The following is a 115,343-nucleotide window of genomic DNA, read 5'->3' on the forward strand; positions in this document are numbered from 1 at the left end:
TGGGGATTACATTTGAGGTCGGTCGAACCGGCAAACCAAAGGTGCTGCGAGATGCAGTGAAAGAAAAGCTCGGCGGATCTAGCTTCCGCAAACGCAAAGAGCCAGCAGTAAACGTTGCCGCACTGAGCGGCATGTAAGGAGGTCACGATGGGAAGACGGCGGAAATCGGACAATCATTTACCTCCAAAGGTGTATCAGCGCTCAGGTAGTTATTACTTCGTTGATAAAGATGGTAAGTGGATTAAGTTGGCCTCCAGCTACCCCGAGGCAATGGTTAAGTATGCAGAAATTGTTGGCGATGTTGGAAATCTGGTTACCGTTAGTGATCTGCTGGATCGCTACCTGCGGGAAGTGGCTCCGCTGAAGGCCGAGGCTAGCTACAAAAGTAATCTGGCGCAGTCAAAATTTTTGCGAGCAGGTCTGGGAGATATTCGGGTGGATGAGCTGACGCCACGGCACATCTACCAATATATGGATGTGCGAGGAAAAAAGGGGAAAACACAGACAAATCGTGAGATTGCAATGTTGTCCCACATGCTCAAATATGCCATTCGCTGGGGATTGATCGATCACAATCCCTGTCGCAGTGTTATGCGCTTTAAAGAGACACCCAGAGATCGCTATATTGAGGATAAAGAATATAAAGCATTCAGAGATTTTGCAGGCCCCCTAATTGCCGCGTATATGGATTTTAAGCTTCTAACGGGGCTCAGAAAGTCGGACATTTTGAAGTTAAGGCGAGATGCACTGAAAGAGGACGGGATTCATGTTTTGATCAACAAGACGAAGCGGAAAATCATTATCTCTTGGTCAGATCACCTTCGGGCCGCAGTGCAGGCGATTAAAGATTTGCCTCGCCCGATTAACAGTATTTATTTGTTTTCAACGCGAAAGGGCCAGCCTTACACGACTGATGGGTTTTCATCCATCTGGCAGCGAAAGATGGTCAAAGCGATGGAAAAAGGTATATTAACGGAACGGTTCACCGATCACGATGTGAGAGCTAAGACAGGAAGCGATGCGGAGTTAGAGCATGCTACCAGGTTGCTGGCTCATCTCGATGCGAAGGTGACCCAGAAACACTACAGAAGAAAGACAGCAGTAGTGCGTCCTTTGATGTAGTATTTTGGAAACGGCTGGTTTTTTTGGAAAGAGGTCTGAAAAAGCTGGCGTGATAGACCCTCAGATTGAGGCGTCTGGATTCAGTTAGGATGGGGTGTTTTGAGCACCCTCAAGGTTAAAGCCAAAAACCTTCTAACTGATTGATTTGAAAGGAAAAATGGTGGGCCCAGCAGGACTTGAACCTGCGACCGATCGATTATGAGTCGAGCGCTCTAACCAACTGAGCTATAGGCCCATTTAAACTTTCCTTTCTCCCCAGGCCAACTGATTATGAGTCGTGTGCTCTAACCAACTGAGCTAAGGGGCCGACTTAAGATAGTCGTCACTATCGAAAGCGCAAAGAAGTATACGAGGTTTAAAAGCGCTTGTCACCACCGATCTGGCAAGAATTCTGAACTTTGAATTCAACTGCTTATCTGTTGTTCAATCGGATTATAAGCAGGGGCATAAAATAAAAAAGCCAGCACTGTGGCTGGCTTTTCTGCTCTGTTTTAGACGCTGCTAGCGAGTCTATTCATCCAGGAAGGATTTCAAGATCTCTGAGCGAGACGGGTGACGCAGCTTACGCAGTGCCTTGGCCTCGATCTGACGAATACGCTCACGGGTCACGTCAAACTGCTTGCCCACTTCTTCTAGGGTGTGGTCGGTGTTCATATCGATACCGAAACGCATGCGCAGAACCTTGGCTTCACGGGCGGTCAGGCCGGCGAGCACTTCGTGGGTGGCGTTCTTCAGGCTCTCACCGGTGGCGCTGTCCAGTGGCAACTCGAGGGTAGTATCCTCGATGAAATCACCTAAATGCGAATCTTCATCATCGCCGATAGGGGTTTCCATTGAGATAGGCTCTTTGGCGATCTTGAGTACCTTGCGGATCTTATCTTCCGGCATCAACATGCGCTCGGCCAGCTCTTCAGGTGACGGCTCGCGTCCCATCTCTTGTAGCATCTGACGGCTGATACGGTTGAGCTTGTTGATGGTCTCAATCATATGAACCGGGATACGAATGGTACGTGCCTGGTCGGCAATCGAACGCGTGATCGCCTGACGGATCCACCAGGTTGCATAGGTCGAGAACTTGTAACCACGACGGTATTCAAACTTGTCTACCGCCTTCATCAGGCCGATGTTACCTTCCTGGATCAGATCCAGGAACTGTAGGCCACGGTTGGTGTATTTCTTCGCGATAGAAATTACCAGACGCAGGTTAGCCTCAACCATTTCTTTCTTAGCGCGGCGAGCCTTGGCTTCACCGATAGACATGCGACGGTTGATATCCTTGATGGCGGCAATGGCCAGGCCGGTTTCATTCTCGATGGCATCGAGCTTGGCGCGGCAACGTTGAACGTCTTCGGCAACCATCTCCAGCCCTTCGGCATAGGGCTTCTTGGCGGCAATCTCTTCGTTGAACCATTCGATGCTGCTCTCGTTAGAGGTGTAGACCTTAACGAAGTTCTTCTTCGGCATCTTGGCCTGCTCGACACACAGCTTCATGATGAGGCGCTCTTGAATACGCACCTTGTCCATCATTTCGCGCATGTTCTTCACCAGGCGGTCGAACTGCTTAGGTACCAGACGGAACTCTTTGAAGATCTCGCCAATGTCGAACAGGGCGGCAGTCGCTTCTGGGTGTTCACGACCTTTAAGTTCAATCACTTTTAAGGCTTTTTCGTGTGCTTCACGCAGCTGGGTGAAACGCTCGCGCGCTTCTTCCGGATCCGGGCCTTTTGGCGAATCTTCTTCATCGCCGTCATCGTCCTCGTCATCGCCCTCGTCATCTTCGTCGTCGAGATCGTCGTCCGACAATTCTGAGCCGATATGGGTCGCCGTCGGCGCCATGTCTTCGGCATTAGGGTCAACAAATCCAGAGATAATGTCTGATAGTCTGACTTCTTCAGCTTCGTAGCGGTCGTACTGCTCAAGGATCATGGCGATCGCTTGAGGATATTCGGCTACAGACGCCTGAACCGTGTTGATACCTTCTTCGATACGCTTGGCGATTACGATTTCGCCTTCGCGGGTCAGAAGTTCTACCGTACCCATCTCGCGCATGTACATACGCACGGGATCTGTGGTACGACCCAGTTCAGCTTCAACCGTAGCCAGAGCCGCGGCAGCTTCTTCGGCAGCATCTTCATCGGTGCTGTCTTCAGACATCATGATCTCATCGGCATCCGGCGCCTGCTCATAGACGCGAATACCCATGTCATTAATCATCTGGATAATATCTTCGATCTGGTCTGAGTCGACCATATCTGCAGGCAAGTGATCGTTCACTTCTGCATAGGTTAAATAACCTTGCTCTTTACCTTTGGCAAGCAACAATTTAAGTTGCGACTGCGGAGTTTGCTCCATAGATATCATCCAAGTTGGGTAACTGTTACAACGACGGGCATTGTGTGCCGCGCAAATCGTCAATTATAGCCGTGTGCACTGTGCTGTGCTAGTCCAAGTGTTTACTTTGTGAGACAAATTTTGCTCTAAGCTTGCCCTTGGATTACTGCGATGAGCTTTTTAAGTTGCATCCGCTCTTCTTTAGTATGGTGCTGTTTTAAGCTCAATTCCTGATAACGTTGTTCAATATATTGATTGTTCAACCAAATCAGGGCTTTTTTGAACTCTTGCTGAAGGTTTTCATCCGCCACTTGATGCTCCCATTGGGCTAATTTCTTCAGGGTGTCTAGCTGATCGTCACCCCTGAACTGTTCAAGTAGTTGTGCGCTGTTGACCTTCTCGGCGCGAGTTCTGTCGAGTAAGAGGCTGAGCAAATCTATGCCAGCCATCTTGATATGTTTTAGCGCAGGCTGCACAGGCAGGTTATTGCCTAGGTGCGGATGCTGTACCAGCAGGGCGATGGCTAGTCGCAGTGGGGTACCGCGTCCCTTAAGCGCTTTGTTTTGCAGGGGCTTATTTGCATCAATGCGTTTAAAGCCGAGCTTACGCTGCAATTCTTCTGCACTGTTCATGCCGAGCTTATAGGCGAGATTCTCAAGCAAAAGGCTCTGCAGAACTGTGTCTTGTACTTTCTCTATCAGGCTCATGGCCTGTTTGGCCAGGGTGCCCTTGTCCGTGCCATAGCGGCTGGCTAAGGTATCGAACAGAAATTCCGGTAGTAACTTGGCCTCGGCAATCAGCTGCTCGAAGGCCGGTTTGCCTATCTGACGCACCAGCGAGTCGGGATCTTCCCCCTGGGGCAAGAACATAAATTTTACTTGGTCGCCGGGCTTGAGCAGCGGCAGGGCGGTTTCAAGTGCCCGCCAGGCCGCCTCGGTACCTGCCTTGTCGCCGTCGTAACAACAGATCACCTCTTTGGCGCTGCGCAGCAACAACTGAAATTGATCCGCCGTGGTCGAGGTGCCCAGAGAGGCAACCGCATAGTCGACGCCAAATTGTGTCAGGGCCACCACGTCCATATAGCCTTCGACAATCAGGATCTGACTGGGATCCCTGTGTCTCTGTTTGAGTTCATACAGGCCATAGAGTTCATAGCCCTTATGAAATATGGGCGTTTCCGGCGAATTCAAGTATTTCGGCGTGCCGTCACCTAAGACTCGGCCGCCAAAGCCAATTACTCGGCCGCGGCGATCGCGAATGGGGAACATGAGGCGGTCACGGAACCTGTCGTAACGCTTGCCGCTGTCGTTCTCAATCACCATACCTGCGGTGAGTAGCTTGTCCTGGGCATCCTGGTTTTGCCGGTAACGCCCTAAAAGGCCATCCCAACCATCGGGAGCGAAGCCGATGTTGAAGTGCTCGATCACCTCATCGGAGAGGCCTCGGTGGGCGAGGTAGTCGAGCACCTTCTGCTTGTCTGTGTGCTGTTTCAGTTGGCTTTGAAAGTAGCGGCTGGCCTCTTCCATCAGCTGGTAGAGGTCGCGGCTTAAGCCTTCGTCGCGGCGTTTGCCTGTACCTTGCTCTCTGGGGACTTCAAGGCCTAAACGGCCGGCGAGTTCCTCGATGGCATCGACAAAGTCGAGCCTGTCATATTCCATGACGAAATCGATGGCATTGCCATGGGCGCCACAGCCGAAGCAGTGATAAAACTGTTTGTCTCTGCTGACGGTAAAAGAGGGTGACTTTTCGCTATGGAAGGGGCAACAGGCAGAATGATTTTTGCCCGCCTTTTTCAGGGGGACCTTGGCGTCGATGAGATCGACTATATCGGTGCGAGCTACAAGCTCATTGATAAACTCACGAGGTATCGCCATTGCTGTATAAATGCCGCCTTTTCGCGAAATTAAACCGAAAGAGTAGAAACAAACAAGCCGTGCGTAGGCACGGCTCATTCATACATTGAACTTAAGATTACTTGAGTTTTGCCTTGATCAGAGCGCCAATTGACGCCATGTCGGCTCGCCCTTGTACCTTAGGTTTCAATGCTCCCATTACTTTGCCCATATCCGCCATGGATGATGCGCCTACCTCTTGGATAGTGGCATCGACTAGCTCGGCAACCTCTTCTTCAGAAAGAGGCTTAGGCAGGAAAGTCTCGAGGACTCGAATCTCTCCGGCTTCTGCTTGGGCTAGTTCGTCACGACCTGCCGCTTCATATTGAGCGATAGAGTCGCGACGTTGTTTAACCATTTTGGTTAAGACAGCTATGGCTTGATCATCATTCAGCGTCTCGCGGTTATCCACTTCGATCTGTTTGATGGCAGCCAGCGCCATACGAATCGTACCTAGACGCACCTTATCTTTGGCGCGCATGGCTTCTTTCATCTGGTCTTTTAGCTGATCAACTAGGCTCATAAGAGATTAGTATAAACGTACGCGACGCGCGTTTTCGCGAGAAAGCTTCTTAGCAAGACGCTTAACTGCAGCAGCTTTAGCGCGCTTACGTGCAGTAGTTGGCTTCTCGTAGAATTCACGAGCACGAACGTCGGCTAGGATACCAGCTTTTTCACAAGAGCGCTTGAAACGACGTAGAGCTACGTCAAATGGTTCATTCTCACGTACTTTAATAATTGGCATACGCCATCACCCCTTAGGTGTAGTTTGTATTGAGTTAATTTCTTAACCCAAGTTAATTTAAAAATGGTGCGGAATTCTATACCGACTGTCGACCTTTTGTAAACCCCCTTGTGGCGATCCTTTCGGGATCCTTTTTCGGGGCAACATCCTTAAGTTTAGCATTTCCTTGTGTCTATATCGTGGTAGACATCACGACAGACCAGTTGAGGACGCCTGGTGCATGCCCCATCAAGTCTGGGCTCGGCCGGGATCGTCGGGCGATACTTGGTGAGTGTGCAATCCATTGGTATTTCCGCGGGCAAGCAGGTAAAATTGGCCGCCACTTTATTTAGCGTGATGAGGAAAAATGCGAGTTTTAGGTATAGAGACATCTTGTGATGAGACAGGTATCGCCGTCTATGATGACGAAAAAGGCCTGTTATCTCATGCGCTTTACAGTCAAGTTAAACTACACGCCGATTACGGCGGGGTAGTGCCTGAGCTCGCATCGCGCGACCATGTGCGCAAGATCATCCCGCTGATAAGGCAAGCCCTGAAAGAGGCTAACTGCACTCAAGATGATATCGATGCCATCGCCTATACCAAGGGCCCAGGTCTGGTGGGCGCCCTGTTGGTGGGGGCCTGCGTCGGCCGCTCGCTGGCCTTTGCCTGGGGCAAGCCCGCGGTGGGCGTGCATCATATGGAAGGTCATCTGCTGGCGCCTATGCTCGAAGAGGATGTGCCGGAATTTCCATTTCTGGCGCTGCTGGTCTCAGGCGGTCACTCTATGATGGTGGCGGTCGAGGGTATAGGTCGCTATCAGGTGCTGGGTGAATCTGTGGATGACGCCGCCGGTGAAGCCTTCGATAAGACGGCTAAGCTGATGGGGCTGGATTATCCTGGTGGACCGAGACTCGCTAAGCTGGCCGCCCAGGGCGAGCCTAACTGCTACCGTTTTCCACGCCCGATGACAGACCGTCCCGGGCTGGACTTTAGCTTCTCTGGCCTTAAGACCTTTGCCGCCAATACCATCGCCGATGAGCCCGATGATGAGCAGACCCGCGCCAATATCGCTCGCGCCTTCGAAGAAGCCGTGGTCGACACCCTGGCCATCAAGTGTAAACGCGCCCTGAAACAGACTGGCTATAACCGTCTGGTGATCGCCGGTGGCGTGAGCGCTAACAGCCGTCTGCGCGAGAGCCTGGCGGAGATGATGCAGGGGCTCGGTGGTAGGGTCTACTACCCCAGAGGCGAATTTTGTACCGATAACGGCGCGATGATCGCCTATGCCGGCATGCAGCGACTCAAGGCCGACCAGCTAGAGCCGCTCGCGGTGAAGGGGATGCCCCGCTGGCCGCTGGACTCGCTACCACCGGTCTAATCAACTCGCTCCTTATCGTTGCGACAAAAGCCCTTCCTACGAAGGGCTTTTTTGTATTTGGTGAACGTATGATTTTGCTTAAACGACAGGCTGAGATAATTACTGAGCTATTGTATGGGGGAGCTAATATGCGGGTTAGCTGTGGGGGTTACTTGGGATAAGACTTAGTTGCCGTCGGTGCGCTTCTTGCGTGATACCTTTGACTCTTCGCCCTTGAGTAGGCGATGAATGTTTTCCTTGTGGCGTATGATGATCAGCAAGGAGAGCATGGCCACGGGCACGGTAAAGCGCTCGTCGAAATACCAGGTATAGGCGGGGGCCAGCAGGGCGGTGACTATGGCGGCCAGTGATGAGTAGCGGCAGATCAGTACCACTATGACCCAGGTGGCGATCAGTGCCAGAGACAGATCGGCACCTATGGGCGCCATGGCGCCGAAGGCGGTCGCAACGCCCTTGCCGCCCTTAAACTTAAAGAAGATGGGGAAGATATGCCCCAGACAGGCGGCGATGGCGATCACCCCGAGGGAGACGGCATCGACGCCGAGACGGAAAGCGACATAGGCGGGCACCGCGCCCTTGAGCATATCGAACAGCAACACCATGGCGGCGGCGCTGGCGCCACCGATACGCAGCACATTGGTTGCGCCTGGATTGCCTGAGCCTTGGCTACGAGGATCGGGTAACCCTCTGAGTCGACAAACTAGCACGGCACTGGATATCGAGCCTGCCAGGTAGGCGGTCAATATCATCGCTAGAGTCAGCAGCGTTAAGCTCAAATTGGTTTCCTTATCCTTCTTAAGGTATTATCCCGCCCTAGTTATTGAGGCGGCTGACTAAACCTTGTATTTTACGCACTGGTTGATTGGCCATGTAATGATAACGGGCGATTTTGGCATCCGTTTTCTTATCCCTGATTCGTTGTCATTACAGTCGCTTATCCTACTTGGGTTTTCGGCTGCACGAAAGGGGAAATCACAGATATCTGTGTGATCCGGGGCATTATAACCATATTGGTCCTTGTAGCTTATTAGACCTCTTCTATTACCTATTTTTTTGCCTATCGGGAGGCATCATGGACAAGGTACTTATTTCACAGCTTAAAGTCGAAACCGTGATCGGTATTTACGAGTGGGAAAAGCAGATCCATCAAAACCTGCTGATCGACCTCGAGATGGCCTGGGACAACAGTCTGGCGGCCGCCAACGACGACTATCAACATGCCCTGTGTTACGAGACCGTCTCAAATCGGCTCACGGCCCTGATCACCGAGAAGCCGATAGAACTAATCGAGACGGTAGCGCAGATCTGCGCCGACTGCGTCATGGATGAGTTTGACGTGCCTTGGGTGAAGGTGAGGGTGATGAAGCCCGGCGCCGTGCCCAGCGCGCAGGCCGTGGGTGTCGAGATAGAGCGAGGTCATCTGTAACCTTATGGCACGCATCTTCATCAGCATTGGCAGTAATATTCACCCTGAGGGCTACTTTAACGCCGCCCTCAAGGCCTTAAGCACTCACTTCGATAACCTATGCCTCTCCAGCGTCTTTGAGAGCGAGGCGGTCGGTTTCGATGGCAGCAATTTTCTCAACATGGTGGTCGCCGCCGATACCCAGCTTGGTATCGCCGAGGTGGTGGCGCTGTTTAAACAGATAGAGTCGGATAATGGCAGGCTGCCGGGGGCGAAGAAGTTTAGCCCTCGCACCCTAGATCTCGACCTGCTGCTCTATGACGACTTGGTGACCGAGACGCCCATAGTGCTGCCGCGCGCCGAGATCACCACCAACGCCTTCGTGCTCTGGCCGCTGGCGGAGATCGCCCCCGAGCGGGTCCATCCCGTGGCGCAGCTTTCTTATCAGACCCTATGGGACAATTATGATAAGTCGCAGCAGAAGCTGTGGCCTGTCGAATTTCAATGGTCTTATTAATTTCATTAGCCGACCCAAATCGTAAAGGATAATCATGGATATTTTTCAGGTAATAGTCTTGGCCCTTATCCAAGGCCTGACTGAGTTTTTACCTATTTCTAGCTCTGCCCACCTCATCTTACCCGCCCAGCTGCTTGGCTGGCAGGACCAGGGGCTGACCTTCGACGTGGCGGTGAATACCGGATCCTTATTGGCCGTGGTGATCTATTTTCGCCGTGAGCTCTTCTCCATGTTTACCGCTTGGACCAGCAGTCTGGTGACGCGTCAGCAGACTCAGGAGAGCAAGCTGGCCTGGTGGATCATTCTGGCAACCATTCCTGCGGTGATCTTTGGCTTTACCGCCAAAGACTTCATCTCGACTCATCTGAGAAACATCGAGGTGATCGCGACAACGACTATCGTCTTCGGCCTGCTGCTGTGGTGGGCGGATAAGTTAAACCGAGAAGGTTTTAGCGAGTTTCAGGTGGGCTGGAAGAAGGCGCTACTTATTGGCTTCGCTCAAGCGATGGCGCTTATCCCAGGTACCTCACGCTCAGGTGCAACCATTACCGCGGCCTTAGCTCTGGGCCTAAGCCGTGAGGCGGCGGCGCGCTTCTCGTTTCTCATGTCTGTGCCCGTCAGCCTGGGCGCGGCCATCTTGGTGGTGAAAGATCTGCTCTCCAGTCAGGAGGCGATCGATTATCAGGCGCTGGTCTTGGGTACGGCGCTGTCATTTGTGGCCGCCTATCTCTGCATCCACTACTTCCTGAAGATCATCAGCCGCATGGGGATGACGCCTTTCGTTATCTATCGTCTCGCCTTAGGGGCTATCCTGTGTGTAGTGATTTTTGCCTGATGGCCGCGAAGTTAAGTTATTAAGAGAGCCCTATGAATAGTCATTATTTGTGTCCCCTCTGCCAAGCGCCGCTGATGGTGCATCAAGGCAGCCAGGGGCTACACTGCGCCAACAAGCACCATTTCGACAAGGGGCCGCAGGGGTACTGGGTGTTCAGTCAGCCCAAGAAGCCCCATATCGATTCGCGGCAGTTGATGCGTGCCAAACACTTTCTGTTGGAATCGGGTATCTTCGCCCCCGTGGTCGAGGCCATTCAGCGTCAGCTAACTGAGCGATTGCCGAGTGATGCCACGTTGTCGCATCTGGATGTCGACAGCGGCGAGGGTTATTACCTGCGGGCGCTGGCTGGTGTGTTTAACGCGCTTGGCCAAGCCGTTGAACAGACAGGTGTCGCCGAGGCGGAGAACGCCCTGTTTGTGGCGGCAAAGGCGCAGCCTGAGGCCAATCTGGTTCAGAGCCAGCTCAAGGTGTTACCCTTCGCCGATGACAGCTTCGATCTGGTGAGCCTGTTCGATAAGCCGCTCAAAGGCAAGGAGCCGCTGCGGGTGCTTAAACCCGGCGGCACCTTTATCTGGTTATCGCCGGGCCCGCGTCACCTGTGGCAGATTAGAGAATTTATCTATCCTAACTTAACCGAGAAAGGCGGTGAGCCGCAGCAGCCTAAAGGTGTCACCCTGGTGGCGAGCGAGCACATTACTTATTCCCTGGCGCTCAGCGGCGAGCAGGCGCTGACGTTGCTGGAGATGACCCCCTTTGCCTGGCGGGCCAACGATAAGATAAAGCGGCAGATCACTCAGCAGGAGTTTGCGGCGCTGGAGATAGATCTCTATCTCACCCTGGCGACGAAAGATGCTTAGGTGAAAGTACATTTATTCACCACTAGAAAATCCCGGCGGCTCGGGTTACCCTTTGAGCCAAACCTTTAACTCGATTTTTGGAAAACCGTTTTGATGATGCGTAAATTGCTGTTGCTCATCTTGAGTCTCGCACCACTGCAGTTACTTGCTAATGTCTATTCCCTGCCGGCCAATGGCGGCCGCCTCATCGGTGAGCTGCAGACCCATGTGGTCGAGAAGGGCGACTACTTCAAAACCATCGCCGATAAATACAATATCGGTATCTTGGAGTTGATGGAAACCAATCCTGGGGTGGATCCTTTCCTGCCGACTCCGGGCACCCAGTTAGTGATCCCCACCCAGATGTTGCTGCCGGATGTGCCGCGCAAGGGCATAGTGATCAACCTGCCGGAGCTGCGTCTCTACTATTTCCCTAAGAATGGCCGCGAGGTGCATGTCTTCCCCGTGGGCATTGGCCGTATCGGCCGTGAAACCCCAGAGATGACCACCAAGATTAAGGCGCGTATCCCTAATCCGAGCTGGACACCGCCGGCGAGCCTGCGCGCCGAGCACCTGCGTGAGCGCGGCGAGGTGTTGCCGCCCGTGGTGCCTGCTGGCCCGGATAACCCACTGGGTAAATACGCCATGCAGCTCTCCTATGGCGATGGCAGCTACCTGATCCACGGCACCAACAAGGATTTCGGTATCGGCATGCGCGTCAGCGCCGGCTGTATCAGACTCAACCCAGATGATATAGAGTGGTTGTTCCATCAGGCCAAATATGGCGACAGCGTGCGGGTGATCAACCAAACGGTAAAGATTGCTACCGAGCCCGATGGCCGTCAGATCATCGAGGTGCATTCGCCCCTGTCAAAGACGGAAGATCAGCCCCGTGAGAAGGTGATCAGCCTGAGCAGCAAGGTGGTGAAATTTATCAGCCAGGAAAGCGTCGACAACACCAAGGCAAACGATGCCCTGCTGACCCAGAACGGCATCCCTATGGTGATCTCACATCCACCGCTAACGGCGGCTCAGGATTTAGAGATCACTCCCTAGATTTTATTAGGTTTGAGTGACTGGTGAGTATATCTAAGGCGTCCATTGGGCGCCTTTTTTGTGGGCGCTTTTTTAGCGGAGGTCTGGAGTGAGTGTCTTAAATAGCCGTGCGTGACTAGGCGCTACAGGCTAAAACGAAAACTTAGATACAGTCGGTGCAGAAAGCTTAGAGGATGAGCTGAGTCAGAGAAACTTGAGGTGAAGAGTGGGGGATGACGAGCTTAGGAGAGAATTGAAAGTTAACGCAGTGGGGGGAAAACATATCGGCAACACAGAAGTGTTGCCGATACAGACAAATTACTTCTTGTAAGAAGAAGCGATGTTGTCGATGCGGTCGTTAGCACGCTTAGCTTCAGCTTGTGCGTCCATCGCAGCAGCTTTTGCATCTTTAACGTCAGCAGCAAGAGCACCTTGCTCAGACTTCAGAGAGCTAACTTCAGCTGATAATTGATCAACTTTGTTGCCTAGGTTAGCAACGCTTTCTTCTAGAGCAGTAGTGTTTGCGCAACCACCAAGAAGGGCAGTCATTGCTACGCCAGCAATCATCAGTACTTTTTTGTTCATTGGGAAATCCCTTTAAATAAGTTGGATTGAGTTGGAGCAGCCGAAAAGTACAACTGCAACTGGTTAATTATGTCATAGCCATTTTATTTTGCTATGAATTTTCACCCTAAGGTCGTAATACAATATCTCATGATTGTGCAAAATCAAGCTTGTCGAGGGTTTTTGCTCAAATTTTGGCTAATGATCACTAAAACTTAACCTTAAATTAGCTATGGCTTTGCATTTACGGCGGTTTTTCGCTTGTACTGGTCGATGACCTCGACCCTTTGCTTGTGTAACTGTGCCTTGATCTCGGCGCCCTTAAATCCCGCCTCTATGATAGGCTTTATCGCCACGTTGCGCGCCAGCTCAAAACAGTGCTGCACATAGGCCCCTTGGGGATAGGGGCGCTCCTTCAAGCCTGTGCGTCCCTTGCAGTCGGCTTCGCAGGCCAGCAGGAGTTGCGGCAATCGCTCGGGCTTACGCCAGAGATCGGCCTTGTCGAACAGCTTGACCATGGTCTCGGCTCGCAGTTCGAAGGCATTGTGGATGTTCTGATGCTGGTCGCTCACCAAGAGAGCCAGATCCCGGTAGTCGTTGGGGACGCGAAAGCGCTCGCACAGGGCGCGAATGAGCGGCAGGCCTTTTTGGCCATGGCCGTGATGTTTCGGCAGATGTTCCTTAGGCGACAGCGCCTTGCCAAGGTCGTGTACCAGGGCGGCGAAGCGCACCTGCTTGTCTTGGCTGAGTCTGGCGGCTTGCTCTAGCACCATGAGGGTGTGTATGCCGGTATCTATCTCTGGGTGCCACTGCTCTGGCTGAGGGATACCAAACAGGGCTTCTATCTCGGGAAAGAGTATTGCCAGGCCGCCAGCTTCTCTGAGCACCTCGAAGAACACCTGGGGCGCCTCTGTGCTCAGCGCCTTATCCAGCTCCTGAAATACCCGCTCAGGCGTCAGCGCCTCGAGCTCACCGCTTGCGGCGATGCGTTGCATCAGTGCCATGGTCTCTGGGGCGACCTTAAAGCCCAGCGGCTGAAAACGGGCGGCGAAGCGGGCGACCCTGAGCACCCGTAGCGGATCTTCGACGAAGGCGTCCGACACATGCCTGAGCAGGCGCTGCTCGATATCGGCCTGACCGCCATAGGGGTCGAAGACTCGGCCGGTTTCATCCTGGGCGATGGCGTTGATGGTGAGATCCCGCCTCAGCAAGTCTTCCTCCAGGGTGACATCGGGCGCCGCGTAGACGCTAAAGCCGCCATAGCCGACGCCTGTCTTACGCTCGGTGCGCGCCAGGGCATACTCCTGCTGGGTCTTGGGGTGGAGAAATACGGGGAAGTCTTTACCCACCTGGCGATAGCCTTTGTCGAGCATCTCTTGCACTGTCGCGCCCACCACCATGTAGTCACGATCTTTAATGGGAATATTGAGTAACTGGTCGCGGACGGCGCCGCCAACTAAATAGATCTTCACGTCTCACCAAGAGAAATCTTTGTATTGGCCTAAGCTTATCATGGCAAGTTGTTAAACCGTATCCTTTCGCCACTTCGATAGCAGGCTCGAGGCGCTGCTTTAACGCAATTATTTGGGGGGAATTTTTGACAACGTCTCCCCTAGGGATTAATTTGAACCGTCATTACTATTTTGGGACTGAGACGGCATGTACAAGGCGTTTTACGGACTTAGCGATAACCCGTTTTCGATCGCACCCAACCCTCATTATCTGTTCCTGAGTGACAGGCATCGTGAGGCGTTGGCTCATTTAACCTATGGATTGGGTGAAACCGGTGGTTTTGTCTTGTTAACCGGCGAGGTGGGCACGGGAAAGACCACAGTGTCGCGCTGCCTGCTCAACCAACTGCCCGAAAATACCGATACCGCCTTTATCCTCAACCCCTCGCTGACCGAGCTTGAGCTGCTGGCCACCCTGTGTGACGAGCTGGGGGTGCATTATGGCGAGTCGCCCACCCTGAAGCAGCTCACCGATAAGCTGAGTCAGTTCCTGCTGGCCAACCATGAGAAGGGGCGCAATACCGTCCTGATCATCGACGAGGCGCAGCATCTACGGGCCGAGGTGCTGGAGCAGCTTAGGCTGCTGACCAACCTGGAAACAGATACCAAGAAGCTACTGCAGGTGATCCTTATCGGTCAGCCGGAGCTACAACAGCTGCTTAAGCGTCAGGAACTCAGACAGTTGGCTCAGCGCATCACCGCACGTTATCACCTGCTGCCATTGACTCAGCAGGAGATCGCCCTCTATGTGCAGCACAGGCTTCAGGTAGCTGGACGTCACGAGCCGCTGTTTCACCGCAGCGCCATCAAGACGCTCCACCAATACAGTGGCGGTATTCCCCGCCTGATTAATCTCTTGTGTGAACGTGCCCTAATGGCAGGTTATGCCCAGTCTAAGGTGCCTATCGACGCCAACATGGTGAGAACCGCCGCCAGCGAAGTCTTGGGCGAGGAGATCAAGCAGCGCAAACTGCTGTGGCCGGCGACGGCCGCGACCCTGATCCTGGCGACCTTTGCCGGCGCCTTCTACTTCTTTAATCTGCAGGGGCATGGCGGCATAGCTCAGGCAAACACAGATCAGGCAAACACAGCTCAGGCAAATATGGCCCAGACTGGCGCAGTGCAGGCCAATGAGCCGAGTGCCACCGGTGCGCAGCAGGCTAATCAGAACCATTCACAAGCCGTCCAGACACAAACGCAGCCACAAACTCAAACCAATCTGGCAAGCCGCCAAGTTGAAGAGAGCAATGCCAGCCTGAGCGCCGATCAGCGCATATTGCGTCAGGCAATCAATCAGAGTCGCAGCATAGACACCGCCTACGCCGCCATACTCGGCCTGTGGGATAAGGCACCTTATGTTGGCCTGACCGCCTGTCAGTCGGCCAAGCAGCAGGGGCTGGATTGCTTCCAGCAGCAAGGCAACTGGCATTCCTTGGTACGCCTCAACTATCCCGCCGTGGTCTATTTGCAGGATGAGCGCGGCGAGCCCTTCTACGGAACCGTCGTGTCCCGCCAGGGCGAGCAGCTGTTGCTGCAGCTGGCGGAGCAGCAGCTGTGGGTCGACAGAGACTGGTTTACCCGCCACTTTGCCGGTACCTTCGAGCTATTGTGGCAGGCACCAAGCTATCAGCCTAAGGAGATAGGCCGAGGCTCGGCGCCGGCGCAGATCCAGTGGCTGGAGAATGCCCTGGCGCAGATCCAGAACAAGCCCGCCCGTTTGGTCGACTATTTCGATGCCGAGCTGGAGCAATCTCTGATGGATTTCCAGCGTCAGCATGGCCTGCGCGCCGATGCCATCGCCGGTAGCCAGACCTTAGTGCAGCTCAATCTCTACCTCAGCGATAAGGGCCCGAGATTGCAGGAGCAGCAAGTAGGATTGCAGGGAAGAGTGCAAGGCGAGGGACGCTACTGATGTCTATCCTTCTCGATGCGGTGACCCGCGCGAAACAGCAAGATCAACAGCTAGACCCTGTGATCACCCCAAGGGCCCAGTATGAGGCGATGCAGCCCAAGTGGCCTCTGGTCGTCAAATTAGGCTTGTTAGGTACTGGCCTTGGCGGAGCCATCGCCCTTGCCTGGGTGCTCAGTGGGCAGGGAGAGCTAGGCGCGCAAAAGCAGGCCGCATCAGTATCTAACGTATCTAGCATATCTAGCCAACAAACCTCAGCGATGCAGACACAAGCCCTGCCCCAGCAACAGCCCCAGCAACAGCGAGTGGCTGAACAGCCGACTGCCCAGCCTTCTCTTGAGCAGAATCCTCTGACAGGCATCAAGCTTGCGGGGAAGGTTGCCCTGCCATTGCCGGTGGAGCGCCCCAGTGCTCAAGCCCGGACGAGTGAACCCATGATGGCATCTACCACTCAGCCAAGGCGTCAGCAGGCCGCGCAAAGCCGTGTAAACCAAAGCCGTGCAAATCAAAGCAGCGTAAACACCAGCGCCACAAGTAATCAGGGCTATGTAAACGACCTGGGCGCAGATGAGCCGATCATCTTAGGCGCCAACGCCAACGAGCGTGGGCGAGAGCTGCTCAGCTCTCTCAAGGCGCAGGTGGACGAGGCGGCGGCCGATGTCGGCCTGGACGCTGCTTACGTTGAGGAGCAGCGCGCAAATCAGGGATTGGAGCAGGCTTTCGACCAAGCAAGCGAGCAACAAGCAGAGCCAGTAGCTGAGCAGCGCCCGGTAGTTAAGGATACCAGCAAGCTGGTAGCAGCCTTCGAGGCGGCGCTCAAGGAGGTGGAGAAGGAGAACGCCGTCGCCACACCCGTGACTCAGCCTAAGCTTGATCCTATTCCGGCGGCCCAGCCCGACGAGCTGCCCAAGTATGGCCAGCTACCTGCTGGCATTCAGTTGCAGGTACCCGAGTTTAATATTCTGGCCCATGTCTATGCCAACGATCCAAAGAACCGCTGGCTGAATGTGGATGGCGCGGAGCTGCAACAGGGCGACATGATTGGTGGCAAGCTGAAGATTGTCGAGATACGCCCGAGGGATGTGGTGTTAGAGGTGGCCGGTACCGAGTTTAAGGTGCCCGCTATCTAGGCGCAATTTGGGTAGCTGCTTAGCCTAAGTCAAATAAGCAGATGCTAAATTAGTAAGAAAAAAGGCGATGAATCATTCATCGCCTTTTTCGTTTGAGTCTTGTTTGGTCTCAGTGCCTAAACAAAGAATGTCTAGCCAAAGAGTGCCTAGCCAAAGAACTCGTAGGCCAGTAGCAACGTCAGACCATAACCACAGGTGTAACACAGAGCCAGTGCAGGCACATACTTGAGGTAGGTGACGAAGGTGAGCTCTTTCACCTTACTCATGGCGATGATACCCGCCGCACTACCAATCACCAGCAGAGAGCCGCCCACGCCTACAGAGTAGGTGAGGCCCAGCCACTCAGGGGTGTTAAGCACAGGTTCGGCCTTCAATAGCGCCGCAGTGAGCGGTACGTTATCCAGAATCGCCGAGCCGATACCCGTCACGAAGTTAGAGATGTTCGGGTCAAACTTGGCATAGACCTCGGTCAGTAGATGCAGGGTGCCAATCTCTTTTAGCATGCCCACGAGCAGCAAGATCCCCAGGAAGAAGAGTAGGGTTTCGAACTCTACCTGACGGATATATTCGAGGATCTGTAGCTCTTCTTTGTTGCTGCGCTGCAACGTGCCCATCAGGAACATCACCGACAGACCCGACAGGAAGGTCAGCACAGGCGGAATACCGAAGAAGATGTTGAGCACCATGGTCATTATGATGGTGATCAGGAAGATGAGGGCGATAAACACATCCAGCTTGCTGTATTGGCGCTTGATGGGGGTGGTGCTCACATAGCCTTCCGCCTTCAGCGAGAACAGCACCGCCAGCAGCATCACACTGGCCGCCGCCGGGATAAATAGCATAAGCAGCTGCGAGATATGGACATGGCCGCCGAGGAAGATCATTAGGGTTGTCACGTCACCGGTGATCAGCGCCACACCGCCCGAGTTCACCGCGAAGATGATGAGTACCGACATGCGGCGCTTCATCTGGCTCTCGAGTTGAAAGGTGGTCAACAAGCCCAAGGAAACCAGGGTCGCGGTGACGTTATCACAGATGGCCGACAGCACTAGGGAGAAGAGTGCCACCTGTATCATCAGCATGCGCACAGAGACCTTCTGGGGGAACAGCTTCTGCACCAGGATCTGAATCATGCCCTTGGCGTTCAGATAGGCCACGAAGGTCATGGTGGACATCAGGAAGAGCCAGAGGGTGGCGATTTCCAACAGGTTGTGGTCCAGTTCCTCTGCCACTAGGTGCTGGTGGCTGGGATCTCGCGCCGCAACAAACAGGGTGATCCAGGCAACACAGCCGAAGAAGAGGGTGGTTTTAGCCTTATTAATGTGGGTAACTTCTTCAAAAATAATGCTTAATAGCGCTAGCACAGCAAGTGTGATCAGGAAAATGTTGAGCATACATTTGTTCCTACGGCTGATAGTAAATCCCGTCCGGCAGAGGTGAGACGGCATGATTTACATCAAGGTTTGGTTAAGGTTGTTGTGTTAGGCGGCGATCTGACCATAGGATGGGATAATACGCAAGTGTTACCTTAGTCTAATTTCGCTTAAAAATGCGATCTCGCGCACATCGAGGCTTTTGAAATAGCGGAATATTTTTTGATTCCTTGAATCTGTGGTGAAAGCTGCTGAATTCTCGCCTTCGGTTTTACTGGATTTAGGGTATTCCCCTGAATATTGTCATTTATACAAGAGTCTCTACTGGCTGCGGCTGTCAAGTTGGAATAAATTGTTTACGTTTGGCGCCCTGCCAGGCGAATCGATGTTTAGCATCTCGAAATTGGTAGATGTGAGGCATGCCGATTTTGGTGGCAAAGCGTGGGGCGTGCACAGGCTCTGAGACGAAGGCCTAGGCTTTGAGCCAAATGTTTAGGCAAGGAGTAAAGGCCTAGGCTGCAAGTAAAGGCCTAGGCTGCAAGTAAAGGCCTAGGCTATGGGTAAAGCCGGGCAATAAAAAAGGACGCCTGGGCGTCCTTTCTGTTTTTCGTTACGATTGCTCGTTCGAATGACTGGCGCTAGCTATTACTTAGCCATGCGGGCGAAGACGCGATCCGCTGCGGCCAGCGTTTCTTCCAGTTCCTTCTCGCCATGTGCCATAGAGAGGAAGCCAGCTTCATAAGCGCTAGGCGCCAGGTAAACGCCTTCGTCCAGCATGCCGTGGTAGAAGGTGCGGAAGGCTTCTGCATCACACTGGGTGACCTGATCGAAGCGGGTTACCTGCTCCAGCTCGGTAAAGAAGAAACCGAACATGCCGCCCACATAGTTGATGCTCAGCGGAATACCATGCTTGTTGGCTGCGGCCTTGAAGCCTTCGGCGATACGCTTGGTCTTGGCGGCCAGCTCTTCATACAGGCCTTCGGCGCAAAGCTCTTCCATCTGCGCTAGACCTGCCGACATGGCAATAGGGTTACCCGACAGGGTACCTGCCTGATACACAGGACCTGTAGGGGCGATGAACTGCATCACCTCTTTACGGCCACCAAAGGCGCCCACTGGCATACCGCCGCCGATAACCTTACCCAGTGTGGTCAGGTCAGGCGTAATGCCGTAGTGGCCTTGTGCACCACTCTTAGAGACGCGGAAACCTGTCATCACCTCGTCGATGATCAGCAGGGCGCCATACTGGTCACACAGGGCGCGCAGACCTTCCAGGAAGCCTGGAATTGGCGGGATGCAGTTCATGTTGCCGGCAACTGGCTCAAGGATGATACAGGCGATCTCTTCTGGGTACTGTTCAAACAGTGTCTTCACAGATTCCAGCTCGTTGTAAACCGCGGTCAGCGTGTGCTTAGCAAAATCTTCCGGGATACCCGGAGAGCTTGGCTGACCTAGGGTCAGGGCACCAGAGCCCGCTTTTACCAGCAGACAGTCGGCATGGCCGTGGTAGCAGCCTTCAAACTTGAGGATCTTGTCGCGATTGGTAAAGCCGCGTGCCAGACGGATGGCGCTCATGGTGGCTTCTGTGCCTGAGCTCACCATACGAACCTGTTCCATCGAAGGCACCATCTCGATCACCTTCTCGGCCATGCGCACTTCAAGCTCGGTTGGCGCACCGAAAGAGAGACCATTCTCTACTGCGTCCAGTACGGCTTGACGGATCTTTGGATGATTATGACCCAAGATCATCGGGCCCCAAGAGCCAACATAGTCGATATAGGCCTTGCCGTCGGCATCATAGATGTAAGCGCCGTCGGCTTTTTCGATGAAACGTGGTGAACCACCCACGCCGTTGAAGGCACGCACGGGTGAGTTAACGCCACCAGGGATAGTTTTCTTAGCCTGCTCAAATAGGGTTTCAGAACGGGTCATTCTAGATCCTTTAAAGTCGTCGCCAGATTAAAAATCGGCTTTTTGTGAATACCAATTTACCGGACATTCGTGCTGTTCAAGCTGTGAATCAACACCTAATGTCAACGCAAACAGCGCCATGCGGATAAGCAATCCGTTATCTGCCTGTCTGAAGATGGCCAAGTTTGGATGACTGTTGAGGTCATTGTCCAGCTCGTTGGCCTGCTCTCTCGAATCGCGGGGCAGCGGATGCATGATCACTGTATTCGATTTGCAATGCTGTGTGTAAATATTGTGGTTTAAGCGGAACTTACCACGATACTTGTTGGCCTCTTCCTGTGAAGGAAAACGCTCTTCTTGAATACGCGTCAGGTAGAGTATATCAGCCTGATCTAAATTGCCTTCAAGTTGATCTGTTATTGTGATCTTATGCCCAGCATTTTCAATGTCATCGATCACATAGTCTGGCATTGCCAGCTCTTTTGGTGAGATCAGGGTGAAGCTCACATCCTTGTACATGCATAGAAGGCGCGACAGCGAGTGTACCGTGCGGCCAAACTTGAGATCGCCCACCATGGCGATGTGCATGCCGCTGATGCTGCGGCCACCGGCGGCCAGCTCTTTCTGAATGGTGAACAGATCCAGCAGCGCCTGGGTCGGGTGCTCGTTCGGGCCGTCGCCACCGTTTATTACTGGTACTCGGCTACCCTCGGCAAACTCACGCACCGAATAGGCATCGGGATGACGCATGGCGATCACATCCGAGTAGCTAGAAAGTACGCGGGCGGTGTCGTACAGGGACTCACCCTTAGAGAGTGACGAGGTGCCTATGCCGACGGTTTCGTTGACCTTGCCGCCCAGCAGGTTGAAGGCACTGCCGAAGCTGACCCGGGTACGGGTGCTGGGTTCGAAAAACAGATTACCCAGAATCGCGCCGTCGAGTACCGTGGTGCGTTTGCGTCTGAGGGCATAGGGAGTCATTCGCGATGCGACGCTAAAGATCTCTTGTACGGCATCTAGATTGAGTTGGTTTACCGAGAGGATGTGTGAACCTTGAAACTGAGTCATCAGCCTTTATTTCCAATTTCGGGGGGCAAAATGGCCGAAGCAGATGGTCATTTCGCCCTAAGTTATGTAGGGTGGCTGAGGCGACACTATACCAGACATAGCGAGGCGGTGGAATAACCCGCCTAGCAAATTTGCGTGTTGGCACAAGCTTTGTTTGGCTAGATCCTGTGAGCCAGATTGGCGCCGAATATAGAGTCGAGTAGCAGGGACGAGTGGTAGCGGCAAGAAGCGGGTAAGTGCGTCGATCGACTAAGGGTGGATTAGTTCGCATCTCAGGTTAACCTATTGAAACTAAAGGCGAGTCACGCGCGTGTCGCGCTATTCTCTTGTCTGAGTCGGCAGGCGTGTCGTGCTCAAGTCGTGCTGATGTTTTATCAAAGTCATGCTTAAGTCACGCATAAGTCGGCTAAACGCCGTGGTGGGGCAAGCTACCCGGGGCTAAGCTGGCATCTCCAATTAAACAGAGGGTTAAGGAAAACAATGATCATTCGTAAACTACGTCTTCAACGGGCCTGGTCGCAGGAGCAACTGGCGCAGCATTCAGGGCTTAATGTGCGCACCATACAGCGCCTGGAGCGGGGACAGAAGGCGAGTCTCGAATCATTGAAATCTTTAGCTTCGGTATTTGAGGTGCCTCTGGAGGCGCTGCAACAGGAGATGGATATGAGTATGACAATGGACAAGCAAACCGATGAAGCAGTTAATGAGAGCCTGGCGCCGATCAGCAGTGATGAGCGCGCCGCCATCGAATATGTCAAAGAGCTGAAAGGCTTCTACAGCAACCTGGTGACCATGGCGATTGTCTTGCCGCTACTCTACCTGCTGAATCTGATGATAAGCCCAGGTTATATGTGGGTCTGGTGGGTGGTAATGGGATGGGGCGGCGGCCTGGTGCTGCACGCCATCTCGGTATTTGAGCCTTTTAGCCTGTTTGGGGCGAGCTGGGAGAAACGCCAGATTGAGAAGCGACTCAAGCGTAGGCTCTAGCGTTAAGATTCAGATATAGGCGTCAGTCTAATGTCTTTAGGCTGGCGCCTGCTAAATCTGCCCTTGGTTGATCTCTTTTTGCAGCATCACCCAGCTGATCACTCCGACCACATTGTCGCGCTTATCCTGATAGATAAATACTTCGCCGCGACGCTCCTTAGAGAGAATGTCGTATACCTCTTTCAGGGTGGCGGTATCCACTAGGCCCTCTATGGGGTGACGGGTCAGGGTACTCATCTCCTCGGTGACCTGCAGCTCTATCTGCAGCATCTCCATCTGGCCCTGATTGTTCTGCATCAACACAGATCGCCCCTCGGCGCGCTTAAGCACCTCCAGCAGCAGCTCGTCGTTGTCTTTCACGATAACGAAGCGCTTGTCCATCACGGCGCGCACCCCCTGTTTCTGCAGACCAAGTTTGACCGAGGAGACCTTGTAGTCCAGCCCCATCAGCTCTATCTGCTTGTAGAACAGCGACTTGGTATTGAACGCCTGATGGGCGATCAGGAACGCCGGAATGGTCACGAACATGGACGGCAAGATGATGGCGGCGTTATTGGTCAGCTCCAGCAGGGCGACCAGGGCCGCCAGGGGTGCGCTGAGGCAGACCCCCATCATGGCCGTCATGCCTATGATGGTGTAGAGGCCCACATAGGGGGTGATGGTAGGAAACAACATGGCACTGACCACGGCTAGGATGGCGCCAATTAACGCGCCTATGCCAAATAGCGGGCCTATGATGCCACCTGGGATCCCAAGGCCGATGGCGGCTATGGTGGCGATGATTTTGCCCAGCAACAAGCCGACCAGTAGCGCAAGGCTGGGATGTTCGCTGATGGCGTGGCTGATGGCAAGGTCGCCGCTGCCCAGCGCCTGTGGCAGGAAGAAACCTATGATGGTGGTGATAAGCCCGGCGATGAGCAGGCGCAGGATCAGGGGATGCTGCTGTCCCTTAGCTGTGACTTTTAGCAGGGTGTGATTAAACAGGGCGGCGATACAACCCAGGGTGACGCCGCATAGCGCCAGTACGGGATATTGCGACAGGGGAATATGGCTTACCCCAATCTGGTCATATTCATGGATATTGCCAAACACCAGCTGGCTGGAGAGGGCGCCGCAGATGGCCGAGAGCATGATGGGGAAGAAGTAATGCACCTTGTATTCGCGCAGTATCACCTCGAATACGAAGATCACTGCCGCCAGCGGGGCGTTGAAGGTGGCGGCAATCCCGGCGGCGATGCCACTGGCGCACATGATGCGCACGCTGTTGTCGGGCAGCTTAAACTTCTCCGCCATCACGCTGGCGCTCACCGCCCCCAGATGTATGGCCGGGCCCTCACGGCCCACGGAGAAGTTGGTTGCCAAGGCAAACAGCGCCTGAAAGAACTGTCCCGGCGCGGACTGCAGGGGGATCTTGCCGTAGTGCAATTTCATCCGCTGCATCACGTAGGCGATCCCCATGCGTTTATAGCGCTTGGATCCCAAAACGGCCACAAACCAGATTAAGATCGCCCCTAAAAGTGGCAATAGGACTCGCCAGTCACCTAAGTTGCCAGTAAACTGCCACTCTTGGGTCTGGGTGAGCTGGTTGAGCCACAGCAGCAGAAGTCGAAACAATATGATCACGCCAGAGGCCACCAGGGCGAAGGCGAGGGCGAGGCCACAAAGCTGCACGCTGATCTTGGCCTGGGCCAATTTGTCTTTGAGGTCGGTATTCAGGTATTTCTGGCATTGCTGTATGGCGCTGTTTATTCTGAGCTGCACAGTAACCTTCCGGATCAATCGTTAGTAACGCTTCGCGGGGCGAATGAAGAAATTATCATAAGGGGCTAGTACTTAATGCCAAATTATCATCGCTGGGTCGATCGCATGCAAGTGCTCGAACGAAAAATTAGACCTTCGAGCGTTTATCTGTTTTGTTTAGTGATCGTGGCCTTCTTACTCGGCGTGTTGACCTGGGACCTCTGGTCCGCCAATCATTCGGTGACACCGACCCAATCCAATGGCCGCGAGGCCGAGCTGCGCCAGGCGCTCAAGGAGCAGGCCGAGGTGCTGGCCTCGCGTAATCTCGAGCTGTCGCTGGAGCGCGAAGCCAACAGTAACATGCAGAAGATGTTTCTCGAGCAGCATCAGAAACAGAAGTCACTCGACAGAGAGCTGGCCTTCTACCGCAGCATCATGGCGCCAGAGCATCAGGCCGACGGCGTCGCCATTCACGGACTGGAGATGACGCCGGGCCCACTGACCCATCAGTATCAGATCAAGTTAGTGCTTACTCAGCTGCAGAAGCGCAAGCAGGCGTTGAAGGGCCAGGCCAAGCTCGTTTTTGTCGGCGTGCAGCAGGGCAAGATAGTGACCCTGCCACTTTCATCGCTTACCGATGCCAAGTTTGCCTTTAGCTTCCGTTATTTTCAGACCCTTGAGGCGCAGATCACCCTGCCAAGCGATTTCGAGCTGTCTCGGGTCGAGACTGAGGTCATAGTGCCCGCCAGTCGCTGGAGTAAGGGCGCAAAGGCGCAGCAGAGCTTCAGCGCCCAGGAACTTCTGGCCACGCCAGAGGGCGACACTGACGTAGGTGCCCGCTCCGGCGGCGAGCCCAACGCGGTAGAGGAGCCCCATGGGGAGGAGGGCTATGCCCCCGCCGAGGAGGGCGAAGGTTCACAGATTTCAACAGAGCCACGACTATTACTTGAACAAAATAGTCAGGTATCGGATAATTCCGCTCAGCAAACCGATGTAAGAGGTAGTAATGACTGAACAAGCTGAAGATACAATGCCAATTCGTTTTACCGACGCGGCAGCGGCCAAGGTAAAAACCCTATTGGAGGAAGAGCAAAACGACGCGCTTAAGTTACGTGTGTACGTGACAGGTGGCGGGTGTTCAGGTTTTCAGTATGGCTTTACATTCGATGAGAAGGTCAACGAAGGTGACTTTACCGTTGAGAAACAAGGGGTTCAATTGGTTGTCGACCCAATGAGCCTGCAATACCTGGTAGGCGGTGAAGTGGATTACACCTCGGGCCTGGAAGGCTCTCGTTTCTTCGTTAAGAACCCTAACGCCACCACCACCTGTGGCTGTGGTGCCAGCTTCTCGGTTTAGGTCTAATCTCTTAAACCGAAAGCCGCGATGACGCCATTGAGCGCATAAAGAAAAAGCCAGCAATAGCTGGCTTTTTTGTATCTGTGTCCTTTATGACTCTAATAACTCTAGGCTGGTAGGTCACCGGCTTATTTCATGATATTCATGCTGTTCTTGATATGGCAGTAGGCCTTTACCTTAGGAGTGAAGGCTATCCACACCTGCACCACGGCCAGCAGTATCAGCACAGTGAACACTAACCAATCTGGCAGCTTGCCCTGCCAATCGCCCAGGTGAAAGGTCGAGGGACCGGCCACCAGATTGTCAGGATCATATAAGATCACCGGCAGCAGGCTCACCAAGACGAGCTGTATGATGGTGTAGCCCCTGAGCATATAGAGTCCAGCCTTCTGGCGGCCCAGCACGGCAATCACCATCAGCAGGGTCAGCATGCAAAACAGCACCCCCTGCTTGGCCATCAGGCCACTGACGGAGGCCAGGGTCAGCAGACTCAGCAGGGCCAACAGACGCTTGGGCAGCTTAGCCTTCACCGGCTGCTGGCTAGCGGCTTTTGTGAGTTCAGCGGCTTGTGCCTTGTCAGCCTGGCCGTTTGTCTCAGTCATCTCTGGCATCGACACCTTATTCTCTTCCATTATCTGAACCGAAGCGTTAACGTTAGCCGATCAGTGACGCGGCTTAGGCGTCAGACGCTGCTCAAGTTCGTAGGGCGGGATCACCACGCCCAGATCGTCCTGTACCGGGAACACGGCGACAAACAGGTCATCGTCCTGCATGCCAGGCACCCAGCGCTCTAGCCACTCGTCCAGCGGGATGGCCAGTGGGATGCAGTCGGCCCAGTCGTCGACGGCCCACTGCTTGGCGGATTCTTCACATGGCCACATAGGGATGCAGTCTTCATCTTCTGTGGTCAGCATGACGCAGCCATCGACATCCTGTAGGGTCCACAGTGTCTTGGTGGCCTTGGCTTGCTCGACGAGATAGTCGTAACGGGCCTCTGGGGTCATCTGGCTGGCTTGTTGTGCACTCTTGGTCATTGCTGTCTCTTTCATCAATTAGTGGCTGGGCCGATTGGCCGCCATGATAGCAATCTGCGCCGCCCTACGCTAACAGTTTTGTCCCTGAGATGGGCGGTGCAGAGCGCCTTGGATAATATTAGTTGTCGTGAGCAGTTGCCTTACTCTGACGGCTTACTCAGTTGCCGGGGAAGAGGCCGCCGAGCACGGTTTCCCGGCTGGCGCCCGTGACGGCCGGCAGGTTACCCGGTAGCCCCAGCTTGTGGCGCATGGCGAGCCAGGCGAAGGCGATGCCTTCCACCCACTGAGGATCGACCCCCAGGCTGGCGGTGGTATGCACCTGATAGCCTGGCAGCAGCGCCGCCAGACGTGTTAGCAACTCAGTGTTAAAGGCGCCGCCACCGCACACATAGAGCTCGGCCTTTTCGGTGAGCTTGAGGCAGTCGTTGGCTATGCTGTGGCAGGTGAGATCCAGCAGGGTGGACTGAATATCCGACTCGTGCAGATAGCCGAAATCGGAGGTCTGCTGCTCCAGCCAGGCCTGGTTAAACAGCTCGCGTCCCGTGCTCTTGGGGGCGCTGAGGGAGAAATAGGAGTGGGAAAGCATCTGCTTGAGTAGCTGCTCATCCGTCTTGCCGCTGGCCGCCCAGGCGCCGTCCTTATCGTAAGCCTCACCTTGAACCTGCTTGATCCAAGTGTCTATCAGGGTATTGCCCGGACCGTTATCGAAACCAATTACAGCGCTGGCATCCCCAGGCAGATAGGTGATGTTGGAGATGCCGCCTATGTTGAGGATCATCCGCTGGTGCCCGGTTCTCGCAAATAGCTGTTGGTGAAAGGCGGGTACCAGAGGCGCGCCCTGACCACCCAGGGCGATATCTTTGCGGCGAAAGTCGGCGATAACATCTATGCCCGTGAGGGCGGCTATGGTGTTGGGGTCGCCAATCTGCAGGGTAAAACCCAGCTCCAGGTTGGGCATGTGGCGCACCGTCTGGCCGTGGCTGCCGATGGCCATGATCTGATGTCTGTCGACGCCGCTCTTGGTCAGCAGGCCCTCCACCGCCTGGGCAAACAGCTTGCCGACGCTGCGGTCCAGTATGCCCATGCGGTTGATCTCGTCCGATCCCGACTGACACAGGCGCTGCAGGCCGCTCAGCAGATGGCTGGGCAGCGGCTCGGTATGGGTATCGACCAGGGTGATCTTATCGTCGCTGAAGTCGACCAATACCGCGTCGACACCATCCATGCTAGTGCCCGACATCAGGCCGATATAGTAATGTTTGCTCATCTAGATGTCCTGGGGTCTGTTGACCCAAAAGAGAGACTCACTGGGAGGCCAATTGCACTTGCTTGTTCTGTTCAAGTTTAGCCATCAATTGCTTACTCAGGGCGAGGAAGCTGGATTTTTCCTTGCTGTCTATGGGCAGAGATTGCGGCAGCTTGACCGTACGTGGATTGCGATGCACGCCGTTAACGATAAACTCATAGTGCAGGTGAGCGCCTGTCACGCGGCCGGTCGAGCCCAGGGTGCCGATGATCTGCCCCTGCTTCACCGTCTGGCCCTGCTTGACCTTACGTTTTTTAAGATGGAGATACTTGGTGGTATAGGTCTCATTATGTTTGATGAAGACATAATTACCATTGTATTGGTTGTAACCGGACTTGATCACCCGTCCCTTACCCGCGGCCTTGATGGGGGTGCCGACGGCAGCCACATAGTCTACACCGCGGTGTGCCTTGACCTGACCCGTGACCGGGTGGAGGCGGCGTGGGTTGAAGCTGGAGCTGACATACTTGAAGTCCACCGGCGAGCGCAGGAAGGCCTTACGCATGCTGCGCCCCTCGTCGGAATAGTAGTTGCCGTCCTTGTAGCGCACCGCCGTATAGCGATCGCCCTGGTTGTAGAACTCGGCGGCCAGGATATTGCCGTTACGCAGGAACTCGCCGTCGGCGTACTCCTCTTCAAATAGGATGGCGAAGTTGTCGCCCTGGCGCAGATCCAGGGCAAAGTCGATATCCCAGCCAAAGATGGTGGCCAGCTGCATGATCTGGTTGGGCGTCAGCCCGGCGCCGACACCGGCGTTCCAAAAGTTGCTGCTGATGGTGGCGCTGGCAAATTTGGTGCGGCTTTCCACCGTCTTCTTGATGATCTCTTCGCTGTAGCCCTTATCGTCCTTGCAGATCTTCAGGGTCGAGATGGGGTCAAGATGATAGACCACACGCTTGAGCTGACCGGCATCATCTTTGACGATAATGATCTCTTCGCCGGGCATGATCTTCAACAGGTTCTTCTTGGCCTTGGGGAGCTGGGTGATCTCATACACGTCGCGGGCCGTGAGTCCGGCGCGTTTAAACAGGGCGGCAAGGGTGTCGCCGCTGCGCACGGTAAACTCCTCGCTGCTTTCTCTTTCCTCTTCGGGCTCGACGACTGGGTTGTCGGTGACCTGGGTCAGAGCGCTCTCATTGAGATCTAGGCTTCCGTTAAGGTCTAGGCTGCCGCTCTCTTGGGTATTACGGGCGATCTCATCGGCGCTGGGGGGCTCGGGCGTGCGAAAGGCGAGGGGCACGGGGTAGGCATAGCCGTTTGTCTTGGTGTCGTTAGTGGTGTTTTCGCCTGATGCGCCGCTACCTGCTTGTTCGCCAAGGCGAATCTTGCCCGTTAACGAGGTGTTGGTTGAACGGGAGGCCTCGGCATCGTCGGAGGGGATAAATATCGCGCCTATGGTGATCATCACTAAGACACTCAATATGATTTGATGCAATCTGGGTAATAGTTTTAAGAGTGTGATGATCTTTCCCATTGACTCCGATACCAATTTCTAACACTTAAGCCGATCCTGTTAGTGTACACTCTTTCATTTGTGCTGGCTAACAAGTAACATTAGTCCCCATTATTTACCTATCGGCTCTTAGGAGTAGCTGCCAAGATGGCTAATTTAGACCAAGCATTAGCAGAAATTAAACGTGGTACCGACGAGATCTTGCTCGAATCGGATCTGCTGGAAAAATTAAAAGAGGGACGTCCTCTGCGCATCAAGTTGGGTGCCGACCCAACCGCGCCGGATATTCATCTTGGCCATACTGTGATCCTCAATAAGATGCGTGCCTTCCAGGAGCTGGGACACGAAGTGATCTTCCTGATCGGCGACTTCACCGGCATGGTGGGTGACCCGAGTGGTAAGAACAGCACGCGTCCGCCGCTGACCCGCGAGCAGGTGTTGGCGAACGCCGAAACCTACAAGGAACAGGTGTACAAGATCCTGGACCCGGCCAAGACCCGCATCGAGTTCAACTCGAGCTGGCTAGAGGAGCTGGGCGCGGCGGGCATGATCCGCTTGGCCTCACAGCAGACCGTTGCGCGTATGATGGAACGTGACGACTTTAAGAAGCGCTATGCCTCGGGTCAGTCGATCGCCATCCACGAATTTATGTACCCACTGCTGCAGGGCTATGACTCTGTTGCGCTGGAAGCCGACGTCGAGCTTGGCGGTACGGATCAGAAGTTCAACCTGCTGATGGGCCGTGAACTGCAAAAAGCCGCGGGTCAGAAGCCACAGGCGGTGATCATGATGCCGCTGCTGGAAGGTCTGGACGGCGTGAAGAAGATGTCTAAGTCAGCCAACAACTATATCGGCGTCAGCGAGCCTGCCGGTGAGATGTTTGGCAAGATCATGTCTATCTCAGATGACCTGATGTGGCGCTACTTCGAGCTGCTCTCTTTCCGTCCACTGGAAGAGATTGCCCAGCTTAAGAGCGACGTCGACAACGGCACCAACCCAAGAGATGTGAAGATCGCCCTGGCGAAAGAGATCATCGCCCGTTTCCACGACGAGGCAGCAGCCGAGGCGGCGCATCAGGAGTTTATCAACCGCTTCCAGAAGGGCGCGATCCCAGATGATATCCAGGAGATCGAGATTGCCGCCGGTGACGGTATCGGCATCGCCAACGTGCTTAAAGATGCTGGCCTGGTCAGCTCGACCTCTGAGGCGATGCGTATGATCAAGCAGGGCGCGGCTAAGCTGGATGGCGACAAGATTGAAGACAGCCGTCTAGTGCTTAACGCCGGCATGACGGGCGTGTTCCAGGTGGGTAAGCGCAAGTTTGCCAAGATCACCCTGGTGTAAAGATTTACCGTCGAATCATTTCAAGAGGCCTGCTTAATGCAGGCCTTTTTTATGTTTGGCGAAAAGTTAAAGAGTTATGCTGCTGGCGAGGTGGAAAGCTTGAAACTTGGAGAGCTTGAAAGTGGCTAGCGCTAGGCTAGACCCGCTTACTGAGTGGCGAGCTGATCCTGCATGGTCTGATAGTCCATCAGATCTTCATGCTCCTTCACCCTGTGGTTGGCCAGATCCAGCTTGACCGTGGTCACCCCGGGGATCGCCAGTTCGATCACCTTGCCCGGCTTGCCAAACAGGCTGCCTGGGCCGCGATAGTGGTAGTTGCCTATCATCACCACCAGTGAGCCCGAGTTGTACATGTGCTCTATGTTGAAATCGTATTCCAGCACGCCGCGATGGGCACGCTCGAAAAACTCTATGATGTCTCGTCTTCCCGTGTAGGTCTTGCTGGCGGTGCGATCCTTAAACACGCTGTCGCGGTTGTAGAAGGAGGCCAGGGTGCGGTAGTCATGATCCGTCAGCGCTTGAATATACTTGATCGCCATCTGCTGCTCGGCGGGCATATCGCCGGGAGCCGCCTGGGCAGCCAGGGGCAATATCATCAGAATGCTAACTAAAAACTGCTTGATCATCTTATGTTTTCTTTAATTCAAACGCCGGTAGTCTCAGGTGCCACTTGATGGCCGCCAAGCGTATGACGAGCGCACTTATCATGGCGATGGCCAGGGCCACCTTATCGGCCAAGCCCCAGGTGATGGCACAGGTATAGCTTATCCCGCCAAATATCGAGGCGGTCGCATAGATTTCGGTGCGCAATATCATGGGGATCTGGCGACAGAGTATGTCTCGAATAATGCCGCCTCCGACGCCAGTTATCAAGCCCATCACCACGGCAATCATGCCGCTGAGGCCAAGATTGAGTGCCTTTTCCGCCCCGATCACGGTAAACAGCGCCAATCCGAAGGCATCGGCCACCGGTAGCGTGTACTGGGGCACCTTCTTGGGCTTGCGAATAAACAGCAGGGCCAGCAGCACGGTTGCCAAGATCACTATGATGTAGTTGGGGTCGCGGATCCAAAATACCGGCGTGGTGCCCAGCAAGGCGTCACGTATGCTGCCGCCGCCAATGGCGGTGACCGAGGCAAGGACTATCACCCCAAAGGGATCCATGCGATGACGCCCGGCGGCTAAGGCGCCGGAGAGGGCAAATACCGCGGTACCGCAGAGGTCGAAAAAGTAGATCCACTCCTTCATTGATCTAGCTCTTGCAGGTGGTAGTTGAGGGCATCGACTGAGATGCGGATCTCCAGCACAGACAGCAACAGAGAGTAGAGCAGGAGCAGCAGGCTGGAGCCGAAGATGACCGAGCCGGTCTTGTTAAAGCCGACATAGATGAAGATCATACACAGGACGCACAGGGCAAAGCTTGAGACGCCAGCTTCTTGCATGCGGCGAATGATGACGATGCGGCGACGCAGGTTTTTCAGCTGGCCAGAGTGCACAGGCTTGCCCTCGGCGCTCAGGCTGCGGATAAGTGCCGCCAGCGAGAAGAAGCGGTTGGTATAGGCCAGGAGTAACAGTGAGATCGCCGGAAACAGTAGTGCCGGTGTGGTCAGGGAAATGTGAAGATTCTCAAACAAAGTCGTTATGCCTATTGTGTCAATATGTTGCCGCCAGAGGGGAATAATACCAAGGGTTTTTGGCTTGTCTAGTCAAAAGACGCCGGGGCAGAGGCGGCGCTCCCCAGAGTGGCGATTAAGCGTGCGCCAGCAGCCGCAATGTGGCCCAAAGGCAGGGGATGAGCAGCACGGAGAGCACCCAGATCCCCTTGCTCAGACGCAGCAGCCTAAGCGCCGCCGTTATGGTATGGGGCGTGGGCTTGGGGCCTGTGCCGATTCGGGCGATATCGACCCTCTGCCCGGCAAACTTCTGTGGGCCGCCGAGCTCAGTGTTGAGCACTTTCGCCGCCAGGGCGCAGGTGGCCAGATGATTGTTTATCGGCAGTGGGCTCTTGGTGGGCCTCAACAGCTGCACCACGGCGCCGGGGCCGCCCTGAATAGCCAGGGTGAAGTTCCAGGCCTGGGTCGGCAGCCAGTAGAGCAAGGAGCTCAGCAGATAGACGGGGCGGCCAAACTCGCGGTATTGCGGATTAAGCGCCGGCCAGGTGTATTCCAGCTGCTTGACCATCCGCGCGCCCAGCACCAGCGGAGCGCCGCCGACGGCGAAGAAGAGTATGGTGGCGACCGTGCCATAGATGGAGGTGGTCATCAACTTCTCGATCACCGTCTTGCTCATGCCCACCTCGGAGAGCTCGCGGGTGTCGCGATAGACCCACTGGCTCAGCAGGCGGCGGGCGCGCTGCTTGTCTTGACGTGCAAGCGCCTGGCCCGTCTCCTCTGCCACCTTATGAAACTGCTCATCGCACAGGCAGAGATAGAGAAACAGACACTCGAAGAACCAGGGGAAGGCTGCCAGCTCCAAAAGGAAGCTCAGGATCAGCCAGAAGGGCAGCACCAGGAGCAGCACAGAGAGGCTGCCCGCCACTCGCTGCTGATTTGCCGAGCGATCAGCTCTCGCCACCTTGGCCGACAGGCTGCGCGCCAGCTGAGAAAACCAGTAGAAGGCCTGGTATTCCCTGGGCAGCGGCGCCAGCAGCGCCATGAAGATGGCCACCAACAAGATGGAAGCCCCCTGATAGAAGGGGCTGTCGAGCAGTAGCTGTTGGATGAGATCGTGCATCGCGTCGCGGTCTGTGTACCGTCCCTGAGTCTGACAGTTACAGGTGTTTCAGCAGCGAGATCACCATCAGCGCCGAATGATGGCCCGCCTTCACCAGGTAGCTGTCAAAATCTACCGGCGAGTCGTTGTTGGCGTTGTCAGACAGCGAGCGAATCACCACGAAAGGCACCTTGAACTGGTGACACACCTGGGCAATCGCAGCGCCCTCCATCTCACAGGCCGCCATGGTCGGGAAATTATTCAGCATCACCTTAGTGCGCTCAGGGTCGCAGATAAAGCTGTCGCCGGTGCAGATAAGTCCCTCGATAGCCTTCACCTCGCCCAGATCCGCAACCGCCTTCTTGGCCGCCTCGACCAGAGTTCTGTCAGGCATGAAGGCTGCCGGTTGCTGAGCCATCTGACCTATCTCGTAGCCGAAGGCGGTCACGTCCACGTCGTGGTGGCGCACCTCTGAGGAGATAACGATATCGCCGATGGCCAGGCTGTCGACGAAGCCGCCTGCCGAGCCTGTGTTGATCACATAATCCGGGGCATATTTCTCAATCAGCAATGTGGTGGCGACACTGGCGGTGACCTTGCCGATGCCAGAGCGGGTGACGATCACCTCTTTGCCCTCAAGCTGCCCGGCGACAAACTCTATGCCGGCGATGGTCTGGGTCTGAGTGTCTGTCATAGACGCGATAAGATGAGCGACTTCTGGCTCCATGGCGCCGATAATACCAATTTTCATTGAATACCCTTTATGGTCTAGGTGGATCTGGCCGCGCGAAGGCGCAGCCTGTCTTAAGATAATGGGCGCTAATATAGCAATAAAGTGGTGTTGTGGCGAGGTTGCGGATCGCAAGCTAGCTTGTTGGAAAACAAGTTAGGAAGTTTCTTTGTTGGTGGCCGTAGCCGTATTGACATTCCTTAGCAGGTGCTAACATTGAGCCTTACTGTATTTGAATTGCCTGCGGCAGGTGCAGTGCATGGATGCACCAATGTCGTGATCACAGGGATGTGAATGAACGACCTCATGTGCAAACACGCTTTTGGCACGCAGCGAGTCCATCCTTGGATGCTCTGCGAAATCATCCATGATTTCGAAGGCCAAAAGCGTGTTTACACCCGGTTTTTCATCTCTTCGATTTGACCGTATTTGATAAGCATAGGTATTTGAATAGGGCGTGAATGGCCAAGGTTTTGTGGAAATGAATTTTGCCTGCTGAAGACCAATGCTACATAGTTTTAAATTGCTTGGCAGCAGGTGTAGTGCATGTATACACCAATTTTTTTGGACATTTTCCTGTTAGAACTTTAGTTCCATATTGATGAGTTTCAGATTAATTTTTCTATGTGCTAACGCCACGCTCACCGGCAATTTTGGAGCGCAGCGTAAAATTGTCCGAGCGCAGCGCCTTGTTAAGCGCTTACTTGCCGTCATCCCACGAATTAAGAAAGTCTGCAAGGACATCACCGTGACAGGCTTGCGGCTTGCAAAAGCAGCCCAAGCGCTTTCCTGCTAACTTGTACACTTCAGACTTTTCCTTATTTGGGAATTTCTCAAAATCAAAGTCGTATTTGTACTTTCTTATAACTTCTTCACGATCTTCCCCCTCCTCAAACATAGAGTAAGGGTTTCCCCAATAAGAACCCCTTCCGATATACTCATAAATTGGAGTGCTTTTCTCTGATTGGTATTCCGTCTCAGTCTTGATATTTATAACTCGTGTTATGCAAATTCCAATTAACCTTAATGGTTTTTTACTTTCTTTTAATCGCTCTGTTTCTTCTATAAACTCTTCACCATCGTCGAAAATAATGGCATGAGTTATGTCGTCAGGAGTCCAGTTAGGAAATTCTTTATTTGTCATTTTTCCTGAGCTTTCTTCACAGAACTTTTCAATTAAACCATTTGGATCATCTGGATACACCAATGTAGCTGCGCCAAGACTCGAGGTTATTTTCAAAACTTTTCTCGAGAACTTCGAGTAGCAATTAAATAGCTTTGGATAAAGAATTAATACATTATTCATTAGTATAAATGCTTAACTTTTAAATCTAAGTCTGAATGTTGATTAAGATATTCAACCACTAACCTTCTATGGCAGAGATGTGGTTCATGCTCACTGCATAGTAAACAGCCATGGTCAAGCAATGCTGGCTTTATTGATTTCTCAATATTCCTTTGCCCCATCAAATTTAGAAATTTTTCTTCGTACACCTCCCAAGGCATATCACCTTTCTTGTATGCATTTAAAATATCTTTAGTTGGTGCTAGCTCAGGTGAGTGTACGTAATCTGCTCCGCACAATTCTCTTAAAAAGAATTTCAAGTCATCCCTTTTTGCAAACCCTGCCAGTTGAGACACATTGTTTAAGCGAACATCAATTAATGTTTTTACCTGCGAGCGCTTTAAAAAACCGAAAAATGTTTCGGCATTCTTTTTTGTAAATCCAATTGTATAGATATCAATTTCACTATCCATAGCTTCTTATCTCCTCGTGAAATTTAGGAAATGTATAGATTCCATTAACCTGAAGCCAATATCCATTCCTGTCGCCAACAGCCCATACTCTACTTAAACCTATTCGTAGATAGACAGAATCCTGCTCATTGATCAAATTAGTGACATCATGAAGCCTGCCATCATTCTGATGTTCTTTAGCGTAGTCATGAAACCCTCTATCTGTAATCGACAGATAGCTGTATCTATGCCCGCTATTATCTGTGAATGTAGCTTTAATTTTACCCGGTTTATACTGGTCTTCATGAATACTTAACTGATTCGGCGAGATTTTAATGGTGATTATCGAACAGTTTGCCACTTGATCGTGTGGAATATGTTTCTGATTGACATCGAAATCAACACCAAAACCTTCAGATACTGAGTCACTTAATGAATTCTCTAAAACCTGAAGAAATTGCTCACCGCTGCATGCTCCATAAAACTTGAGATTAGAATAGCTTGCGTCCTCTACATGGGGGTTTTCCCTGCTGGGATTTAAAACGAGGTTTCCTTTCAGAATTGCGCCTGGATGAATTCCTAGCTCTTTACATTGGGCGCTTTTCAAGTAAGGCATTGGTCGTAAACATTCACCGGTTTCTACATCAATAACTGCAGTACAGACATTTTCATCGGTAGAAAACCTTGTTAGGTCTGTGATTATTACTTCTCTCATGTTCACTCCTTGAGCTTGAAATTTATTGGCGCTTAACGCTTATTAGCGAGAATGCCGCCTATGTAAATCACCATTATCTAATGTATATCGCGACCATTTTTTAACCATCTGAAATTTATATCAATAATGGCATTGCATAACAAGGAAAAAGTGAGCTGGGCCAAAACAAGACGAGCAATCTACAGAATGCTCATTTAGTTTTCCTGAATGTTATCAAAAGTGGCCAAATCGAAGAGTCGTTAGATATCGAGTGTAGATACGGCTGTGACCTTCGGTTTCAGGGATGAAACCGCAGAGCGGCCAGGGATGGCGCACAGCGTGTCACAGACGTATCTGCACAACCCCCGCCGGGCAGGCGCTAGGTTGCATTGAAGGTGCGACCTTCAATAATCCATCAAATACTCAAATAGATAGACGCTACAACCTTTTATGAACCCTACATGACCCCGCCGGGCAGGCGCTAGGTTGCGTTGAAGGTACGGCCTTCAATAATCCACCCAATACTCAAACTGGTAGACGCTACAACCTATAAGATCCCCACACGCCCCCGCCGAGCAGGCACTAGGCAGCCATGAAGGGATACCCTCTAGCTGATTAGCTACACGTATCACATACAGCTAATTCGAAGAGACGTTAGATACCGAGTGTAGATACACTGGTGAGCTTCCGTTACAGGGCCGAAAATGTTCCAGACATTTTTCGGCATTCCCTCCTTCCCTGGAGGTCAGATGAAACGGCAGAGCCTACAGGGAGCGTACTTGCGGCGTCTCACAAGGGTATCTGCACAACCCCCGCCGGGCAGGCGTTAGATAACCATGAAGGTGCGAATTCAAATCAAATTATTAAATATCGAAGAGGCCGAAGGTTAAACCACCAAAAACCAGCCTGGTTTTCCCCAGGCAAAAAAAAAGCGCTTTAACTCTCACTCAAAGCTAAAGCGCCAATCACAAGCCAAATTATGCGGCTCAGAACTAATCTGAGCCGGTTCAGACTTAAGCCTCGAAGCTGTTGAGGATTCCAAGTGCGGCGTCGCGGCCCTCGGCGATGGCGGTGACCACAAGGTCTGAGCCGCGCACCATGTCTCCACCGGCGAACACCTTAGGGTTGCTGGTCTGGAAGGGGTTATCGGCTACCTTAGGCGCCACCACGCGGCCCCATTGGTCCAGCTCTATGCCATAGTCGCCAAACCACTTGGCGGGGCTCGGCTGGAAGCCGAAGGCGATGATGATGGCATCGGCCTCGATCAGCTGCTCGCTGCCCTCAATCGGCTCAGGGCGACGACGACCCGAGTCGTCCGGTGCACCCAAGGCGGTCTCGACACATTCGATGCCGCTAACCGCGCCGTCGCTGGTCTTGATGGCCGTCGGCTGACGGTTAAACAGGAAGTTGACTCCTTCCTCGCGGGCGTTTTGCACCTCGCGGCGTGAGCCCGGCATGTTCTCTTCGTCGCGGCGGTAGACACAGGTTACCTCGCTGGCGCCCTGTCTGACGGCGGTGCGCACACAGTCCATGGCGGTATCGCCGCCACCGAGTACTACTACCTTCTGACCGGCCAGGCTCAGGTAAGGCGTCTCTTCGTCTGTGGTGCCCATGACGTTGTGGGTGTTACCAATCAGGTAGGGCAGGGCCTGGTAGACGCCCTTGGCATCTTCGTTTTCCAGTCCGGCCTTCATCGGGGTGTAGGTACCCATGCCGAGGAAGACGGCGTCATAGTCGGCCAGTAGGGTGTCGAAGCCGATATCTTGGCCCACGGTGATGCCCAGCTTAAACTCTATGCCCATCCCTTCCATGACGGTGCGGCGGATCTCCATGACAGACTTATCCAGCTTGAAGGCGGGAATGCCGTAGGTGAGCAGGCCGCCTATCTGAGGATGCTTGTCGAACACCACCGCCTTGACGCCGTTGCGGGCGAGGATGTCGGCGCAGCCAAGGCCGGCTGGGCCCGCGCCTATGATGGCGACGCGTTCCTGACGCTTGACCACCTTGCTCATGTCTGGGCGCCAGCCCTGGGCGATGGCGGTGTCGGTAATGTATTTCTCCACGTTGCCTATGGTGACGGCGCCAAAGTCGTCGTTGAGGGTGCAGGCGCCTTCACATAGCCTGTCCTGGGGACAGACGCGGCCACAGATCTCTGGCAGTGTGTTGGTCTCATGCACCAGCTCGGCCGCCTCGAGTATGCGTCCCTGTTTGGCCAGCTTCAGCCAGTTGGGGATATAGTTGTGCAGCGGACATTTCCACTCACAGTAGGGGTTACCACAGTCGAGGCAGCGGTCTGCCTGCTCGTTAACCTGAGGCTGTGCAAAGGGCTGATAGATCTCGATAAACTGCGTGGCGCGATGCTTGGCGTCATGCTTGGTCGGATCCTTACGGCCTACTTCGATAAATTGAAAATCGTTACTCATGGCCATTACCCCGCTACCACTGCTAATGCAGGTTCAGTTTGTTCCAGACGCAGGAGATCATCGAGCGCCACATTCTTAGGCTTGACCAGGACGAAACAATCGATCCAGTTTTCAAAATCGTTTAACAACATCTTGGCGTGCTCGCTGCCGGTCTCGGCCACGTGCTCTTCGATCAGCCCCTTGAGGTGCTGTTGCTGTATCGGCGCCGTCACCTTCTGCATATCCACCATCTCGGTATTGAGACGGCGGTTAAAGTGGCCGAAGCGGTCGAACACATAGGCGAAGCCGCCCGTCATACCGGCGCCGAAGTTAACGCCCGTCTTACCCAGCACTACCACGATACCGCCTGTCATGTATTCGCAGCCGTTATCGCCCAGGCCTTCGACCACGGCGATGGCGCCCGAGTTACGCACGGCGAAACGTTCGCCCGCCTGACCGGCCGCAAACAGCTTACCGCCGCTGGCGCCGTAGAGACAGGTGTTGCCCAGGATGACGCTCTTCTCGCTCTGGAACATGCTGCCCACAGGCGGATAGAGGGTGATCTTGCCGCCCGACATGCCTTTGCCCACATAGTCGTTGGCATCGCCGCACAGATCCAGTGACAGGCCCGGGGCGTTCCAAACGCCGAAGCTCTGACCCGCGCTGCCGCTGAAGTTAAGCTGTATCGGCGCCTTGGCACCCTGACGGCCGACTTTGGTGGCAATGTAGCCAGACAGCGCCGCGCCTACCGAACGGTCGGTGTTGTTGATCTCGAAACGTGCGGTCAGTGGCTCGCCCTGATCGACGGCTGCTTGGCAGTGGCTCAAAATTTTCTGGTTAAGCTCGCCCTTGTCGTCGGTCGGGTTGGTTTCACGCCAGGTCAGCGCGCAGCCCTCTGGCACCTCTGGCTTGTAGAGAATGGCGGACAGATCCAGTTGTTGCTGCTTGTCTGTGGCGCCTTCCAGCGCCGCGAGCCAGTCGCTGCGACCCACTAGCTGTTCGAACTCTGTGACGCCGAGGGCGGCCATCCACTCGCGGATCTCGCGGGCCATAAACTCGAAGTAGGTCATCACGCGCTCGGGCAGGCCGTGGTAGTGATTGTCCCTGAGTTGCTTGTTCTGGGTCGCCACGCCGGTGGCGCAGTTGTTCAGATGGCAGATACGCAGGTACTTACAACCCAGGGCGATCATAGGCACGGTGCCGAAGCCGAAGCTCTCGGCGCCCAGCAGGGCCGCCTTGATCACGTCTGTACCCGTCTTGAGGCCACCGTCCACCTGCAGGCGGATCTTGTGGCGCAGGCCATTGGCGACCAGCGACTGATGCACCTCGGCCAGACCCAGCTCCCAGGGGCTACCGGCATATTTCACCGAGGTGATAGGGCTGGCGCCCGTGCCGCCGTCGTAGCCAGAGATGGTGATCATGTCGGCATAGGCCTTGGCCACGCCTGTGGCAATGGTGCCTACGCCTGGCTCGGATACCAGCTTGACCGAGATCATCGCCTTGGGGTTTATCTGCTTGAGGTCGAAGATCAGCTGAGCCAAGTCTTCGATGGAGTAGATATCATGGTGCGGCGGCGGCGAGATCAGGGTGACGCCTGGGCGTGCGTTACGCAGCGCGGCGATCTCTACGCTCACCTTGTCGCCTGGCAGTTGACCGCCTTCGCCTGGCTTGGCGCCCTGGGCGACCTTGATCTGCAGCACCTCGGCGTTCACCAGATAGTGCGCCGTGACGCCGAAGCGGCCCGAGGCGATCTGCTTGATGGCCGAGTTACGCTCCGAGTTGAAGCGGCGCGGATCTTCCCCGCCTTCGCCCGAGTTAGAGCGACCGCCGAGGCGGTTCATGGCCACGGCCAGTGCCTCGTGGGCCTCTGGGCTGAGGGCGCCGATACTCATGGCGGCGCTGTCGAATCTTGGATAGAGAGTGGATGCGCCCTCGACCTTGTCGAGTTCGATAGCCTGTTTGTCACCCTTGACGGTGAAGAGATCCCTCAATGTCGCCACGGGTCTGTCGTCCACCAACTCGGTGAAGCGCTTGTAGACGCCATAGTCCTGATCGCGCAGGCTCTGCTGCAGCGTGTTGACCACATCTGGGTTGAAGCAGTGGTACTCACCGCCTTCAACATATTTCAGCAGACCGCCCTGAGGCAGGGGCTGATGGGCCTGGAAGGCAAGCTTCTGCAGCGTCTGTTGATCTTTCTCCAGCAGGGCGAAGCTCGCGCCTTCGATGCGGCTGACCACACCCTTGAAGCATAGCTCAACCACCTCAGATGACAGGCCGATAGCTTCGAACTGCTGGCTACAGCGGTAGGAGGCCACGGTACTGATCCCCATCTTGGACATGATCTTACGCAGCCCCTTGTCGATGCCCTGACGGAAGTTGAGCATCAGCTGTTGGGTCTCGCGCACGCCATGACGGCTGGCCAGCGCCGAGATGCTCTCGTAGGCCAGGTAAGGGTAGATGGCGGTGGCGCCAAAGCCCAGCAGTACGGCGAAGTGGTGCGGATCTCTGGCCGAGGCGGTCTCGACTATGATGTTGGTGTCACATCTCAGACTCTTGTCGACCAGCACGCGCTGCACGGCGCCCACGGCCATGGCGGCGGGGATCACCTGCTTACTCTTGTCGGTGGCCCTGTCGGAGAGGATCAGCAAGGTGGTGCCGGTACGTGCCAGGCGCTCGGCCTCGTCACAGACGCGGCGAATGGCTGCCTCTAAGCCTTCGCTAAGGTCATAGTTTAGATCGACAGTGTTGGCGCGGTAATAGGTCGAATCCAGCGCCAGCAGCTGGTTGAAGTCGCTGTAGAGCAAGATAGGCGAGCTGAACATTACGCGGTAGGCGTGGCCAGTGGTCTCGTTAAACAGGTTCTGCTCACGGCCGACACAGGTGGCCAGGGACATCACATGCTTTTCACGCAGCGGATCGATTGGCGGGTTGGTCACCTGGGCGAATTTTTGGCGGAAGTAGTCGTACAGGGTACGGGACTTCTTCGACAGCACGGCCATAGGGGTATCGTCGCCCATGGAGCCGGTGGCTTCTTCGCCTTTCTCGGCCAGTACCCAGATCACTTGCTCAAGCTCCTCGCGGGAGTAGCCGAACTGCTTCTGGTATTGCAGCAGGGTATCGGCGGAGAACTCACATACGCCCTGGGCTTCGCTCGGCATCTGCTCGGCGGGTATCAGGGTCTGACTGTTCTTGGCCATCCACTCCTTGTAGGGGTGGCGACGCTTAAGGTCGTTATCGATCTCAAACGAAGAGTAGAGTTGACCGTTGAGGGTGTCGAGCACCAACAGCTCACCCGGGCCGACACGGCCCTTCTCGACCACCTCGTCCGGGGCATAGTCCCAGATGCCGATCTCGGAGGCCAGGGTCAGGATACGATCTTTGGTGATCACATAGCGTGATGGGCGCAGGCCGTTACGGTCTACCGCACAGGCCACATGGCGGCCGTTGGTCATGACTATGCCTGCCGGACCGTCCCAGGGCTCCATATGCATGGAGTTGAAGTCGTAGAAGGCTTTCAGCTCATCGTCCATCTCTGGGTTACTCTGCCACGCGGGCGGAATAAGCAGGCGCATGGCACGGTAGAGGTCCATGCCGCCGGCGAGTAGCATCTCCAGCATGTTATCTAATGAGGAGGAGTCTGAGCCGCTCTCGTTGACGAAGGGCGCTGCCTGCTGCAGATCCGGCAGCAGTGGGGCATTAAACTTGTAGGCGCGGGCGCGGGCCCACTGACGGTTACCGGTTATGGTGTTGATCTCGCCGTTGTGGGCAAGATAGCGAAACGGCTGTGCCAGCGGCCACTTGGGCGAGGTATTGGTTGAGAAGCGCTGGTGGAACAGACAGATGGCGCTTTGCAGACGTATGTCGGCCAGATCCGGATAGAAGGCCGGCAGATCGGCGGGCATCATCAGCCCCTTGTAGACGATCACCTGGCCAGAGAGGCTGGCAACATAGAAGTCTTCGCAGTCAGTTATCTGCTGCTCGAGACGGCGACGGGCCATATAGAGGCGACGCTCGAGATCTTTCTCACGCCAACCTATGGGTGAGTTGATCAGCACCTGCCAGATCTTGGGCTGGCTGGCCTGGCCTATGGGGCCTAATACCTCAGGGTTGACCGGGACTTCACGCCAACCGGCCACACTCAGTGTTTCTTTCTCCAGCTCACGTTCCAGGGTGCGTTTGGTGTAGTTGGCCTTTTCCTCATCTTGGCTTAGGAACAGCATGCCCACGGCAAACTTACGGCTCAGGTGCCAGTCGTTCTCGCTGGCCACGGCTTCGAAGAATTTAATGGGGAGTTGCATAAGTAGGCCACAACCATCGCCGGTACGACCGTCGGCGGCAATACCACCACGGTGTTTCATGCGATCCAGGCCATGAATGGCTGTACGTACAATTCTATGGCTGGCTTCGCCATCCATCTGGGCGATTAAGCCAAAACCACAGTTATCTCGTTCAAAACTGGGGTGATACAAGCTCATATAAAAACTCCCTAATACTAACCAATACTACGTCGGGGAAATTCAAGCGATTGATGTGCACCCGAACCATCCAAATTAACTTTTGCCTAGTAAAAGGTCAATTCAAATTTGTGCATAAAGTATGACTAGGGTGGGGCGTTTAATACGGTTTATATTTTAACCTTACGTTAACGTCAACTGTAAAAGTTGCTGTATAACATTATGAATAAAAAGAATTTTGAATATAGCTCTGAATCTTTTTTACTAAAATGTAACAAAAAGGATTATTGTCTTTTAATCTAAAAAAGTGATTTTTATTGCATATACAGTGAATTATTTAACAAATCTTAGACCAATGTATTAGCCGATACTGTGCTGCGTCCCTAAGTTTGCACCGGCTTTGTGAGCTGGCGCACCGGGAAAGGCGCCAAAAATTGATGTAGCACCAAGAATGGCGCCATCAAGCCAGTTACAATCGCCGCCCTTTTATCGATCGAGAGAATACCCCGTGGGACTGGATAGCCATGTCAACACCTTTGGCCTGCATTGCAAGCGTCAGTATGGTCAGCGCCTCAAGAAGCTGACCTTGGATGCCAAGTTTACCTGCCCCAATCGTGACGGCACCCTGGGACGGGGTGGCTGTACCTTCTGTAATGTGGCCTCCTTCAGCCATGAGCATGGCTCGATAGACAGTATCGCCGTGCAGCTGGCCAATGGTCGCGAGCGCGCCCAGGGCAAATCCAGCAAGTTCATCGCCTACTTTCAGGCCTACACGAGCACCTATGACGAGTATCAGTTGCTCAAGCAGCGCTATGATGAGGCGGTGGCCGACAGCGATATCGTAGGCCTGTGTGTCGGCACCCGTCCCGATTGTGTCAGCGACGAGGTGATCGCCCTGCTGGCCGGTTATCAGGCCCGTGGCCTGGAGGTGTGGCTGGAGCTCGGCTTGCAAAGCGCCAACCTTGAGACGCTTAAGCGGATCAATCGTGGACATGGTTTTGAGGAGTATCGTGATACTGTCATCCGGGCGAGAAAGGCGGGATTAAAGGTGTGTACCCACCTGATCTTAGGGCTGCCAGGTGAGAGCCATGAGGACTTTTTAGCCAGTCACAGGGCGGTGCTGGATGCTGGGGTCGATGGGCTCAAAATTCATCCACTGCATATCGTCGAGGGCAGCACCATGGCCAAGGCCTGGCGGGCCGGGCGCATGAGTTTATTGACCCAGGAAGCCTACGCAGAGAGCGTCGGCGAGCTGATTCGTCTCACGCCTAAAGAGGTGATTTTTCATCGTGTTACCGCCTATGCCAAGAAACCTATGCTGCTGGCACCCGACTGGTGTGCCTATCGCTGGGAGGGGTTGGTGGCCATCGTCAAGAACCTGGAACGCCTGGGCGGACAGGGGCATTATTTGACCGATTCGGCAGGTGATCAATTGTCGGTTTAGGCGCAAAAAACGTGAATAATTGAGCAATTAATTTAACGCATGGTTAATGAAAGGTTAAATAAGGAGCTATTTAACTTGCATATGCTTCAATTAGTTGCGCCCGTCATTCTAGGCGCTATTATGGGGTGAATTTTATTCTTGTCCCGTCAGCTTTTTTCGAGAGGTGCCTTAAGATGGCAACAGCCGAGTTAGAATCAATATTGGATCTCAACACACTTGAGCAGTACTGCAGCGCTATCGGTGCGGGTACTCTGCTAAAGAGTGTCGTCTTGTTTGAACAGTTGATGCCCGAGTATGTTGGCAACCTGGTCAACGCTAAGGAAGCACAAGACAAAGATACCTTATGTTCTGAGGCGCACAAGTTCAAAGGCGCTGCCGGTTCTGTGGGACTGAAACGTATCCAGCAGTATGCTCAGCTGCTGCAACACGGCGAGGCGGCCGAGTGGCCAGCCGAGCACGGCACCTGGCTGCAGGTGATCGTGGACAACGCCAGCCAGGATCTGGCCGAGCTGAAGGCTTACCTGGAATCTAAGGCCTAATAGGTCAAAGCCTGTAAATCAAATCCAGCTAAGATTGATAGCGCCCTCGATGAGAGATCATCGGGGGCGTTTTTATTTGTGTACTATTTGGCCGCTTTTGGGCAGCGCTTCACACTTCTGGCAAAAGAGAGGGTTAATCCGGGAGCCGCTTGTGCTAGAGTTAGATTGAGTAATTGAATGTAAATGGAAGTTGGTAATCGATTTTATGAAACATCTGCCGAGCCTGAAAAACCTTTACTATCTGGTCAATCTCTATCAGGAACAGAACTTTAATCGCGCGGCCAAGCTGTGCCACGTGAGCCAGTCGACCCTGTCGAGTGGGATTCAAAACCTGGAGGAGCAGCTGGGTCATCAACTGATCGAGCGCGATCATAAGTCCTTTATCTTCACCGCCATCGGCGAAGAGGTGGTGCAACGCTCCCGCAAGCTGCTGACGGACGTCGACGATCTGGTGGAACTGGTGAAGCACCAGGGCCAGCCGATGACAGGGGATATCCGCCTGGGCTGCATTCCTACCATCGCGCCGTTTCTGCTGAGCCGGGTGGTGAAACATTGCCAGCAGGAATATCCCGAGCTGACGCTGTTTTTGAAGGAAGACACCACGGAGCGACTATTGGATGCCCTGGGTAAGGGCGAATTGGATCTGCTGCTGCTGGCTCTGCCGGCCGACACCAGTGGCTATCACAGCATGAAGGTGGGGATAGATCCCTTCAAGCTGGTGATGCACAAGGAGCTCAGCAGTGAGGTGCACCAGCCCATAGATTACAAGGCGCTGCCTGATGAGAGCATCTTCCTATTGCAGTCAGAGCACTGTATTACCGGCCATGCCATCAGCGCCTGCAGTCTGGCCGATAGCGACAAGATCAACCCCTTCGCTGCGACGAGTTTGCACACACTGGTGCAGATGGTAAACAGCAAGCTGGGGACCACCTTCCTGCCACAGATGGCGATAGATGCGGGGATATTGAATGATACGGATCTCACCGCCCTGACGCCGCCGGGCGAGGCGCCTTACCGGGATATAGGCCTGGTCTGGCGTCAGACCTCCAGCCGTATCATGACCTTCAGAACCTTAGGTAAGGCGATTCAAAGCTTGTTGGAACAGGCGGAGGCGGAGAGTTAGCCCTAACTGTTGCTACCCTTGGGGGAAACTCCATACACCTCGATAGAGTGTTGTTTCCCCTTGAGTTTGATTGGACCAAGGTTGGTAAAGTCGTAGTGACTGTCACCAGTGTCGATAAGCGACTGCAGTGAGCCTGAGATAAGCATCCGCTGCCCCAGTGGGTTACACTGATCTTGAAGTCTCGCCAGGGTATTGAGCACGTCGCTGAAGAAGCTGATCTCCTGCTTCTGCACCCCAACCACAGCCGCCACCACCTGACCACAGTGGGCCGCCGCCTTAAACTTAGGCACAAAACCATACTGCTCTTCGAAGTACTTGCGCTGCCAGTTAAGTTGCTGGCTGAACTCATAATAAATATTGAAGCTGCGATCTTCTATGATGCCGTTTTCCAGCGGCCAGTGGATCAGCACGGCATCGCCCATGTAGCGATAGATCTCGGCGTCGTTGTTGACCACGGTGTCCGATAATAGGCTAAAGCAGTCCTGGATCAGGCGACTGAAGCGATAGTCACCCAGAGATTCCGCGTGGGTGGTCGAGGCAACCATGTCCAGATAGAGAAACAGACGCTGTTCATACCTTGGCCTGTGGTATTTACCCAGGCCGATATTAAACAGAATACGTGGGCCGACCAAAAGCGCCATCTGCTCGATGAAGGCCAGGCCGACACGCACCACTACTAGGTAGATGATCAGGGCCTGGAACGAGGGGCTGTAGAGAATATGAGCGGTCAACATCTGCCTGAGGGTCGACATATGGTTCTCAATGGCCCACATGTTGAGGAACTGGGTCATGTAGGCGAGGGTGGTCGCCCCAAGCAAGAGGAAGAGTCCCTTGAAGATCACCGAAAACAGATAGGGCAGGCGATTGATGGCGCTAAAGTCGGCGATCAGGTTCGACATCCAGTGCAGACTACCAAAGATGATCCCCATATAGATCGCCAGGGTCGCGAGATCGGCTGTGCCTACCGCCCATTGGGGCAGCTCTGGTGTTTGCGCATAGCGGAAAAACACAAAGGCCGCCATGGCAATAGCCCAAGCGAAAATGGCAAATACGAGCTTCTTTGCTTGAATGCGTGCTCTCACAGTGACAGAAAATTCCTAAATGCTGCACAAATCTCAGGATGCGCTAGTGTATAGAAAACACCCCTACAATTTCCAGTGATATTTGTGATCTAAGTCAAATGAAGTCTAGATGTGCCAAAAAAGCGACAAATTTATGTTGAACAAGTGTTAAGTGACCGTGGTGATTGTTTTTTTCTTGGGGGATGCTGACAGAAAGAGGTGCACTTTGTCGATTATCTAAAAGTCTAAAGTGTGAGAAATGACCCTTCTCTGTCACCCCTTTTAACTAGAAGGAAAATTTCGGTTCGAATCACCTTTAAATAGCGATTCGAATAGCCACGACTGGCCAGCTCAAATCGCCTAGAAATAGCGGCTCAAGATCTGCTGAGTGAAGGGGATTTTAAGATAGAAGCCCCGCGGGTTGGTGAGTTTAACCTGACCATCTTGCGCTATGCTCTGGGTCAGTGCGCGGCTGTTGGCGCCTTTGGGCCTGAGCTGCAGCACCTCGCCGTGACGGGCGGTGATCTGCTCGACCTTGCCTAGGGCGATAAGCTCCATGATCTCTTCCCAGTCCTGACGTATCTGCGCCATCTCTTCTTCGCTCGGGGTCCAGAGGATCGGACTGCCGATGCGCCGCTCACCAATCGGCTTGTGGCGAATGCCCTCCACCGGGATCCACAGCACCCGCTGTAACTTATGATATACCAGACTCTCCTGCCATCTGAGGCCATTGATATTCATCAGCGGCGCGACAGTGACATAGGTGGTCTCTAGCGGCTTACCCGATTCATCCACAGGAATGGTTTTGAGCTCGACGCCGAGGTGGAGAAAGTCCTGCTCCGGCTTAGAGCCGGCGGTGGCCCCCAGTTCGAGCTCGATAAGCTGGCCTATCCAGCCTTTGTCCCGTTTCAGGTTGCTCGGCACGGCGACATGGTGAAGCTCGGCCAGCTGGCCCAGTGTGAGTCCGGCCATCTCCTGGGCACGCTGCATCAGCTCGTCGAGGGATTCGGGGGGAAGAATTTTACTTTTCATGGGGAGGGATTTTACCCGAGTTATGCACTTAATCAATCGAGGTTAAAAATTGTGCGATCTTTTTAGGACAGGGAGATCCTTGAGCATTTTTAAATTAAGTGACTGAAAAACATCGTTTTAGCCATATTGTTCATTTAGGAACATCGCGAGTTATTTTAGTTACTCTGTGATTTCCCCACCCTTTCCAACACACTTATCCACAGATTTATTGGATAACTGAATAAGTCTGTCACAGGGCAGAATAATAAAACCCTTGTCAAGGGGATTTTGATGACATTTTTCCGCTGTTAGAGTCGATAAATCTATTTATCTGTGAATAACCTTTGGGGGTTTTATTTGGTTTTTTACTTGACACAGGCTTTGGGTGTTTTTTGTGCGATCTCTAAGTGTGAACAAATGATCACACTGTGTGAACAATTGATTTTTATTTAATTACAGTTGCTTATTGATTAAATCCCGGCTGGCATCTGCTTGGGTTTTGATCCGTGATTTGGCTGAATTGACAATTTTAACTGAGTTTCAAACAGAGATATCCACAGATTTTGTGGATATCCTCGAGTTTGCCTGTCAGGCTCTGTTGATAAAAGTAAAAATTTTAGTTTTTTATCCAAACAATATCTGTTAATGGGGAATTGCCGCCGACGCCGCTTTGTGAAACAATCGATTCATTAGAATATTTCATTTTGGAGTCCATGTGATTGATAGTGACGGCTTTCGTGCAAATGTAGGCATCATTATCTGTAATCGCTTTGGGCAGGTGATGTGGGCCAGAAGATTTGGTCAACATTCCTGGCAATTTCCGCAAGGTGGCGTGGATGAAGGCGAAAGCGCCGAGCAAGCCATGTATCGGGAGTTGTATGAAGAAGTTGGGTTAAGGCCTGAACATGTGCAAGTGTTAACCTCAACTCGTTCCTGGTTGCGTTATAGATTACCTAAACGGTTAATTAGGCAAGACAGTAAACCCTTATGTATCGGACAGAAGCAGAAGTGGTTTCTATTACAATTGAAGAGTCAGGAGTCTGCCATCGATCTGGCGGCCAGCGGCCACCCGGAGTTCGACGACTGGCGTTGGGTCAGTTACTGGTATCCGGTCAGACAGGTGGTATCCTTTAAACGAGACGTGTACCGCAAGGTAATGAAAGAGTTTGCGCCGACGGCCTTGCCGTTTCAGGCTCAGGAAAATACTCAAGGCGGCAGAAGAAGAGGTCGCCGCAGGTAGCTAAGATGGCAAGCAATAGAGGGAGAGGTAGGCTGTGTTAAAGACGCTCAGAGACATTACTCAGGCCGTAGCCGCAGCCGATGATCTTCAATCAGCCCTCTCTTTGCTAGTCCGCCAGACCAAGTCGGCGATGGAGACACAGTGTTGCTCCATCTATATCCTGGAAGAGCAGGAGCTGGTGTTGTCGGCCACCGATGGCCTGGACCCCAGAGCCGTTGGCAAGGTCAAGATGCCCATGAGCCAGGGCTTGGTCGGCCTGGTGGCCGAACGCGAAGAGCCGGTTAACCTGGCCGATGCCCAGCAACACCCCAGATTTAAGCTATTCACCGAAGTCGACGAGGAAGATTTTCGAGCCTTTCTCGCCGTCCCCATCATCTATCAGAAATTAATCCTAGGCGTGCTGGTGGTGCAGCAGGCCGACGCGCGCCAATTTAGCGAGGCCGAAGAGGCCTTCCTGATGACGCTCGCCGCCCAGTTGGCGGTGGCGGTGCGTGAGCAGCGTAAGAAAGCCGAGGTGAAATCGGCGCCGGACAAGTGTGTCTATACCGGCACCTCGGCGGCTAGCGGCGTAGTGATCGCCCACGCCATGGTGCTGGGGGGCGAGATCCCCTTAGAGCAGCAGGGGCGTCGCACTAAGCAGGTCGACGAAGAACTGCTAGCCCTGAGTCAGGCGCTGGATGCCTGTCGCAACACCCTCAGCGCCCTGTCCCAGCGCTTCGATGGCGAGAATGAGAAAGAGGTGCAGTCTATCTTCTCCGCCCTGCAACTGCTGCTGGATGATACCAGCCTTGGCGGTGAATATGGGCGGGAGATCCAGGCGGGCTGGACGGCTATCTCGGCGGTGAGCCGGGTGTCGCTGCGCTACATAGATCATTTCCAGCAGATGCAAGACCCCTACATGCAGGAGCGGGCGACGGATATCCGCGATCTGGGCCAGAGGGTGCTGCGTGAGCTGATCGAGCCGCAGAAGATGCAGCTGGAACTGGATGTGCCCGTTATTCTGGTGACCAAGGAAGCCACAGCGACCATGCTCGCCGAGTTCCCCCAGCACAAGCTGGTGGGCATAGTCACAGAGCTGGGTGGGGTTAACTCCCACGCGGCTATCTTAGCGCGCGCTTTCGGCGTCCCGGCGGTGATAGGTGTCGAGGGGATCCTCAATGCCGGTATCGATGGCAAGCAGCTGATCCTCAACGCCAACCGCGGACAGGTGCTGATCTCGCCTACACCGACGCTGATAGGTGAGTATCGCAGCCTGATCTCGGCGGAGAAGGCGCTGCAGAAACGCTATGCCGAGGAGCTGTCTAAGCCTGCCATGACCTTAGATGAGCGCCGAATTCATCTCTACCTTAATGCCGGACTGTTAAGCAGCCTGGCCTCGGAGATCGCCGAGGGCGCCGACGGCGTCGGCCTGTATCGCACCGAAATCCCCTTCATGTTGCAGACCCGCTTCCCCAGCGAGGCGGAGCAGGTCGAGGTCTATCGTCAGGTGTTGAATGCGGCGCTTGGGCGTCCCGTGGTGATGCGCACCCTGGATGTGGGCGGTGACAAGCCATTGTCTTATCTGCCTATTATCGAGGAGAACCCTTTCCTCGGCTGGCGCGGGATCCGTCTGACGTTGGATCATCCCGAGCTGTTTCTGGTGCAGCTCAGAGCCATGCTCAATGCTTCGGGGGGCGGTGAGCAGCTGCATATTCTGCTGCCCATGGTCTGCTGTTTGGACGAGATAGATCAGGCCATCGCCTACCTGGAGCAGGCTTATCTCGAGGTGAAGCAAGATGTTCATCCTGACCTGCAGCGGCCTAAGATAGGCATAATGCTGGAGGTGCCTGCGCTGCTGTTCCAACTCGAAGAGGTGGCCAAGCGGGTCGACTTTATCTCTGTCGGCTCGAACGACCTGACCCAATACCTGCTGGCGGTCGATAGAAACAATCCTAGAGTCAGCACGCTGTATGACTCCTATCATCCTGGGATCTTACGGGCGCTGACCCAGGCGAGGCTGGCGTGCCGAGAATACAGACTACCAATAAGCGTCTGTGGCGAGCTGGCTGGCGAACCCATGGGCGTACTGCTGCTGGTCGCCATGGGCTATACCCAGTTGAGTATGAATCAGGGCAGCCTGGCCAAGATCAACTATCTGATCCGCAGGGTGTCCTATCAGGACTTGAGCGAGCTGCTTGCCCAGGCGCTGTCGCTGACCAACGGCTTCGAGGTGAGGGAACTGCTGACGCTCTATCTGAAAGAGAAATGCTTGGATGAATTCCTATAAGTGAGTTTCTGTAATTGAGTCTCGACTGTGAGCGCTAGGCAATTTCAATCTGTCGGTAATTCCTTTAAGCTAATGCCTCATTTCGCCACTGCCGTCGAGGTTACATGTTCACCATAGTTGTCAGTTGTATTGCCCTGGGGGCCTTCATCGGTTTTATGGCGGGCCTGTTAGGTATTGGCGGCGGCGTGATAGCCGTACCTGTATTGCTGTTTCTTCTGCCCATGGCGGGCGTAGTGCCAGAGCATTTGACCCACGTGGCTATTGCCACCTCGCTGGCGGCGATCATCCTAACCGGGGCCTCATCTGCCCGGGCCCATCATGCCCGCGGTAATATTCCCTGGCATCTACTTACCATCATGCTGCCGGGTTTGATAGTCGGTGCCCTGTCCGCAGGCTTTATCTCCTCGCTGTTTTCCGCTCAGCTACTCAAGCAAGTATTTGCCGGCTTCTTGGTGTTGATGGCGCTGCAGATGGTGTTTCCCTTTAAGGCGGCCGAGGGCGAGCGAAGCTTGCCCGCGAGTCCCTATCTGTTTGTTACCGCGATGTTTGTCGCCATCATAGCCGCACTAATGGGCATAGGCGGCGGCATCTTGTTTATCCCATTTTTGACTTGGTGCGGCGTGCAGATGCGTCATGCCATAGGTTTCTCCTCTGTGACAGGGCTGATGATCGCCCTGTTTGGTAGCCTCAGCTATGTGTTTGCTGGCTGGGCGACTCAAGGGCTACCCGAATACACCTTGGGCTATATCTATCTGCCCGCCTTGTTCGGCATCGTCTGCACCTCTATGTTGACGGCGCCACTGGGGGCGAAGGCGGCCAGTGTCTGGCCGACGGCAAGACTGAAGAAAATCTTCGCCGTCATGTTATTCTTTACCGGGATCAAGTTAGCCCTCAGCTAGAGATGGCTGTCATAAGGCGGCTAAAAGAAAGGGGAGCTAAGGCTCGGCTAACGCTAGATTTAGACTCGACTAGGGAAGGGCGCTAAGGCCCCCATCCAAGCAACAATGATAAGTAGGATAAGATGAAACAGTATTTGGCATTATGTGAACGAATCATCAATGAGGGCGTCTGGGTTGAAAACGAGCGCACGGGAAAGCGCTGTTTAACCGTGATCAATGCCGATCTGGAATATGATGTGGCCGCCAACGAGTTTCCCCTGATCACCACCCGCAAGAGTTTCTGGAAGGGGGCGATTGCCGAGCTGCTGGGTTACCTCAGGGGCTATGACAATGCAGCCGATTTCAGAAAATTGGGCGCCAAGACATGGGATGCCAACGCCAATGAAAACAGTGCCTGGCTGAATAACCCTCACCGTAAGGGTCATGACGATATGGGCCGGGTATACGGGGTGCAGGGCAGAGCCTGGGCAAAGCCAGATGGCGGCGTAGTAGATCAGCTGAGAAAGATAATCGATAACCTGTCAAAGGGGGTTGATGATCGCGGTGAGATCTTAAGCTTCTACAATCCCGGTGAGTTTCACATGGGCTGTCTGCGTCCCTGTATGCATACCCATAACTTCTCATTGCTGGGCGATACCTTATACCTCAACAGTTTCCAGCGCTCCTGCGACGTGCCCCTGGGGCTTAACTTCAATCAGGTGCAGGTATTTGCCTTGCTGTCGATTGTGGCGCAGATCACAGGTCATAAGCCGGGTAAGGCCTACCATAAGATAGTTAATGCCCACATCTATGAAGACCAGCTACCCCTGATGCAGGAGGTGCAGCTTAAGCGCGAGCCATTCCCGTCGCCTAAGCTAAGCATCAATCCAGATATCAAGTCGCTGGAAGATCTCGAGACCTGGGTCACCATGGACGATTTCGAGGTGACTGGCTATCAGCACCACGAGGCGATTCAGTATCCCTTCTCTGTCTAAGGGTCATGCTTAAGACTGAGGAATTTCTGAGGTAAGGCGCGGTAGACTCTTTGTGAGTCGCCGCGCTTTATTAATTTATTCTGCATAAAAAATCCCCCTTTAAACCAGAAACTCCCTGTGATCCCCGTCACAGATGGCTTTAATCGCCACTCCCGCTAAGTAAAACTGCATGCTATTGATTAGTCCGTGGTGACTGACTACACTTAATACCTCGGAATTACCGATGTTTAATGCCGATGCAAACGATTATTCAGCTAGGTTGCATTCCGCTAGACTCAATACATTAAGTGTTTTTGGAGTTTATTTATGGAAAAGGCGATTAGAAATTTTCTGAGCCAGGAATCGGCCGGTGGCATCTTACTGATGGCGGCCGTTATCTTGGCGATGATCATGGCGAACTCCCCGTTGTCGGGCCTGTATCAAGGCTTCCTGCACACAGAGATGCAGGTGCGCGTGGGCAGTCTGGACATTGATAAGACGCTGATCCACTGGATTAACGACGGCCTGATGGCGTTGTTTTTCATGTTGATCGGCCTGGAAGTGAAGCGTGAGCTGCTGGAAGGCGCTCTGTCGAGCCGTGAGCAGGCATCCTTGCCAACCTTTGCCGCTATAGGTGGCATGATCTTCCCTGCGGCGATCTACCTGATCTTTAACTATGCCGACCCTATTACTCAGGTGGGCTGGGCTATTCCTGCCGCTACCGATATCGCCTTCGCGCTGGGTATCATGGCGCTGCTGGGTAGCCGAGTGCCGGTGGCGCTTAAGGTGTTCCTGCTGGCGCTGGCCATCATAGATGACCTTGGTGTAGTGGTGATCATCGCCATGTTCTATAGCACAGATCTCTCTGCCATCAGCTTAGTCGTTGCCGCGTTGGCGATAGTGATCTTGGTGGGGCTAAATCGTAAGGGCGTGACCGCGCTGGCTCCTTATGGGGTGGTGGGTCTGATCCTCTGGATAGCTGTGCTCAAATCTGGGGTACACGCTACCCTGGCCGGTGTGATCATCGCATTCTGTATTCCGCTGCGGGCCAAAGATGGTAGCTCACCGTCAGAGCATCTGGAACATAGCCTGCACCCATGGAGCACCTTTGTCATATTGCCTATCTTTGCCTTTGCCAATGCAGGGGTCGATCTGTCGGGCATGAGCCTTGGGGATCTGTTATCGCCTGTGCCTGTGGGTATCGCACTTGGCTTACTGCTGGGTAAACCGCTTGGGGTACTGCTGTTTAGCTTCGTGGCGGTCAAGCTTAAGCTGGCTGCATTGCCCGAAGGCATGGGCTGGCGTCATATCGCCCCCGTAGCCGTGATGTGTGGTATCGGCTTTACCATGTCGATGTTCATCTCATCCCTGGCCTTTATCGGCGATGGCGAGGCCTATGGTGATCTGGCAAGGCTTGGCATTCTGACCGGGTCAATTATGTCGGCGGTGATAGGTTATTTTTGGTTATCTAAGGTGCTTCCAGAGAAAGGAGAAAAATCATGAAAAAACTCGTCGTGACACTCATGCTCTCATTCGGCTTGACCGGGGGCGCCTATGCCAGCCAGCTAGAGGCGTGCGATAAAGATGTCAACAGCGTCGCCTGTCAGCATTACTTGGAGGGGGTTGTCGACGGTGCCCTCATGTTTAAGCCTAATGCGATGGGCAAGCGGGTCGAGACTAATGGATATGAGTCCCGCGCGCTCAAGTACCGCAGTGGCAAGCGCTTCGAAGAGGCCAACCGCACCTACTGCGAGGGACGCCTGCCGGATCGCGATAGCCTGGTGCAGGGACTCTCCGAGGCCTTGGATATGGGCAAGGTAGATTCGATAGAGACGCTAAGTGAAGTCATGTACAACATGATGGATTGCCAACGCCTTAAATAGCAGGAGAGACGCGAGCCTTGATGTCGCATCTGAATTACAACCATCTATATTATTTCTGGATGGTGCATAAGAAGGGCTCGGTGGCCAAGGCCGCCGAAACCTTATGTTTGACCCCGCAAACGGTAACTGGGCAGATCCGCGTACTGGAGCAGCGCCTCAACGGTACCCTGTTTAAGCGGGTGGGGCGTAATCTCGAACCCACCGAGTTGGGCGAACTGGTGTTTCGCTACGCCGATAAGATGTTCAGCCTCAGCTATGAGATGTTAGATATCCTGAATTATCAAAAGGATAATAATATCTTGTTCGAGGTAGGTATCGCCGATGCGCTCTCTAAGGCCCTGGCCAGTCGGGTGCTGCTTTCGGTTGTGCCCAGCGATGGCTCCATGCATCTAGCCTGTTATGAGGCGACCCATGAGAGCCTGATGGAGCGCTTAAGGGCCCATAAGCTGGATATGATCTTATCCGACTGCGCCGGTGAGTCGCTCAAGTATCCAGAGATCCTATCGAAGAAGCTTGGCGAGTGCGGCGTGGCGTTTTTCTCCTCGACCACCTATGACAAACCCTTCCCCGCCTGTCTGGAGGAGGGCAAGTTGTTGATCCCAGGCAAGCGCACCTCGCTTGGTCAGCAGTTACATCACTGGTTCGATGAGAATGGCCTGGATGTCACCATACTCGGTGAGTTCGACGATGCGGCTATGATGAAGGCGTTTGGCTTCTTTAAGCAGGGGATCTTCGTGGCGCCATCTATCTATAAGCAGGATATTCTCGCCCACGATATGCAGATTCTGGGTGAGACTGATGACATCAAGGAGGTCTACCATGTGATGTTTGCCGAGCGGATGATCCAACATCCGGCGGTAAAATCCCTGCTGGAAACTGACTTTAGCGATCTCTTCGCCGGTAAGGACCTCGAGGTGGAGCGGCTATAAAACGGTGTGAAGCCGGAGGCCTAACTGGTACACTATCGCCAATCGAAAATAAGGGAGTAGTTGTGTGTCAGAGCCAATGAACATAGCCAGAGTAAGATGGGCGTGCCGACGGGGCATGTTAGAGCTTGATGTATTGTTTCAACCCTTTGTTGAGACCCAATATGAACAGCTGTCTATAGATGATAAGGCGGTTTTCGTTCGTCTGTTAGAGTGTGAAGATCCTGAGTTGTTTGCCTGGTTTATGGGCCATGAGGCCTGTCCAGACCCGCAGCTTGCCGACATGGTGGTCAAAGTTCGTGGCCGGGCGGCGCCATAACTTTCACCTGACAGCCTCCTTCGACCAGCGACTCTCGCTGGTCTGTTTCGCCGCCCTGTGCCTGAGTGCTTTTTTGGTCTGGCCGCCAATCACCTCTCTCTGGTTTCTCACCCTCAAGTATGGCTTCTTGCTGGCCACAATCACTTTCTTCCTCTATCAGTTTATTGTGCTAAGACGTTGGTCCCTTGCCTTTTGGCTGGATGAGTCGGGCAGAATAGGTCTACTCCGCGACGAGTTAGATTCGCATACGCAAGTGCAGCAGGTTGAGGAAGCAATCGAGCAACGACTCAGTTATCGCAGGATCTGGGTCAGTCCCTTGGTGGTGTTGTTCTGGTTATACGAGGGAGAGCAGAAACGCCTGGTTATCTTATGGCGGGATATGTTCGACGACACAGGTTATCGGCACCTGTGTCGCCTGCTACTGAGATTTGGCTAACGCCCTTACTATTGCTCTGGATGCAATATGGTTGGCAGCGGGTTATTGCTCTTGTTGGGATGGTCGATATTGTAATGTAGACCGCGGCTTTCCTTACGCTCCATGGCGCAGCGGATGATCAGCTCAGCGACCTGGACCAGGTTACGCAGCTCCAGTAAGTTGTTACTCACGCGGAAGTTGCTGTAGTACTCCTGGATCTCCTGCTGCAGCATGGCGCAGCGGCGCAGGGCGCGCTCGAGGCGCTTGTCTGAACGCACAATCCCCACATAGTCCCACATGAACAGACGTAGCTCGTGCCAGTTGTGAGCGATCACTACCTCTTCATCTGAGTTCGACACCTTACTCTCATCCCAGGCGGGCAGGGTACCCGGCATAGGGATCTTGGCCAGCTGGCTCTCGATATCCTCGGCCGCCGCGCGGGCAAACACTAGACACTCAAGCAACGAATTGCTGGCCAGACGGTTGGCGCCGTGCAGGCCGGTATAGGCCACTTCGCCGATGGCGTAGAGCCCATTGAGATCTGTCTGACCATGCAGGTCTGTCATTACGCCGCCGCAGGTATAGTGGGCTGCGGGTACCACAGGGATAGCATCTTTGGTGATATCTATTCCCAGTTCCAGACAGCGTCTATAGATAGTCGGGAAATGCTTGATGACAAAGTCGGCCGGCTTGTGGCTGATATCCAGGTAGACACAGTCGACACCTAAGCGTTTCATCTCATAGTCGATGGCGCGGGCCACGATATCGCGGGGCGCGAGTTCGCCGCGCTCGTCGAAGTCTGGCATGAAGCGGCTGCCATCGGGACGCTTAAGATAGGCGCCTTCACCGCGTAGGGCCTCGGTCAACAAAAAGTTGCGGGCATCGGCGTGGTAGAGACAGGTGGGGTGGAACTGGTTGAACTCCATGTTGGCCACCCGGCAGCCCGAGCGCCAGGCCATGGCGATGCCATCGCCCGAGGCGATATCTGGGTTCGAGGTATATTGGTACACCTTAGAACTACCGCCCGTTGCCAGTGCGACGAAGCGAGCCTTAACGGTTTCCACATGCTCTTCGTTACGGTTCCACACATAGGCGCCAAGCACACGGTTGCCCGGGCGCTTGAGCTTACGTGTGGTGATAAGGTCGATGGCGTTGTAGCGCTCAAGTACCTTGATATTGGGGTGACTCAGGGCACGCTCCTGTAGCGTCACCTGCACCTCTTTACCCGTAGCATCGGCCGCGTGCAGGATGCGTCTGTGGCTATGGCCACCTTCGCGGGTCAGATGATAGGGCGCCTTGCTCTCGTCGCCGTCGGCGGTTTCTTCTTTATCGAAGGCGACGCCGCAGTGAATCAACCACTCCATGGCGCTCTTGGCGTTTTCGGCGGTAAAGGTCACAACTTCTTCATCGCATAACCCGGCCCCGGCGATCAAGGTATCGGTGACGTGAGATTCGATGGTATCCTCTTCATCGAACACTGACGCGATACCGCCCTGGGCGTAGTAGGTTGAGCCTTCGCTGAGTGGGCCTTTGGAGAGTAAGATAACGTTTGATTTTTCAGCCAGATGTAGCGCTAAAGTCAGACCAGCAGCTCCGCTGCCGATAACCAAAACGTCAGATTGATGTTCAACTACTTGTTTCATCAGGTATCATGGTAAGTTATGCGAGTATTGTCTATGGTAAACCAAGACGCCATTTATGGATACTGATCTCGCCGTAGAAAATAAATGCGGATATCGCAATTTTTTTTAGAACTTTTTCGATGTGGGCTAGTCTACATATGTGAATATGATTCGAGCGACTGAGAAATCAGCATTTTAGATTTAGGAGTAGTCGGCTCGGATGAGTGGACAGATAAGTGATCAACAACTCGTTGAGCGAGTGCAACAAGGAGATAAAAACGCTTTTAACCTGCTGGTACATAAATACCAGAGCAAAGTGATTAATCTGATTGCCCGTTATGTGCGTAATCAGGCCGACGTGGCAGATGTGGCACAGGAAGCCTTTATCAAAGCTTATCGTGCGTTGCCTAACTTTAGGGGTGAGAGTGCGTTTTATACTTGGTTGTATCGCATCGCGGTCAATACCGCGAAAAATCATTTAGTGGCACAGGGCAGGCGAGCGCCTGCCAACGATGTCGATGCGGAAGAGGCCGAATATTACGACGGCAGTGATGCGCTAAAGGAGTTTGCCTCCCCAGAGCGTCTCATGTTGTCAGATGAGATTCAGAAAGTGGTCTTCGATACGCTCGATACCTTGCCGGAAGAATTGAAGATGGCTATCTCTCTGCGTGAGCTCGATGGCATGAGTTATGAAGAGATTGCCAATGTGATGGAGTGTCCAGTGGGCACAGTGCGTTCACGTATCTTTAGGGCGCGTGAAGCCATCGACAAGAAGTTGCAGCCTTTGCTGGAACGATGAAGCATTTTATTCGATACACTAAATTTATATGGGTGATAAATGGATAAGTTAGGTCAGGAATGGGTTTCCGCTGCCGTTGATGGTGAAATCGACGAGCAGGAGTTGGCGCAACTCGCCGCCGATACGGATTCGCATGAGAAGTGGCGTGATTATCACATGATAGGTGATGCTATGCGTGGTGAGTTGCCCGCTGCGATCAATCTTGATCTCAGTGCCAACATTGCCGCAGCAATTGAGCTTGAGCCTAGTATCCTTGTGCCTAAGCGTGTCGAAACGCCTGAGGTGGCGCCTCAACGTCAACTTGCGAGTGTGGTGCCGCTATTTAAGCAGTTTGGTCAATATGCCATCGCCGCCAGCGTCGCCTTGGTCGCCGTGATCGGCGTGCAGAATTATAATCAGGGTGGCGTCGAAGATGCTCCTATGCCAGTGCTCAATACCCGTCCGCTGATTGGCAGCGCGTCGCCTGTGAGCCTACAGACTGGCCCGGTACAACAGAATCAAAGTTATACCAATGAGCGTGTGATGGAGCAGCGTCATCGCATCAACACCTATATTCAAGATCATATGCTGCAGCAAAGATTGAATAACAGTGCCAATATAGACGACAATGGTGAGCTCACGCCTATCCCGGTGAATCACTAAAAGCTATTTATACTGGTCACACTGACTATACTCTTTGTGTCGATTGGTATTATTAAGGAGTTAGCTTGCGTCTTATTTGGTTGGCCCTGTTAGTCCTCGTCTTCCCTGCCAGCGCGCAGGAAGAGTTGTCCGCGAAGGCTTGGCTCGAAAATATGAGCCTCGCCTTGAAAGGGCAAGAATTCAAGATGTCCCTGATCCATCTGCAAGCGGATCACATACGCCCCCTGGTTTATCTTCACGGCAAGGTCGACGACCATGAAGTCGCTTTTCTCGAGCACCTCAATGGTCCGCCGAAAAATGCAGTGCGCGTGGGCAATACAGTTACCTTTATCGAACACGACCAACCCGCCTACAGCGTGCGCGCCGAGCGTATTCAAGGCGTATTGCCACCTGCGTTTGCCGGCGTTATCTCTGATCTGGAGTCGGGTTATCAGTTTGTCCTGGGTGGACGTTCGCGTCTGGCCGGGCGTCCCAGCCAGTTAGTGCGCATCATCCCCAACGATGACAATCGCTATAGCTATCAGGTATGGCTGGATATGGATACCTATCTGCCGCTGCGTTACGACATGCTGAACCTAGAGAAGCAGCTGCTGGAGCAGGTGCTGGTGGTAGAGCTCATCGTTCTTGACGATGCGCCGGCGATTCTGCGCGAAGCCTATAAGCAGGATTGGCCCGAGATCATGCCACAGCCCCAGCGGGAGCAGGCCGACAACTGGCAGTTCAAATGGTTGCCGCAAGGTTTTAAGATCTTAGTCAAGGATAATCACAGACTCATCGGCAGCCACGAGGCGGTTGAGTATATCGCCCTGAGCGATGGCCTGGTGAACATCTCTGTGTATGTGGCCAGAGCCGGCGAAACGGCGCTGCCCGACGAGCTGATGACACGCAACGGTCTCTCTTTGGCCGCCGAGCGTGTGGGCAATGCCGAGGTGGTTGCCGTGGGCAAGGTGCCGGCGGAGACACTCAGCCGCATCGCCAAAAGCATCACCATAGAGTGATCCCGCTATGATGGAAGAAACCGCCACAGTGATCAGGTGCCCGGGCGATGGCTGGGTCACGGTCGAAGTGAAAGTTAAAAATGCCTGTAATCATTGCGACAATAATGACACCTGCGGCACCTCTGCCGTGTCTAAGGCGTTCTCGCCCAAGGTGCAGCGCTTCTCGCTGCCTAGCGACACCCAGTATGAACCCGGTGAGCTGTTAAAACTTGGTCTGCCCGAGAGCGTGATCTTAAAGGCGGCCGCCATCGTCTATCTTATGCCGCTGGCTGGCTTGTTTATTGGTGCCACATTAGGGCATTTCCTCGCTGGCCTGGCAGAACTCGTGAGCAGCGATCTGCTGACTATCGCCCTTGGTCTGAGCGGCGCGGCAAGTGCCTGGTGGCTGGGTCGGCGCTGGGCAAAAACGCTGGAGATCAACAGTCAGCCGGTGATCCTCTCTCGCCTTGGTCGGGCCATAGACGGTATTTCCCCAGCCAACTAGTCTATTATTTTCATTGCCCGATGGATTCCAATTGGTATTAGTTTAGCGATCGGGTACAATTCGGCACTTTTAGATCAATTTCAATTTCGAGTTTAGTCATTTCGCACAATGAAGCATATTAGAAACTTTTCGATTATTGCCCATATTGACCATGGCAAATCAACCCTTTCTGACCGTCTTATTCAAGAGTGCGGCGGCCTGTCTGACCGTGAGATGGCGGCGCAGGTATTGGACTCAATGGATCTCGAGCGTGAGCGCGGCATTACCATTAAAGCCCAGAGTGTGACTCTCGATTACAAAGCTAAAGATGGTGAAACCTACCAGCTGAACTTCATCGATACCCCTGGTCACGTGGATTTCTCCTATGAAGTATCACGCTCGCTGGCTGCCTGTGAAGGTGCCCTCTTGGTGGTCGATGCCGGTCAAGGCGTTGAGGCTCAGACCCTGGCAAACTGCTATACCGCGCTGGACATGGATCTGGACGTGGTGCCTGTACTGAACAAGATAGACCTCCCCCAGGCAGATCCTGAACGTGTCGCCGAGGAGATCGAGGATATCGTGGGTATCGAGGCCGCCGATGCGGTGCGCTGCTCGGCCAAGACAGGTTTAGGTATCAGCGACGTGCTGGAAACTATCGTGGCTCAGATCCCGCCACCAGAGGGCGACCCTGAAGCGCCGTTGCAGGCGTTGATCATCGATTCTTGGTTCGACAGCTACCTGGGCGTCGTTTCCTTGGTGCGTATCAAGCACGGTGTGCTCAAGAAGGGTGACAAGTTCAAGGTGATGTCGACCGGACAGACCCATACGGCCGATCGCGTCGGTATCTTCACGCCTAAGCAGACAGACACGGCTCAGCTGAGTACCGGTGAAGTAGGCTTCGTGATTGCGGGTATCAAAGAGATCCACGGCGCGCCTGTGGGTGATACTTTGACGCTGGCCAAGAATGGCGCCGACAAGCCGCTGCCTGGTTTTAAGAAGGTGAAGCCGCAGGTTTATGCCGGTGTATTCCCAATCTCGACCGACGACTATGAGAACTTCCGTGACGCGCTCAACAAGCTGAGCCTGAACGATGCCTCACTCTTCTTCGAGCCGGAAACCTCATCGGCACTGGGTTTCGGTTTCCGTATCGGTTACCTGGGTCTGCTGCACATGGAGATCATTCAGGAGCGTCTCGAGCGCGAATATAACCTGGATCTGATCACCACGGCGCCGACCGTAGTCTACGAGGTGGTGACCACCAAGGGCGAGACCATCTACGTCGATAACCCATCGGATCTACCGCCGATGAACAACATCGAAGAGATGCGCGAGCCTATCGTTGAGACCAACATCCTAGTACCAAAAGAGTACCTGGGTAACGTGATCACCCTGTGTATCGAGAAGCGCGGCGTACAGACCAACATGGTCTACCACGGCAACCAGGTGGCGATCACCTATGATATGCCGATGGCCGAGGTGGTGATGGACTTCTTTGACCGCCTGAAGTCGACCAGCCGCGGTTATGCGTCGCTGGAATATAACTTCAAACGATTCGAGGCGGCAGACATGGTGCGTCTGGATGTACTGATCAACGGCGATCGCGTCGATGCCCTGGCGATGATCCTGCACAAGGCCAACGTGCGTTACCAAGGCCTAGCCCTGGTAAACAAGATGAAGGAACTTATCCCAAGACAGATGTTCGATATCGCGATTCAGGCGGCCGTCGGCAGCCAGATCATCGCCCGTTCATCGGTCAAGGCCCTGCGTAAAGACGTAACCGCTAAGTGTTACGGCGGCGACGTCTCCCGTAAGAAGAAGCTGCTGCAGAAGCAGAAAGAGGGTAAGAAGCGCATGAAGCAGGTGGGTAACGTCGAAGTCCCACAAGAGGCCTTCCTCGCTGTGCTGAAGATCAATGAGTAATCACTTTTTAGTTAATAATTGTTAATAGTGATTGATAATGAGCGCCGCGGTTTGCGGCGCTTTGTTTGTTACAGTATAAATGGGCTAATGGCCTGCTAGGCAGGCGATAAATCCCTTATTTTGCTGGAGCATTTTTCAGGAGTTAGTTAGCGTATGGCAGCTTATTTTTCCCTTATCCTGGTCTTGGTGACCCTAGGCAGCGGCCTGATCTGGATGTTCGATGCCTTAGTCTTAGCCCCCAAGCGTCAGCAGAAGCTGGCCATGGCGCAGGCGGCCAACCAGGAGATTAGCGAAGAGAGCGCCGAAAAAATCGTGCGTGAGTCCGCCATAGTGGAGACCTCGCGTTCTATTTTTCCGGTTATCGCTTTCGTGTTGATCCTACGCTCTTTTATTTATGAGCCTTTCCAAATTCCTTCGGGATCTATGATGCCAACCCTGCTGGTGGGCGATTTCATCCTGGTGGAAAAATTTAGCTATGGGCTGAAAGATCCTGTGTGGCGTAGCAAGCTTATCGAGACGGGCAAGCCACAGCGCGGTGACGTGGCGGTATTTAAATACCCAGAAAACCCACAGATCGACTACATCAAGCGTGTCATCGGCCTGCCGGGGGATCGCATCGTCTATCGTAACAAGGACCTCTATATTCAGAAAGCCTGCCCAGAGGGGCAGAGCGAGTGTCCTAAGCTAGAGAAGATAGAGCGTGCCGGCGTCAACCAGGGCGAATATACCCAGGATAATATCCCGCTGCTGCGCTACAAGGAGCAACTGGGCGATGTGACCCACGATATCCTGATCAACCCAGGACGCGGCGAGCCGACCTCTTACTATTTCCGCGAGGGTAACCTGGCGGTGGGCGAGTTTGTTGTGCCTGAAGGTCAGTATTTCATGATGGGTGACAACCGCGACAACAGCACAGACTCACGCTTCTGGGGCTTCGTGCCCGAGGCCAATCTGGTCGGCAAGGCGGTAGCGATCTGGATTAGTTTTGAATTTGAGCGTAAGCCGTCGGACTTTTTACCGACTTGGGTACCGACAGGCGTACGCTTTAACCGTGTAGGCGGAATTGTGTAGATGGAACCCATTAAGAATCTACCGCGTTTGGGTAGAATATTAGGTTATCAATTTCAGCAGATCGCGCTGCTGGAGCAGGCGTTAACTCACCGCAGTGCGGCGAGCAAGCATAACGAAAGACTGGAGTTTTTAGGCGACTCTATTCTCTCTATCGTCATCTCTGACGCCTTGTATCATCAGTTTCCCAAGGCGACCGAGGGTGACCTGAGCCGGATGCGCGCCACACTAGTGTGCGGCAAGATGCTAGCCGAGATCGCCAAGGAGTTTAAGCTTGGCGATTATCTTAAGCTGGGCCCTGGTGAGCTCAAGAGCGGTGGTTTTCGCCGCGAGTCTATCCTGGCCGACGCCATGGAGGCGATCATAGGCGCCATCTATCTGGACGCCGATATCGAGACCTGTCGCACTTTAGTACTAAACTGGTATAAGAGCCGTCTTGCGGTGATCGAGCCGGTCAATCAGAAAGATCCCAAGACCCTGCTGCAGGAGCACCTGCAGGGATTTAAGCAGCCGCTCCCTGTCTATACAGTGGTGAACATCAGCGGCGAAGCCCATGCGCAAACCTTCACCGTGGAGTGTAAGGTGGAGCAGCTAAAAGAAGCCGTTATCGGCGTGGCCAATTCCCGCAGAAAGGCGGAGCAGATTGCCGCAGCAGAAGTGTTGGAGCGTATTAAGAAATGAGTAACAAACCCGAGCAGCCTGAAGGCGCACAAGAGCCGAGTCTAGACGAGCTGCTGGCGCGGATGAACAGCGGCCGCAGTGGTAGCCAATATGAGGTGACCTACTGTGGCATGGTGGCCATCGTCGGCCGTCCTAATGTAGGCAAGTCGACCCTGCTGAATAAGCTACTGGGTCAGAAGATCTCTATCACCTCTAAGAAGCCGCAGACCACGCGTCACCGCATCATGGGCATTCACACCGATGGCCCGCGTCAGGTGGTGTTTATCGATACCCCTGGTCTGCATATTGAAGAGAAGCGCGCCATCAACCGTCTGATGAACCGCGCGGCGTCCAGCTCTCTGGCCGAGGTTAGCCTAGTGGTATTCGTGGTCGATGGTCTTAACTGGACCGCCGACGATGAGATGGTGCTAAAGAAGCTTCATAACCGTGACGATGGCCGCAAGACGATTCTGGCCATCAACAAGGTGGATAACATCAAGGACAAAGAGGCGCTGTTCCCGCATCTGCAGACCCTGGCGGCCAAGTTTGAATTTGATGAGATCTTGCCTATCTCGGCAACCCATGGCACCAATGTGCAGCGCATCATGGAGCTGGCCTTAGAGTCGGTACCTGAGTCTCCGCACTACTTCCCCGAGGATTATGTCACCGACCGTTCTCAGAAGTTTATGGCCTCTGAGATAGTGCGCGAAAAGCTGATGCGTTTCCTCGGCGACGAGCTACCCTACGATGCCACGGTAGAGATAGAGCAGTTTAAGATGATGGAAAACGGCGTCTATCAGATCAATGCCTTGATCTTGGTGGAGCGCGAGACCCAGAAGCGTATGGTGATCGGCAACAAGGGTGAACGTATTCGCACCATTGCCACCCAAGCCCGTCAAGATATGGAGGTCCTGTTCGATAACAAGGTCTTCCTTGAGGTCTGGGTTAAGGTCAAGTCTGGCTGGGCCGACGATGAACGCGCCCTACGCTCATTAGGCTACGGCGAGAGCTAAGTCGACAGATTAATGTTAAGCCGAGGTAGTCACGCTAACGTTGTGGTTGTCTCGGCTTTTTTGTCAGCATTGTTTTTGGTAAGCAGGGATTAAGGAAGCGGGCAATGCACAGGGGATATGTACTGCACACCCGTCCCTATCGGGAGTCGAGCGTGCTGGTTAATCTGTTGGTCGACGGCCTAGGCAGGGTCGATGCCGTCGCGCGCCTGGGCAGTGGCAAGACCTCGATAAAGAGCATACTGCAACCCTTTCAGCCCTTGCTGTTTCAGCTGTCGGGACGAAGCAGTCTCAAGAGCCTGTATCAGGTAGAGGCCGCCAGCCCGGCTGTGCCCCTGAGCGGCAATGACAGTTTCGCCGGCTTCTATCTCAACGAGTTGTTGGTGCGCTGCTTGTCGGTAGAGCATGGCGCCGAGCAGTTCTTCTTTACCTATCATAAGACACTGATGGCCATGGCCGCCGCCTTTAGCGAGGCGCAGCTCAGACAGTTTGAGCTTTCGCTGCTCAAGGAGCTTGGGGTGATGCCCTCGCTCAATCTGGATATCGAAGGCAGCCCTATCGAGACCGACTTCTACTACCGCCTGTTATCTGAAGAGGGCTTTAGCACTGCTCTCGGCCCCAAGCCCAACCATTTTAGTGGCGAGATGCTGCGCGCCCTGGAGGAAGACAGGCTGACAGAGGCCGATTTTAAACAGGCAAAACTGCTGATGAGGCAGTTACTGTCGCCGCTGCTGGGCGACAAGCCGCTTAAGTCGCGGGCGCTGTTTTTAAAGGGCAACAGGCCATCGAGTTACAGCAAGTAGCTCCCCATCCATGTTCGCAGCAGAGAGTTGCGCACATTCATCGGGTGTTTCCCTTGTGGCCTTCCCTTAAGCTTTAGTAAAATAGGCACAAAATTCCAATCGCGACACTCTACACTTAAGGACTTTCCATGAGCCGTATTCATCTAGGCGTTAATATCGATCACATTGCCACCTTACGTCAGGCCCGTGGGACCAGTTACCCGGATCCCGTCCATGCCGCAGCCGTTGCTGAGCATGCCGGCGCCGAAGGTATTACCGTGCATCTGCGTGAAGACAGACGCCATATCTGCGACAGAGACATCTATCTGCTGGCCAAGACCATCAAGACACGCATGAATTTCGAGATGGCGGTGACCGACGAGATGTTGGATATCGCCTGCGAGGTGAAGCCTGCCTATGTCTGTTTGGTACCTGAGAAGCGTGAAGAGCTGACCACAGAAGGCGGCCTGGATGTGGCGGGCCAGCAGGATAAGATCCGCGCCGCGGTCGAGCGTTTGACTGCCCTGGGCATCAAGGTGTCGCTGTTTATTGATGCCGACCCTGTGCAGATCGATGCCACTGTCGCCGTAGGTGCCCCGGTTATTGAGCTACACACAGGTTGCTATGCCGACGCCGAGACAGATGCCGAACAGGCCAAGGAGCTGGCACGCATTACCGAGATGGCAACCTACGCCCACGGTAAGGGGCTGGTGGTCAACGCGGGCCATGGTCTTCATTATCACAATGTGAAGTCTATCGCGGCCATTCCTGAGCTTTATGAGCTTAATATCGGTCATGCCATCATCGCCCGCGCAGCTATCGATGGCTTAGATAAGGCGGTACGTGACATGAAGCAGCTGATGGTCGAAGGTCGCAGCGGTCAGTAATCGTATGGAGCTGAATTTAGGGTGCAGTTAGTAGGGAAGGGCAGATGATTGTTGGTTTAGGGACAGATATCGTCGAGATCGCGCGTATCGCCGACAAGGTGCCCGCGGCGGGAGACGAGGCGGCGCTGGCCAAGTGTCCGCTCGCCAAGCGTGTGTTGACCCAGGCCGAGATGGCAATATTTGTCGCTTCCTCCCAACCCGGTCGCTATTTGGCGAAGCGTTTTGCCGCCAAAGAGGCGGCCGCCAAGGCACTGGGCACCGGCATTGGACGCGGTGTCTCCTTCCAGCATATCGAGATCAGTAACGATGCTAACGGTGCGCCGCTCATCGCCTTTCAAGGTGGTGCGGCCGAGCGGCTGAGTCTGTTGGGCGGCAGCCGTGCCCATCTCTCCATCGCCGATGAGAAACACTATGCCACGGCGACCGTGATCCTCGAGTCAAACTAGCTATTGGCCTTGATAGATGGGGTAATGCAGCTGCTGTTTAACTGGCTGTGCATTAGTCCCATGTGCGCTAAGGTTCAGAAATACAGGCTGTTTTAATTTCGTTTTCGGCACTTTGTGTCGACGCATCGCACTGGCATCTGTTAATAAAATGTTTTAGGTTAGGCTAACTGAGACGAGCGTCAAACTTAGCCAAATTACCTTAATGGTGGTTGCCAGGATAGGGCAGGCTTTGGTCTCGCAAGATAAAAAGACGATGGAGCCGAGCCATGAAATCTGCGATCGAGCAGTTATCCACCTACAAGAGTGTTCACCTCAACCCCACTAACATCAAGACTCACTTTGTCGGCATCCCGCTGATCATCTGGTCGGCCTTCGTGATGTTAAACACCATCCCCTTTAGCCTGTATAGCTTCGGCTCCACAGGGCTGGAGCTCAATGTGGCCGTGCTGTTTGCCTGCGCTGTATTGATATATTACTTTGCGCTGCATGCCAAACTGGCGCTGGGGCTGGTGCTATTTATCCTGCCCGTGCTCTACACCTCCTTCTTGGTGTCAAGGATGGAACAGGCCTGGCCCATCGCCATCGGCGTATTCGTGATTGGCTGGATCTTTCAGCTCATCGGTCACAAGTATGAGAAGGCCAAGCCGGCCTTTATCGACGATCTTAACCAGCTGTTGATCGGCCCCTTCTTCCTGATGGCCGAGCTCTATTTTATGCTGGGGCTGGAGCGCGACTTAGACGAAGCGATAACCCCATTGGCGAGAGATAAGCGCCGGGCCTTAACCCATGCCAGTAAGCATGACAATTAGAAATTTTGGTCGCTATGGGATAACAAAAAGGCGCCTTAGGGCGCCTTTTTTGGTGAATTGTGAGGACTAGTTGCGACTGCCCTTAGGCGCCTTGTAGTGCTGGGGCATGACCCGCACCGTCTTCACCATGTTGTCGGCCACCTCGACCACCTCAAGCGGGTAGCCCGAGAGACGCATCGAGGTGTTAGGCTCGGGGATCTCCTCGAGATACTCAAGGATCAGGCCGTTGAGCGTCTTAGGCCCGTCGATGGGGAAGTGCCAGTCCATCTCCTTGTTGAGATCGCGGATGTTGATGGTGGCGTCGATAAGGAAGCTGCCATCTTGCTGCTGGTTGATATCTTCGCTAGGCGTGGTGATCATCGAGGTGGTAAAGTCGCCGACGATCTCCTCGAGAATATCTTCCAGCGTTACCAACCCCTGAATATCCCCATACTCGTCTACTACTAAGCCGATACGTTCCTTGTTCTGCTGGAAGTTGGCCAGCTGCACGTTGAGTGGAGTCCCCTCGGGGATGAAGTAGATCTCTTTTACCGCCCGCAGCAGGGATGACTTACTAAACTGCTGCTTAGATTGCAGGCGCAGGGCGTCTCTTAGGTGAACGAAGCCGACGGCATCGTCTATGTTATCGCGGTAGAGCAGGACCCGGGTGTGGGGACTCTGAATCACCTGCTTATTGATGCGGCTAAAGTCGTCGTTAACGTTGATGGCGTAGAGATCCGAGCGCGGGATCATGATGTCCTCGACCGTGACCTTTTCCAGATCCATGATAGAGAGCAGCATCTCCTGGTGGCGCTGGGGGATCAGGGCGCCGGCCTCGTGCACAACTGTGCGCAGCTCCTCCTGACTCAAGGCGTCATCGGCCTTCACCGAGCGGATGCCCAGCAGGCGCAGGAAGGTAGAGGTGATAAAGTTAACTATCTTCACCAAGGGCGAGAGCAGCACCAACAGGGCTTTGAGCAGTACGCTCGATGGAAAGGCGATACGCTCAGGGTGCAGGGCGGCCACAGTTTTTGGCGTCACCTCGGCAAAGACTAATACCACCAGAGTGAGCACACCCGTGGCGATGGCCACCCCAACATCACCAAACAAGCGAATCCCCAATATGGTGGCGATAGCCGAGGCGAGGATGTTCACCAGGTTGTTGCCGATCAGAATCAAGCCGATCAGTCTGTCTGGGCGCTCTAGCAATCTGATGGCGCGTTTCGCGCCCTTATGACCATTGTTGGCCAGATGACGCAGGCGATAGCGATTGAGCGACATCATGGCGGTTTCGGAGCCGGAGAAATAGGCGGAGATGATGATGAGTACGAACAGGATGATGACAAGTACGCTGGTGGATATAGCTTCCAATCAGTGGCCCCACTTTGGCGTTGATGAGTAAGAATAGCGTTAAGATTTAGTAAATACAGCGATTTGGGCTGTGAGTCAAGTTCACCTAGGTCGCACTTTAGTCCATCTTGACCTAGGTGAAGTGTGCGGAATTTAGCGTGTCTGGCCTATTGCAGGATCAGTTCTTTGACGATGCGGGCGCCGAAGTAGGCCAGTGACAGCAGGGTTGCGCCAGTCAGAGTATAGGCCACGGCGGTGCGGATCTTACAACCTACCCAGTACTGCTGCGCCAGCATGGCGATATAGGTAAACCAGGCAATGATAGAGAGGATCGCCTTATGGCCCTGGCCGTCGGCAAACATATCATCGAGGAAGATAAAGCCAGTCGCCAGCGACAGACTCAGCAGCACCACGCCGATGATCACCAGGTGATAAAGTTGCTTCTCTACCGTCATCAGCGGTGGAATCGCCGGGCTCAGCATCAGCTGCTTCTTCTTCAGCTTGTTTTGAATCATCGCCAGTTGGATGGCATAAAGCGCGGCGATCATTAGGGCACTATAGGCCATCAGCGACAGCACCACGTGGGCCAACACCTCGGGGTAAAGCTCGAAGTGGGTGATATATTTAGGCGGTAATAGCCACAGCAGCGCCACCGAGATGACAGAGCACGCATAGACCACGGGCACGACGACGATTACCTTGAGGCGGAACATCAAGATGGTGAAGGTGAAGGCGATGATCCAGTTCACCATGGAGATCACATTGGTCAGACTGAAGTTTTGACCGTCACCGGTGAAGATGGCCTGAGACAGGGCGGCGGCATGAAGCACCACGGCCACGGCGGCGAAGGCGGCTACGGCTTTACGGTTAGGGCCATCGGCATGAAACAGTCGGCTGACGACCAAGACGAGTGCGATACTGTAGAAGAAAATGGCTGAAGCCGAAAAAATCACCATCGAAAATTAACCTATCGTTATGTGAGCTTTCTTGTGGTCATCGACCTGCGCGAGGCGGTCGAGTTTTTATCCTTAGTTGATCGTTAGAATAACACGATGGATGCTATTTTGGGCAGAGGCTTTACACACAAAAATTAGCACTTTCTGAGCGTTACTCCTAAGTTTTGACATTTTTACCCTACAGCAGATAACTTGCCTAAGCCATAACTTACGCTGCGCGGTAGCATAATATCTGTGCATCGCTATAATACTGCCCCAATCATGTAAATTCTAAACGGTAAAGAACGCGATAATGTTTGAGAACCTCACCGACAGATTATCACGCACCCTGAAAAATATTAGCGGTCGTGGTCGCCTTACAGAAGACAATATTAAAGAAACGTTACGCGAAGTGCGTATGGCGCTGCTGGAAGCCGACGTCGCCTTGCCCGTTGTTCGTGCCTTTGTTAACAGCGTTAAAGATCGCGCCGTAGGCCAAGAGGTCACCAAGAGCCTGAGCCCAGGCCAGGCCTTCATCAAGATCGTCCAGAGTGAGCTTGAAAATGCCATGGGCGAAGCCAACGAGGCGCTAAACCTCTCGGCGCAGCCGCCAGCGGTGATCATGATGGCCGGTCTGCAAGGTGCGGGTAAGACCACCAGTGTTGCCAAGCTGTCTAAGTTCCTGCGTGAAAGACAGAAGAAATCTGTATTGGTGGTCAGCGCCGACGTCTATCGTCCGGCGGCGATCAAGCAGCTGGAAACCTTGGCCAATGAGGTCGAGGTCGAGTTCTTCCCATCGGATGTATCGCAAAAGCCTATCGACATCGTCGATGCGGCCATGGCTCACGCCAAGCTTAAGTTTATCGACGTGGTGATCGTCGATACCGCGGGTCGCCTGCACGTCGACGAGAGCATGATGGACGAGATCAAGGCGCTGCACGCCGCGGTCAAACCGGTAGAAACCCTGTTTGTGGTCGATGCCATGACGGGTCAGGATGCGGCCAACACAGCCAAGGCCTTCAACGAAGCCCTGCCGCTGACCGGTGTGGTACTGACCAAGGTCGACGGTGATGCCCGTGGTGGTGCTGCGCTGTCGATTCGCCATATTACCGGTAAGCCGATCAAGTTCCTGGGTGTGGGCGAGAAGACAGATGCTCTCGAGCCTTTCCATCCGGACCGTGTTGCCTCGCGCATTCTGGGCATGGGCGATGTGCTTTCCCTGATCGAAGAGGTTGAGCGCGGCGTCGATAAAGAGAAGGCGATGAAGCTGGCCTCTAAGGTCAAGCAAGGCGGTAGCTTCGATTTAGAAGACTTCCGTGAGCAGCTACAACAGATGAAGAACATGGGCGGCATGATGAGCATGCTCGAGAAGCTGCCCGGTGTCGGTCAACTCCCCCCAGAAGCCCTGGCTCAGGTGCAAGACGGCAAGCTAACGGGACAAATGGAGGCTATTATTAACTCCATGACCCCAGGCGAGCGTAAGCGCCCAGAGATCATCAAGGGGTCTCGAAAGCGTCGTATCGCCATGGGTTCAGGTACCCAGATCCAGGACGTCAATCGTCTGCTCAAGCAGTTCACTCAGATGCAGAAGATGATGAAGAAGATGTCGGGTAAAGGCGGCATGAAGAAGATGATGCGCGGCATGAGTGGAATGCTGCCTCCCGGGATGAAGATGCCGGGACGTTAATCGTCTGACTTTGTATAGATTTAGCTAAGTCCATTAAGGGTTTTCAGCCCTTAGTGGACTTGCTATTTTTGCGTGAAAAACGTTGCATTTGTCGCCGGTTCAGGTAGAATCGTGCGGCTTTCTATCTGGGACTCTTCGCGAACACGGGGTTCCAGTTTTTATTTTTGCTTCAGAACGAAGCAAATCATTAGAGGATAAAAGACGCATGGTTACCATTCGTTTAGCTCGAGGCGGCGCAAAAAAGCGTCCATTCTATAACATCGTTGTTGCTGACAGCCGTAACGCTCGTGACGGTCGTTTCATCGAACGTGTTGGCTTCTTCAACCCTGTTGCTCGTGGTCAAGAAGAAGCTCTTCGCTTAGATCTTGATCGTGTAGATCACTGGGTTGCTAACGGTGCTGCTACTACTGATCGTGTAGCGAAACTGATCAAAGACGCTCGTAAAGCTGCTGCTTAATAGCGTTTAGGTATAGATTGATGAGTAGTCACCAAGAACCTGTCGTACTAGGCAAATTAGGCGCTAGTCACGGCATTAAAGGTTGGTTGAAGATCACTAGCTATACCGATTCTGTCGAAGATATTTTTGACTATTCACCTTGGTTGATTAAAGAGCAAGGCGAATGGCGCGAAGTCAAGGTTGCACAGTGGCGCTATCAAGGTAAGGCGATTATCGCCGCCCTGGAAGGCGTAACCACTCGAGACCAAGCGCAAATGCTCACTAACTGTGAGATTGCCATTCCCGCCGAGGCGATGAAGGCACTGCCGGAAGATGAATTCTACTGGCGTGATCTTATCGGCTGTGAGGTGGTGAATACTAAAGGCTACAAGATGGGCAAGGTCGACCAGATCGTGGAAACAGGATCGAACGACGTGCTGCTTGTGAAGGCCAACGCGAAAGATGGCTTTGGCAAAACGGAACGTATGATTCCTTTTGTTACCGAGCAGTTCATCCTTGAGGTGAATCTGGCGGAAAAACAAATTTTAGTGGATTGGGATCCGGACTTCTAAGTCGAGGGACAACAGATGTGGTTAGGGGTAGTAACCCTGTTTCCAGAGATGTTTCGTGCCGTAACAGACTTTGGTGTAACGGGTCGGGCCGTAAGTAACGGTTTGTTAGAGTTGCAAACGTGGAATCCCAGAGATTTCACCCATGATAAACATAGAACAGTGGACGACAGGCCTTACGGCGGCGGACCTGGCATGTTGATGATGGTGCAGCCTCTACGTGATGCCATCCATGCAGCGAAAGTCGCTGCGGGTGATAAGGCTAAGGTGATTTATCTTTCTCCTCAGGGACGCAAGCTGACACAGCAGGGCGTTGAAGAGTTAGCTAAATCGGAGCGTTTGATTTTAGTGTGTGGTCGCTACGAAGGTATCGATGAACGCATTATTCAAACGGAAGTGGATGAAGAGTGGTCGATTGGAGATTACGTGCTCTCGGGCGGTGAACTCCCAGCGATGACCCTGATCGATTCGGTTTCTCGTTTGGTGCCTGGCGTGCTAGGTAAACAAGCGTCGGCAGAGCAGGATTCCTTCTCTGACGGATTACTGGATTGTCCCCACTATACTCGCCCAGAAAGCCTAGATGGTATCGATGTACCGGCGGTATTGCTTAGCGGCAACCACGAAAATATTAGACGCTGGCGATTGCAGCAAAGTCTCGGAAGAACTTTACTGCGGCGACCAGAATTATTTGAAAATCTAGCTCTGACTGATGAACAAACCAAGCTATTAGCCGAGTTTGTTAATACCGCCCAAGCAGGCGAGTAAAAATGGTCAGTTATTACTAGTATGGAGTTTATTCATGAATAACATCATTAAAATGCTCAACGATGAGCAAATGAAGCAAGACGTACCAGAATTTGGTGCAGGTGACACAGTAGTTGTAAAAGTACGTGTTGTTGAAGGCGGTAAAGAGCGTCTACAGGCGTTCGAAGGCGTTGTTATCGCTAAGCGTAACCGTGGTCTGCACTCTGCATTCACTGTACGTAAGATCTCTAATGGCGAAGGTGTTGAGCGTGCGTTCCAAACTCACAGCCCGCTCATCTCTAGCATCGAAGTTAAGCGTCGCGGCCGTGTTCGTCGTGCTAAGCTTTACTACCTACGTGAGCGTTCAGGTAAGTCTGCACGTATCCGCGAGAAGCTTGCTAAGTAAGCACTCGCTAAAACGTAAAAAAAGATGCAGTGTTCGCACAATGACCCGCCTTATGGCGGGTTTTTGTTTTTAGGCATGTGCTAATGAGTTGCGCTGATATCCTTAGCATAGCCTTGTGCATTTTCCCTTTTCCTATTCTCTTACCTGACTGATTTCCTATTCTCTTACCTGACTGATCCCACCTGGCTAAGCCTCTCTTGGTAAATCCACTTTATTGGCAAAACCCTTCTCTTTAGCCAGCGCTCAATGGGGCTTTTACCGCTTCGATCGTGAATTCTGCTTGAAAAGCAAATTTCTGCTTGATCTAAATTTATGCAGCAGGCATAGTTAGCTCACAGGTGTAATGGTGTACCATTACGATATTGCATTTAGGTATGAGAAAACAGATTAGGTTGGTGACAGGTATGCAGCAAGACACGATAAATAATGTTCACATCAGCTCGGAGAAAGTGCTGGTGACCCCGGAAGAGTTAAAACAACAACTGCCCCTGTCGACTGCCGCCTATCACTATGTGCTTAACGCGCGCCGCACTGTATCGGATATCGTCCATAAGCGTGATAACCGCGTGCTGGTGGTCAGCGGTCCCTGTTCTATCCACGACATCGCCTCGGCCAAAGAGTACGCGCTGCGCCTCAAGACGCTGCACGACGAGCTTAAAGATGAGTTCTACATCCTGATGCGGGTCTACTTCGAGAAGCCACGTACTACCGTGGGCTGGAAGGGGATGATCAACGATCCCGATATGGATGAGTCTTTCGATGTGGAGAAGGGGCTGCGTCAGGCGCGCGAGTTGATGATCTGGCTGGCGGAGCTGGGACTGCCGGTGGCGACCGAGGCGCTGGATCCTATCAGCCCGCAATACATCTCCGAGCTGGTCACCTGGTCGGCCATCGGTGCGCGCACCACAGAATCTCAGACCCACAGGGAGATGGCGTCCGGTCTCTCCATGCCTGTGGGCTTCAAGAATGGTACCGACGGCAAGCTGGGGGTGGCGATCAACGCGCTGCAATCGGCGGCCAGCAGCCACAGATTCATGGGGATCAACCAGGCGGGTCAGGTAGCGCTGCTACAGACCGCGGGTAACCCAGATGGCCACGTGATCCTGCGCGGCGGCAAGACTCCTAACTATGACGCTTCGAGCGTGGCCGAGTGTGAGCAGCAGCTGCATGCGGCCAAGCTTAACGCCCGCTTGGTGGTGGATTGCAGCCACGGCAACTCGAGTAAAGATCACACCCGCCAGCCGAGCGTCTGTCAGGATGTGTTCGATCAGATAGCCAATGGCAACAAGTCGATCATAGGCGTCATGCTGGAGAGTCATCTGAACGAAGGTAATCAGAGCAGCGACAAGCCGATGAGTGAGTTGGCCTACGGGGTGTCGGTAACCGATGCCTGCATCGACTGGCAGACCACGGAAGATCTTCTACGTCAGGGGGCGGCACAATTGGCATCGGTTTTACCAGGCAGATTTGCTATGCTCAAGGCGGTCAATGCCTGATGGAACACGCGCAAATGAGTGAGAAAACCACTAACGAACTGGAAAAACTGAGAGAGCATATCGACAGCGTCGATCAACAGCTGCTACATCTGCTGCGTAAACGCCTGGATCTCGTGGCCCAGGTGGGCGGCGTCAAGCATGCGGCCGGCGTGCCCATCTACGCGCCTCAACGTGAGGCCTCCATGCTGGCCAAGCGCCGGGAAGAGGCGGCAAAGATGAATGTCTCGCCCCAGCTGATCGAAGATATTCTGCGCCGCCTGATGCGCGAGTCCTATCTCAACGAGAAGGACGTCGGTTTCAAGCAGGTAAAGACGGATCTGGGCCATGTGGTGATCGTCGGTGGTCAGGGCAAGCTAGGCGGCCTGTTTGCGCAGATGCTGAGCCTGTCCGGCTATCAGGTGAAATCTCTTGATAAAGACGACTGGCAGCAGGCCGACGCGATTTTCGATGGGGCTGGGATGGTGATAGTCACTGTACCCATTAGCATCACCTGTGAGCTTATTCGCGACAAGCTTACCAGCCTGCCAAGCAGCTGTATCCTGGCCGATCTGACGTCGATCAAGGAGAAGCCGCTTGAAGCGATGCTAGCCAGCCATCAAGGCCCGGTAGTAGGTCTGCATCCCATGTTCGGTCCAGATGTGGGCAGCCTGGCCAAACAGGTGGTGGTGGTGTGTCATGGCCGCGGCCGCGAGCAGTACGAATGGCTGCTGGAACAGATAGGGATCTGGGGCGCTCGCCTAGTCGAGGCCGATGCTCAGCAGCACGATAAGGCGATGCAGCTGGTGCAGGCGATGCGTCACTTCTCCTCCTTCGTCTATGGCCTGAATCTCTATCGTGAGGCGGCGGATATCGACAACCTGTTGCAGTTCAGCTCGCCTATCTACCGACTGGAGCTGGCGATGGTCGGGCGCCTGTTTGCCCAGAGTCCCGAACTCTATGCCGATATCATCTTCGCCCAGCAGGAGAGCCTGACCGCAATAGGGGATTACCTGGATAACTATGCCCAGGCGCTCGAACTCCTGAAGCGCGGCGACAGGCAAGGTTTCATTCGCGAATTCGAGGAAGTGGCGGCCTGGTTTGGGGATTTTGCGCCTCAGTTCCAACGCGAGAGCCGGGCGATGTTGCAGTCGGTTAATGATATGAAGACAGGCTAATCGATAACCTAGGGAGGGTGTGAATAAGTCCCGTGCTTGCTCTGCGTGTGCTTAAAGTGGATAGATGCAAGGCACAGTTTGCAGCGAATGGCCCTAGTCCTTCGCAAGAACTGTAACGCAGCAAATACCGCTGTAAGCCTCGCCCTGCGGGGCTTTGATAGCAACACCATTTCGGCGTTATTCAACTTCAGCAGGCCTCGGCATGCCTTCAGTTGAATGCCTTGAACTGTCGCTGCTATCAAAGCCAGAGCTGTGCGACGACTTGTTCGCACCTTCCCTAGATTAAAACTCCCTGGCGGCGTCCGAGTGATTGACACTCAGGGCGCCGTCTTTCTTTTGGGCCCCTTTAAAGGATAACTTGCTGTTTTAAATTGTTTTACCATATTTTTTAACAACTTAGTTTCGCATAAGCTAATTTGATCCGCTTCATAGTTTCTCACATTGCTCGCAAGTTTCACTTTTGTGCCTGTGTTTACCACAGTAGACTTCGCTTAAAACGTGCAAATAAAAAGCATGATTAAATAAAGGAGCAGTATTGTGTTTTGTATTCAGTGTGAGCAAACCATTCGTACCCCTGCCGGCAATGGTTGTAGTTATTCCCAAGGCATGTGTGGCAAACTAGCAGCCACCTCAGATCTGCAAGATCTGCTGATTTATATCTTACAAGGCGTATCTGCCTATGCCGAGAAGGCGCGCGCCTTCGGCATCATTGTCCCGGCCATCGACACCTTCGTGCCTAAGGCGTTCTTCGCCACCCTGACCAATGTGAACTTCGATGACGAGCGCATCATGGCCTACACCCAGCAGGCTTATGGCTACCGGGCCCAGCTTCAGGCGGCCTATGAGTCGGCTTGTAAGGCGCAAGGCCAAGCAATTGAAACCCTGATCCCCGCCGCTAGCCTGGTGCTGGCCAGTGTGAAAGAAGAGATGCTGGCCCTGGCCGCTCAGGCGCTGCCTAATCGCGGCAAAGAGGAGGTCAACGAGGATATCATGGGCCTGCGTTTGCTCTGTCTCTATGGTCTTAAAGGTGCGGCCGCCTACATGGAGCATGCCCGAGTACTGGATCAGACCGATAGCGAGGTGGCGGCCAAGTTTCATGAGATCATGGCCTTCTTGGGCTCAGATTCTGTCGATGCCGACAAGCTGTTTGCCACCGCGATGGAGATAGGTCAGCTGAACTATCGCGTGATGGCCATGCTCGATGAGGGTGAGACCCAGGCCTTTGGCCATCCCGAGCCGACTCAGGTCAACACGGTTGCGGTGAAGGGCAAGGCGATTCTGGTCTCGGGCCACGACATGAAAGATCTGGAGCTTATTCTTCAGCAGACCGAGGGTAAGGGGATCAACGTCTTCACCCACGGCGAGATGCTACCGGCGCTGGCCTATCCCGAATTGAAAAAGTATCCACACCTGGTCGGTAACTACGGCAGTGCGTGGCAAAACCAACAGAAAGAGTTCGCTAACTTCCCTGGTGCGGTGGTGATGACCTCTAACTGTATTATCGATCCTAACGTGGGCGACTACGCTGACCGTATCTTTACCCGCAGCATAGTGGGATGGCCGGGTGTTACCCACATAGTTGGAGATGACTTCTCTGCGGTGATCGATAAGGCCTTATCCCTTGAGGGCTTCGCCTATGATGAGATCCCCCATCACATCACCATAGGTTTCGCTCGCAATGCGTTAATGGCCGCCGCGCCTGCCGTGGTGGAGAATGTGAAAAACGGTTCCATCAAGCACTTCTTCCTGGTCGGTGGTTGTGATGGCGACAAGGCCGAGCGCAGCTACTTTACCGACATCGCCAAGGCGGCGCCTAAAGACTCCATTATCATGACCTTAGGCTGTGGTAAGTATAAGTTCAACAAGTTGGCCTTCGGTGATATCAACGGCATTCCACGCTTGCTGGATATCGGTCAGTGCAACGATGCCTACTCGGCGATTCAGCTGGCGATCGCCCTGTCTGAGGTGTTCGAGTGCGAGATCAACGAGCTGCCGCTGAGCCTGGTGCTATCCTGGTTCGAGCAGAAGGCGATCGTTATCCTGCTGACTCTGCTGTCGCTTGGTGTGAAGAACATACGCACTGGCCCTAGCGCGCCAGCCTTCTTGACGCCAAATCTGCTTAAGGTGTTGGAAGACAAGTTTGGCCTGCGTTCTACCACCACGGTGGAGCAAGACCTTAATGCCATCTTAAACGTTGCCTAAAACGCCCCCAAACGTCCACGGTACTGCCGTGGGCGTTTTTTCTTTTTGGTAAGTCACCCATGAATCAACAAGATTATCTATCACCCAACTGGCAAGCCGGCGAGACTAGACTCGTCTGTGTCGAGCGCTGGCAGGAAACCCATGATGTGACCAGCTTTCGCTTTCAAGGGGCGCAGCCGGTTAAGTTTCATTTTAAGCCGGGACAGTTCATCACTTTCCTGCTGGATATTGAGGGGGAGCGAGTTGCCCGCAGCTATACCATCTCGTCGTCACCCTCGCGTCCATACTCCCTGGTGGTGACCGTCAAGCGTATTCCTGGCGGGCGGGTGTCCAATTACCTGGTCGATAACCTCAAGGTGGGGCACAGCGTCAACGTCAGCGGTCCGGCTGGCGCCTTTAATCTGATCGACATTCCCGCCAATCGTTACCTTTTCTTAAGTGCCGGCAGTGGTATTACCCCCATGTATTCCATGTCGCGCTGGTTGACGGACACTCAGCTGGGCAGCGATATCGCCTTCGTGCACAGCGCCAAGGCCAAGGAAGATCTCATTTTTCATGAGGCGCTGCTTAAGATGGCCCAGCGTCATCCCAATATGGCGCTGCTCTACAGCTTGGAGTCTGGCGAGTCGCTCGAGGCCCGTGCTAGTTGTGAGGGCTTTTCTTGCTTCGACGGGAGATTTAACCTGGAGATGCTCGTGAAGGCCGTGCCTGATTATCTTGATCGCACAGTGTTCGTCTGTGGCCCCGAGCCCTACATGCAGGCGGTGAAGGCAATGTTGCAAGATGCTGGGTTCGACATGAGTCGTTATCATCAGGAGAGCTTCGGCGCGCCTGCCTCATCGTCTGCATCGCAAGTCGAAGACCTGGACGAGATTGCGGGTTCTACTCCCTTTATGCTGCAGATCGGTGATCTGTCTACGCCCCTCACTGGAGAGCAGACGGTACTGGAGGGGATAGAGGCGAAAGGATTGCCCATTATCGCCGCCTGTCGCTCAGGGGTCTGCGGCGCCTGTAAGTGTCAGGTGCTAAGCGGCGAGACAGAGTCCAGCAGCGAGATGACGCTTACACCGGCCGAGGTAGCGCAGGGCTTCATTCTCGCCTGCTCGACGCGATTAAAGTCTGATGTAACCCTCTCCTTGGCATAAGAGGTGCTGGCAAAGGCGAGGATTTTCAGCGAGGATCTCGCCAGCTCTTACGGCATCTCTTGTAGCAGAGGCGCCATTGCCAGCGCAGACAGTTTGGCACTCTGCCAGCAAAATTGTCGTGATGGGATAAATCGATCGCAAGATTTGCGCTAAAGACGATGACACAGTATGGTTAATTATAGGACTAGGCGCAGAATGGCATCTGGTTCACTCTTTATCCCCTGTGTGGAATTTGTGTGGAGCGCCCCTAATGGTATCGACTACGTCACAGCCTGTCGTTTTAGACGACCATAGCCTTGGCCATCTACTGTATGCCTTGATGTCGGCCTTTCCGCTGCTGTTGCTGCCGCCCCTGTTTGCCCTGATGATCAGTCTCGGGCAGAAGGGGGATAAGATGAGCAGCCTGCTCTATTCCCACATACGTTGGCAGCGTTGGTCGATTATCTCCTTGTTTTCGCTATTATTGCTGGCCTACTTAGTGCCTCAAGGCTGGATGGCCGTGAGTCTGTCACTGCTGGCGCTCTTGTGGTTTTGTCATCGCACCATCAAAGGCTGGATGAATCTGGTGGATGGCCTGGCGATTTAAGCTTATCGGCAAAGAAAAAGAGGACCTCTGGTCCTCTTTTTCTATGACTTAGCAGCTCTTGTTATGACACAAGTGACTAGCCACGGTAGAGACGGGCGAGGATGTCGCTATGCCCCTTAAGTTGCTGTGGGTCACTCACGCCCAGTACCAGGCCATCGGCCTTGAGCGCCTTAGCTGCGCCCGCTTGGCTGGCAAGCTCCTCTTGCTGACAGGCGTAGCGGGTGTTGAGCAGTACCGGTAGGTGGCTTCTCTCCTTGAGGCTGATCAAGCCTGATAGATCTAAGGTGGGCCGCTGCTGCTCGTTGAAGGTTCTTATGCCGGCTTCGCTCAGAACCAACTGCTGATTACCTGCGGCTAAGATGACCTCGGCGGCGCCGAGCCACTCATCTAGGCTGGCCATGGTGTTGCGCTCTAAGATCACCGGCATGTGCAGCGCGCCCACTTGTTCGAGTAGATCGCGATTGTGCATCTGCTTGCCGCTGATCAGCAGCATGTCGGCGTGATCGCTGGCCAGGGTCAGCTCGCTCTCATGTTCGATGGCGACGATACAGGCCAGATCAAACTGGTTCAGGGCTCGGCGCATCTCACTCAGTTGGCGATTGGCCATGGGGTTGGTATTTAGCTCGCTGACGGTCACCGCCTGGAAACCCGCCTCCTTTATCTGTTTCGCCAGCTGGCCGTAGTGGTCGGACTCTTGGCTCAGCGCCAATTGAGCGATGGCGCCAAACTGACCGTTGCCTATCTGTAGCTGTCTGCAGATGACGCTGGTGACCTGTGGATGTTCGGCTAGGCTATGACGCTGGTGTTTGGCATCCTGCTTCTCTTTGGCCTGTTGATCCGCTTCGCGGCTGGTGGTGGGCTCTATCATCAGCTGGCTGTTGCTTAGCTGAGTCGGATTGACGGTTTCGCAAGGGTAGCAGCCCAGCACCTTGATGAAGCGGGTGATGCGCTCAAGCTCCTTCAATGCCTGCTGCATCTCGTCACTGGCTAGATTCGCGTCGAGGTCCAGATAGAACATCTCTTCCCATGGCGTGCCTGGAATAGGGCGGGATTCGAGCTTGCTCATGTTGAGATCATGGGCCTTTAGGATAAGCAGGGCTTCCACCAAGGCGCCGGGCTTCTGTCCCGTGGCCATGATGAGAGTTGTCTTGGCCGGCAGCTGCTCGGGCACCGCAATCGCCTTTCTTGCCACGACAATGAAGCGGCTCTGGTTGATCTTCTGGTTGGCCAGCTCGTGCTCAACAGCCTCGAGTTGATACAGGGCGCCCCCTTCGACGCTGCCGATGGCGGCGACGCTGTTGTCGTCGGCCTCGAGTACCCTTTCCATGGCCTCGGCGCTGCTGGAGCAGTATTCCAGTTTAAACTCGCCATGTTGGCTCAGGTAGCGACTGCACTGGCTAATGGGTTGCGGATGGGCATAGATGGTCTTGATCTGCTTGACGTTGGTACCCGGCTTGGCCAGCAGGCAATGGCCTACCTCTATGGTGGTCTCGCCGACGATGGCCAGGCTGGTGTGCTGCAGCACGTCATAGACTTCGTTGATCGAGCCAGAGGAGGTGTTCTCGATCGGCAGGAAGCCGTAATCCGCATGACCGGACTCCACCGCCTGCACTATCTCATCGAAGCTCTTGCAGCCCAGATCCTGCATGCCCACTTGACGGCGCTCGCAGTAGCGGGTGGCGGCGAGATAGGAGTAGGAGCCGCGAGCGCCCAGATAGGCGATGTTATATTGCTGCTTCTGCAAGTCTGGATTGGCACGCCCCTGTAGGTAGGCCTGCTGGTTCAATACCGAGTCTTCGATGATGCTCTGATAGAGAGAGAGGACATAGTGGGCGTCGAGTCCCTGCTCGCGTCCCTGCTTAACCAGGCGGGCCAGCAGCTCTTTCTCTCTCTGGGTGTCGCGTATCGGGCGAATATCGACCTCTTTGCTGCGGGCGACGTCAAGACTCAGTGCCCGTCGTTTGGCCAGCAGTGCCAGCAGTTCATTGTCGAGTGCGGTGATCTGTTCCCGGGTATGGCTAAGGGGATGTGGTTTGGTCATGCTATCCTCTGTCGTTGAACGCTTCTCGATTACTAATACAAATAACTACAAATAAAAAAGCCCCCCATAATGGGAGGCCTTGGAATTTTTACTTTCGTTTTTACACCGAAATTCCGCCTCCCTAGAAGGGTGGAATAAAAAAGAAAGTAAAAAAAGCTTGGGTGTTCATTTTCATAGCCTTCAAATTAAGCCCTGCTCAATACCCTGTCAATCAAAAAAGGGACAAAGTGAGAATTTATCCCTTTGGGAATAAGCCGCCGGCTCTGACTGGGGGAGTCGCTATTAATAGAAAGCGCACCTATTGAGGTGCGCCGGGAGAGTAAAAGATCAGAATTTAAGATGGGGCATCCTCCTTTGTTTGTCGCCTGCAGATGAAAGCACTGCGGCAGGTGATAAGGGAGAGGCAGCTGGCTAATCGACTAGCGGTGATCCAATGGCCTGTTAACGTCTACTACGTTGGTTTGCCTTGATTGGTTATCTGGCTGCCTCAGTTAGGGAAAAAGCACTCAATATTAAAATGGGACTGCGCTCCTTTCTCACTACTTAGGGGGCAATAGTTTGAGATTATCTCAGCGGCCACCCTATGGCTCTCGGGGACGACTTGTTTGGCGCTATGCCTAGTTCCTATTTGGGCTCATCTTAAGCCTTAGGTTGCGTGAGTCGCCTACAATAAATCAAACGTGAAAGATTAACGTCTTGCGTTTGGCTAATGTGACCTCTTACTCCTGTGTTGGCTTGCATGTGACATCAGAGACGGCACTTAATAGTAAGTATAACAAGGGCGGACAACATAGCTAGTTCGTTAGCTGAGTTCCACGGCTTCTTATTGAAGGCCTGTGGCTGGTTTGAATGTCCGTCCTCGTCTTTTGCCTGTCGCTGTACCTTTATTTAGGTGGCGATTTGATTATCCACCAAGTTTGGGTAAGTGGCTTTTGTGCCAGTTCGTTAGCGTTCGTTCCTCGGTCTATGCCTGAGGCGATATTTCGCCACTTACGGTTAAATCTGTTACGCCGCGTATTCCTTATCTATTGTCTCGTCATACTCGTCGTCTAATTCGGCGCTTTCTGGCGTTGGGCTTGTCGCTGGAGCTGTGTAGCGAGCTCCTTCCGGTTTGTGGCTGAGGCGATTGAGCTGTTTCTCCAATTTTTGACCCATTGCATTGATTGCTGCATAGAGATCTTTGTCTTTCGCCTGAGCAAATAAGGTGTTGCTTGGTATACCGACTGAAGCTTCTATCTTAAACCCTTGCTTCTCTTGACCTATGATTACATGTGGATTTATGAGCTGTACATCGTGTCTACTTAGTTTTTCTAAACGGCTCTCGATACGTTCACGGATAGGAGTGGTGACTTCGAAATCTTTACTTGTAATCTTTATCATATGTCGAACCTTTCGTTGTTTCCTTGACTTCAGATTACCAATTTAGCCCCTACAAAACGTGATCTAGATCAACTTTTTGCAGCCATTATTTTCCGTTCGTTGGTTATTTGAGCCCTTAGACAAAATTGCAAAATAAACATTAGGAATGGCTTGTATTTCTCTATTTTAGGCTGCATATTTGACTGGATAACACTGCTTACATAAATCTATTTGCCTCTCCCTATCGCTTCAAATATCATCAATTTCATTATTTTCTAAAGCGATGAGTTATAAGATGTCCTCAGTAGAAAACCCTCAGTCTGGCCAGGTAAAAATTAAGGTATGGGATCTGCCTACGCGCCTGTTTCATTGGTCCATGATAGCGCTGCTCGGTGGTCTATGGTGGAGCGCCGAGGTGGGGGAGATGCAATGGCATCAGGTATTTGCCTATGGCCTATTGATCTTGATTGGCTTTCGTATTCTCTGGGGCATAGTGGGCAGCGAGACCTCGCGCTTTAGTCATTTTGTTAAGTCGCCGACTCAGGTGCTGGCCTATGTCAAACAGCCACAGCGTCGTAGCATAGGTCATAATCCCCTCGGTGGTTATATGGTGGTGGCGATGATCTTGGTGCTGGTAGCGCAGCTCACCACAGGCCTGTTTGCCACAGACGAAGTCTTTACCGAAGGGCCGCTATACAGTTATGTGAGCAGCGAGCTTGCCGGGACCCTGACCTGGCTGCATAAGCAAAATTTCAATTTACTCCTGCTGCTGGCGGTTTTGCATATTCTTGCAGTGATCTGGCACGGCATTAAAGGTGACAAGTTGGTGGGCGCCATGATCACCGGCTATAAGAGTGTCAGCCGCGAGAGTGTTACCGAGTTTAAGTTTCGCTCAGGCCTGATGGCCCTGACCCTGGTTGGTGTGTTAGCGGGCCTAGTGGTGAACTATCTGATTTGGCCAATCGCGGCCATGCTTTAGCGCTATTAGATCTTAGTGTTGTTAGGTCGAAGTGGTATTAAATTGAAGCGTGATCGGCCGCGCTGAAGCAAAGGATAAAAAAAGGGAGCTTAACTGCTCCCTTTTTTATTCGTCTAACGAGTGATCTTACTGGTCGTCTGACTAGTCGTCTGCAATAGTCGAGTTTGAATTAGTCTTTCTTGTAGACGTCGTGGCAGCCCTTACAGCTCTTGCCTGTGTTCATAAAGGCTTGCTTGATAGCGTTCTGATCGCTTGATTGTGCGGCAACGGCGAGTTTAGCGGCGTTGTCTTGGAAAGCGCTCATCTTAGCGTCGAAATCGGCCTTGTCGCTCCAGATCTTTGCCAGCGCATCTGTGTGGCCCTTGTCAGAACCGGCAACGAATCCTTCGGCAGGTAGCTTGCTCAGTGCGGCAACGTTTTGTGCACGCATGGCAAAGACTTCGGCGTCGAACGGCTTCTTGCCCTTAAGCATGGCGCCCATGTCGCCAAAGTTGTGAGCGATCAGGCCAAAAGCAGATTGACGATAGTGGATCGCATCGTCTGTCTCTTTGAAGTTATTGGCTTGTACCGCTGAGGCCAGTAAGGCACTGCCGGCTAGGGCTAGCAGGCTTAATTTAATCTGTTTTTTCATGGCAATCATTCTCACTACTTTGTGGTTTTATGTGATCTAACGCAAACATTCTAATCTTAATTAACTATCAGATACTATAGATTTTTCTGTAAAACACCGGCCAAAATGTGTCCGAATGTGTCTAACCCTTAGGCGCTCGACTAACAGCATCTATGGCCCAGATAGCCAGCGCGACAGGTTTCTTGGTACACTTGCTTGTACTGGTAGGCAATGACAGCTTAGGAGCCAAAGTGCGCGCAAATTGGGATCTGGTTTTAGAAAAAGTGGTCAACCATCAAGACACCGACGCCTTGATGGATCTGTTCGATTTGCTGCTCACTGAAGAGGAGCGCAGCGCCATCGCCGGGCGGCTGAAGGTGTTTCAGGCCTTGCTGCTGGGAGAGATGAGCCAGCGACAGATTGCCGCCGAGTTCGAGATCAGTATCGCCACCATCACACGTTGTTCAAATTACCTCAAACATATGCCAGCAGAGCAGCGCGAGCGCATCAAGGCGCTCATTCTCTAACGGCAAGCTTTTACACTACTCAGTCTGTTAACTATTCAGGTTGTTAACTAGCAGTTCTATCCGGAAGCTCTCTAACTAGATCACCCGAATTGTCACGGGTAGTTGGTGCTGACGATAGCTGCGGCGCTGCGCCAGACGAAACAGTGCGAAACAGGTTAATCCTGCGCCGGCAAACATCAGATAATTCGAGTCGCCATGGCGAAAGACAAACAGGGCGCCTAGTAGGTATTTATAGGGCAATAGATTATAGAGGGCTTCAGGCAAGAGTCCGCGCCTGCGACGCTTGGGATTGTCGCTCCGCCGGTTTTGCGAACGCATATTGAAGATACGCGCGCCGAGAAGGAAGATGATCACGGCTAAGAGCACAGGAAGGGGCGCCGGGCTCAGCAATATGGTACTTGCTGCGATGAGCAGGTAGATGGCGGGGAGTTTTTCATAGACGGGCTGAGCTATCATGTCGATATCCTTATCGTTAATACGCAGCGAGCAGATTCGGTCTTGAAGCATAAAATAAAAGAGTCGGCTTCACCTAATAAAAGGTGGCCGACTCTCTTCAGAATCCTACCTGAGATTGACGCGCCTGCGTCCAACTAAGGCTTTAGATTGAGTGCTTAGCGTTAGTGCTTAGCGTTAGAGCTTAGTGCTGGCAGCCGCAACCGCCGTTGCCGTCACAACCTTCTTTGGCTGGCTTCTCAGGATCTTCGCTACAGCAACCGCCATGGTGACCATGACCTTCGCCGCCACAGCAACCACCCTCATGGCTATGCTCGTGGCTACCACAGCCGCCGGCCGCATGGATATGGCCATGGGCGATCTCTTCGGCGCTAGCGTCGCGTACTGACAGTACTTCAACGCTGAAGTTAAGGGTTTGACCCGCGAGTGGGTGGTTACCGTCAACCACGACCACATCGTCTTTCACTTCAGTCACTTGTACCGGACGTTGGCCCATCTCTGTTTCGGCGATAAAACGCATGCCAGGCACGATATCTTCGATATCGCCGAAGGCTGCTAATGGGACATCTTGGCGTAAACCATCGTGGTAAGGACCGTAAGCCTGTTCGGCTTCTACGGTAACGTCGAGCTTGTCGCCAACACTTTTGCCTTCGAGCGCCTGCTCAAGGCCTGGGATCATGTTTTCTGCACCGTGAAGGTATAGCATTGGCTCACCTTCAAATGAACTCTCGATCAACTCGCCTTGCTGGTTCGTTAAGCGGTAATGGATGCTAACAGCTTTGTGTTGGGTGATTATCATATCGCCTCCAATTCAGAATGTGGCGGCATTTTAGCTCGCTTTGTTGGCCTTGGCGATGACCTAGCGCAGCTTCTTGAGGGAAAATCGGTAAATTTTTTTTCATTCGCCTAGGCCTTGGGAGAAGTCGGGCAGGTCTAACAATTTTATTTTGATTTGTTATTCATTATTTGTGGAAAAATATATGATTCTGCTGGTGGCTAAATTAGTGGGTTAACAGTGGGTTTTGGGTCTCTCATTTCGGTAGGCGAGTTAGGTGTATTAAAGCCAGGCTTTATACTGAGTTAGATTGCTTTTATGTTTCTATCTTGCTGTTTAATAATGCTTTATATGTCAAATTGATGAAGGTGTTTTGACAGTGAAGCCAAGTCTAATTCATCCGCAGATGACTGGAAATCTATCTCTTGTCATGTGATTTTAAGGCCCGCGGTACGCCCGGTGCCCAAAGTGTATTTTTATAAAGTTTCATTTCAGGGGTTGACACCTTGGGGCAAAAAAGGCAATTCTGTAGAGACATTCAGTGAATATGTTTTGATACGACGAAAAGAATTTAAATGTTTAGCCTTAATCTCGTAGTAACCACCATTATTACAACCACCACGATTACCAGCGTGGGGGCCGGCTAAGCATACTCGAAAGAAATGATTTGAAATGACTAAGCCCGCTCCCCATCAAGGAGCGGGTTTTTTTGTTTCTGGGGCGCGGTACTAAGGAGAGAAGATGAAGGTAATGAAGTTCGGTGGTACCTCGCTGGCCAATTGGCAGAGGTTTAATAGTGCGGCGCAAATCGTCTTGGCTTCGGCCGCAGAGCAGCCGACGGCAGTGGTATTAAGCGCCCCGGCAACCGTGACCAACGGTTTGCTGGAGATGGTCGACCTGGCGGTGGCCGGAGATGATTTCTTTCCAGTCTTGAGTCAGGTGCATGAGGTCTTTAAGACTCTCTATGGCCAAGCGGCCAGCGAGGTGCTGAGCGGCGAGCAATCCGATAGCCTAGAAGCTGTTCTGGCGGCGCAGCTAAAGCACTGGCAAGACAAGCTACAAGGCGTAGTCTTGCTGGGTGAGTGCCCCGACGCTGTTCGCGCCGAGATAGTGGTCGGTGGCGAGCGCCTCTCGGCGGCGTTGATGGAGCAGTTGATGTTGGCGGCGGGCGTGTCGGCCAATCAGCTAGTGCCACAGCAGCTGTTTGTGGCCCACGGGCCGGCGCTCGAATCGGTTGTCGATATCGCTGCCAGTAAGCAGCGTTTTGCCGAGCTTTCTCTCGATGCCCATCAGGTGTGGGTGATGCCCGGCTTTACCGCCGGCGATAAGGATGGTCGTGTGGTCACCCTGGGCCGTAACGGCTCAGACTATTCGGCGGCCGTGCTGTCGGCCTGTATCGATGCCAGTTGCTGCGAGATCTGGACAGATGTTGATGGCGTCTATAACACTGACCCACGTGTCGTCGCCGATGCTAAGCTTCTGACTCAGCTCAGTTATCAAGAGGCGATGGAGCTGTCTTATTTCGGCGCCAAGGTGCTACATCCAAAGACAATCGCCCCAATCGCTCAGTACCATATCCCTTGCTATATACGTAACAGCTTCAACCCTCAGGCGCCCGGCACCTTAGTATCGAATCAGGTGGACGAGACAGGTCTGAACGTTAAGGCTATCTCTAATCTCGACGAGCAGACCATGTTTGATATCGCCGGTCCCGGCATGAAGGGCATGGTTGGCATGGCGAGTCGTACCTTGGGCGCCATCTCCCGCTCTGGGGTATCAGTCTCTCTCATCACTCAAAGCTCTTCGGAATACAGCATCAGCTTCTGCGTGGCGACCCAAGATGCAGAGCGGGTGCGCGTGGCGCTGGAACAGGAGTTTGAGCTGGAGCTTAAGAGCGAGATCCTCGAGCAGATCGCCATGCGCCACAATCTGGCCATCGTCTCGCTGATCGGTGACGGCATGCGCACTCACAAGGGAGTTGCCGGTAAATTCTTCCAGGCCTTGGCCCAGGCGAATGTCAACATAGTGGCCATCGCCCAGGGCTCCTCAGAGCGCTCCATCTCGGCGGTTATTGAGCTGCGTAAGACCAAGCATGCTATCGCCGCCTGCCATCAGAGTTTATTCGATGTGCAGCACTATCTGGATGTATTCCTGGTGGGCTGCGGCAACGTGGGGGCCGGCCTGCTCGAGCAGATCAAGCAGCAGACAGAGATGTTGAAGGCTCAGCACATTACGGTGCGCGTCTGCGGCGTGGCCAACTCTCGCCACATGCTGCTCGATGCCAAGGGGATAGATCTCAACCATTGGCAGGGACTGCTTGCCGACAGCCAGCAGGCCTGCGACCTGGACAAGATGCTCGCCTGGGCCAAAGATCAGCAGCTACTTAACCCTGTGCTGGTGGATTGTACCTCTAACGAAGCCGTGTCGGATCAATATGTTGCGGTAATGAATGCCGGCCTGCATGTGGTTACTCCTAACAAGAAGGCCAACACCCGCGACTATGACTATTACCGCGCCCTGAGACAGACAGCTTTGCATCAGCGTCGCCAGTTCCTCTACGAGACCACGGTTGGCGCCGGCCTGCCGGTTATCGATAACCTGAAGAAGCTGTTGTTCGCCGGTGATAAGCTGCAGAAATTCAACGGCATCCTCTCGGGTTCACTCTCCTACATCTTCGGCATGCTCGATGAGGGGATGAGTCTGTCTGAGGCGACAGGTATCGCCCGTGAGAAATGCTTTACCGAGCCCGACCCAAGAGACGACCTGAGCGGCATGGACGTGGCCCGAAAGGTGCTGATCCTTGCCCGCGAAGTCGGCATGCAGATAGAGCTGAGCGATATCCAGGTGGAGTCTGTGTTGCCGAGTCATTTTGACGCCTCCGGCGATGTCGAGACCTTTATGGCGAACCTGAGCGCACTTGATGGCGAACTTGCCGAGCGCGTAAATAGCGCCAAGGCGGCGGGTAAGGTGCTGCGTTATGTGGGACAGATAGACGAAGAGGGCTGCCGGGTGAAGATCGCCGAGGTGGACGCCAAGGATCCCCTCTACAGCGTTAAGGGCGGTGAGAATGCGTTGGCCTTCTATAGCCGTTACTATCAGCCGATCCCATTTGTGCTGCGCGGCTATGGCGCGGGCACAGAGGTGACGGCGGCGGGTGTGTTTGCCGACCTGCTGAGAACCCTTAACTGGACACGGGAGATGGGCGTATGAGTTTAACGGTTTATGCGCCGGCCTCTATGGGTAACGTCGGAGTCGGCTTCGATCTGCTGGGCGCCGCCTTGGCACCTGTTGATGGCTGCCTTCTCGGCGATCGCGTCGCCATTGAATCTGCGCCCCATGGCGTCTCGCTCAGTCTGGCCGGTCATTGGGCCGACAAGTTACCGGCGGCCAGCGAAGAGAATATTGTCTACCAATGTGCGACCTTCTTTCTCGAGCAGCTAGGGAGCCGCGCCGGCGTAGCCATGACCTTAGAGAAGAACCTGCCGGTGGGCAGCGGCCTTGGCTCCAGTGCCAGCTCTGTGGTCGCCGCCCTGTACGCCCTGAACGAGCATTTCGACAGGCCCTATGATAGCGACGCCTTGCTAAGGCTGATGGGGGAGTTTGAGGGCAAGATCAGCGGCTCGGTCCACTATGATAATGTGGCGCCCTGTTACCTTGGTGGCATGCAGCTGATGCTGGATACCCCTAGCGCCGTGTGTCAGGGCCTGCCCGTATTTAAAGACTGGTATTGGGTCGTGGCTTATCCTGGGATCTCCCTGTCGACCGCTAAGATGCGGGCCCTGCTGCCGGCGCAGTATGATAAGTCGGTGGCGATCGATTTTGGCCGTTATTTGAGCGCATTCGTACACGCCAGTTATCGTCAGGATGCCAAGCTGGCCATAGAGGTATTAAAAGATGTGCTGGCCGAACCTTACCGCGCCTCGGAAATTCCCGGCTATGAGCAGGCGCGAGCGGCCTTAGATGAGCTTGGCATGGCCACTACGGGGATCTCGGGCAGTGGCCCCACGCTGTTCTCCGTGACAGATAACCTGGAGACGGCTAACAAGGCCAAGGCCTGGCTGGATGCAAACTATGTTACCTCCGGCTCGGGTTTTTCCCATATATGTCAAATCGATATGCTCGGCACGCGCCGTGTAGATGCAGCAATTTTAGATTAATAGGCGGATCAAGATGGAACTCTATAACTTAAAGCACCCCTCACAGAAGGTTAGTTTCACTCAGGCGGTTAAGCTGGGCCTGGGGAAAGATCGTGGCTTGTTTTTCCCTGTCTCTATCCCCAAGTTAGATAATGTCGATGCGCTGCTGGCGATGGACTTTGTCGAGCGTTCTAAGGCGGTTTTGGGGGCCTGGTTGGCAGACGAACTGGGTCAGGAGATGGTGGATGGCCTGGTGGAGCGCGCCTTTAATTTTGAGCTGCCGCTGACCAAGGCCGATGACAGACGTTTCTGCCTGGAGCTATTCCATGGCCCGACCCTGGCATTTAAAGACTTCGGCGCCCGCTTCATGGCCCAGTGCCTCAATAGCCTGGCCCAGGAAGATAAACTCACCATATTGACCGCCACCTCGGGTGATACCGGCGCCGCCGTTGCCGATGCCTTCTACGGGCTGGATAAGGTGCAGGTGGTAGTGCTCTATCCAAAGGGCAAGATCAGCCTGCTACAGGAGAAGATGTTTACCACCTTGGGCGATAATATTCATACCGTGGCGGTGGAGAGTGATTTCGATGCCTGTCAGGATATGGTTAAGGCCGCCTTCGAAGACAGCGATGTGCGTGACGGCCTGCATCTTAACTCGGCAAACTCTATCAACATCAGCCGCTTGCTGGCGCAGATCTGCTACTACTTCGAGGCGGTAGCCCAGTTTAAACAGACCAATCAAGGCGATCCTGTGATCGCCGTGCCCAGCGGTAATTTCGGCAACCTGACGGCTGGCCTATTTGCCAAGGCGATGGGACTGCCGGTGAAGCGTTTCGTGGCGGCCACCAACAGTAACGATACTGTGCCGCGCTATCTGGCCGATGGTCAGTGGTCGCCTAAGGCAACCGTCGCGACCCTCTCTAATGCCATGGACGTGGCCGAGCCGAGCAACTGGCCCAGGGTTGAGACCATCATGGAGGTGATGAACTGGCCACTGAGCGAACTGGTGGGCGTTGGTCTCTCCGAGCAAGATACCGTGGAGGCGTTGGATGAGCTCTATTGCGGCGGTTATCTATCCGAGCCTCACGCGGCCATCGCCGCTAAGGCGCTGTCGTTAACCATGTCGGCCGATGAGCAGGGGATCTTCCTCGGTACGGCCCATCCGGCCAAGTTTAAAGAGGTGGTGGAGCAGGCGCTGGCTATCGAGCTTGAGCTGCCGCCTGAGCTACAAGCGGTGAAGGATAAGCCTATCCTGTCGGCCGAACTGCCTGCCGATTTTGCCCGCCTTAAGGCTCACCTGTTTGAGACCTTGGCTTAGCTTCTACCTGGTTATTCATGCTTAAAGCCAAGGCGATAATGCTTTGGCTTTTTTATGCCCGCTTCTGTCTGCTTTATCTTTTAGCACAGCTTTTTAGTTCAATTAGGCTGTTTCTATCCAGTTGTTTCAATCCAGTTGTTTCAATTTGGTTGTTTAGATGGGGCAGCTGCTAACCTCCGCGCCGTATTTTATTAGCATTATCAGCAAGGCGTTTGCATCGAATCGCGTCCATTACCTAGGTTGCCAAATGTATCAATGACCTTGAGACCGGCGTGATGATTATCACAACCAAGCTCTACTAAATCACTTATCTTACAGGCCTTTTTCTTTAGCCATTATTTGACAGAGCCGTGACGTGTTGCATCTTAGAGTGATTTTACCTGGCCTTTGTTTACTGACAGCCTGCGCCTCAAATGAGCCACAGCTCTATTCACGAATCAATGAGGCCTATGATTTCGAGGTGACCCATTGCGATAGCTTTGCCATGGTGACAGGGATCGGCAGAGGGGAGGCGCCGCTGAGGGCGGCGCAGGATAATGCTAAGCAGCAAGGCGAAGCCCTACAGGGCACTCATATCGTTTGGCTACAAGAAGATCACTTCGACAGGGATAATCAGGTCAGGGTGATTGCTGTGGTCTACAAGTGCCTGCTTTAGCGTGTCTGGCTACGTAGCCAGTTGATCTCTTGGGGCCAGATCTCAGGTTCTATCGTTTCTAATATGAGGGGGATCTGCCTGGTCGCCGGATGTTTCATGATATAGCTAAAGGCATCCATACCGATATAACCGGCGCCGAGGGAGTGGTGCCTGTCGACCCGGCTATTAAGCGGTGTCTTGCTGTCGTTGAGGTGCATCGCCTTAAGGTAATGGTTACCCACTATGGCATCAAATTGGCCGAAGCTCTCCTCGCAGGCCTCGAGAGTGGTTAAATCGTAGCCGGCGGCAAACATGTGGCAGGTGTCGATACAGACACCGACCCGGCTCTTATCTTCTACTTTGTCGATGATCTGTGCCAGCTGCTCGAAGCTATGGCCCAGGTTTGACCCCTGGCCTGCGGTGTTTTCTATGATGGCGCTGACGCCTTGGGTCTTGTCCAGTGCTAGGTTGATCGATTCGCTGATGCGGGCCAGGCACTCGTCTATGCCTATCTTGTTGAGATGACTGCCGGGATGAAAGTTGAGCAGGGTCAATCCCATCTGTTCGCAGCGCTGCATCTCGTCGAGAAAGGCTTCTCGCGAGCGCGCTAGCTGCTCCTCATCTGGGTGGCCAAGATTAATCAGGTAGCTGTCGTGGGGCAGAATGGCATCGGGGTGAATGTTGGCCTGCTCGCAGTTGGCCTTGAAGGCATCAATCTGCGAAGGGCAGAGCGGTGCTGACTGCCAGCGTCTCTGATTCTTGGTGAACAGCGCGAAGGCATTGGCACCTATCTTCTGTGCGTTCAGCGGCGCGTTGGCGATACCGCCGGCGGCGCTAACATGGGCACCGACCCAATGAGTGTCTGGCATTTTTCCTCACTAACTTTAAACAAGTTTATAAATTTTATCGGTATTTTGAGCGATTTTCCTAAGCTGGACTATGCTCAATGAAAGGCATTTCGCCCGACTTCTTCATTTTTCAATAGTGGAATGGACTCTAGCGTGTTTAAGGATCTCTCTCAATCTGAATTTATGGACTTTGGCCCGGCCTTGATCGCCCAACTGGGGAAGTTACAGGGACAGTTTATTCGCGGTGACGATGTGCTCTTGCCCCTGTGTCGTATCCTGGCCGATAGCAGCGGCGCCGAATCTGTGATGATTCTCTCCCGTCGCCTGCTGGCCAGCGACGAGATGCCGGCCGATGTGACCTGCTGGTGTCGGGATTCCATGCGTTATATCACCCTGTGGCGACAGGTGAAAGACTGGCCGCTGCTGGATGGCCAGCGGGGGGCACACCAGTGGCAACGCTTCGTGGTTTGGCCCATCGAGGGGCTCGACGTCAATATCTTTTTCTATCGCCCGGGCAAGGGCTGGCTGTCGTTTCTCACCTCCTATCAGACCTTCATTGCCGACAGCATCAGCGGCATGTTGCTGCAGCAGAGCCAGGATTGGCAGCAGAGCCGTAACGCGCAGATCATCAAGTCTATCGACACCCAGATGTACCAGTCTATCGTCAGTAATAGCGAAGATATGATAGTAGTTGCGTCGCGTCAGAAGGGGATGGCACCGGTGATCATGTATGCCAATGCGGCGGCGACCGCCATCAGCCAATATCCGCGCAGTCAGCTTATTGGCAAGTCGATCGAGCTCTTCTTCGGCGATCAGGACGATAAGGCGCTGGAACTGCTGGAGGCGATTGAGCTGCGCCTTGAGTTTACCGGCGAGCTGGTCTGCTCTACCGCCACGGGGGAGAAGGTGATCCTGCATACCCATCTAATTGCCCTCAACGAGCAGTATGAAGATGGCAGCCTGTTTACCCTAGTGGGCCGGGACATCACGGAGCAGAAGCTGATGCAAAATACCATGGCCCGCACCCAGAAAATGCAGGCCATGGGTCAGCTGGTAGGGGGCGTGGCCCACGATTTCAACAACATCTTAGGTGTGCTCAAGGGCAACCTGGAGCTGATGGAGCTTAAGGGCAAGGATGAGTCTATCGCCCGCTATCTGGCCACGGCGCTCAAGGCCTGTCAGCGCGGAACCGACCTGACGCGGCGTCTGCTGCAGTTTTCCAGGCAGGAGCAGTTCAGTGCTCAGCCGGTGCAGGTCAACGAGGTGCTGCAGAGCTTGGAGGAGCTGCTGGAAAAATCCTTAACCACCCAGGTGAGCCTCAACATTCAGCCCCAGCCATCGATGCGGGATATCTGTGTCGATCGCGGCGACCTCGAAGATGCGCTGATCAATCTGGTGCTGAATGCCAAAGATGCCATGCATGGGGAAGGACAGATCACCATAGTGACCGGTGAGCAGTATCTGTCTGGCTATCTTCCCGGCGTGGGCAATACCGTCAGCACAGATAACCGGGATTATGTCTGGGTGTCGGTGATCGATCAGGGCGGAGGGATCCCAGATAACCTGCTGGATAAGATCTTCGAGCCATTTTTTACCACCAAAGATAAGAGCAAGGGGACCGGGCTCGGGCTCTCCATGGTGTATGGCTTCGTCAAACGCTCCAACGGATATATGAGCATCATGCGCACGGGTGCTGATGGCACTGAGATCCGCCTTTGGTTTCCGGCCATCAAGCCAGTCGAGCGGCAGATTGAGCGCCAGCACAGTCCGCTTGAGTATCCCAAGGTCGCGCACCCCATCAAGGTGCTTATCGTCGATGATGAGCCGGATCTGCTCGAGGTGCTGTGCGATTACTGTCAGATGATGGGGATGGAGGTGCTGGCCTATACGGATCCTCTGCTGGTCAAGGAGCAGTTTAAGGATGGTATAGATAATATAGACCTCATCATCTCAGATCTCTTGATGCCGGGGGGCATTAACGGCTATGAGCTGGTGACCGACTTGAGCGTGCATCGAACGATTCCTGTGCTGCTGATCTCAGGCTATGTCGGCGATGTCGGCATCAGCAGTCGGGAAGATCTGCCGTTTCAGGTGCTGCAGAAACCCTTCGATATCCGCGCCTTCGTACGTGGCCTCGAAGAGATAGGGATTGAGTTTGTACAAGGAGAATTGCGATGAACAACATGGAGATTTGGGTTGTAGACGATGACAGGGATTACTGCGAGTTGATCGTCGAGATGTTGCAAGATGAGTTCAAGGTGAGCCCCTTCTATGGCGCGGCGGATTTTCGCGTCGCTCTGCAAACCCAGAAGCCGGATCTGCTGCTGATGGATATCAACCTGCCCGATACCGATGGCATCACCCTATGCCGTGAGCTACAGGCCAGCAACCAAGAGGTGGCCGTGCTGTTTGTCTCTGGGATGAATACCCTGGAGGAGCGTCTCAAGGCCTATGAGGTGAATGCGGTGGATTTCATCGCCAAGCCGTTTGAGCTCAAGGAGTTGCTGGCCAAGGTGCACAGCGTCGCTCACTATGTGATGAAGCAGCGGGAGCTGATCCAGGCGGAATCTGTCTCGCGCAACATGGCCTTTCAGTCGATGACTGAGTCGTCACAGTATGGCTGTGTGCTGCAGTTCTTCCGTCAATGTTTTCTCTGTAACGATCATCAGACCCTAGCGGATGCCTTTTTTGACCTGATGCAGCAGCTTAATCTCAACACCTGCCTGGAGATACGTGGGGAAAACGTGGAGTATTTTGCTCCCAGGCATGCCGCCATCAGCCCCATCGAGTCGAATATTTTAGAGCTGCTGGATAAACATGGCCGCCTGTATGATTTTGGCTGCCGCACCATCTGCAACGACAAGCATGTCTCCTTCTTGATCAAGAATATGCCGATAAACGATGAGGTTCTCTACGGCAGGCTGAGAGATATCATCGCCGTGGTGGTCGAAGGGCTGGAGGCGCGCGTCTTGGATATCAGTCGACAGCAGACGCTGACACAGGTGTTTCTCGACATCGAATCGCTTATCGGCGATATCAACGTCGCGACCCTAGAGCATGATGAGAAATTTAGTGCGGCGCTCATTAACATGACCACAGAGATCCGTGGCAGCTTCCATGTGCTGGACATGACCATAGAGCAGGAAGATTATTTTACGGCGCTTATCGAGCGTAATCTGAAGGAGGTGAAATCGGCCTCCGAGGCCTTTACCCGTCTGCAATCTGCGCTGGGCAAGGTGATGGACGTGCTCGGGGGAAGCGTATCTTAAGTGATTATTTTATGTTCGTTTTTCTTGATCTGAGTCACGTCATCATGACGGCTTACATATTAGTGTGAGTAAAAGTTCAACAATTTACTATAGTAACTAAAGGCGTCTAGAAGGTTGGAGGTGACGATGTTAGCGAGACTTCATAATGACCATAAACATATCGCGATACTGTTAAATATTCTTAAAAATAAGCAGCAGCGGCTGCAACATGGCGAGGCCGTCAACTTTAATCTGATCCGAGATATCGTCGAATATATGCAGAGCTATGCCGAGCATAGTCATCACCCGCTCGAGGATCTGATCAACGAATTCTATATTCAGACCCATCCCGAGGAGGCCTTGGAGAAGCAGTTGGGGGAAGAGCACCATAACCTGATCGAAAGCTCAACCAGCTTGATGTCTACCCTAAACCTTATCTTAAGTGACGTCCCGGTACAGAATGAAACCTTGAGCCAGGCCCTGAAGGAGTATGTCGAGGCGCAGCGCAATCACATGATGTATGAAGAGGGTAAGTTGTTCCCCATCTGGGAGGCGGGGATGACAGAGGCTCAGTGGCAGGAGGTGGCAGACAGATGCCAGGAGAAGTTGATCTGCGACCCATTATTTAGCGATGACGACAACCTACTCTTCGAAGAGTTAAAAGAGTATCTGGCCAAGGCCGATGACTAACAGCAAATCACTAACAACCTATAGATACAAAAATAGCGCCTAAGGCGCTATTTTTATTGTTTATTTACATCAGAAGGTTATCTAAGTCGTATTCGAAACTGCTGTCGATATCCTGAAGCTCTTTAATCAAACGCTGTTTCTCTTTGATAGCCTCTATCTCACGCCATTTTCGCTTCTTGTTGGAGCTTCGCGAACGACTGTTGGGTCTTTCAATGACGGTATCATCTAGCGCACTACCATAATCTAAGCGATTCATGGCAACCTCCTGTTGTTGTATTTTTTCTCAACAATTAAATATCACACTTCCAATTTATGGTGCAAGAAAAATGTTTCAATAATGTTAAGTCTGGGTGAATCATTTATGGCGCGGCAGGTGGTTTTTTGCCCGCTGTATGGGCGAAAGCATAAGCTTGCTGGTGGATATTACTGCAGATAATAAAAAAGCCAGTGAAAACTGGCTTTTTTAATCGGCTAAGGTTGCAGGCTTAAAGGTGGCCGCGTCTAAAGAGATTGATGAGGGCGTTGCTGGAGGCGTCTAGCGCCTTAGCCTCTTCATCGCTCTGCAGACGTGCGAGCACATCGTTGCCTAGGGTCTTGCCCAGTTCGACGCCCCATTGGTCGAAGGAGTTGATGTCCCATATCGCGCCTTGAACGAAGGTTCTATGCTCGTACAGGGCGATCAAGGCACCCAGAGTTTCCGGAGTCAGCTTGTCCATCAGCAGGGTGTTGCTTGGCTTATTGCCTTCCATCACCTTGTGCTTAGCGATCAGTGCCTTCTCTTCCTGGCTCTGTGAGCTGCCGTCGAGTTCGGCGAGTGCCTCATCGAAGGTTCTGCCTTGCATCAGTGCCTGAGTCTGGCCAAAACAGTTGGAGGCCAGCTGCACATGATGTTCGCCGAGCGGGTTATGGCTCTGCAGTGGCAGAATAAAGTCTGCCGGGATCAGTGCCGTGCCTTGGTGTAACAACTGGTGATAGGCGTGTTGACCATTGGTGCCTTCGCCGCCCCAGATCACAGGGCCGGTTGCATGGTCGACGTTGTCGCCATTGAGGGTGACAGATTTACCGTTACTCTCCATGTCCAGCTGTTGGAAGTACGCCGGCAGGCCTCTGAGGTAATGATCATAGGTCAATACCACATGGGACTGCGCCTGGTAGAAGTTGCCATAGAGCAGGGAAAACAGCCCCATGATCACCGGCATATTCTGTTCGAGCGGTGCCTCGACAAAATGCTTGTCCATCGACTTGGCGCCCGCCAGCAGCTGGTAGAAGTTATCCATACCGATCAACAGGGCGATAGGCAGACCTATGGCCGACCAGAGTGAATAACGACCGCCCACCCAATCCCACATAGGGAAGATGTTGTCCGCATCCATGCCGAATTCGGTCGCCTTGGCCACGTTTGAGGTGACGGCAACGAAATGCTTGGCGATGTCTACTTGGGTACCGCCATTTTTCAGGAACCAGGCCTTGGCACTCAGGGTGTTGGTCAGCGTCTCTTGGGTGCCAAAAGACTTAGACGACATCACGAATAGTGTGGTTTCCGGATCCACCAGACGCAGCTTCTCACACAGTGAGGTGGCATCGACGTTGGCGACAAAGTGACACTTGAGCGCCGGATTCCAGTATGGTCTCAGGGCCTGAGTAACTATCTTAGGGCCCAGGAAGGAGCCACCAATGCCTATGCTCACGATATCTGTGATCGCCTTGCCCGTGTAGCCCTTCCACTCGCCAGAGGTGACTGCCTCGACAAATTTGGCCATCTTGGCCTGAGTCTGTTTTACCTCGGGAACGATATTCTGGCCATCGACCAAAATAACCTCGTCGGCCTCGGCTCTGAGGGCCGTGTGCAGCACGGCGCGCTTTTCGGTGTTGTTGATGATCTCGCCATCGAACATGGCGTGGATCTTATCGCTTAGACCGGCAGATTTAGCCAGTTTAAACAGCTGCTCAAGCGTCTGCTCATCCGCCCGGTTCTTGGAGTAGTCCAGCAGCAGGCCGCAGGCGGACAGTGACATCTTGTCAAAGCGCTGGGGATCGGCCTCAAATAGCTCGCGCATGTGTGGCAGCTTCGCGGCTTGTGCCTCGAGCTGGGCCCATGCGTCTTGCTGAGTAAGCTTAGTCATGACATCTATTCCCTTAGGCTTCGAGTTCTGCTTTTAGCATGGTTTCAAGTTTGCCCTGATCGATGGCAAAATTGCGGATACCTTCGGCCAGTTTCTCTACCGCCATCGCATCTTGGTTGAATTCCCAACGGAACTCGGCTTCGCTCAGTGCTGCACCAGGAGCGACCACTTCATTGGCGGCCTGTAGTTTTTGCACGACTGGTGTGTCGCTGTTGGCCATCTCTTCAAGCAGCGCAGGGCCGATAGTTAGACGGTCACAGCCTGCCAGTTCGATGATTTCTCCCGTGTTACGGAAGCTGGCGCCCATCACAACCGTCTTGTAGCCGTGACGCTTGTAGTAGTTGTAGATGTTGGTGACTGAGACAACGCCTGGATCTTCTGCGGCGCTGTACTCTAAGCCAGTGTCTTTCTTGTACCAATCGAGAATACGGCCGACGAAAGGCGAGATCAGGTAAACACCGGCTTCGGCACAGGCTCTGGCCTGGGCAAAACAGAAGAGTAGCGTTAGGTTACAGTTGATGCCTTCTTTTTCCAGCTCTTTGGCGGCGCAGATCCCTTCCCAGGTTGAGGCGAGTTTGATCAGGATACGAGACTTGTCTATGCCGGCTTCTTCATAGAGCTTGATCAGTTTATGCGCCTTCTCGATAGAGCCAGCCTTGTCGAACGAAAGGCGAGCGTCCACCTCGGTAGAGATGCGACCAGGAACAATCTTTAGGATCTCCAGGCCTATATTGACCGCCAGCTTGTCACCGGCATCTTCGACCTGCTGAGCCAGATCGTCACTCTGCGCCTTGGCCCATTCGATGGCATTGGCAATCAGGTGCTTGTATTCAGGAATTTGGGCTGCTTTTAGGATAAGAGAGGGGTTGGTGGTGGCGTCTTGTGGTTGATAACGCTTGATGGCTTCGATGTCACCGGTATCGGCAACTATGGTAGTGATAGATTTGAATTGCTCTAGTGTATTAGCCATGAAAATTACATCCTTCTTAAGAAGCAGCTTAAGTGTGTGGTTTACTAACGGCTATTAGACGCGATTTTGCCGATATTTCCAACCGTGAATGAAAAAAAATTACAGAAAAGTTGCTAAATATCAGTAAAAGGCATTTTAGCCGTCGCCGATTAGTGAGGCTGATGCTTGTGCTAAACGGACTTAGAGTATAACCATTAAATTATGACAGGAAAAAAAATCGCTGCCTAAGCAGCGATTTTTAGTGAGGTCGATCATTAAGTTAATCGTAAAGACTTACTTTAGAACCGGCTCTTTACGCACGCCAGTGACGTGGGCTTCGATGCGGCGGTTAGCCTTGTTGGCTTCGGCGCTTTTGCCTTCGATCAGAGGCTGAGTGATACCGTAACCTTTAGCGCTGACGCGATCTTGGCTGATACCGTACTTGCTAACCAGCAGTTCGGCAACGGCATTGGCACGACGCTCTGACAGATCCATGTTGTAGTCTGGGTTACCTACGTTAGAGGCGTGACCACCGATCAACACGGTTGCGCGTGGGTTTTGGTTCATGTAGTTGGCCAACTTTTCGATTTGACCGTAAGACGCAGAGTTCACCACGGCTGAGTTGTTGGCAAAGCGAATTGAACCCAGTTCATGCTTTTCGGTGACTTCGCGGTAAACCGTACAACCATTGGCATCAACCTTGTGGTTGCTTGGTGTGTTGGCACATTGGTCTTTGTCGTCAGTCACACCGTCGTTGTCTGAATCTTTTGGTGCAACAACCACAGGTGCTGCTACAGCGGCTGGTGCTGCGCGACCGAAGCGGTAGCTCAGCTCAAGACCCCAGTAGTTGCTTTCCATATCAAGTGTGTTCCACTTGTCTTCGTCGAGATTCTCATAACGACGATACTTGGCTTGCAGCTTGAGGTTGTCGGTGAAGTTGTAGCCGATACCCGCACCAAAGTAAGGTGCAACACCGCTGTCGCTGTAGTACTCGCTACCCCACTGTTTGTTGTTTGACAGTAGGTAGTTCATTGCACCCGCTTCGGCAGACAGGCTCCAACGGTCGGCAAATGGCCAGAAACCTACCAGGCCAAGTGTCATACCGCGAGCACCGACGTCGTTAAGTTTGTTGGCATAGTCGACCCACTCGGCACGGCCCAGGTCACGATAGCCTAGCTCGACACCGAAATAGTCGTTAAAGAGGTAACCACCAAATACGTCCCAAGCATAAGGATCGTCTTCACCACACTGCTTCATGGTCTTCTGATCGCAGTTAGGCTCGTAGTTGTTAACGCCTAAACCGCCACCGACATACCAAGGGGTGAGTTCTTGTGCTGCATTGGCTGCAAATGGGAGCATTGATGTAAGCAGAATAGCTTTCAATGTATTGTTCATCATTTTCCAATTCCTTTGTTTTACTATCTTCCCCCATGCTGTTTTTATCCTGTAAAAACATGCCAGCACTTTGTGGGGGGACTCCTTAGATATTATCGCTAGCCTCTGTATTATCTTACGTGAATATAGAAATTGCCATGATAAACAGGCATTTTTTTTAGGATCATTGGCCACTTGACAATAAAAAAGGCGTTTCCGCTAGGAATCGCCTTTTTTCTAGTAGAATAATTAACGTAGCGTTAATCTATTCTTAACGTGTCCAGATCCAGTTTTCGATGTTTTCTGGGTCGACACCGTTTGCCTTGATGTAGTTACGGTGGTCAACCAGACGTTGTAGCATGTCAGTGGTGATGGCAACGTGTTGTGTCTCGTCGATCACACCTTGTTGGAATAGCTTGTAAGCCATATCGATAACCAGGTGGTAGCGAGAAGTACCGTTGCGCACACCCATGTCGAATGGCGTAGTGGTTGAACCTTCCTCTTCATAGCCCTTGATGCGGAATCTGTGGCTACCTTTGTAATCGAATACCAGTTTCTTGATGGTGTTTGGATAACCGTGGTAGTTGAAGACCACACCCTTATCGGCGGTGAAGATCTCATCCATCATCCAAGGCTTGCTTTGGAACTTACGGCTACCCAGACCGCTGCTGGTTAGCTCGGTTACGCTGACGAAGCGGACGCGGACTCTTGGTAGTAGTTCACGCAGGATGACCAGGGAGGCCATACATTCCTGGGTCACATAGTCACCACAGCCTGCCAGTACTACGTCTGGGTTTTCATCTGAGGCGAAGTCCCACACCATGACACCATCTTTAGCCTGTTGACGGGCTTCGTCCAAAGTTAGCCATTGTGGCAACTCTTTCTTACCGGCGGCGATGATGTTGAGTTTATCGCGATCGGCGAAGGCACGCTCTGTGTAAACCAGTGTCGAGTTAGCATCTGCTGGCAGATAAGCCGAGATGATCTCTGGGTGTTTCTCAAGCATAGCCCCTAGGAAAGAAGGGTTCTGGTGAGAATAACCGTTGTGGTCTTGGCGCTCCAGCAGTGAAGAGAGCACGACGTTACAAGCGGGCACTGGCTTACGGAAGTGTACGCCTTGGCTCGCATAGACATACTTACAGTATTGGTCTGCCATAGAGGAGACCACCTGTGAGAATGACTCATAAGTTGGGAACATGCCGTGACGACCCGTTACTGTGTAGCCGTGTAGCATGCCGAACAGCAGGTTCTCAGATAGCAGCTCAAGTACGCGACCGTCGCGAGACATATCTTCGTCCCAGCTTTCGATAGGCCATTGCCATGCACGATCTGTCTCTTCAAACACAGCTTGCAGCTGGTTAGAGTAGGTTTCGTCAGGGCTGAAGATACGCAGGTTGCGTTGGTCTCTGTTGAGCTTGAATGCATCACGCATCCATTGACCCATCTTCAGCATAGAGTAACCACGTTGGCCTCTAGGCGTTTCTGCACCGTAGGCCAGGTCTTCCAGCTTAGGATTGTTCAGTGAACGAACCACTTCGCCGCCATAGCTCAGGTGTTGACGACCACAGCAAAGCTCTTTTGGTGGGAGCAATGATTGAATGTCTTTGTCGAACACGATCTGGTTTTGCTCGTTGATGCTATAAAGTTCGTTGAACTTGTAGCTGGCAAGCCATTGATCTAAGGCTTCAAGGTGTTGTTTGTCTTTCGCACACTTGTTAACGATAACTTGGTGCGATTCACAGTTGCCTTCTAGTTTCTTACCATTGTCTTCGGCAACGCCTGTCCAACCTTTTGCGGTGCGCATCAGAATCACTGGCCAGCGAGGCTTAACGACATCTTCGCCGCTACGTGCCTTGGTCTGAATGGCTTCGATCATGGCATAGGATTCATCCATCGCTTTGGTCATCTGCACGTAGACATCTTCTTCAAGGTCGCTGTCGACAATGATTGGGTGGTAGCCAAGGCCTTTAAATTCAAGCTCAAGTTCTTCGTGGCTCATGCGTCCCATACGGGTTGGGCCAGAGATCTTGTAGCCGTTGATGTGAACGATTGGCAGTACGGCACCGTTGTTGGCTGGAGATACCAGACGGTTAGCATACCAAGAGGCTGCCAGTGGGCCGGTTTCTGATTCGCCGTCACCAATAAGTACGGTAGCGATGAGGTTAGGGTTATCCAGTACTGCACCCCAAGCAACTGAGAGCGAGTAACCTAGCTCACCACCTTCGAGGATCTGACCCGGTGCTTCTGGGTTAGCGTGAGAAGGGTAGCCATAGGCGGCTGAAAATTTCTTACAGATATCTTCGATACCTGTCTCGTTGTACGGAATCGTCTCTGGATAGAAATGACTCAAAGATCCTTCCATAAACAGGTTAGCTTGTACGGCTGGGAAGCCATGGCCTGGGCCGACAAGGTAGAGGAAAGGACGGTTGGTTTTCTTGATGAGACGGTTGACGTTAGCGTAGACGAAGTTGATACCTGGACAAGTACCCCAGTGCCCTAGCAGTCTGGGTTTGATGTCGCTATGCTCTAGCGGACGCTTGTGCAGTACGTTCTGCTTAAGGTAGATTTGCGAGGTGGCCAGGAAGTTGGTCGCTCTTACAAATTTCTTTAGTGCGGTGATCTCTTGCTGTTGTGACATAAATAACCCCATTTATAGTAAGCAATAAGTTAATCAAAGCTCATGTGAGGCACTATATTTGTAATTTTATTACAAAAATGTGTTCAATATCTTATTTTTGCAAAGTCATTAAATTTGCCGAATGTTAAATTTTTGGTGGTAAACACCATGTTAGTTACGTTAATACAGTAGCTTATTTATGTCTGATTGCGTGATGGCAATGTCATGTAAATGGGTAACTGTGATCTGTATCACATGGTGCTTTTTTGATGGTATGCTATTTTGGCGTGTCGAATTCGGCAGGCATGTTGTTTTGGCATCATGAAAGGATAATTCGAAAAGATAATCCTGCCGGAAATATTCGATCAAATTGGGAAGGAAATTCAACAAAGGTGGCGGCTTGCTCGGCAAGGTCACCATAAACGTCCTAAGGGTTATAGAAGTTCTATGTTTGAATCTGTATTAAATTTAGTCGATTCGACTATCAACGCGGTAAACGGCATGCTGTGGGGCAGTGTGTTGATTTACGTGCTGGTCGCTGCGGGCGTGTTGTTTACATTGAGATTGGGCTTTATCCAATTACGTATGTTTGGTCATGGTAGCAAGTTAGTGCTGCAGGGCCGTGAGAAAACCAATGGTATTTCGTCGTTCCAGGTATTTTGTACCTCTATGGCGGCCCGTGTGGGCACGGGTAACATGGCTGGTGTTGCGGTAGCAATTACAGTCGGTGGCGCCGGCGCCGTGTTCTGGATGTGGCTCATCGCCCTGCTTGGGATGGCAACCGCCTTTATCGAGTCGACCCTGGCGCAAGTATACAAGGTTAAAGACAGCGACGGTCAGTACCGTGGTGGCCCGGCCTATTATATGGAGCAAGGGCTAGGCAAGCGCTGGATGGGTTCTTTGTTCTCTGTCTTGTTGATCATCGCCTTCGGTTTCGCCTTCAATGCGGCCCAGGCCAATACCATGACTGATGCACTCAATAATGCCTTTGGGTTAGATAAGACTATGGTGGGTCTGGTGATTGTCGCCGTTGCGGCCTATATCATCAGCGGCGGTCTGAAGAAAGTGGCCAAGGCCTCTGAGCTTATCGTGCCTGTGATGGCGGTGGCTTATCTGGCGATTGCCCTGATCGTTCTGGTAATGAACCTTGAGCAGGTGCCTGCGGCGCTGGCTTATATCGTCAAGAGTGCCTTCGGTTGGGAAGAAGCCGCCGGCGGCGCCATGGGCGCCATGATGGCGGGTATCGCAAGAGGATTGTTCTCTAACGAAGCGGGTATGGGCAGTGCGGCCAATATTGCGGCATCAGCATCACCAAATCCTAATCACCCCGCCTCTCAGGGCTTCGTGCAGATGATTGGCGTGTTTGTCGATACCATAGTGATCTGTAGCGCTACCGCAGCCATCATCTTGTTATCGGGCGTACTGGATGCACCGGGTGAACAGAAGGGTATAGGTCTGTTGCAGTTAGCGCTCACCAACGAGGTGGGTGGATGGGCTGCCTATTTTGTCGCCTTCGCTATCATTCTCTTCTGCTTCTCTTCTATCATCGCTAACTACAGCTATGCAGAGAGCAATATCATGTTCCTGAGTCGGAGCAAGAAGGTGCTCTATATCTTCCGCGCCTTGGTTTTGGCCATGGTGATGGCGGGGTCAGTGGCGTCTCTGCAGTTGGTGTGGAACTTTGCCGATGTCTCGATGGGCTTGATGGCGCTGGTGAATATTGCCGCCATCGTCATGCTCTCTAAGGTGGCCTTTGCGGTGATCAAAGATTACGAAGTGCAGTTAAAGGCTGGTAAGGTGCCGACATTCGATGCGGCGCATTTCCCTGAGCTTAACGGTCTGGATGAGAAGATCTGGAAGGGTAAGCCCAGCGCCGATGCCTTGGCGAAAGAAGAAGGCAAGTCGATTGCCGTCCCCGAGGTGTAACCCAAGCGGGTTAATCGCGCCTCTCTATTAGTTCCATCTAAAAAACCACGCTCCAAGGGCGTGGTTTTTTACTGTCTGCGTCAGTATGATAGTCACCTCGCTTAATGTTAGAAACAAAGGATAATTTATGCTGATCTTAGTCTCTCCGGCTAAAACCCTGGATTATGAAACGCCAGCAAGTACCCAAACCTTTACTATGCCTGCACTGCTCGAACACAGTGAAGCCTTGATAAAGGTGTGTCGAGAGCTAACACCAGCCGATATCGCCTCCTTGATGAAGGTTAGCGACAAGATTGCCGGACTCAATGCCGCACGTTTCGCCGAGTGGCATCGCGATTTCAATCTGGACAATGCCAAGCAGGCGCTGTTCGCCTTTCGTGGCGATGTCTATACCGGGCTGGATGCCGATACCCTGTCTGAGGGGAGCCTAGCGCGTGCTCAGCAGCACCTACGTATCCTGTCAGGCCTCTATGGCTTGCTGCGCCCACTGGACCTGATGCAGGCTTATCGTTTGGAGATGGGCACTAAGCTGGCTAATGACCGCGGGGCGAACCTATACCAGTTTTGGGGTGATATCGTCACCCAAGAGGTCAACAAGGCGTTGGCGGAACAGGGCGATGATATCCTGGTGAATCTGGCATCGAACGAGTACTTTAAGTCGGTGAAGCCAAAACAGATTCAGGGACAGGTGATCACGCCTATCTTTAAGGATAAGAAGAATGGTCAGTATAAGGTGATTAGTTTCTTCGCCAAGAAGGCCCGCGGCATGATGGTGCGCTACATGCTTGATAACAAGGTGAGTCGCTATGAAGAGCTGCTTAAGTTCGACACCGCGGGTTATTACTACAGTGAGGCAGACTCCAGTGTTAACGAGCCTGTGTTCCTAAGAGAAGAGCAAGCCTAAGCTCAAGAACTAATTTGCAGAGTGAAAGACTCTGTCAACGCGATAAAAAAAGCAGCCATAGGCTGCTTTTTTTAGTCTTAAGCCAACTTAACTTTCGTTGGCAATGAGCTCTCGTTGGCCATGAACTCTCGTTGGCTATCATCTGAGGCCGATTATCAAAGACTCTAGGTCTTTCTCTGGCTATTTGGCCTTAGGGGTTAGCGGTCTTAACTCAATATCAGATTGCGCCATGAGGTAAGCAAACTGGGCGTAGGCCGCCGCATTTTGTGCCAGCGCCTCAGGATCGATCTTATCCAAGGTATCGTTTGGCGTGTGGTGATAGTCGAAATAGTCGCTGCCATCTTGTCTGAGTGACGCCACGGGTACGCCATAGCCTGGCAGCATGGAGACGTCAGGGCCACCAGAGGCCTTGTTATTGCCTGGCGCAACACCATTATCCTGCATCGAGCCGGTATGAGCCTGCACGGCGGCAAAGGCCTTATCGGCAACGTTAAAGTCGATCTGGTAGATACGCCCGGCGCCAAAGTCGGATTCGGCGGCTATATAGTGTTTGGCCAGCTCCGCTTGATGGTCTTTGGCGTAGCTCTTGCCGCCAATTAACCCCAGCTCTTCGGCGGCGTAGAGCACCACGCGAACCGTGCGGGCAGGTTTAACGGGTAGCTGAGAGATGTAGTGGCCTGCGGCGGTCACAATGGCCACGCCTGCTCCGTCATCGATGGCGCCAGTGCCTTCATCCCAAGAATCCAGGTGCGCGCCGATAAGCACTATCTCATCGGGTTTGCTGCTGCCGGTAACCTCGGCAATGACATTATAGGATGTGGCGTAGCCAAGGTTCTTAGGGCTCATCTCGAGATGCAGCACGACGTTGGGATCGCGCTTAAGCATCAGGGTGACCAAGTCTGCATCGGGATTGGACATGGCCGCAGCCGGGATCTTATCTACCCCTTCTTGATAGCGCATCATGCCGGTATGGGCCATTCTGTCATGGTCTGTGCCGATGGAGCGGATCACTATGGCTAGCGCGCCTTTCTCTGCAGCGGCGATGGCGCCCCGTGAGCGTCCGCCAACTGTCATGCCATAGCCTTTACCCGTCTTAAATCTAGGGGTGATGTGGTCGATAAAGACGATCTTGCCCGCAACCAGGCTTGGATCGGCTTGTTTTAGTTCGTCTAGGGTCTCGAAGCGGACGATTGGCGCACTGATCCCTTCTTCCGGCGTGCCGACGCTGCCACCTAGGGCGGTGATCACCAAAGGTTGGGCGTAAGGGGAGACTATATTGGCCTTGGCCTCGCCTCGTTGCCATACGGGCACCTGCACGGCTTCTTTATAGACCTTATCAAAACCGAGGGAGCCCAGCTTCTTCTCGGCCCACTCTACGGCGACCAAGTCTTTGTCGCTGCCGGCGAGTCTAGGGCCTACTTCGACCGTGAGTGATTCGACAATATCATAGGCCAGGCTCGAAGAGAGTGCTTGCTGCTGTAGCTTGGCACTAACACTTTGATTTGTGTCTGTTGCTGCCGCATTTTGACAGGCAAATAGGCCGCCGAAAAAGAGTGTGGATAGGAGGATGAGAGGGGAGCTTTTCATGAGTTTCCTTTATTTTTATTACGTATGTCCCATTTTTGAAAACAATCTAGCAAAAAGTGTGCTTTATGTCCCGACTATATCTTTAAGTCAACGCTATATTAGTGCCGGGGTTTGTTTTAGGAGAAATTGCTCGTAATGAATATAGAATTGATGCAACAACGAGCGGATAATGCTGTTGTATTGCTAAAGGCTTTAGCAAATGAACGCCGGCTGTTCATCTTATGCTACTTGTTGAGCGAAGGTGAGATGTGCGTCGGTGAGATGAATAAAAAGCTGGGGCTTAGCCAATCTGCGCTGTCGCAACACTTAGCATGGCTTCGTAAAGACAATTTGGTCGAAACGCGAAAAGAAGCGCAAACGGTATTTTATTCGCTGAAAAGCAAGGAAGTATCTGAAATTATTAAGTTACTTAACACTATCTATTGTCACTAAATGGCTTGAGAATAGCGCAGATAGAAAGCTGATGGGCGACTGGCCGTCAGCTTTTTTGTTTTTTTGCCCTGGGGATTTTGCCCGTTTAGAGTATTTACGAATTTTCGATTGACTCTACTGCCGCTTGAATGCTGTTTTTGCGAAGTGGCGAGATTGATTGGTGCTCGAATGACGGGCACAAAAAAACCGGCCTAAGCCGGTTTTTTTATATCGCTAAAAGATTAAGCAGCTAGTGCTTTGATCTTAGCGTTTAGACGAGCCTTATGACGGGCAGCTTTATTCTTGTGAATAAGACCTTTAGTCGCCATACGGTCAACAATTGGTTGTGCAGCATTGAATGCTTCAGTTGCCGCTTTGTGATCGCCAGTGTTGATCGCAGCGATTACTTTCTTAACGTAAGAACGTAGCATAGAACGACGGCTAGCGTTGTGCTGACGACGTTTTTCAGATTGAAGCGCGCGCTTCTTTGCAGACTTGCTATTAGCCAAGGTGCAACTCCTAAAAGGGTTAGATATTTTTAAAGGTCGAGGAATATGCCTTTTTTTCGTCAGTTTGTCAATGACAATGATCGGATCTTTATCCTAAAGATAAATTAATCAGAGCAGACTTGGCGTTCTTCAACCTAACTCGTGTAATATGGTGCGCTATTCTAGCAGTATTTGCTGCTTGGTGACAGGGGGTAGTCGACTTTTTAACTTGCTCGATACACCTGTAGTGCTCGTTTCAGGGGGAACTTTGAGCAAGAAACTATTTAAGTCAGGCATGATCGTGAGTGCTATGACGCTGATTTCTCGTGTTTTAGGCTTAGTGCGAGACGTGGTTATCGCCAATTTGATGGGGGCCGGGAGTAGCGCCGACGTCTTCTTTTTTGCCAACAAGATCCCAAATTTTTTACGCCGATTATTTGCCGAAGGTGCCTTCGCCCAGGCCTTCGTGCCTGTCTTGACCGAATATCAAGAGAAACATGACGACCAGGCGGTTCGCGAGTTGCTCGCCAAGGTGGCCGGTACGCTCGGGCTGGTGGTGACCTTGGTGACTCTGATGGGGGTGATCGCCTCGCCACTATTAACGGCCCTGTTTGGCGGCGGTTGGTTCCTGGCCTGGCTAAACGATGAGCCAAATGGTCAGAAATTTGAGCTGGCATCACTAATGCTGAAGATCACCTTTCCCTATCTCTGGTTTATTACCTTTACCGCCTTGGCGGGATCGATACTCAACACACGTGGCCGATTTGCGGTATCGGCCTTTACCCCGGTGTTTTTAAATGTGGCCATCATCAGTGCGGCGCTGTTTCTGGCGCCTAAGCTCGATCAGCCGGAGATAGGCCTTGCTTGGGGCGTTTTCGCCGGTGGCCTGATCCAGTTTTTATTCCAAATTCCTTTTCTATTTAGAGAGAAGGCCTTGGTTAAGCCGTCGTGGGGTTGGCATCACCCGGGCGTCGTTAAGATCCGCACCCTGATGCTGCCCGCGCTGTTTGGCGTGTCTGTGTCGCAGATCAATCTGCTGCTCGATACCTTTATTGCCAGTTTCTTGGTGACGGGCTCCATCAGCTGGCTCTACTACTCAGATCGACTGCTGGAATTCCCCTTAGGTCTGTTTGGTATCGCCATCGCTACCGTTATCTTGCCGGCGCTGTCGAAGAAGCATGTTAACGCCGAGGGGGATGGTTTTGCCAAAACGATGGATTGGGGGATCAAGGCGATTTTGCTGATGGGGGTGCCTGCCATGTGCGGCCTGATCGTCTTGGCAAAGCCCATGTTGATGGTGCTCTTCATGCGCGGCGCCTTCACGCTAGATGATGTGGATATGGCCTCTTATAGTTTAATGGCCTATGGTTCGGGGCTGCTGAGTTTCATGCTGATCAAGGTGCTGGCGCCGGGCTATTACTCCCGTCAGGATACCAAAACCCCTGTGCGTTACGGCATAGTCGCCATGGTGAGTAACATGGTGTTTAACCTGATTTTTGTGTTTCCATTCGGTTATGTGGGCTTGGCGATTGCCACCTCGTTATCGGCGCTGCTCAATGCAAGTCTGCTTTACCGCGGCCTGCATCGCGCGGGGGTGTACCAAATTCCTCGTCAGACCTTTGTGTTTATGGGCAAAACTTTGGTTGCCGCCGCGCTGATGATCGCCGTGCTTTATCTATTGTTGCCTAGCATTGATACCTGGCTAGCGCTTTCATTTATGGGCAGGGCAACTCAGCTGGCCTATTTGATTGGTGCAGGGGCTGTGGTCTACCTGTTGGCTATGTTATTGTTAGGAATTCGCCCCTGGAGGATGAAAGCTGGCTTTTGATTGCTGATTATCCTTCTCAGCTGGTATATAATCCGCGAACTTATGCTTGCTAGTTATTGAATGTAATGGAACTGATCCGCGGTATACATAATATTTTACCCAGACACCAGGGTTGCGTGCTGACTATTGGGAACTTTGACGGCGTGCATCGTGGGCATGCCGAAGTCATTGCTGCCCTTGTAAAAAAAGCCAAGCAACATGGGGTTCCTGCAACACTCATGACATTCGAACCTCAGCCGCAAGAGTTGTTTAAGGGGGATAATGCCCCGGCCAGGCTGAGTTTGCTGCGCGATAAGATCGTCTTGCTCGATGAGCTGGGCATAGATCGTCTGCTGTGCGTCAATTTTAATCAGAAGTTTGCCGCCATGCCGGCAGAAGCCTTTATCGAGGATCTCCTGGTAAAACAGCTAGGAGTGAAATACCTGGTGGTGGGGGATGACTTCTGTTTTGGCAAGCAGCGCCGCGGTAATTTTGAGATGTTAAAGGCCGCCGGTGAAAAATATGGTTTCGCCGTGGTCAATACCCATAGCTTTATCCTAGGGGATAAACGGGTGAGCTCCACAGAGATTCGTGGGCTGCTCGCCAAGGGGAACCTAGAGCAGGCAAGGCGCCTGCTCGGCCATCCATATGCCCTGAGCGGTAAGGTTGCCCATGGTGAGAAAATCGGCCGCACCATAGGTTTCCCCACTGCCAATATCGCCTTGAAACGTAAGGTGTCGCCGGTCAGGGGCGTCTTTGCCGTCAAGCTGTATTGGGACGGAAGCGATATCTATGAAGGGGTGGCCAACGTCGGCTTTAGGCCCACGGTCAACGGACAAAATTGTCAGTTAGAAGTCCATCTGTTTGATTTTGAAGGAGACCTGTATGGTCGCACCGTCGAAGTCGAGTTGGTGGCAAAGATTAGGGATGAACAGCCATTTAAGTCTTTAGATGCGCTGAAGCTACAAATTAAAGATGATGCTGACAGGGCCAAGGCCCTGCTTGGCTGCGATGCAGGCTGAGAGCAATCAGCTAAATTAACGGTATAGGATCAATGAGCGACTATAAATCTACTTTAAACTTGCCGGAAACTGAGTTTCCGATGCGTGGTAATCTGGCACAACGTGAGCCAGAGATGTTGAAATCTTGGACAGAAAAGAAACTGTACCAA

The 115,343-nt window shown here is 53.2% G+C and carries 106 protein-coding genes, 1 tRNA gene and 1 other annotated feature (2 of these 108 only partly in view); of the genes, 63 read left to right on the forward strand and 44 right to left on the reverse strand.

From position 1 onward, the window contains the following. Both SHEW_RS05135 and SHEW_RS05140 read left to right on the forward strand, forming a co-directional pair. Window positions 1–137, forward strand: partial view of a DUF4224 domain-containing protein gene (locus tag SHEW_RS05135; RefSeq protein ID WP_041406468.1) — the 3' portion only. 85 nt of this gene lie to the left of the window's left edge; the window shows 137 of its 222 coding nt (coding positions 86–222); the start codon falls outside the window, past its left edge; it ends in the stop codon at window positions 135–137. Between the two features lie 10 nt (window positions 138–147). Next, on the forward strand, window positions 148–1,122 hold the full coding sequence (locus tag SHEW_RS05140; protein WP_011864800.1) for a tyrosine-type recombinase/integrase: 975 nt from the start codon (window positions 148–150) through the stop codon (window positions 1,120–1,122). A 158-nt stretch (window positions 1,123–1,280) separates the two neighbouring features. Here the strand turns inward: SHEW_RS05140 and SHEW_RS05145 are convergent. The 5 genes from SHEW_RS05145 to rpsU form a co-directional block, all read right to left on the reverse strand. Then, a tRNA-Ile gene (locus SHEW_RS05145) sits at window positions 1,281–1,357 on the reverse strand. A 275-nt stretch (window positions 1,358–1,632) separates the two neighbouring features. Next, the gene (gene rpoD, locus SHEW_RS05150; protein WP_086023614.1) at window positions 1,633–3,474 is read right to left on the reverse strand and encodes an RNA polymerase sigma factor RpoD; all 1,842 of its coding nucleotides are present in this window, start codon (window positions 3,472–3,474) and stop codon (window positions 1,633–1,635) included. Between the two features lie 125 nt (window positions 3,475–3,599). Beyond that, window positions 3,600–5,327, reverse strand: coding sequence for a DNA primase (gene dnaG / locus SHEW_RS05155; RefSeq protein WP_041406471.1), 1,728 nt, complete (start codon window positions 5,325–5,327; stop codon window positions 3,600–3,602). Between the two features lie 97 nt (window positions 5,328–5,424). After that, window positions 5,425–5,868, reverse strand: a complete 444-nt coding sequence (locus SHEW_RS05160; RefSeq protein ID WP_011864803.1) for a GatB/YqeY domain-containing protein — start codon at window positions 5,866–5,868, stop codon at window positions 5,425–5,427. A gap of 6 nt (window positions 5,869–5,874) precedes the next feature. Next, a complete protein-coding gene (gene rpsU, locus SHEW_RS20315; RefSeq protein WP_006080725.1) occupies window positions 5,875–6,090 on the reverse strand; it encodes a 30S ribosomal protein S21 in 216 nt (71 codons plus the stop codon). 346 nt (window positions 6,091–6,436) lie between these two features. Between rpsU and tsaD the strand changes: the two genes are divergently transcribed. After that, window positions 6,437–7,450: a tRNA (adenosine(37)-N6)-threonylcarbamoyltransferase complex transferase subunit TsaD gene (tsaD, locus tag SHEW_RS05165; RefSeq protein WP_011864804.1), complete on the forward strand. Its 1,014-nt coding sequence runs from the start codon at window positions 6,437–6,439 to the stop codon at window positions 7,448–7,450. A 164-nt stretch (window positions 7,451–7,614) separates the two neighbouring features. On the opposite strand, the gene plsY is transcribed toward tsaD, so the two are convergent. Then, window positions 7,615–8,226: a glycerol-3-phosphate 1-O-acyltransferase PlsY gene (gene plsY / locus SHEW_RS05170; protein ID WP_011864805.1), complete on the reverse strand. Its 612-nt coding sequence runs from the start codon at window positions 8,224–8,226 to the stop codon at window positions 7,615–7,617. 296 nt (window positions 8,227–8,522) lie between these two features. Here plsY and folB point away from each other — a divergent pair, with 296 nt between their 5' ends. The 5 genes from folB (at window position 8,523) to SHEW_RS05195 (ending at window position 12,099) form a co-directional block, all read left to right on the forward strand. Next, complete coding sequence (gene folB / locus SHEW_RS05175; RefSeq protein WP_011864806.1) at window positions 8,523–8,876, forward strand: dihydroneopterin aldolase; 354 nt, start codon at window positions 8,523–8,525, stop codon at window positions 8,874–8,876. A gap of 4 nt (window positions 8,877–8,880) precedes the next feature. After that, complete coding sequence (gene folK / locus SHEW_RS05180; protein WP_011864807.1) at window positions 8,881–9,372, forward strand: 2-amino-4-hydroxy-6-hydroxymethyldihydropteridine diphosphokinase; 492 nt, start codon at window positions 8,881–8,883, stop codon at window positions 9,370–9,372. Between the two features lie 34 nt (window positions 9,373–9,406). Continuing rightward, window positions 9,407–10,207, forward strand: coding sequence for an undecaprenyl-diphosphate phosphatase (locus SHEW_RS05185; protein ID WP_011864808.1), 801 nt, complete (start codon window positions 9,407–9,409; stop codon window positions 10,205–10,207). 32 nt (window positions 10,208–10,239) lie between these two features. Beyond that, window positions 10,240–11,064, forward strand: a complete 825-nt coding sequence (locus tag SHEW_RS05190) for a putative RNA methyltransferase (protein WP_011864809.1) — start codon at window positions 10,240–10,242, stop codon at window positions 11,062–11,064. Between the two features lie 93 nt (window positions 11,065–11,157). Next, window positions 11,158–12,099, forward strand: a complete 942-nt coding sequence (locus SHEW_RS05195; RefSeq protein WP_011864810.1) for a L,D-transpeptidase family protein — start codon at window positions 11,158–11,160, stop codon at window positions 12,097–12,099. Between the two features lie 297 nt (window positions 12,100–12,396). On the opposite strand, the gene SHEW_RS05200 is transcribed toward SHEW_RS05195, so the two are convergent. Next, a complete protein-coding gene (locus SHEW_RS05200; protein WP_011864811.1) occupies window positions 12,397–12,663 on the reverse strand; it encodes an Lpp/OprI family alanine-zipper lipoprotein in 267 nt (88 codons plus the stop codon). A gap of 209 nt (window positions 12,664–12,872) precedes the next feature. Beyond that, a complete protein-coding gene (locus SHEW_RS05205; RefSeq protein ID WP_011864812.1) occupies window positions 12,873–14,114 on the reverse strand; it encodes a multifunctional CCA addition/repair protein in 1,242 nt (413 codons plus the stop codon). Window positions 14,115–14,301: 187 nt separating this feature from the next. On the opposite strand from SHEW_RS05205, the gene SHEW_RS05210 reads away from it, so the two are divergent. Together SHEW_RS05210 and SHEW_RS05215 are read left to right on the forward strand one after the other, a co-directional pair. Next, window positions 14,302–16,065 carry an ExeA family protein gene (locus SHEW_RS05210; protein ID WP_011864813.1) on the forward strand — a complete coding sequence of 588 codons (1,764 nt, stop codon included), beginning with the start codon at window positions 14,302–14,304 and terminating at the stop codon, window positions 16,063–16,065. Continuing rightward, the gene (locus SHEW_RS05215; RefSeq protein ID WP_011864814.1) at window positions 16,065–17,192 is read left to right on the forward strand and encodes a general secretion pathway protein GspB; all 1,128 of its coding nucleotides are present in this window, start codon (window positions 16,065–16,067) and stop codon (window positions 17,190–17,192) included. The genes SHEW_RS05210 and SHEW_RS05215 overlap by 1 nt, the downstream gene beginning before the upstream one ends. 146 nt (window positions 17,193–17,338) lie before the next feature. Here SHEW_RS05215 and nhaD read toward each other — a convergent pair whose 3' ends face one another. The 3 genes from nhaD to SHEW_RS05230 form a co-directional block, all read right to left on the reverse strand. Beyond that, window positions 17,339–18,586, reverse strand: coding sequence for a sodium:proton antiporter NhaD (gene nhaD, locus SHEW_RS05220; protein ID WP_011864815.1), 1,248 nt, complete (start codon window positions 18,584–18,586; stop codon window positions 17,339–17,341). A gap of 624 nt (window positions 18,587–19,210) precedes the next feature. After that, window positions 19,211–20,497 carry a glutamate-1-semialdehyde 2,1-aminomutase gene (hemL, locus tag SHEW_RS05225; RefSeq protein WP_011864816.1) on the reverse strand — a complete coding sequence of 429 codons (1,287 nt, stop codon included), beginning with the start codon at window positions 20,495–20,497 and terminating at the stop codon, window positions 19,211–19,213. A 27-nt stretch (window positions 20,498–20,524) separates the two neighbouring features. Continuing rightward, complete coding sequence (locus tag SHEW_RS05230; protein ID WP_011864817.1) at window positions 20,525–21,544, reverse strand: aspartate carbamoyltransferase; 1,020 nt, start codon at window positions 21,542–21,544, stop codon at window positions 20,525–20,527. A gap of 480 nt (window positions 21,545–22,024) precedes the next feature. On the opposite strand from SHEW_RS05230, the gene SHEW_RS05235 reads away from it, so the two are divergent. After that, window positions 22,025–22,531 (forward strand): 2TM domain-containing protein, encoded by a 507-nt coding sequence (locus tag SHEW_RS05235; protein WP_011864818.1) that lies wholly within the window; start codon window positions 22,025–22,027, stop codon window positions 22,529–22,531. Window positions 22,532–22,582: 51 nt separating this feature from the next. Here the strand turns inward: SHEW_RS05235 and SHEW_RS05240 are convergent, their stop codons facing one another. Continuing rightward, window positions 22,583–24,292: a chloride channel protein gene (locus SHEW_RS05240; RefSeq protein WP_011864819.1), complete on the reverse strand. Its 1,710-nt coding sequence runs from the start codon at window positions 24,290–24,292 to the stop codon at window positions 22,583–22,585. A 75-nt stretch (window positions 24,293–24,367) separates the two neighbouring features. On the opposite strand from SHEW_RS05240, the gene SHEW_RS05245 reads away from it, so the two are divergent. Beyond that, window positions 24,368–25,285, forward strand: a complete 918-nt coding sequence (locus SHEW_RS05245; protein ID WP_011864820.1) for a DUF6776 family protein — start codon at window positions 24,368–24,370, stop codon at window positions 25,283–25,285. After that, window positions 25,278–25,628 (forward strand): iron-sulfur cluster insertion protein ErpA, encoded by a 351-nt coding sequence (erpA, locus tag SHEW_RS05250; protein WP_011864821.1) that lies wholly within the window; start codon window positions 25,278–25,280, stop codon window positions 25,626–25,628. The genes SHEW_RS05245 and erpA overlap by 8 nt, the downstream gene beginning before the upstream one ends. A 128-nt stretch (window positions 25,629–25,756) precedes the next feature. Here erpA and SHEW_RS05255 read toward each other — a convergent pair whose 3' ends face one another. The 4 genes from SHEW_RS05255 to SHEW_RS05270 form a co-directional block, all read right to left on the reverse strand. After that, window positions 25,757–26,230 carry a hypothetical protein gene (locus SHEW_RS05255; RefSeq protein WP_011864822.1) on the reverse strand — a complete coding sequence of 158 codons (474 nt, stop codon included), beginning with the start codon at window positions 26,228–26,230 and terminating at the stop codon, window positions 25,757–25,759. A 60-nt stretch (window positions 26,231–26,290) separates the two neighbouring features. Continuing rightward, window positions 26,291–26,662 carry a DUF2750 domain-containing protein gene (locus SHEW_RS05260; protein ID WP_398351021.1) on the reverse strand — a complete coding sequence of 124 codons (372 nt, stop codon included), beginning with the start codon at window positions 26,660–26,662 and terminating at the stop codon, window positions 26,291–26,293. 157 nt (window positions 26,663–26,819) lie between these two features. After that, a complete protein-coding gene (locus tag SHEW_RS05265) occupies window positions 26,820–27,929 on the reverse strand; it encodes an anhydro-N-acetylmuramic acid kinase (RefSeq protein ID WP_011864824.1) in 1,110 nt (369 codons plus the stop codon). A 37-nt stretch (window positions 27,930–27,966) separates the two neighbouring features. After that, the gene (locus SHEW_RS05270) at window positions 27,967–29,442 is read right to left on the reverse strand and encodes a peptidoglycan DD-metalloendopeptidase family protein (RefSeq protein ID WP_011864825.1); all 1,476 of its coding nucleotides are present in this window, start codon (window positions 29,440–29,442) and stop codon (window positions 27,967–27,969) included. A 126-nt stretch (window positions 29,443–29,568) separates the two neighbouring features. Here SHEW_RS05270 and tyrS point away from each other — a divergent pair, with 126 nt between their 5' ends. After that, a complete protein-coding gene (gene tyrS, locus SHEW_RS05275) occupies window positions 29,569–30,765 on the forward strand; it encodes a tyrosine--tRNA ligase (RefSeq protein WP_011864826.1) in 1,197 nt (398 codons plus the stop codon). Window positions 30,766–30,911: 146 nt separating this feature from the next. On the opposite strand, the gene SHEW_RS05280 is transcribed toward tyrS, so the two are convergent. The 10 genes from SHEW_RS05280 to gltB form a co-directional block, all read right to left on the reverse strand. Next, complete coding sequence (locus SHEW_RS05280) at window positions 30,912–31,391, reverse strand: nuclear transport factor 2 family protein (RefSeq protein WP_011864827.1); 480 nt, start codon at window positions 31,389–31,391, stop codon at window positions 30,912–30,914. A gap of 1 nt (window position 31,392) precedes the next feature. Beyond that, entirely contained in the window at window positions 31,393–32,013 is a 621-nt protein-coding gene (locus SHEW_RS05285; protein ID WP_011864828.1) for a trimeric intracellular cation channel family protein, read from the reverse strand. Next, window positions 32,010–32,399: a DUF2721 domain-containing protein gene (locus SHEW_RS05290; RefSeq protein ID WP_011864829.1), complete on the reverse strand. Its 390-nt coding sequence runs from the start codon at window positions 32,397–32,399 to the stop codon at window positions 32,010–32,012. The genes SHEW_RS05285 and SHEW_RS05290 overlap by 4 nt, the downstream gene beginning before the upstream one ends. Window positions 32,400–32,514: 115 nt before the next feature. Beyond that, window positions 32,515–33,498 (reverse strand): cobalamin biosynthesis protein CobD/CbiB, encoded by a 984-nt coding sequence (locus SHEW_RS05295; protein WP_011864830.1) that lies wholly within the window; start codon window positions 33,496–33,498, stop codon window positions 32,515–32,517. A 37-nt stretch (window positions 33,499–33,535) separates the two neighbouring features. After that, window positions 33,536–34,228 (reverse strand): 5'-methylthioadenosine/S-adenosylhomocysteine nucleosidase, encoded by a 693-nt coding sequence (mtnN, locus tag SHEW_RS05300; RefSeq protein WP_011864831.1) that lies wholly within the window; start codon window positions 34,226–34,228, stop codon window positions 33,536–33,538. A gap of 679 nt (window positions 34,229–34,907) precedes the next feature. Then, window positions 34,908–35,513: a DUF4326 domain-containing protein gene (locus SHEW_RS05305; RefSeq protein ID WP_011864832.1), complete on the reverse strand. Its 606-nt coding sequence runs from the start codon at window positions 35,511–35,513 to the stop codon at window positions 34,908–34,910. Continuing rightward, entirely contained in the window at window positions 35,513–35,965 is a 453-nt protein-coding gene (locus SHEW_RS05310; protein ID WP_011864833.1) for a DUF488 domain-containing protein, read from the reverse strand. Before SHEW_RS05310 ends, SHEW_RS05305 begins: the two co-directional genes overlap by 1 nt. Then, window positions 35,958–36,659, reverse strand: a complete 702-nt coding sequence (locus tag SHEW_RS05315) for a dual OB domain-containing protein (RefSeq protein ID WP_011864834.1) — start codon at window positions 36,657–36,659, stop codon at window positions 35,958–35,960. The genes SHEW_RS05310 and SHEW_RS05315 overlap by 8 nt, the downstream gene beginning before the upstream one ends. Before the next feature lie 992 nt (window positions 36,660–37,651). After that, window positions 37,652–39,061 (reverse strand): glutamate synthase small subunit GltD family protein, encoded by a 1,410-nt coding sequence (locus tag SHEW_RS05320; protein WP_011864835.1) that lies wholly within the window; start codon window positions 39,059–39,061, stop codon window positions 37,652–37,654. 5 nt (window positions 39,062–39,066) lie between these two features. Further along, window positions 39,067–43,515, reverse strand: coding sequence for a glutamate synthase large subunit (gltB, locus tag SHEW_RS05325; RefSeq protein ID WP_011864836.1), 4,449 nt, complete (start codon window positions 43,513–43,515; stop codon window positions 39,067–39,069). A gap of 487 nt (window positions 43,516–44,002) precedes the next feature. Between gltB and mnmL the strand changes: the two genes are divergently transcribed. The 3 genes from mnmL to oxyR all read left to right on the forward strand — a co-directional run bounded on the left by mnmL (window position 44,003) and on the right by oxyR (window position 46,600). Beyond that, complete coding sequence (mnmL, locus tag SHEW_RS05330; RefSeq protein ID WP_041406479.1) at window positions 44,003–44,938, forward strand: tRNA modification radical SAM protein MnmL/YtqA; 936 nt, start codon at window positions 44,003–44,005, stop codon at window positions 44,936–44,938. A gap of 173 nt (window positions 44,939–45,111) precedes the next feature. Then, the gene (locus SHEW_RS05335; RefSeq protein WP_011864838.1) at window positions 45,112–45,477 is read left to right on the forward strand and encodes an Hpt domain-containing protein; all 366 of its coding nucleotides are present in this window, start codon (window positions 45,112–45,114) and stop codon (window positions 45,475–45,477) included. Between the two features lie 205 nt (window positions 45,478–45,682). Further along, a complete protein-coding gene (gene oxyR / locus SHEW_RS05340; RefSeq protein WP_011864839.1) occupies window positions 45,683–46,600 on the forward strand; it encodes a hydrogen peroxide-inducible genes transcriptional activator OxyR in 918 nt (305 codons plus the stop codon). A 2-nt stretch (window positions 46,601–46,602) separates the two neighbouring features. Here the strand turns inward: oxyR and SHEW_RS05345 are convergent, their stop codons facing one another. Together SHEW_RS05345 and mutH are read right to left on the reverse strand one after the other, a co-directional pair. Further along, a complete protein-coding gene (locus SHEW_RS05345; protein WP_041406482.1) occupies window positions 46,603–47,682 on the reverse strand; it encodes an adenylate/guanylate cyclase domain-containing protein in 1,080 nt (359 codons plus the stop codon). A 339-nt stretch (window positions 47,683–48,021) separates the two neighbouring features. Continuing rightward, entirely contained in the window at window positions 48,022–48,693 is a 672-nt protein-coding gene (gene mutH, locus SHEW_RS05350; protein ID WP_011864841.1) for a DNA mismatch repair endonuclease MutH, read from the reverse strand. A gap of 694 nt (window positions 48,694–49,387) precedes the next feature. Between mutH and rppH the strand changes: the two genes are divergently transcribed. From rppH to SHEW_RS05395, 9 genes are all read left to right on the forward strand, one after another. Continuing rightward, window positions 49,388–49,912: an RNA pyrophosphohydrolase gene (gene rppH, locus SHEW_RS05355; RefSeq protein ID WP_011864842.1), complete on the forward strand. Its 525-nt coding sequence runs from the start codon at window positions 49,388–49,390 to the stop codon at window positions 49,910–49,912. Between the two features lie 34 nt (window positions 49,913–49,946). Next, window positions 49,947–52,178, forward strand: a complete 2,232-nt coding sequence (gene ptsP / locus SHEW_RS05360; protein WP_011864843.1) for a phosphoenolpyruvate--protein phosphotransferase — start codon at window positions 49,947–49,949, stop codon at window positions 52,176–52,178. A gap of 104 nt (window positions 52,179–52,282) precedes the next feature. Then, window positions 52,283–53,077: a sulfite exporter TauE/SafE family protein gene (locus SHEW_RS05365; RefSeq protein ID WP_011864844.1), complete on the forward strand. Its 795-nt coding sequence runs from the start codon at window positions 52,283–52,285 to the stop codon at window positions 53,075–53,077. Between the two features lie 122 nt (window positions 53,078–53,199). Further along, a complete protein-coding gene (locus tag SHEW_RS05370) occupies window positions 53,200–54,051 on the forward strand; it encodes a thymidylate synthase (protein WP_011864845.1) in 852 nt (283 codons plus the stop codon). Window positions 54,052–54,357: 306 nt separating this feature from the next. Beyond that, on the forward strand, window positions 54,358–55,533 hold the full coding sequence (gene nhaA / locus SHEW_RS05375) for a Na+/H+ antiporter NhaA (protein WP_011864846.1): 1,176 nt from the start codon (window positions 54,358–54,360) through the stop codon (window positions 55,531–55,533). After that, entirely contained in the window at window positions 55,530–55,913 is a 384-nt protein-coding gene (locus SHEW_RS05380) for a hypothetical protein (protein WP_011864847.1), read from the forward strand. The genes nhaA and SHEW_RS05380 overlap by 4 nt, the downstream gene beginning before the upstream one ends. A gap of 20 nt (window positions 55,914–55,933) precedes the next feature. After that, on the forward strand, window positions 55,934–56,842 hold the full coding sequence (gene nhaR / locus SHEW_RS05385; RefSeq protein ID WP_011864848.1) for a transcriptional activator NhaR: 909 nt from the start codon (window positions 55,934–55,936) through the stop codon (window positions 56,840–56,842). A gap of 76 nt (window positions 56,843–56,918) precedes the next feature. Next, on the forward strand, window positions 56,919–57,158 hold the full coding sequence (locus SHEW_RS05390; RefSeq protein WP_041406484.1) for an FAD assembly factor SdhE: 240 nt from the start codon (window positions 56,919–56,921) through the stop codon (window positions 57,156–57,158). Beyond that, on the forward strand, window positions 57,139–57,594 hold the full coding sequence (locus SHEW_RS05395; protein ID WP_011864850.1) for a protein YgfX: 456 nt from the start codon (window positions 57,139–57,141) through the stop codon (window positions 57,592–57,594). The genes SHEW_RS05390 and SHEW_RS05395 overlap by 20 nt, the downstream gene beginning before the upstream one ends. An 8-nt stretch (window positions 57,595–57,602) precedes the next feature. Here the strand turns inward: SHEW_RS05395 and nadB are convergent, their stop codons facing one another. After that, window positions 57,603–59,216, reverse strand: a complete 1,614-nt coding sequence (gene nadB, locus SHEW_RS05400) for an L-aspartate oxidase (protein WP_011864851.1) — start codon at window positions 59,214–59,216, stop codon at window positions 57,603–57,605. Window positions 59,217–59,415: 199 nt separating this feature from the next. Between nadB and rpoE the strand changes: the two genes are divergently transcribed. The 12 genes from rpoE (at window position 59,416) to SHEW_RS05460 (ending at window position 69,679) form a co-directional block, all read left to right on the forward strand. Beyond that, entirely contained in the window at window positions 59,416–59,994 is a 579-nt protein-coding gene (rpoE, locus tag SHEW_RS05405; RefSeq protein WP_011864852.1) for an RNA polymerase sigma factor RpoE, read from the forward strand. A gap of 39 nt (window positions 59,995–60,033) precedes the next feature. Continuing rightward, entirely contained in the window at window positions 60,034–60,636 is a 603-nt protein-coding gene (locus SHEW_RS05410) for a sigma-E factor negative regulatory protein (RefSeq protein WP_011864853.1), read from the forward strand. A gap of 65 nt (window positions 60,637–60,701) precedes the next feature. Then, window positions 60,702–61,634 (forward strand): MucB/RseB C-terminal domain-containing protein, encoded by a 933-nt coding sequence (locus SHEW_RS05415; RefSeq protein ID WP_011864854.1) that lies wholly within the window; start codon window positions 60,702–60,704, stop codon window positions 61,632–61,634. 7 nt (window positions 61,635–61,641) lie between these two features. Next, a complete protein-coding gene (locus tag SHEW_RS05420) occupies window positions 61,642–62,118 on the forward strand; it encodes a SoxR reducing system RseC family protein (RefSeq protein ID WP_011864855.1) in 477 nt (158 codons plus the stop codon). Window positions 62,119–62,226: 108 nt separating this feature from the next. Beyond that, window positions 62,227–64,017 carry a translation elongation factor 4 gene (gene lepA, locus SHEW_RS05425; protein ID WP_011864856.1) on the forward strand — a complete coding sequence of 597 codons (1,791 nt, stop codon included), beginning with the start codon at window positions 62,227–62,229 and terminating at the stop codon, window positions 64,015–64,017. 153 nt (window positions 64,018–64,170) lie between these two features. Then, complete coding sequence (lepB, locus tag SHEW_RS05430) at window positions 64,171–65,088, forward strand: signal peptidase I (protein WP_011864857.1); 918 nt, start codon at window positions 64,171–64,173, stop codon at window positions 65,086–65,088. Continuing rightward, window positions 65,089–65,766, forward strand: coding sequence for a ribonuclease III (rnc, locus tag SHEW_RS05435; protein ID WP_011864858.1), 678 nt, complete (start codon window positions 65,089–65,091; stop codon window positions 65,764–65,766). It abuts the gene before it with no gap. Beyond that, the gene (era, locus tag SHEW_RS05440) at window positions 65,763–66,758 is read left to right on the forward strand and encodes a GTPase Era (protein WP_011864859.1); all 996 of its coding nucleotides are present in this window, start codon (window positions 65,763–65,765) and stop codon (window positions 66,756–66,758) included. Before rnc ends, era begins: the two co-directional genes overlap by 4 nt. A gap of 104 nt (window positions 66,759–66,862) precedes the next feature. Then, entirely contained in the window at window positions 66,863–67,558 is a 696-nt protein-coding gene (gene recO / locus SHEW_RS05445) for a DNA repair protein RecO (protein ID WP_011864860.1), read from the forward strand. A gap of 128 nt (window positions 67,559–67,686) precedes the next feature. Next, on the forward strand, window positions 67,687–68,424 hold the full coding sequence (pdxJ, locus tag SHEW_RS05450; protein ID WP_011864861.1) for a pyridoxine 5'-phosphate synthase: 738 nt from the start codon (window positions 67,687–67,689) through the stop codon (window positions 68,422–68,424). A gap of 44 nt (window positions 68,425–68,468) precedes the next feature. After that, on the forward strand, window positions 68,469–68,870 hold the full coding sequence (acpS, locus tag SHEW_RS05455; RefSeq protein ID WP_011864862.1) for a holo-ACP synthase: 402 nt from the start codon (window positions 68,469–68,471) through the stop codon (window positions 68,868–68,870). Window positions 68,871–69,136: 266 nt separating this feature from the next. Beyond that, window positions 69,137–69,679, forward strand: coding sequence for an Mpo1 family 2-hydroxy fatty acid dioxygenase (locus SHEW_RS05460; protein ID WP_011864863.1), 543 nt, complete (start codon window positions 69,137–69,139; stop codon window positions 69,677–69,679). A gap of 66 nt (window positions 69,680–69,745) precedes the next feature. On the opposite strand, the gene SHEW_RS05465 is transcribed toward SHEW_RS05460, so the two are convergent. Next, window positions 69,746–71,029, reverse strand: coding sequence for an HlyC/CorC family transporter (locus SHEW_RS05465; RefSeq protein WP_011864864.1), 1,284 nt, complete (start codon window positions 71,027–71,029; stop codon window positions 69,746–69,748). 146 nt (window positions 71,030–71,175) lie between these two features. Further along, entirely contained in the window at window positions 71,176–71,964 is a 789-nt protein-coding gene (locus SHEW_RS05470) for a cytochrome C assembly family protein (RefSeq protein ID WP_011864865.1), read from the reverse strand. 292 nt (window positions 71,965–72,256) lie between these two features. On the opposite strand from SHEW_RS05470, the gene ffh reads away from it, so the two are divergent. The 10 genes from ffh to SHEW_RS05520 all read left to right on the forward strand — a co-directional run bounded on the left by ffh (window position 72,257) and on the right by SHEW_RS05520 (window position 82,368). Next, entirely contained in the window at window positions 72,257–73,630 is a 1,374-nt protein-coding gene (ffh, locus tag SHEW_RS05475) for a signal recognition particle protein (protein ID WP_011864866.1), read from the forward strand. Between the two features lie 205 nt (window positions 73,631–73,835). Next, on the forward strand, window positions 73,836–74,087 hold the full coding sequence (gene rpsP, locus SHEW_RS05480) for a 30S ribosomal protein S16 (RefSeq protein WP_011864867.1): 252 nt from the start codon (window positions 73,836–73,838) through the stop codon (window positions 74,085–74,087). Between the two features lie 20 nt (window positions 74,088–74,107). After that, the gene (gene rimM / locus SHEW_RS05485; protein WP_011864868.1) at window positions 74,108–74,638 is read left to right on the forward strand and encodes a ribosome maturation factor RimM; all 531 of its coding nucleotides are present in this window, start codon (window positions 74,108–74,110) and stop codon (window positions 74,636–74,638) included. 15 nt (window positions 74,639–74,653) lie between these two features. Beyond that, window positions 74,654–75,400 (forward strand): tRNA (guanosine(37)-N1)-methyltransferase TrmD, encoded by a 747-nt coding sequence (gene trmD / locus SHEW_RS05490; RefSeq protein WP_011864869.1) that lies wholly within the window; start codon window positions 74,654–74,656, stop codon window positions 75,398–75,400. A 34-nt stretch (window positions 75,401–75,434) separates the two neighbouring features. Next, window positions 75,435–75,785 (forward strand): 50S ribosomal protein L19, encoded by a 351-nt coding sequence (gene rplS / locus SHEW_RS05495; RefSeq protein ID WP_011864870.1) that lies wholly within the window; start codon window positions 75,435–75,437, stop codon window positions 75,783–75,785. Window positions 75,786–76,189: 404 nt separating this feature from the next. Beyond that, on the forward strand, window positions 76,190–77,281 hold the full coding sequence (locus SHEW_RS05500; RefSeq protein ID WP_011864871.1) for a 3-deoxy-7-phosphoheptulonate synthase: 1,092 nt from the start codon (window positions 76,190–76,192) through the stop codon (window positions 77,279–77,281). A gap of 14 nt (window positions 77,282–77,295) precedes the next feature. Continuing rightward, window positions 77,296–78,435, forward strand: a complete 1,140-nt coding sequence (gene tyrA / locus SHEW_RS05505) for a bifunctional chorismate mutase/prephenate dehydrogenase (protein ID WP_041406991.1) — start codon at window positions 77,296–77,298, stop codon at window positions 78,433–78,435. 537 nt (window positions 78,436–78,972) lie between these two features. Next, window positions 78,973–80,637, forward strand: coding sequence for a hydroxylamine reductase (gene hcp / locus SHEW_RS05510; protein WP_011864873.1), 1,665 nt, complete (start codon window positions 78,973–78,975; stop codon window positions 80,635–80,637). Window positions 80,638–80,696: 59 nt separating this feature from the next. Continuing rightward, on the forward strand, window positions 80,697–81,782 hold the full coding sequence (locus tag SHEW_RS05515; protein WP_011864874.1) for an FAD-binding oxidoreductase: 1,086 nt from the start codon (window positions 80,697–80,699) through the stop codon (window positions 81,780–81,782). Window positions 81,783–82,032: 250 nt separating this feature from the next. Beyond that, on the forward strand, window positions 82,033–82,368 hold the full coding sequence (locus tag SHEW_RS05520) for a hypothetical protein (protein WP_011864875.1): 336 nt from the start codon (window positions 82,033–82,035) through the stop codon (window positions 82,366–82,368). A 76-nt stretch (window positions 82,369–82,444) separates the two neighbouring features. Here the strand turns inward: SHEW_RS05520 and SHEW_RS05525 are convergent, their stop codons facing one another. Beyond that, window positions 82,445–84,409 (reverse strand): chorismate mutase, encoded by a 1,965-nt coding sequence (locus SHEW_RS05525; protein WP_011864876.1) that lies wholly within the window; start codon window positions 84,407–84,409, stop codon window positions 82,445–82,447. Window positions 84,410–84,459: 50 nt separating this feature from the next. After that, window positions 84,460–84,582, reverse strand: a sequence feature (Phe leader region). A gap of 832 nt (window positions 84,583–85,414) precedes the next feature. Beyond that, the gene (gene hpf, locus SHEW_RS05530) at window positions 85,415–85,789 is read right to left on the reverse strand and encodes a ribosome hibernation-promoting factor, HPF/YfiA family (RefSeq protein ID WP_011864877.1); all 375 of its coding nucleotides are present in this window, start codon (window positions 85,787–85,789) and stop codon (window positions 85,415–85,417) included. A 274-nt stretch (window positions 85,790–86,063) separates the two neighbouring features. On the opposite strand from hpf, the gene SHEW_RS05535 reads away from it, so the two are divergent. Beyond that, window positions 86,064–86,747, forward strand: coding sequence for a cytochrome b/b6 domain-containing protein (locus tag SHEW_RS05535; protein ID WP_041406993.1), 684 nt, complete (start codon window positions 86,064–86,066; stop codon window positions 86,745–86,747). Between the two features lie 169 nt (window positions 86,748–86,916). On the opposite strand, the gene SHEW_RS05540 is transcribed toward SHEW_RS05535, so the two are convergent. Beyond that, entirely contained in the window at window positions 86,917–87,366 is a 450-nt protein-coding gene (locus SHEW_RS05540) for a c-type cytochrome (protein WP_041406994.1), read from the reverse strand. A gap of 242 nt (window positions 87,367–87,608) precedes the next feature. On the opposite strand from SHEW_RS05540, the gene trpR reads away from it, so the two are divergent. Continuing rightward, window positions 87,609–87,884, forward strand: coding sequence for a trp operon repressor (gene trpR / locus SHEW_RS05545; protein WP_041406996.1), 276 nt, complete (start codon window positions 87,609–87,611; stop codon window positions 87,882–87,884). Between the two features lie 75 nt (window positions 87,885–87,959). On the opposite strand, the gene SHEW_RS05550 is transcribed toward trpR, so the two are convergent. Both SHEW_RS05550 and slyD read right to left on the reverse strand, forming a co-directional pair. Next, on the reverse strand, window positions 87,960–88,391 hold the full coding sequence (locus tag SHEW_RS05550) for a hypothetical protein (protein WP_011864881.1): 432 nt from the start codon (window positions 88,389–88,391) through the stop codon (window positions 87,960–87,962). Window positions 88,392–88,521: 130 nt separating this feature from the next. Beyond that, complete coding sequence (gene slyD / locus SHEW_RS05555; protein WP_011864882.1) at window positions 88,522–89,136, reverse strand: peptidylprolyl isomerase; 615 nt, start codon at window positions 89,134–89,136, stop codon at window positions 88,522–88,524. A 717-nt stretch (window positions 89,137–89,853) separates the two neighbouring features. Here slyD and thrA point away from each other — a divergent pair. From thrA to SHEW_RS05575, 4 genes are all read left to right on the forward strand, one after another. Beyond that, the gene (gene thrA / locus SHEW_RS05560; RefSeq protein ID WP_011864883.1) at window positions 89,854–92,322 is read left to right on the forward strand and encodes a bifunctional aspartate kinase/homoserine dehydrogenase I; all 2,469 of its coding nucleotides are present in this window, start codon (window positions 89,854–89,856) and stop codon (window positions 92,320–92,322) included. Then, a complete protein-coding gene (thrB, locus tag SHEW_RS05565; RefSeq protein WP_011864884.1) occupies window positions 92,319–93,269 on the forward strand; it encodes a homoserine kinase in 951 nt (316 codons plus the stop codon). Before thrA ends, thrB begins: the two co-directional genes overlap by 4 nt. A 13-nt stretch (window positions 93,270–93,282) precedes the next feature. After that, entirely contained in the window at window positions 93,283–94,566 is a 1,284-nt protein-coding gene (thrC, locus tag SHEW_RS05570; RefSeq protein WP_011864885.1) for a threonine synthase, read from the forward strand. A gap of 358 nt (window positions 94,567–94,924) precedes the next feature. Then, complete coding sequence (locus tag SHEW_RS05575) at window positions 94,925–95,221, forward strand: hypothetical protein (protein WP_011864886.1); 297 nt, start codon at window positions 94,925–94,927, stop codon at window positions 95,219–95,221. Here SHEW_RS05575 and nfo read toward each other — a convergent pair. Beyond that, a complete protein-coding gene (gene nfo / locus SHEW_RS05580; protein ID WP_011864887.1) occupies window positions 95,218–96,069 on the reverse strand; it encodes a deoxyribonuclease IV in 852 nt (283 codons plus the stop codon). The genes SHEW_RS05575 and nfo overlap by 4 nt on opposite strands. 132 nt (window positions 96,070–96,201) lie before the next feature. On the opposite strand from nfo, the gene SHEW_RS05585 reads away from it, so the two are divergent. The 3 genes from SHEW_RS05585 to SHEW_RS05595 all read left to right on the forward strand — a co-directional run bounded on the left by SHEW_RS05585 (window position 96,202) and on the right by SHEW_RS05595 (window position 99,986). Then, window positions 96,202–98,226, forward strand: a complete 2,025-nt coding sequence (locus tag SHEW_RS05585) for a hybrid sensor histidine kinase/response regulator (protein ID WP_223294767.1) — start codon at window positions 96,202–96,204, stop codon at window positions 98,224–98,226. Next, window positions 98,223–99,317 carry a response regulator transcription factor gene (locus SHEW_RS05590; protein WP_011864889.1) on the forward strand — a complete coding sequence of 365 codons (1,095 nt, stop codon included), beginning with the start codon at window positions 98,223–98,225 and terminating at the stop codon, window positions 99,315–99,317. Before SHEW_RS05585 ends, SHEW_RS05590 begins: the two co-directional genes overlap by 4 nt. A 126-nt stretch (window positions 99,318–99,443) precedes the next feature. After that, window positions 99,444–99,986, forward strand: a complete 543-nt coding sequence (locus SHEW_RS05595) for a hemerythrin domain-containing protein (RefSeq protein WP_011864890.1) — start codon at window positions 99,444–99,446, stop codon at window positions 99,984–99,986. Window positions 99,987–100,050: 64 nt separating this feature from the next. On the opposite strand, the gene SHEW_RS05600 is transcribed toward SHEW_RS05595, so the two are convergent. The 5 genes from SHEW_RS05600 to SHEW_RS05620 all read right to left on the reverse strand — a co-directional run bounded on the left by SHEW_RS05600 (window position 100,051) and on the right by SHEW_RS05620 (window position 107,070). Next, a complete protein-coding gene (locus SHEW_RS05600; protein ID WP_011864891.1) occupies window positions 100,051–100,242 on the reverse strand; it encodes a DUF3545 family protein in 192 nt (63 codons plus the stop codon). Between the two features lie 229 nt (window positions 100,243–100,471). Beyond that, a complete protein-coding gene (gene pgi / locus SHEW_RS05605) occupies window positions 100,472–102,109 on the reverse strand; it encodes a glucose-6-phosphate isomerase (RefSeq protein WP_011864892.1) in 1,638 nt (545 codons plus the stop codon). A 13-nt stretch (window positions 102,110–102,122) separates the two neighbouring features. After that, the gene (gene tal, locus SHEW_RS05610) at window positions 102,123–103,079 is read right to left on the reverse strand and encodes a transaldolase (RefSeq protein WP_011864893.1); all 957 of its coding nucleotides are present in this window, start codon (window positions 103,077–103,079) and stop codon (window positions 102,123–102,125) included. Window positions 103,080–103,352: 273 nt separating this feature from the next. Next, window positions 103,353–104,456, reverse strand: a complete 1,104-nt coding sequence (locus SHEW_RS05615) for an OmpA family protein (protein ID WP_011864894.1) — start codon at window positions 104,454–104,456, stop codon at window positions 103,353–103,355. 247 nt (window positions 104,457–104,703) lie between these two features. Continuing rightward, window positions 104,704–107,070, reverse strand: coding sequence for a phosphoketolase family protein (locus tag SHEW_RS05620; protein ID WP_011864895.1), 2,367 nt, complete (start codon window positions 107,068–107,070; stop codon window positions 104,704–104,706). A gap of 426 nt (window positions 107,071–107,496) precedes the next feature. Between SHEW_RS05620 and SHEW_RS05625 the strand changes: the two genes are divergently transcribed. Both SHEW_RS05625 and yaaA read left to right on the forward strand, forming a co-directional pair. Next, window positions 107,497–108,975 (forward strand): alanine/glycine:cation symporter family protein, encoded by a 1,479-nt coding sequence (locus SHEW_RS05625; protein ID WP_011864896.1) that lies wholly within the window; start codon window positions 107,497–107,499, stop codon window positions 108,973–108,975. 127 nt (window positions 108,976–109,102) lie between these two features. Next, complete coding sequence (gene yaaA / locus SHEW_RS05630; protein ID WP_011864897.1) at window positions 109,103–109,879, forward strand: peroxide stress protein YaaA; 777 nt, start codon at window positions 109,103–109,105, stop codon at window positions 109,877–109,879. Between the two features lie 180 nt (window positions 109,880–110,059). On the opposite strand, the gene SHEW_RS05635 is transcribed toward yaaA, so the two are convergent. Then, window positions 110,060–111,466, reverse strand: a complete 1,407-nt coding sequence (locus SHEW_RS05635; RefSeq protein ID WP_011864898.1) for a M28 family peptidase — start codon at window positions 111,464–111,466, stop codon at window positions 110,060–110,062. 135 nt (window positions 111,467–111,601) lie between these two features. Here SHEW_RS05635 and SHEW_RS05640 point away from each other — a divergent pair, with 135 nt between their 5' ends. Continuing rightward, window positions 111,602–111,898 (forward strand): ArsR/SmtB family transcription factor, encoded by a 297-nt coding sequence (locus tag SHEW_RS05640; RefSeq protein ID WP_011864899.1) that lies wholly within the window; start codon window positions 111,602–111,604, stop codon window positions 111,896–111,898. Between the two features lie 221 nt (window positions 111,899–112,119). Here SHEW_RS05640 and rpsT read toward each other — a convergent pair whose 3' ends face one another. After that, window positions 112,120–112,386, reverse strand: a complete 267-nt coding sequence (gene rpsT / locus SHEW_RS05645; protein ID WP_011864900.1) for a 30S ribosomal protein S20 — start codon at window positions 112,384–112,386, stop codon at window positions 112,120–112,122. A gap of 247 nt (window positions 112,387–112,633) precedes the next feature. Here rpsT and murJ point away from each other — a divergent pair, with 247 nt between their 5' ends. From murJ to ileS, 3 genes are all read left to right on the forward strand, one after another. Then, window positions 112,634–114,193, forward strand: coding sequence for a murein biosynthesis integral membrane protein MurJ (murJ, locus tag SHEW_RS05650; RefSeq protein ID WP_011864901.1), 1,560 nt, complete (start codon window positions 112,634–112,636; stop codon window positions 114,191–114,193). A 65-nt stretch (window positions 114,194–114,258) separates the two neighbouring features. After that, complete coding sequence (gene ribF / locus SHEW_RS05655) at window positions 114,259–115,194, forward strand: bifunctional riboflavin kinase/FAD synthetase (protein ID WP_011864902.1); 936 nt, start codon at window positions 114,259–114,261, stop codon at window positions 115,192–115,194. Between the two features lie 32 nt (window positions 115,195–115,226). Beyond that, window positions 115,227–115,343 carry the beginning of an isoleucine--tRNA ligase gene (gene ileS, locus SHEW_RS05660; RefSeq protein WP_011864903.1) on the forward strand. The gene runs 2,706 nt beyond the window's last position, so 117 of the gene's 2,823 nt are visible here — the first part of the coding sequence; it begins with the start codon at window positions 115,227–115,229; its stop codon lies beyond the right edge, outside the window.

Source organism: Shewanella loihica PV-4, from assembly GCF_000016065.1.
GTDB lineage: Bacteria > Pseudomonadota > Gammaproteobacteria > Enterobacterales > Shewanellaceae > Shewanella > Shewanella loihica.

What these genes read in the sequence shown, in the direction of transcription:
- SHEW_RS05140 (WP_011864800.1), top strand. Translation starts at nt 148, where the DNA reads ATGGGAAGACGGCGGAAATCGGACAATCATTTACCTCCAAAGGTGTAT.
- rpoD (WP_086023614.1), bottom strand. Translation starts at nt 3,474, where the DNA reads ATGGAGCAAACTCCGCAGTCGCAACTTAAATTGTTGCTTGCCAAAGGT.
- dnaG (WP_041406471.1), bottom strand. Translation starts at nt 5,327, where the DNA reads ATGGCGATACCTCGTGAGTTTATCAATGAGCTTGTAGCTCGCACCGAT.
- SHEW_RS05160 (WP_011864803.1), bottom strand. Translation starts at nt 5,868, where the DNA reads ATGAGCCTAGTTGATCAGCTAAAAGACCAGATGAAAGAAGCCATGCGC.
- rpsU (WP_006080725.1), bottom strand. Translation starts at nt 6,090, where the DNA reads ATGCCAATTATTAAAGTACGTGAGAATGAACCATTTGACGTAGCTCTA.
- tsaD (WP_011864804.1), top strand. Translation starts at nt 6,437, where the DNA reads ATGCGAGTTTTAGGTATAGAGACATCTTGTGATGAGACAGGTATCGCC.
- folB (WP_011864806.1), top strand. Translation starts at nt 8,523, where the DNA reads ATGGACAAGGTACTTATTTCACAGCTTAAAGTCGAAACCGTGATCGGT.
- folK (WP_011864807.1), top strand. Translation starts at nt 8,881, where the DNA reads ATGGCACGCATCTTCATCAGCATTGGCAGTAATATTCACCCTGAGGGC.
- SHEW_RS05185 (WP_011864808.1), top strand. Translation starts at nt 9,407, where the DNA reads ATGGATATTTTTCAGGTAATAGTCTTGGCCCTTATCCAAGGCCTGACT.
- SHEW_RS05190 (WP_011864809.1), top strand. Translation starts at nt 10,240, where the DNA reads ATGAATAGTCATTATTTGTGTCCCCTCTGCCAAGCGCCGCTGATGGTG.
- SHEW_RS05195 (WP_011864810.1), top strand. Translation starts at nt 11,158, where the DNA reads ATGATGCGTAAATTGCTGTTGCTCATCTTGAGTCTCGCACCACTGCAG.
- SHEW_RS05200 (WP_011864811.1), bottom strand. Translation starts at nt 12,663, where the DNA reads ATGAACAAAAAAGTACTGATGATTGCTGGCGTAGCAATGACTGCCCTT.
- SHEW_RS05210 (WP_011864813.1), top strand. Translation starts at nt 14,302, where the DNA reads ATGTACAAGGCGTTTTACGGACTTAGCGATAACCCGTTTTCGATCGCA.
- SHEW_RS05215 (WP_011864814.1), top strand. Translation starts at nt 16,065, where the DNA reads ATGTCTATCCTTCTCGATGCGGTGACCCGCGCGAAACAGCAAGATCAA.
- nhaD (WP_011864815.1), bottom strand. Translation starts at nt 18,586, where the DNA reads ATGCTCAACATTTTCCTGATCACACTTGCTGTGCTAGCGCTATTAAGC.
- hemL (WP_011864816.1), bottom strand. Translation starts at nt 20,497, where the DNA reads ATGACCCGTTCTGAAACCCTATTTGAGCAGGCTAAGAAAACTATCCCT.
- SHEW_RS05230 (WP_011864817.1), bottom strand. Translation starts at nt 21,544, where the DNA reads ATGACTCAGTTTCAAGGTTCACACATCCTCTCGGTAAACCAACTCAAT.
- SHEW_RS05235 (WP_011864818.1), top strand. Translation starts at nt 22,025, where the DNA reads ATGATCATTCGTAAACTACGTCTTCAACGGGCCTGGTCGCAGGAGCAA.
- SHEW_RS05245 (WP_011864820.1), top strand. Translation starts at nt 24,368, where the DNA reads ATGCCAAATTATCATCGCTGGGTCGATCGCATGCAAGTGCTCGAACGA.
- erpA (WP_011864821.1), top strand. Translation starts at nt 25,278, where the DNA reads ATGACTGAACAAGCTGAAGATACAATGCCAATTCGTTTTACCGACGCG.
- SHEW_RS05255 (WP_011864822.1), bottom strand. Translation starts at nt 26,230, where the DNA reads ATGACTGAGACAAACGGCCAGGCTGACAAGGCACAAGCCGCTGAACTC.
- SHEW_RS05260 (WP_398351021.1), bottom strand. Translation starts at nt 26,662, where the DNA reads ATGACCAAGAGTGCACAACAAGCCAGCCAGATGACCCCAGAGGCCCGT.
- SHEW_RS05265 (WP_011864824.1), bottom strand. Translation starts at nt 27,929, where the DNA reads ATGAGCAAACATTACTATATCGGCCTGATGTCGGGCACTAGCATGGAT.
- SHEW_RS05270 (WP_011864825.1), bottom strand. Translation starts at nt 29,442, where the DNA reads ATGGGAAAGATCATCACACTCTTAAAACTATTACCCAGATTGCATCAA.
- tyrS (WP_011864826.1), top strand. Translation starts at nt 29,569, where the DNA reads ATGGCTAATTTAGACCAAGCATTAGCAGAAATTAAACGTGGTACCGAC.
- SHEW_RS05280 (WP_011864827.1), bottom strand. Translation starts at nt 31,391, where the DNA reads ATGATCAAGCAGTTTTTAGTTAGCATTCTGATGATATTGCCCCTGGCT.
- SHEW_RS05285 (WP_011864828.1), bottom strand. Translation starts at nt 32,013, where the DNA reads ATGAAGGAGTGGATCTACTTTTTCGACCTCTGCGGTACCGCGGTATTT.
- SHEW_RS05295 (WP_011864830.1), bottom strand. Translation starts at nt 33,498, where the DNA reads ATGCACGATCTCATCCAACAGCTACTGCTCGACAGCCCCTTCTATCAG.
- mtnN (WP_011864831.1), bottom strand. Translation starts at nt 34,228, where the DNA reads ATGAAAATTGGTATTATCGGCGCCATGGAGCCAGAAGTCGCTCATCTT.
- SHEW_RS05305 (WP_011864832.1), bottom strand. Translation starts at nt 35,513, where the DNA reads ATGAATAATGTATTAATTCTTTATCCAAAGCTATTTAATTGCTACTCG.
- SHEW_RS05310 (WP_011864833.1), bottom strand. Translation starts at nt 35,965, where the DNA reads ATGGATAGTGAAATTGATATCTATACAATTGGATTTACAAAAAAGAAT.
- SHEW_RS05315 (WP_011864834.1), bottom strand. Translation starts at nt 36,659, where the DNA reads ATGAGAGAAGTAATAATCACAGACCTAACAAGGTTTTCTACCGATGAA.
- SHEW_RS05320 (WP_011864835.1), bottom strand. Translation starts at nt 39,061, where the DNA reads ATGAGTAACGATTTTCAATTTATCGAAGTAGGCCGTAAGGATCCGACC.
- gltB (WP_011864836.1), bottom strand. Translation starts at nt 43,515, where the DNA reads ATGAGCTTGTATCACCCCAGTTTTGAACGAGATAACTGTGGTTTTGGC.
- SHEW_RS05335 (WP_011864838.1), top strand. Translation starts at nt 45,112, where the DNA reads ATGGCAACAGCCGAGTTAGAATCAATATTGGATCTCAACACACTTGAG.
- oxyR (WP_011864839.1), top strand. Translation starts at nt 45,683, where the DNA reads ATGAAACATCTGCCGAGCCTGAAAAACCTTTACTATCTGGTCAATCTC.
- mutH (WP_011864841.1), bottom strand. Translation starts at nt 48,693, where the DNA reads ATGAAAAGTAAAATTCTTCCCCCCGAATCCCTCGACGAGCTGATGCAG.
- SHEW_RS05365 (WP_011864844.1), top strand. Translation starts at nt 52,283, where the DNA reads ATGTTCACCATAGTTGTCAGTTGTATTGCCCTGGGGGCCTTCATCGGT.
- SHEW_RS05370 (WP_011864845.1), top strand. Translation starts at nt 53,200, where the DNA reads ATGAAACAGTATTTGGCATTATGTGAACGAATCATCAATGAGGGCGTC.
- nhaA (WP_011864846.1), top strand. Translation starts at nt 54,358, where the DNA reads ATGGAAAAGGCGATTAGAAATTTTCTGAGCCAGGAATCGGCCGGTGGC.
- SHEW_RS05380 (WP_011864847.1), top strand. Translation starts at nt 55,530, where the DNA reads ATGAAAAAACTCGTCGTGACACTCATGCTCTCATTCGGCTTGACCGGG.
- nhaR (WP_011864848.1), top strand. Translation starts at nt 55,934, where the DNA reads ATGTCGCATCTGAATTACAACCATCTATATTATTTCTGGATGGTGCAT.
- SHEW_RS05390 (WP_041406484.1), top strand. Translation starts at nt 56,919, where the DNA reads ATGAACATAGCCAGAGTAAGATGGGCGTGCCGACGGGGCATGTTAGAG.
- nadB (WP_011864851.1), bottom strand. Translation starts at nt 59,216, where the DNA reads ATGAAACAAGTAGTTGAACATCAATCTGACGTTTTGGTTATCGGCAGC.
- rpoE (WP_011864852.1), top strand. Translation starts at nt 59,416, where the DNA reads ATGAGTGGACAGATAAGTGATCAACAACTCGTTGAGCGAGTGCAACAA.
- SHEW_RS05410 (WP_011864853.1), top strand. Translation starts at nt 60,034, where the DNA reads ATGGATAAGTTAGGTCAGGAATGGGTTTCCGCTGCCGTTGATGGTGAA.
- SHEW_RS05420 (WP_011864855.1), top strand. Translation starts at nt 61,642, where the DNA reads ATGATGGAAGAAACCGCCACAGTGATCAGGTGCCCGGGCGATGGCTGG.
- lepA (WP_011864856.1), top strand. Translation starts at nt 62,227, where the DNA reads ATGAAGCATATTAGAAACTTTTCGATTATTGCCCATATTGACCATGGC.
- lepB (WP_011864857.1), top strand. Translation starts at nt 64,171, where the DNA reads ATGGCAGCTTATTTTTCCCTTATCCTGGTCTTGGTGACCCTAGGCAGC.
- rnc (WP_011864858.1), top strand. Translation starts at nt 65,089, where the DNA reads ATGGAACCCATTAAGAATCTACCGCGTTTGGGTAGAATATTAGGTTAT.
- era (WP_011864859.1), top strand. Translation starts at nt 65,763, where the DNA reads ATGAGTAACAAACCCGAGCAGCCTGAAGGCGCACAAGAGCCGAGTCTA.
- recO (WP_011864860.1), top strand. Translation starts at nt 66,863, where the DNA reads ATGCACAGGGGATATGTACTGCACACCCGTCCCTATCGGGAGTCGAGC.
- pdxJ (WP_011864861.1), top strand. Translation starts at nt 67,687, where the DNA reads ATGAGCCGTATTCATCTAGGCGTTAATATCGATCACATTGCCACCTTA.
- acpS (WP_011864862.1), top strand. Translation starts at nt 68,469, where the DNA reads ATGATTGTTGGTTTAGGGACAGATATCGTCGAGATCGCGCGTATCGCC.
- SHEW_RS05460 (WP_011864863.1), top strand. Translation starts at nt 69,137, where the DNA reads ATGAAATCTGCGATCGAGCAGTTATCCACCTACAAGAGTGTTCACCTC.
- SHEW_RS05470 (WP_011864865.1), bottom strand. Translation starts at nt 71,964, where the DNA reads ATGGTGATTTTTTCGGCTTCAGCCATTTTCTTCTACAGTATCGCACTC.
- ffh (WP_011864866.1), top strand. Translation starts at nt 72,257, where the DNA reads ATGTTTGAGAACCTCACCGACAGATTATCACGCACCCTGAAAAATATT.
- rpsP (WP_011864867.1), top strand. Translation starts at nt 73,836, where the DNA reads ATGGTTACCATTCGTTTAGCTCGAGGCGGCGCAAAAAAGCGTCCATTC.
- rimM (WP_011864868.1), top strand. Translation starts at nt 74,108, where the DNA reads ATGAGTAGTCACCAAGAACCTGTCGTACTAGGCAAATTAGGCGCTAGT.
- trmD (WP_011864869.1), top strand. Translation starts at nt 74,654, where the DNA reads ATGTGGTTAGGGGTAGTAACCCTGTTTCCAGAGATGTTTCGTGCCGTA.
- rplS (WP_011864870.1), top strand. Translation starts at nt 75,435, where the DNA reads ATGAATAACATCATTAAAATGCTCAACGATGAGCAAATGAAGCAAGAC.
- SHEW_RS05500 (WP_011864871.1), top strand. Translation starts at nt 76,190, where the DNA reads ATGCAGCAAGACACGATAAATAATGTTCACATCAGCTCGGAGAAAGTG.
- tyrA (WP_041406991.1), top strand. Translation starts at nt 77,296, where the DNA reads ATGAGTGAGAAAACCACTAACGAACTGGAAAAACTGAGAGAGCATATC.
- SHEW_RS05515 (WP_011864874.1), top strand. Translation starts at nt 80,697, where the DNA reads ATGAATCAACAAGATTATCTATCACCCAACTGGCAAGCCGGCGAGACT.
- SHEW_RS05520 (WP_011864875.1), top strand. Translation starts at nt 82,033, where the DNA reads ATGGTATCGACTACGTCACAGCCTGTCGTTTTAGACGACCATAGCCTT.
- SHEW_RS05525 (WP_011864876.1), bottom strand. Translation starts at nt 84,409, where the DNA reads ATGACCAAACCACATCCCCTTAGCCATACCCGGGAACAGATCACCGCA.
- hpf (WP_011864877.1), bottom strand. Translation starts at nt 85,789, where the DNA reads ATGATAAAGATTACAAGTAAAGATTTCGAAGTCACCACTCCTATCCGT.
- SHEW_RS05535 (WP_041406993.1), top strand. Translation starts at nt 86,064, where the DNA reads ATGTCCTCAGTAGAAAACCCTCAGTCTGGCCAGGTAAAAATTAAGGTA.
- SHEW_RS05550 (WP_011864881.1), bottom strand. Translation starts at nt 88,391, where the DNA reads ATGCTTCAAGACCGAATCTGCTCGCTGCGTATTAACGATAAGGATATC.
- slyD (WP_011864882.1), bottom strand. Translation starts at nt 89,136, where the DNA reads ATGATAATCACCCAACACAAAGCTGTTAGCATCCATTACCGCTTAACG.
- thrA (WP_011864883.1), top strand. Translation starts at nt 89,854, where the DNA reads ATGAAGGTAATGAAGTTCGGTGGTACCTCGCTGGCCAATTGGCAGAGG.
- thrB (WP_011864884.1), top strand. Translation starts at nt 92,319, where the DNA reads ATGAGTTTAACGGTTTATGCGCCGGCCTCTATGGGTAACGTCGGAGTC.
- thrC (WP_011864885.1), top strand. Translation starts at nt 93,283, where the DNA reads ATGGAACTCTATAACTTAAAGCACCCCTCACAGAAGGTTAGTTTCACT.
- nfo (WP_011864887.1), bottom strand. Translation starts at nt 96,069, where the DNA reads ATGCCAGACACTCATTGGGTCGGTGCCCATGTTAGCGCCGCCGGCGGT.
- SHEW_RS05590 (WP_011864889.1), top strand. Translation starts at nt 98,223, where the DNA reads ATGAACAACATGGAGATTTGGGTTGTAGACGATGACAGGGATTACTGC.
- SHEW_RS05595 (WP_011864890.1), top strand. Translation starts at nt 99,444, where the DNA reads ATGTTAGCGAGACTTCATAATGACCATAAACATATCGCGATACTGTTA.
- SHEW_RS05600 (WP_011864891.1), bottom strand. Translation starts at nt 100,242, where the DNA reads ATGAATCGCTTAGATTATGGTAGTGCGCTAGATGATACCGTCATTGAA.
- pgi (WP_011864892.1), bottom strand. Translation starts at nt 102,109, where the DNA reads ATGACTAAGCTTACTCAGCAAGACGCATGGGCCCAGCTCGAGGCACAA.
- tal (WP_011864893.1), bottom strand. Translation starts at nt 103,079, where the DNA reads ATGGCTAATACACTAGAGCAATTCAAATCTATCACTACCATAGTTGCC.
- SHEW_RS05615 (WP_011864894.1), bottom strand. Translation starts at nt 104,456, where the DNA reads ATGATGAACAATACATTGAAAGCTATTCTGCTTACATCAATGCTCCCA.
- SHEW_RS05620 (WP_011864895.1), bottom strand. Translation starts at nt 107,070, where the DNA reads ATGTCACAACAGCAAGAGATCACCGCACTAAAGAAATTTGTAAGAGCG.
- SHEW_RS05625 (WP_011864896.1), top strand. Translation starts at nt 107,497, where the DNA reads ATGTTTGAATCTGTATTAAATTTAGTCGATTCGACTATCAACGCGGTA.
- yaaA (WP_011864897.1), top strand. Translation starts at nt 109,103, where the DNA reads ATGCTGATCTTAGTCTCTCCGGCTAAAACCCTGGATTATGAAACGCCA.
- SHEW_RS05635 (WP_011864898.1), bottom strand. Translation starts at nt 111,466, where the DNA reads ATGAAAAGCTCCCCTCTCATCCTCCTATCCACACTCTTTTTCGGCGGC.
- SHEW_RS05640 (WP_011864899.1), top strand. Translation starts at nt 111,602, where the DNA reads ATGAATATAGAATTGATGCAACAACGAGCGGATAATGCTGTTGTATTG.
- ribF (WP_011864902.1), top strand. Translation starts at nt 114,259, where the DNA reads ATGGAACTGATCCGCGGTATACATAATATTTTACCCAGACACCAGGGT.